Source organism: Halomonas sp. SpR1 (assembly GCF_031010175.1).
Lineage (GTDB): Bacteria > Pseudomonadota > Gammaproteobacteria > Pseudomonadales > Halomonadaceae > Vreelandella.
Genome location: NZ_JAUAMB010000011.1, coordinates 57672 through 139918 on the forward strand (window position 1 = coordinate 57672; position 82247 = coordinate 139918).

General features: G+C 55.4%; 81 protein-coding genes and 2 riboswitches. Of the genes, 58 read left to right on the forward strand and 23 right to left on the reverse strand.

Features of this window, described 5'->3' with window-relative positions; all coding sequences use genetic code 11:
- Positions 1 to 146 precede the first annotated feature (146 nt).
- Positions 147 to 335 (forward strand): hypothetical protein, encoded by a 189-nt coding sequence (locus tag QT231_RS10120; protein ID WP_308336774.1) that lies wholly within the window; start codon positions 147 to 149, stop codon positions 333 to 335.
- An 80-nt stretch (positions 336 to 415) separates the two neighbouring features.
- On the opposite strand, the gene malG is transcribed toward QT231_RS10120, so the two are convergent.
- From malG to malE, 3 genes are all read right to left on the reverse strand, one after another.
- The gene (malG, locus tag QT231_RS10125; RefSeq protein ID WP_308336775.1) at positions 416 to 1306 is read right to left on the reverse strand and encodes a maltose ABC transporter permease MalG; all 891 of its coding nucleotides are present in this window, start codon (positions 1304 to 1306) and stop codon (positions 416 to 418) included.
- A 10-nt stretch (positions 1307 to 1316) separates the two neighbouring features.
- A complete protein-coding gene (gene malF / locus QT231_RS10130) occupies positions 1317 to 2897 on the reverse strand; it encodes a maltose ABC transporter permease MalF (RefSeq protein ID WP_308336776.1) in 1581 nt (526 codons plus the stop codon).
- A 93-nt stretch (positions 2898 to 2990) separates the two neighbouring features.
- Positions 2991 to 4178: a maltose/maltodextrin ABC transporter substrate-binding protein MalE gene (gene malE, locus QT231_RS10135; RefSeq protein WP_308336777.1), complete on the reverse strand. Its 1188-nt coding sequence runs from the start codon at positions 4176 to 4178 to the stop codon at positions 2991 to 2993.
- Between the two features lie 289 nt (positions 4179 to 4467).
- Here malE and zwf point away from each other — a divergent pair, with 289 nt between their 5' ends.
- From zwf to QT231_RS10155, 4 genes are all read left to right on the forward strand, one after another.
- On the forward strand, positions 4468 to 5973 hold the full coding sequence (zwf, locus tag QT231_RS10140) for a glucose-6-phosphate dehydrogenase (RefSeq protein ID WP_308336778.1): 1506 nt from the start codon (positions 4468 to 4470) through the stop codon (positions 5971 to 5973).
- 1 nt (position 5974) lies between these two features.
- A complete protein-coding gene (gene pgl, locus QT231_RS10145) occupies positions 5975 to 6640 on the forward strand; it encodes a 6-phosphogluconolactonase (RefSeq protein ID WP_308336780.1) in 666 nt (221 codons plus the stop codon).
- Positions 6641 to 6685: 45 nt separating this feature from the next.
- Positions 6686 to 7348, forward strand: coding sequence for a bifunctional 4-hydroxy-2-oxoglutarate aldolase/2-dehydro-3-deoxy-phosphogluconate aldolase (locus QT231_RS10150; protein ID WP_308323586.1), 663 nt, complete (start codon positions 6686 to 6688; stop codon positions 7346 to 7348).
- A 246-nt stretch (positions 7349 to 7594) separates the two neighbouring features.
- Positions 7595 to 9190: a solute:sodium symporter family transporter gene (locus tag QT231_RS10155; protein ID WP_308336781.1), complete on the forward strand. Its 1596-nt coding sequence runs from the start codon at positions 7595 to 7597 to the stop codon at positions 9188 to 9190.
- 114 nt (positions 9191 to 9304) lie between these two features.
- Here the strand turns inward: QT231_RS10155 and QT231_RS10160 are convergent, their stop codons facing one another.
- The 8 genes from QT231_RS10160 to QT231_RS10195 all read right to left on the reverse strand — a co-directional run bounded on the left by QT231_RS10160 (position 9305) and on the right by QT231_RS10195 (position 17125).
- On the reverse strand, positions 9305 to 10201 hold the full coding sequence (locus QT231_RS10160) for an SMP-30/gluconolactonase/LRE family protein (RefSeq protein ID WP_308336782.1): 897 nt from the start codon (positions 10199 to 10201) through the stop codon (positions 9305 to 9307).
- Between the two features lie 15 nt (positions 10202 to 10216).
- Complete coding sequence (locus QT231_RS10165; RefSeq protein WP_308336783.1) at positions 10217 to 10822, reverse strand: 2-dehydro-3-deoxy-6-phosphogalactonate aldolase; 606 nt, start codon at positions 10820 to 10822, stop codon at positions 10217 to 10219.
- A 14-nt stretch (positions 10823 to 10836) separates the two neighbouring features.
- The gene (locus tag QT231_RS10170) at positions 10837 to 11820 is read right to left on the reverse strand and encodes a 2-dehydro-3-deoxygalactonokinase (protein WP_308336784.1); all 984 of its coding nucleotides are present in this window, start codon (positions 11818 to 11820) and stop codon (positions 10837 to 10839) included.
- Between the two features lie 29 nt (positions 11821 to 11849).
- Positions 11850 to 12998, reverse strand: a complete 1149-nt coding sequence (gene dgoD / locus QT231_RS10175; RefSeq protein ID WP_064233303.1) for a galactonate dehydratase — start codon at positions 12996 to 12998, stop codon at positions 11850 to 11852.
- A 39-nt stretch (positions 12999 to 13037) separates the two neighbouring features.
- Complete coding sequence (locus QT231_RS10180) at positions 13038 to 13757, reverse strand: FCD domain-containing protein (protein ID WP_308336785.1); 720 nt, start codon at positions 13755 to 13757, stop codon at positions 13038 to 13040.
- Between the two features lie 176 nt (positions 13758 to 13933).
- Entirely contained in the window at positions 13934 to 14776 is an 843-nt protein-coding gene (locus QT231_RS10185; RefSeq protein ID WP_308323579.1) for a carbohydrate ABC transporter permease, read from the reverse strand.
- The gene (locus tag QT231_RS10190; protein WP_064233306.1) at positions 14773 to 15666 is read right to left on the reverse strand and encodes a carbohydrate ABC transporter permease; all 894 of its coding nucleotides are present in this window, start codon (positions 15664 to 15666) and stop codon (positions 14773 to 14775) included. Before QT231_RS10190 ends, QT231_RS10185 begins: the two co-directional genes overlap by 4 nt.
- A 97-nt stretch (positions 15667 to 15763) precedes the next feature.
- Positions 15764 to 17125: an extracellular solute-binding protein gene (locus QT231_RS10195; protein ID WP_308336786.1), complete on the reverse strand. Its 1362-nt coding sequence runs from the start codon at positions 17123 to 17125 to the stop codon at positions 15764 to 15766.
- A 461-nt stretch (positions 17126 to 17586) separates the two neighbouring features.
- On the opposite strand from QT231_RS10195, the gene QT231_RS10200 reads away from it, so the two are divergent.
- Together QT231_RS10200 and xylB are read left to right on the forward strand one after the other, a co-directional pair.
- Positions 17587 to 18669, forward strand: coding sequence for a sn-glycerol-3-phosphate ABC transporter ATP-binding protein UgpC (locus tag QT231_RS10200; RefSeq protein ID WP_308336787.1), 1083 nt, complete (start codon positions 17587 to 17589; stop codon positions 18667 to 18669).
- A gap of 19 nt (positions 18670 to 18688) precedes the next feature.
- The gene (gene xylB, locus QT231_RS10205; protein WP_308336788.1) at positions 18689 to 20182 is read left to right on the forward strand and encodes a xylulokinase; all 1494 of its coding nucleotides are present in this window, start codon (positions 18689 to 18691) and stop codon (positions 20180 to 20182) included.
- Positions 20183 to 20265: 83 nt separating this feature from the next.
- Here the strand turns inward: xylB and QT231_RS10210 are convergent, their stop codons facing one another.
- The 4 genes from QT231_RS10210 to edd all read right to left on the reverse strand — a co-directional run bounded on the left by QT231_RS10210 (position 20266) and on the right by edd (position 25068).
- The gene (locus QT231_RS10210; protein ID WP_308336789.1) at positions 20266 to 21228 is read right to left on the reverse strand and encodes a carbohydrate kinase; all 963 of its coding nucleotides are present in this window, start codon (positions 21226 to 21228) and stop codon (positions 20266 to 20268) included.
- 93 nt (positions 21229 to 21321) lie between these two features.
- A complete protein-coding gene (locus tag QT231_RS10215) occupies positions 21322 to 22191 on the reverse strand; it encodes an aldo/keto reductase (RefSeq protein ID WP_308336790.1) in 870 nt (289 codons plus the stop codon).
- A gap of 22 nt (positions 22192 to 22213) precedes the next feature.
- Positions 22214 to 23179 (reverse strand): glucokinase, encoded by a 966-nt coding sequence (gene glk, locus QT231_RS10220; protein WP_308336791.1) that lies wholly within the window; start codon positions 23177 to 23179, stop codon positions 22214 to 22216.
- The gene (edd, locus tag QT231_RS10225) at positions 23179 to 25068 is read right to left on the reverse strand and encodes a phosphogluconate dehydratase (protein WP_308336792.1); all 1890 of its coding nucleotides are present in this window, start codon (positions 25066 to 25068) and stop codon (positions 23179 to 23181) included. The genes glk and edd overlap by 1 nt, the downstream gene beginning before the upstream one ends.
- A 280-nt stretch (positions 25069 to 25348) precedes the next feature.
- Here edd and cobT point away from each other — a divergent pair, with 280 nt between their 5' ends.
- The 11 genes from cobT to QT231_RS10280 all read left to right on the forward strand — a co-directional run bounded on the left by cobT (position 25349) and on the right by QT231_RS10280 (position 35746).
- Entirely contained in the window at positions 25349 to 26398 is a 1050-nt protein-coding gene (gene cobT, locus QT231_RS10230) for a nicotinate-nucleotide--dimethylbenzimidazole phosphoribosyltransferase (protein ID WP_308336793.1), read from the forward strand.
- Complete coding sequence (gene cbiB / locus QT231_RS10235; protein WP_308336794.1) at positions 26395 to 27399, forward strand: adenosylcobinamide-phosphate synthase CbiB; 1005 nt, start codon at positions 26395 to 26397, stop codon at positions 27397 to 27399. The genes cobT and cbiB overlap by 4 nt, the downstream gene beginning before the upstream one ends.
- Positions 27396 to 28532: a threonine-phosphate decarboxylase CobD gene (gene cobD, locus QT231_RS10240; protein ID WP_308336795.1), complete on the forward strand. Its 1137-nt coding sequence runs from the start codon at positions 27396 to 27398 to the stop codon at positions 28530 to 28532. The genes cbiB and cobD overlap by 4 nt, the downstream gene beginning before the upstream one ends.
- Entirely contained in the window at positions 28516 to 29067 is a 552-nt protein-coding gene (locus QT231_RS10245; protein ID WP_308336796.1) for a bifunctional adenosylcobinamide kinase/adenosylcobinamide-phosphate guanylyltransferase, read from the forward strand. The genes cobD and QT231_RS10245 overlap by 17 nt, the downstream gene beginning before the upstream one ends.
- A gap of 11 nt (positions 29068 to 29078) precedes the next feature.
- Positions 29079 to 29849, forward strand: a complete 771-nt coding sequence (gene cobS, locus QT231_RS10250) for an adenosylcobinamide-GDP ribazoletransferase (protein WP_308336797.1) — start codon at positions 29079 to 29081, stop codon at positions 29847 to 29849.
- The gene (locus tag QT231_RS10255; RefSeq protein ID WP_308336798.1) at positions 29786 to 30439 is read left to right on the forward strand and encodes a histidine phosphatase family protein; all 654 of its coding nucleotides are present in this window, start codon (positions 29786 to 29788) and stop codon (positions 30437 to 30439) included. The genes cobS and QT231_RS10255 overlap by 64 nt, the downstream gene beginning before the upstream one ends.
- On the forward strand, positions 30391 to 30816 hold the full coding sequence (locus QT231_RS10260; RefSeq protein ID WP_308336799.1) for a bifunctional adenosylcobinamide kinase/adenosylcobinamide-phosphate guanylyltransferase: 426 nt from the start codon (positions 30391 to 30393) through the stop codon (positions 30814 to 30816). Before QT231_RS10255 ends, QT231_RS10260 begins: the two co-directional genes overlap by 49 nt.
- A 64-nt stretch (positions 30817 to 30880) precedes the next feature.
- Positions 30881 to 31106, forward strand: a riboswitch (cobalamin riboswitch).
- 159 nt (positions 31107 to 31265) lie between these two features.
- Positions 31266 to 33086 (forward strand): TonB-dependent receptor domain-containing protein, encoded by a 1821-nt coding sequence (locus tag QT231_RS10265; RefSeq protein WP_308336800.1) that lies wholly within the window; start codon positions 31266 to 31268, stop codon positions 33084 to 33086.
- A complete protein-coding gene (locus tag QT231_RS10270) occupies positions 33067 to 33990 on the forward strand; it encodes a cobalamin-binding protein (protein ID WP_308336801.1) in 924 nt (307 codons plus the stop codon). The genes QT231_RS10265 and QT231_RS10270 overlap by 20 nt, the downstream gene beginning before the upstream one ends.
- Positions 33990 to 34976, forward strand: a complete 987-nt coding sequence (locus tag QT231_RS10275; RefSeq protein ID WP_308336802.1) for an iron ABC transporter permease — start codon at positions 33990 to 33992, stop codon at positions 34974 to 34976. The genes QT231_RS10270 and QT231_RS10275 overlap by 1 nt, the downstream gene beginning before the upstream one ends.
- Positions 34976 to 35746 carry an ABC transporter ATP-binding protein gene (locus tag QT231_RS10280; protein WP_308336803.1) on the forward strand — a complete coding sequence of 257 codons (771 nt, stop codon included), beginning with the start codon at positions 34976 to 34978 and terminating at the stop codon, positions 35744 to 35746. The genes QT231_RS10275 and QT231_RS10280 overlap by 1 nt, the downstream gene beginning before the upstream one ends.
- A gap of 3 nt (positions 35747 to 35749) precedes the next feature.
- Here the strand turns inward: QT231_RS10280 and QT231_RS10285 are convergent, their stop codons facing one another.
- Positions 35750 to 36640 (reverse strand): NAD(P)-dependent oxidoreductase, encoded by an 891-nt coding sequence (locus QT231_RS10285; protein WP_308336804.1) that lies wholly within the window; start codon positions 36638 to 36640, stop codon positions 35750 to 35752.
- 220 nt (positions 36641 to 36860) lie between these two features.
- On the opposite strand from QT231_RS10285, the gene QT231_RS10290 reads away from it, so the two are divergent.
- Together QT231_RS10290 and QT231_RS10295 are read left to right on the forward strand one after the other, a co-directional pair.
- Entirely contained in the window at positions 36861 to 37052 is a 192-nt protein-coding gene (locus QT231_RS10290; RefSeq protein WP_308336805.1) for a tautomerase family protein, read from the forward strand.
- A gap of 251 nt (positions 37053 to 37303) precedes the next feature.
- On the forward strand, positions 37304 to 37915 hold the full coding sequence (locus QT231_RS10295) for a Yip1 family protein (protein WP_308336806.1): 612 nt from the start codon (positions 37304 to 37306) through the stop codon (positions 37913 to 37915).
- 34 nt (positions 37916 to 37949) lie between these two features.
- Here the strand turns inward: QT231_RS10295 and QT231_RS10300 are convergent, their stop codons facing one another.
- Genes QT231_RS10300 through QT231_RS10310 form a run of 3 tightly spaced genes read right to left on the reverse strand, consistent with a single transcriptional unit; the run spans position 37950 to position 40791 of the window.
- A complete protein-coding gene (locus QT231_RS10300) occupies positions 37950 to 38714 on the reverse strand; it encodes an ABC transporter ATP-binding protein (protein WP_308336807.1) in 765 nt (254 codons plus the stop codon).
- Entirely contained in the window at positions 38714 to 39778 is a 1065-nt protein-coding gene (locus QT231_RS10305) for an iron ABC transporter permease (RefSeq protein WP_308336808.1), read from the reverse strand. The genes QT231_RS10300 and QT231_RS10305 overlap by 1 nt, the downstream gene beginning before the upstream one ends.
- Positions 39775 to 40791 (reverse strand): ABC transporter substrate-binding protein, encoded by a 1017-nt coding sequence (locus QT231_RS10310; RefSeq protein WP_308336809.1) that lies wholly within the window; start codon positions 40789 to 40791, stop codon positions 39775 to 39777. Before QT231_RS10310 ends, QT231_RS10305 begins: the two co-directional genes overlap by 4 nt.
- A 63-nt stretch (positions 40792 to 40854) precedes the next feature.
- A riboswitch (cobalamin riboswitch) is annotated at positions 40855 to 41047 on the reverse strand.
- A 335-nt stretch (positions 41048 to 41382) separates the two neighbouring features.
- Here QT231_RS10310 and QT231_RS10315 point away from each other — a divergent pair.
- The 9 genes from QT231_RS10315 (at position 41383) to cobJ (ending at position 53432) form a co-directional block, all read left to right on the forward strand.
- A complete protein-coding gene (locus QT231_RS10315; protein ID WP_308336810.1) occupies positions 41383 to 43113 on the forward strand; it encodes an AAA family ATPase in 1731 nt (576 codons plus the stop codon).
- 21 nt (positions 43114 to 43134) lie between these two features.
- Positions 43135 to 43728, forward strand: coding sequence for a cob(I)yrinic acid a,c-diamide adenosyltransferase (cobO, locus tag QT231_RS10320; protein ID WP_308336811.1), 594 nt, complete (start codon positions 43135 to 43137; stop codon positions 43726 to 43728).
- Positions 43728 to 45101, forward strand: coding sequence for a cobyrinate a,c-diamide synthase (locus QT231_RS10325; RefSeq protein ID WP_308336812.1), 1374 nt, complete (start codon positions 43728 to 43730; stop codon positions 45099 to 45101). The genes cobO and QT231_RS10325 overlap by 1 nt, the downstream gene beginning before the upstream one ends.
- Before the next feature lies 1 nt (position 45102).
- Entirely contained in the window at positions 45103 to 46221 is a 1119-nt protein-coding gene (cobW, locus tag QT231_RS10330) for a cobalamin biosynthesis protein CobW (RefSeq protein ID WP_308336853.1), read from the forward strand.
- On the forward strand, positions 46221 to 50087 hold the full coding sequence (gene cobN, locus QT231_RS10335) for a cobaltochelatase subunit CobN (protein WP_308336813.1): 3867 nt from the start codon (positions 46221 to 46223) through the stop codon (positions 50085 to 50087). Before cobW ends, cobN begins: the two co-directional genes overlap by 1 nt.
- Entirely contained in the window at positions 50065 to 51228 is a 1164-nt protein-coding gene (locus tag QT231_RS10340) for a cobalamin biosynthesis protein CobG (RefSeq protein WP_308336814.1), read from the forward strand. The genes cobN and QT231_RS10340 overlap by 23 nt, the downstream gene beginning before the upstream one ends.
- Before the next feature lie 106 nt (positions 51229 to 51334).
- Entirely contained in the window at positions 51335 to 51964 is a 630-nt protein-coding gene (locus QT231_RS10345) for a precorrin-8X methylmutase (RefSeq protein ID WP_308336815.1), read from the forward strand.
- Complete coding sequence (locus QT231_RS10350; RefSeq protein WP_308336816.1) at positions 51961 to 52686, forward strand: precorrin-2 C(20)-methyltransferase; 726 nt, start codon at positions 51961 to 51963, stop codon at positions 52684 to 52686. Before QT231_RS10345 ends, QT231_RS10350 begins: the two co-directional genes overlap by 4 nt.
- Entirely contained in the window at positions 52683 to 53432 is a 750-nt protein-coding gene (gene cobJ / locus QT231_RS10355; protein WP_308336817.1) for a precorrin-3B C(17)-methyltransferase, read from the forward strand. The genes QT231_RS10350 and cobJ overlap by 4 nt, the downstream gene beginning before the upstream one ends.
- Positions 53433 to 53444: 12 nt before the next feature.
- Here cobJ and QT231_RS10360 read toward each other — a convergent pair whose 3' ends face one another.
- Positions 53445 to 54182 carry a cobalt-precorrin-6A reductase gene (locus tag QT231_RS10360; protein ID WP_308336818.1) on the reverse strand — a complete coding sequence of 246 codons (738 nt, stop codon included), beginning with the start codon at positions 54180 to 54182 and terminating at the stop codon, positions 53445 to 53447.
- On the opposite strand from QT231_RS10360, the gene cbiE reads away from it, so the two are divergent.
- From cbiE to rho, 11 genes are all read left to right on the forward strand, one after another.
- Positions 54181 to 55401 (forward strand): precorrin-6y C5,15-methyltransferase (decarboxylating) subunit CbiE, encoded by a 1221-nt coding sequence (gene cbiE, locus QT231_RS10365; protein WP_308336819.1) that lies wholly within the window; start codon positions 54181 to 54183, stop codon positions 55399 to 55401. The genes QT231_RS10360 and cbiE overlap by 2 nt on opposite strands.
- The gene (locus tag QT231_RS10370; RefSeq protein ID WP_308336820.1) at positions 55398 to 55811 is read left to right on the forward strand and encodes a cobalamin biosynthesis protein; all 414 of its coding nucleotides are present in this window, start codon (positions 55398 to 55400) and stop codon (positions 55809 to 55811) included. Before cbiE ends, QT231_RS10370 begins: the two co-directional genes overlap by 4 nt.
- 12 nt (positions 55812 to 55823) lie before the next feature.
- Positions 55824 to 56621 (forward strand): precorrin-4 C(11)-methyltransferase, encoded by a 798-nt coding sequence (cobM, locus tag QT231_RS10375; RefSeq protein ID WP_308336821.1) that lies wholly within the window; start codon positions 55824 to 55826, stop codon positions 56619 to 56621.
- Positions 56618 to 57394: a precorrin-6A synthase (deacetylating) gene (gene cobF / locus QT231_RS10380; RefSeq protein ID WP_308336822.1), complete on the forward strand. Its 777-nt coding sequence runs from the start codon at positions 56618 to 56620 to the stop codon at positions 57392 to 57394. The genes cobM and cobF overlap by 4 nt, the downstream gene beginning before the upstream one ends.
- A gap of 72 nt (positions 57395 to 57466) precedes the next feature.
- Positions 57467 to 57907, forward strand: a complete 441-nt coding sequence (locus tag QT231_RS10385) for a YtoQ family protein (protein WP_308336823.1) — start codon at positions 57467 to 57469, stop codon at positions 57905 to 57907.
- Positions 57908 to 58430: 523 nt separating this feature from the next.
- A complete protein-coding gene (locus QT231_RS10390; protein ID WP_308336824.1) occupies positions 58431 to 59531 on the forward strand; it encodes a TIR domain-containing protein in 1101 nt (366 codons plus the stop codon).
- A gap of 133 nt (positions 59532 to 59664) precedes the next feature.
- Positions 59665 to 59901 (forward strand): transposase, encoded by a 237-nt coding sequence (locus tag QT231_RS10395; protein ID WP_308336825.1) that lies wholly within the window; start codon positions 59665 to 59667, stop codon positions 59899 to 59901.
- On the forward strand, positions 59862 to 60170 hold the full coding sequence (locus tag QT231_RS10400) for a transposase (protein ID WP_308336854.1): 309 nt from the start codon (positions 59862 to 59864) through the stop codon (positions 60168 to 60170). Before QT231_RS10395 ends, QT231_RS10400 begins: the two co-directional genes overlap by 40 nt.
- Before the next feature lie 95 nt (positions 60171 to 60265).
- On the forward strand, positions 60266 to 61330 hold the full coding sequence (locus tag QT231_RS10405) for a hypothetical protein (RefSeq protein ID WP_308336826.1): 1065 nt from the start codon (positions 60266 to 60268) through the stop codon (positions 61328 to 61330).
- Between the two features lie 117 nt (positions 61331 to 61447).
- Complete coding sequence (locus tag QT231_RS10410) at positions 61448 to 62200, forward strand: hypothetical protein (RefSeq protein WP_308336827.1); 753 nt, start codon at positions 61448 to 61450, stop codon at positions 62198 to 62200.
- 255 nt (positions 62201 to 62455) lie between these two features.
- Positions 62456 to 63412: a transcription termination factor Rho gene (gene rho / locus QT231_RS10415; RefSeq protein ID WP_308336828.1), complete on the forward strand. Its 957-nt coding sequence runs from the start codon at positions 62456 to 62458 to the stop codon at positions 63410 to 63412.
- Between the two features lie 70 nt (positions 63413 to 63482).
- Here the strand turns inward: rho and QT231_RS10420 are convergent, their stop codons facing one another.
- The gene (locus tag QT231_RS10420) at positions 63483 to 64679 is read right to left on the reverse strand and encodes a DEAD/DEAH box helicase (protein WP_308336829.1); all 1197 of its coding nucleotides are present in this window, start codon (positions 64677 to 64679) and stop codon (positions 63483 to 63485) included.
- A 426-nt stretch (positions 64680 to 65105) separates the two neighbouring features.
- On the opposite strand from QT231_RS10420, the gene QT231_RS10425 reads away from it, so the two are divergent.
- The 8 genes from QT231_RS10425 to QT231_RS10460 all read left to right on the forward strand — a co-directional run bounded on the left by QT231_RS10425 (position 65106) and on the right by QT231_RS10460 (position 73244).
- Positions 65106 to 65531, forward strand: coding sequence for a VOC family protein (locus QT231_RS10425; RefSeq protein WP_308336830.1), 426 nt, complete (start codon positions 65106 to 65108; stop codon positions 65529 to 65531).
- Between the two features lie 118 nt (positions 65532 to 65649).
- On the forward strand, positions 65650 to 66051 hold the full coding sequence (locus QT231_RS10430) for a VOC family protein (RefSeq protein ID WP_308336831.1): 402 nt from the start codon (positions 65650 to 65652) through the stop codon (positions 66049 to 66051).
- Between the two features lie 71 nt (positions 66052 to 66122).
- Positions 66123 to 66449 (forward strand): hypothetical protein, encoded by a 327-nt coding sequence (locus QT231_RS10435; protein ID WP_308336832.1) that lies wholly within the window; start codon positions 66123 to 66125, stop codon positions 66447 to 66449.
- Positions 66450 to 66862: 413 nt separating this feature from the next.
- On the forward strand, positions 66863 to 68542 hold the full coding sequence (locus tag QT231_RS10440; protein ID WP_308336834.1) for a cyclic peptide export ABC transporter: 1680 nt from the start codon (positions 66863 to 66865) through the stop codon (positions 68540 to 68542).
- 101 nt (positions 68543 to 68643) lie between these two features.
- Entirely contained in the window at positions 68644 to 69096 is a 453-nt protein-coding gene (locus QT231_RS10445) for an HIT family protein (RefSeq protein WP_308336835.1), read from the forward strand.
- 222 nt (positions 69097 to 69318) lie between these two features.
- Positions 69319 to 69846: a L,D-transpeptidase family protein gene (locus QT231_RS10450; protein ID WP_308336836.1), complete on the forward strand. Its 528-nt coding sequence runs from the start codon at positions 69319 to 69321 to the stop codon at positions 69844 to 69846.
- A gap of 453 nt (positions 69847 to 70299) precedes the next feature.
- A complete protein-coding gene (locus QT231_RS10455; RefSeq protein WP_308336837.1) occupies positions 70300 to 72135 on the forward strand; it encodes a LodA/GoxA family CTQ-dependent oxidase in 1836 nt (611 codons plus the stop codon).
- On the forward strand, positions 72135 to 73244 hold the full coding sequence (locus tag QT231_RS10460) for an NAD(P)/FAD-dependent oxidoreductase (RefSeq protein ID WP_308336838.1): 1110 nt from the start codon (positions 72135 to 72137) through the stop codon (positions 73242 to 73244). The genes QT231_RS10455 and QT231_RS10460 overlap by 1 nt, the downstream gene beginning before the upstream one ends.
- Positions 73245 to 73522: 278 nt before the next feature.
- On the opposite strand, the gene QT231_RS10465 is transcribed toward QT231_RS10460, so the two are convergent.
- Positions 73523 to 74404, reverse strand: coding sequence for a DMT family transporter (locus QT231_RS10465; protein WP_308336839.1), 882 nt, complete (start codon positions 74402 to 74404; stop codon positions 73523 to 73525).
- A 76-nt stretch (positions 74405 to 74480) separates the two neighbouring features.
- Between QT231_RS10465 and QT231_RS10470 the strand changes: the two genes are divergently transcribed.
- From QT231_RS10470 to QT231_RS10495, 6 genes are all read left to right on the forward strand, one after another.
- Positions 74481 to 75380, forward strand: a complete 900-nt coding sequence (locus QT231_RS10470; RefSeq protein ID WP_308336840.1) for a LysR family transcriptional regulator — start codon at positions 74481 to 74483, stop codon at positions 75378 to 75380.
- A 167-nt stretch (positions 75381 to 75547) separates the two neighbouring features.
- Positions 75548 to 76219: an HAD family phosphatase gene (locus QT231_RS10475; RefSeq protein ID WP_308336841.1), complete on the forward strand. Its 672-nt coding sequence runs from the start codon at positions 75548 to 75550 to the stop codon at positions 76217 to 76219.
- A gap of 402 nt (positions 76220 to 76621) precedes the next feature.
- Positions 76622 to 77194, forward strand: coding sequence for a GNAT family protein (locus tag QT231_RS10480; protein WP_308336842.1), 573 nt, complete (start codon positions 76622 to 76624; stop codon positions 77192 to 77194).
- Between the two features lie 79 nt (positions 77195 to 77273).
- Positions 77274 to 77855 carry a class I SAM-dependent methyltransferase gene (locus QT231_RS10485; RefSeq protein ID WP_308336843.1) on the forward strand — a complete coding sequence of 194 codons (582 nt, stop codon included), beginning with the start codon at positions 77274 to 77276 and terminating at the stop codon, positions 77853 to 77855.
- A 110-nt stretch (positions 77856 to 77965) separates the two neighbouring features.
- Positions 77966 to 78217, forward strand: coding sequence for a type II toxin-antitoxin system ParD family antitoxin (locus tag QT231_RS10490; protein WP_308336844.1), 252 nt, complete (start codon positions 77966 to 77968; stop codon positions 78215 to 78217).
- A 26-nt stretch (positions 78218 to 78243) separates the two neighbouring features.
- The gene (locus QT231_RS10495) at positions 78244 to 78651 is read left to right on the forward strand and encodes a hypothetical protein (RefSeq protein WP_308336855.1); all 408 of its coding nucleotides are present in this window, start codon (positions 78244 to 78246) and stop codon (positions 78649 to 78651) included.
- A 34-nt stretch (positions 78652 to 78685) separates the two neighbouring features.
- Here QT231_RS10495 and soxR read toward each other — a convergent pair whose 3' ends face one another.
- The gene (gene soxR / locus QT231_RS10500; protein WP_308336845.1) at positions 78686 to 79168 is read right to left on the reverse strand and encodes a redox-sensitive transcriptional activator SoxR; all 483 of its coding nucleotides are present in this window, start codon (positions 79166 to 79168) and stop codon (positions 78686 to 78688) included.
- Positions 79169 to 79272: 104 nt separating this feature from the next.
- Between soxR and QT231_RS10505 the strand changes: the two genes are divergently transcribed.
- From QT231_RS10505 to QT231_RS10520, 4 genes are all read left to right on the forward strand, one after another.
- A complete protein-coding gene (locus tag QT231_RS10505; RefSeq protein ID WP_308336846.1) occupies positions 79273 to 79743 on the forward strand; it encodes a VOC family protein in 471 nt (156 codons plus the stop codon).
- Positions 79743 to 80303 carry a flavodoxin family protein gene (locus QT231_RS10510; protein ID WP_308336847.1) on the forward strand — a complete coding sequence of 187 codons (561 nt, stop codon included), beginning with the start codon at positions 79743 to 79745 and terminating at the stop codon, positions 80301 to 80303. Before QT231_RS10505 ends, QT231_RS10510 begins: the two co-directional genes overlap by 1 nt.
- A gap of 281 nt (positions 80304 to 80584) precedes the next feature.
- Positions 80585 to 81010: an N-acetyltransferase gene (locus QT231_RS10515; protein ID WP_308336848.1), complete on the forward strand. Its 426-nt coding sequence runs from the start codon at positions 80585 to 80587 to the stop codon at positions 81008 to 81010.
- Between the two features lie 56 nt (positions 81011 to 81066).
- Complete coding sequence (locus QT231_RS10520) at positions 81067 to 81489, forward strand: GFA family protein (RefSeq protein ID WP_308336849.1); 423 nt, start codon at positions 81067 to 81069, stop codon at positions 81487 to 81489.
- The last annotated feature ends 758 nt before the right edge of the window (positions 81490 to 82247 follow it).

An 82247-nucleotide genomic window follows, 5' to 3' on the forward strand; every position in this document is an offset into this window, starting at 1 on the left:
AGACACTTAATCATCTAGCGCGCGCTACCCTGGCCGCCACTCTGATAGCATCCTCACTCATGCCGCACTGGCTGAGATGCCTACGGATGTCCAGGGCCGGACGGCAATACCGCTGGGCTCGAAACCGTCGGCGTTGGCACGATCAGATGAGTGTCCAGCTATCGGTATCGCTGGGTTTAGTGGAGCCAGGCCAGCCGATTAGGATACGCTTAGATCAATTATCGCCGCTTGAAGATAACCAGCTGTTTGAGCTAACGCTGGAAGACGAAGCCGGTTCGGTCACCGGCTTGCCTACTGGCCCTATTGAGTTTATTGGCCGAGCGGTCGAGGTTTAGCGAAAAAGTTAACGCTACCGGGGATAGCGCCGAATTGAGCTGTCAACTGCCCAAGCGAGTTAATAGCCACAAGTCGATGGTCAGCCTTTCACACCGCCTGCAGTTAAACCACCAATAATCCAGCGCTGGCAGATTAGGAACGCTACGGTAATCGGTAGGCCGGAAAGCACGGCGGCAGCGGCAAAATTGCCCCAGCGCTGATTGTGGTCGGCAAGATACTGCTGGGCGCCCACCGCCAGGGTTAGCTTGTGCTCATCCACCAGCAGCACCGAGGCCATGGGGTACTCCATAATGCTCATCACAAATGCCAGAATGAAGACGACCATCAATATGGGGATGGAAAGCGGCAGCAAAATATAGCGAAACGCCTGCCAAGTACTGGCTCCATCGACCATTGCGGCCTCTTCAAGCGAACCGTCGATTGATTCGAAGTAGCCTTTGATTGTCCAGATATGCAGGGCAACTGCGCCCAAGGAAGCCACAATTAACGCGCCGTGGGTATTAATGCCTAACCAGCCCACAAACTCTCCTAGTCGATCAAACAGCGCGTAGAGCGCCACCAGCGAAAGCACTGCAGGGAACATCTGGAAAATCAGCATACCTTTCAACAGCGGCTCTTTGCCTTTAAAGCGCATACGGGCAAAGGCGTAGGCGCTGGTGGTTGCCAGCATAAGAATCAACACCGACGATACCACCGCCACTTTGATCGAATTCCATAGCCACAGCAGCACTGGGAAGGGCGGCTGGACAATACTGCCGTCTGGCCGCTCCCAGGGAATACCCAGCGCCAGCGACCAGTGCTCTAACGAGAAGCGCTCGGGTATCAAACTGCCTGAGGCAAAGTTGCCCTCACGGAACGAAATTGAAATTACCAGCAGCAGCGGAAACACGATCAGCGACACAAAGCCAATCAGTGCCAAGTGTGCTCCCAGGCGGCGGGCGCCAATGGAGCGGGGTTGAACCATCGCCATGATAAACCTCCTAAACCTTAACCTTGGAAAGGCGCAAATTAAGCAGCGACATGCCCGCCACCAATAAGAAAATAAGCGTGGCGATAGCGGCTGCCAGCCCAAAGTTTTGTCCGGCATCCTGAAAAGCGATGCGATAGGTGTAACTGACTAACAGGTCGGTAGTGCCCGCCGGCGTACTCGCGCCAAGAATATCCGGGTTGCCCCCAGTGAGTAGCGCAATTAGCACAAAGTTATTGAAGTTAAACGCAAAAGCAGCAATTAATAACGGTGTGAGCGGTTTGATAATCAGCGGCAGCGTAATCTTGAACAGGTTGGTCAGCGGGCCGCCGCCGTCTACTGCAGAGGCTTCGTAGAGATCCTGAGGTATCGCCTGGATTAACCCCATGCAGAGCAGCAACATATAGGGGTAGCCCAGCCAGGTGTTGACGATCAGCAGCATGGAACGTGCGAGCCACGGGTCAGTAAACCATTCAGGACGAATGCCAAACAGCGTATCTAAAATCATATTCACTTCACCGAAGTGCTGATTAAACATGCCCTTGAAAATCAGTATCGAGATAAAGGCGGGCACGGCATAGGGCAGTATCAGCAGCGTGCGATAAATGGCTTTGCCTTTGAGCTGATCCCACTGCAACAGCGATGCCAGTACAAAACCGACGGCCAAGGTAAAGACCACCGTTAGCGCAGCGAAAACAAACGTCCATACAAAAATCTGCATAAACGGCCCGCGAATATCCGGGTCGGTAAAAATCTTTGTATAGTTGGTAAAGCCCACGTTAACCGGCCACCCCGGGGTAATCTGTTCGCCGCTGTCGGCGACAAAGAAACCGGTGGTTTGATCAGGTATCAGCACGCGGTCTTCGCGGCGGTCATAGAGCGAGCCATCATCGCGGGTTTCGTAGCGGTTCACCATGGGCGCAAACTGGCGCAATCCCGCCATACGCAGCTCAGTACCCTCGGGTGTTAGTAGTCGAAGCCCTTGCAGCGAATCACGTGCCTGAATAATGGCACGCATGCCCAGGGGCTCCTGAGCAGGTGGTGCATCGACAGATTGAATACCGATTTGGCGAGTTTCCTGATTGGCCAGGTTGAGCGGAGAGGAAACAAAACGTTGAACCTTGTTTTCATGATCGTTTTCTCCGTCGCTCTGCAAATACAGTCGCACCAGCTCACCTTCCTGGTAGAGCGTTAGATCAAACGCCTTACCTTCCGCCTGATAAGTTTGGCTTAACAGCTGGCCGCGCACGCGCTCTTCAGAGAGCAGGTTGCTAGAGCTGTAGTTACTAAAGCTAATGCCAATGGTGTAAAGCAGCGGGAAAATAACAAACACCCCAAGTCCCGCGACGGCAGGAAAAATATAGCGATGGCTCATTAACGTGCGTTTGGTAAATACAACGGCTAACGAGCCGCCCAGGACTAAAAAGAGCAGCGCAAACATCCACTGGCCGTTAAGGTGAAATGCCATCACCAGCCATAAAAGCGCAATCACCAGAACACCGATCACGCAGCGCAGGGCCCAGCGGGTGTAGCGTTCGGAGAGGTGACGAGAGCGGTGACGGGGAAGGCCGCGAGACGCGTTGGTGGTATACATGATGACTTCCTGAAAGCTGCTCGGTAGCCTGCGCCACCGAACAGTAAAGGCACAAAAAGAGCGTGGTAAAGAAAGAGGGTGGTAAAGATAGCGCTACTGGCGCATGCGCCGTGCCGCCGCATCCAACGCTTCTTGAGGCGATTGGCGCCCGCTGCCGATGTTTTGCAGTGCCGGTTCCATGGCCGCCCAAAAGGCGCCCATCTCAGGAATATTGGGCATTGGCATGCCTACTTCCGCATTTTCCAGCGTGGCAGCAATGTTGGGATTGTCGGCAAGCTCTGCCTGATAGTTGATATGGGCTACTGCGCCTAGCGAACCGTCGTTATTAAAGGTGCGCATACCCGTCTCGCTGAGCAGGTAGTTCTCTAAAAACTCGACGGCGAGAAAGTCGTTCGGCGTGGCGGAGTTGATCATTGCTGTCATCACACCAAACATCGGTTTGGCCCGTTCACCGCCCACCTTAGGCAGCAGCGCGACGCCGTAATCAATCCCGCTACGCTCCAGATTAGGCCACGCCCAAGGGCCGCTAATCATGGTGGCGACTTCGCCCTGGTTAAAGCGGGTATCCATCAGGTTGTAGTCGGTACCACGGGGCAGTACGTCGCTTTCGATCAACTCAACCAGCAGCTCTGCTCCCTGTAAGGCCCCGGCGTTGTTGACACCAATATCGCTAACGTCATAACCGCTGTCGGTCTGTTTGAACGGGTAGCCGCCGTTGGCTGCCAGCAGTGTCCAGCCGTAGTACGGTTCGCTGTAATCAAACAGGATGGCCTTTTTGCCCTCTTGGGAAAGCGTCTGGTCTAGTTCCATTAGCTCGGCAAAGCTCTCCGGTGGTGTGTCCACCAGTGCTTTGTTGTAAATGAGCCCGAGGGATTCGACTGAAATTGGGTAGCCGTAGGTTTCGCCATTCCAAAGGGCAGCCTCCCAGGTAAAGTCGTAAAACGCCGCGCGGAAAGTGTCACTAGGCGCTACCTGTTTTAATAGGCCGCTTTGTGCCCACTCGCCCATGCGGTCGTGAGCCCAAATCACGATATCTGGCCCCTGGCCACTGCCCGCCGCCTGTTGGAAACGATCAGTCAGGTTATCTGGGAAGACCACTTCGACGTCAATGCCGGTATCTTCGAGGAACTGCTCGGCCACGAGCTGAATGCCTTCCTGGCCTTTGTTATCGCCCATCCAGATGGTTAACCGATCATCTTCAAAGGCGAAGGCGGGCAAGGTAGCGCTGGCAGCCAGCGTGGCGGAGAGTAGGGGTCTGATAACATAGCGTAGTGATGCCATTAAGTAATAGCCTCGTTGTTGTTGTGGTCATTGATGTATCAACTTCCGCAGCGTGGCCAATTCCGTTCAAGGCTGCCTCCTCCTTAGGGGGCGTAGTAGTGGCGTATGTGAAAGGCGTAGAGTAAAAGTGGAAAATGGCATGAGGGGGAAGCGGAGTGCGCGTTGAAAACGCAGCAGGTGTGGTTATTTTGTAGTAAAATTACACGAAATATTGCGTATAATGCCCCCTTTACGGTAGATTTTAGGTAATCTAACTACATTAGATGCCTAATTATAAATAGGAGCGACGATGAGCCAGTCCACTGCTTCCCAAGGTGCACCGCTGGGCGATCCGAATCACGCTATTGATTTAGCGCTGTTTGGGGCGCTGGGTGATCTTGCCATGCGCAAGTTATTTCCTGCCTTATACCATCTTGATCGCGAAGGCTTGATGCCTGAAAGCACCCGCATTATGGGGCTGGCTCGCCATGAGCACGACGCAGCGTCATTTCGCAAAATGGTTAACGACGCGCTGCAAAAACGGCTAAAAAGTAACGAGCAGGATAAGCAGAGCCTCGAACGTTTTCTTGCCCGCCTGGACTACTTAAAGCTCGATTTTTCCAGCGTTGAAGGGTACGACGCTATTCGTCAGTGGCGTAAAGGCTCACCGCGCCCCATGGTGGTCTATCTCTCCGTTGGTGCGCCCATTTATGGCGATATCTGCCGTCACCTGCAGGCCAGTAAAAGTCTGGATGATGAGTCCCGCGTGGTGGTTGAAAAACCCATCGGCTACGACCTGCACTCATCCATTGAAATTAACGACGCCATCGGTCAAGTGTTCCCTGAATCGCGGATTTACCGTATCGACCACTATTTGGGCAAAGAGACTGTCCAAAACCTGATTGCGCTACGTTTTGCCAACCCGCTATTTGGCACCCAGTGGAACCAGAACAATATCTCCCACGTGGAGATTACCGTTGCCGAAAAAGTCGGCATCGAAGGGCGCTGGGGGTATTTCGACCAAGCAGGTCAACTGCGCGATATGGTGCAAAACCACTTGCTGCAGTTGCTGTGCTTAATCGCCATGGATCCGCCCTCCAATCTGGATGCCGATGCCATTCGCGATGAGAAGGTGAAGGTACTTAAAGCGCTCAAGCCGTTTGTGGGCGAAGCACTGGGCCGTGATGTGGTGCGTGGCCAATATATCGCCGGTACTAGTGACGGCCAGTCGGTGCCTGGCTATTTAGAAGAAGAGGGTGCCAACACCCAAAGCCAGACCGAAACCTTTGTGGCCATGAAAACCGAAGTAGCTAACTGGCGTTGGGCGGGCGTGCCGTTCTACTTACGCACCGGTAAACGGATGCCGGAGAAGCTCTCGCAGATCGTCATTCACTTCCGTCAGCAGCCGCACTACATCTTCGATCCGGATCAGCGCGGCATCGCCTCGAATAAGCTGATTATTCGACTGCAGCCGGAAGAGGGTATTGCCCTGCAAGTATTGACCAAAGATAGCGGTTTGGATAAAGGCATGCGCCTGCGTCCCGGCCCGCTGCATTTGGACTTTAACAGTGCATTTCCCAAATCGCGGATACCCGATGCCTATGAACGACTGCTGCTTGAAGTCATGAAAGGCCAGCAGTACCTGTTTGTCCGCCGCGATGAAATTGAACACGCCTGGCGCTGGTGCGACCAACTTATTGACGGTTGGAAAAAACGTGACACGCCACCGCGCCGCTACCCGGCAGGCTCTTGGGGCCCGGTCGCCTCTATTGCCATGATTACCCAGGATGGCCGCAGCTGGTACGAGGATTATTGATATGAGCCAAGCACGCCAACAGTTGGCCGAACAGCTTGCCGAAGCCGTTTTTCAGGCGCTGTATGACGACTTAAGCCGCCAGGAGCGCGTCCTGCTCGTGGTTTCAGGGGGCTCAACACCGGTGCCGTTTTTTAAAGCGCTGGCGGGCAAATCGCTACCCTGGGAGCGCGTAGACGTGACCCTTGCGGACGAGCGCTGGGTGGACGAACAGAGCAGTGATAGCAACGCCAAGCTGGTGCGGGAGCATCTGCTGCAGAGTGAAGCAGCGGCGGCCACTTTTATACCGTTAACTTCCAGGGCGACTACCCCCGAAGAGGGCGTAGATGAAGTCGCCAAGCAAACGGAATCATTAACGTGGCCTGCCAGCGTAGTGATTTTAGGTATGGGCGGTGACGGCCATACCGCGTCACTGTTTCCCGACAGCCCTGAATTGACCCTGGCGCTCGCTACGGAAGAGCCGTTAGTGGCGGTAAGAACGCCTAGCCAGCCACAGCCACGGATTACCTTTTCGGCCGACCGCCTGCATCAGGCACGTCGGCATATTCTGCATATTACCGGCGACGATAAACGCGCCGTATTGGCCAAGGCATTAAACGGCGACGATGTTCGTCAATTACCTATTCGTGCCTTTTTAACCTGCCCATTGGCGATTTATTGGGCGCCTTGAGTGCTAGCCGCCTTAGCCAATAAGAATTTGCTTGGAGACTCACTAATGACTATCGACAAACAGCTACCCTCTACCCGCACCGCAGAGCTGGATAGCATCTGCTTAAAAGCCGAAGTGATTCCGGTCATCACCATCGAGCGTTTGGAAGACGCGGTACCGTTAGGGCGTGCCCTGGTGGAAGGTGGCTTAACCGTGCTGGAAATTACCCTGCGCACCGATTGTGCCCTGGATGCCATCAAGCGCATGAAAGAAGCGCTGCCGGGTGCCAGTATTGGGGTGGGTACCGTGTTAACACCCGCACAATATCGCCAAGCCGAGCAGGTAGGCGCTGATTTCGTTGTCACGCCAGGCGCGACGGATGCGCTTTATCGCTACGGTGTCGAAAGCCCGGTGCCGATGCTGCCAGGGGTGTCGACCATTTCAGAACTGATGACAGGCTGGCAGTACGGATACCGTCGGTTTAAGTTCTTCCCGGCGGAATCCAGCGGTGGCGCCAAAGCCATCAAAGCGTTTGGCGCGCCGATCCCTGAGGCGCGCTTCTGCCCCACCGGTGGTATTACCGTGGATAACGCCGATGACTATCTTTCATTGCCCAATGTGATGTGCGTCGGCGGTTCCTGGTTGACGCCCAAAGCGATGGTGGAAGCCGAAGATTGGGACGGTATTCGTGAACTGGCCCGCCAAGCAGCGGAGCGTTTTCATCACTAAATAAACCGCCGCTGGCTGCACCCACTAGGTAAGAAGAGCTATCCCTAGCTATGTTTTTAAACATAGCTAGGTTTTTTTAGGTCAAAATTTAATCTTTTAGCTATGTTGGCCGCCCGTTTAAGACCAAAGACGTATAACGGGCTATATTCAGCTCAACTAAAATGGCGTCACGATTTGTCTGACATTTCGCTCTACGCGCATACAGTAACGTGCGTGCCACTTATAATGATCATGAGGTGAGTCAAAATGCACGCGTTGACCTTGGCGTCCTTCCTGTTTTTTACAGGGCTTGTCGCCTTTATCACTTGGCAAATCACCCGCCGAGATGACCACTCAAGCACCAGCGGCTACTTTTTGGCTGGGCGTACGCTAACCTTTCCGCTGATCGCTGGCTCTCTGTTAATGACCAATCTCTCTACCGAACAAATGGTAGGGCTGAACGGGGCTGCTTTTGCTGATGGTTTAAGCGTGATGGCCTGGGAAGTGGTAGCGGTTGTCGCACTGGTGGCGTTGGCGCTCTTCTTCCTGCCGCGGTTTTTGAAAAGTGGTATTGCCACGCTACCGCAGCTGCTCGAAATTCGTTTCGATAAGACGACCCAGCTAATCACCAATATCATTTTCCTAATTGCTTATGCAGTGGTTCTGCTGCCGATTATTCTCTATTCCGGTGCTATAGGCCTGCAGGGGATGCTCGATCTTCAGGGGCTTACAGGTATCGAGTCTCCGGCGACGCTGCTTTGGTTAACGGTGTGGATCGTCGGTATCATCGGCGCGGTGTATGCACTGTTTGGTGGGCTACGCACGGTTGCGGTTTCGGATACGCTTAACGGCGTCGGGCTATTGATCGGCGGTTTTGTGATCGTCTATTTCGGACTGCAGGCCGTGAGTGACGGCAGCGGCATTATGGAAGGCTGGAGCATCCTCAAAGAGAGCGACCCGGATAAGCTTAATTCGATTGGCGGCGCTGATCAGCAGGTACCGTTCTTTACTCTGTTTACCGGCGTTTTCCTGATTAACCTGTTCTACTGGACTACCAACCAGCAGATTATTCAGCGTACCTTTGCGGCCAAAAACCTGGCTGAAGGTCAGAAGGGCGTGCTGCTGACCGGTCTGTTTAAACTACTGGGGCCACTCTATCTGGTGCTGCCCGGCATTATTGCTTATCACCTCTATGCTGATCAGGGCGTGCGTGCCGATGAAGCCTACGGCCATTTGGTGTTTAACGTACTGCCGCCGTATCTCACCGGGTTTTTTGCCGCGGTGATGGTCGGTGCGATTCTGTCGTCGTTTAACTCTGCGCTTAACAGTACCACCACGATTTTCAGCCTGGGCATCTATAAAGGTGTGCTTAATAAAGAAGCGACGGAAGAGCAGGTGGTTAAATCGGGTAAGGTGTTCGGCTGGATCATGGCCATCCTTACCATGATTATTGCTCCGCTGCTGGCCGGCCAGGAGAGCCTGTTTGGTTACCTGCAGAAGATGAACGCGATCTACTTTATTCCGATTCTGGCCGTGGTGCTGGTCGGGCTGCTAACCAAACGTGTTCCACCCATGGCGGCCAAAATTGCCCTGGTGGGCGGCTGCTTGTTGATTGCCGCCGGTTACTTTGTGCCACCGTTTACCCTGTTGCCGCAGGTCATGCACGAGTTCCACTTTGTGGCGATGGTATTTGTGCTGTTGGTCGTCGTGATGTTGATTATTGGCAAGCTGCGCCCGCGTGAAACCGATTGGATTCAGGAGCACAGCGGCGACGTGGATCTAACCCCCTGGAAAGGCGCAGTACCCGCCGGTATCGTCCTGGTCGTGTTAGTCATCGTGATGTACATAAGCTTTGCTGGCTGATTCGCCCACCTTGTAGCTAATCGGTGAAGCCGTAACAGTGTAATAGAAAGAGGCCCCGCTAGTATCCGCTAGCGGGGCCTTTTGCTGGGAGGTTCATGAGAGGTTTGGGGAAATTTATGCGAGACGCAACGGCGGTTCGGCTAGCCCCTTGATACCGGTTTCGACCATATAAAGTGAGCCCGCGGTGGGCTCTTGGGCTAGCTGCTCTGCACTAAACCCCTCTTGCGCTGTGGTGATATAGAGTGTTTTTAGATCAGGGCCTGCAAAAGCAGGGCAGGAGGGTTGGCTGACGGGCAGTTCAACCCGGCCAATAATTTGACCATCGTGATCCAAACGCACCACCTGCCCAGCTCCCCACAGCGCTAGCCATAGGCAGCCTTCGCTATCCATGACTGCACCATCGGGGTTGCCCAGACTAGAGAAAAAATTCGCCCAGGGCTGGGGCTCGCCTTGCGGCCAGCCGTCGCTATCCAGCGCCCAGCGCATCACCACGCCTGTCACCGTATCGGTAAACCAGGCAAACTCGCCATTTTCAGCAAAGCAGATAGCATTGGGAATCGTCAGCCCTGTACGCAGCCGCGATAGCTCACCGCGATGGAGGCGGTAAAGGCTTCCAGCGTTTCTTTCCGCGCTTTTACCCATGCTGGAGAGCCACAGGCTGCCGTGGCGGTCAATGCGGGCGTCATTGCTGCGGGTAATGGGGTTATCGGCTTCGAAATCACACAGCTTTTCGATACTGCTGCTACTGGGGTCGAAGCGGCTTAAGCGGTCTTCGCCGACTAACAGCAGGCCGCCCTCATCAAGGGGCGCTGCCAGTGACACTCGATGATCAAATTGAAAGTGGTCGCTCTCACCGCTGGCGGGGGAGAGCCAGTGCAACTGCTTTTCTAGAATGTCGCACCAATAGAGGCGTTGATTTTTAGCGTCCCACTGTGGGCCTTCACCCAGGGTACAGCGGCAATCAACCGCTAACTCTGCTTGCCACGTTGAAACATGCATACCTGTGTTCATTGTTGTTAGTTCTCCTTATTGTTCTCCTGCTAACCAAGCCTCGACGAGGGCTTGAGCCTGTTGCCCAACTTGGTAAGCGCTTTGGCCGGGTTTATATAGCGCGCTGCCCAATCCTGCACCATCGACACCTGCTGCGCGCCAAGCGGCGAAGTTATCGACCCCAACGCCGCCAACAGCATACAAAAGGGTGCCTGTGGGCAGTACTGAGCGCACTGCCTGCATGCCCTCTAATCCTACCTGCACCGCGGGGAAGAGTTTAAGTCCGGTGGCACCTGCATCGAGTGCATCGAAGGCTTCAGAGGGTGTCACAATCCCCGGCCAGCTCGCCATACCGAGTCTATGCGTCTCTTCAATCACCGCTGTACGGCAGTTAGGCGAAACGATTAACCGCCCCCCGGCGGCGTGAACTTCGCGCACCTGAGCAGGGGAGAGTACCGTGCCAGCCCCTATCAGGGCGCGCTCGCCAAAGGCTTCCACTAAGCGGTGAATGCTTTCCAGCGGATTGGGTGAATTAAGCGGTACTTCAATCTGGGTAATGCCCGCGTCCAGCACCGCTTTAGCAATATCAACCACTTCGTCGGGCGCCACGCCGCGCAAAATACCAATTAAGGGCAACGTCATAGTCACTCTCTCCATTAACAGTTAGCCGCCTTAAGCGATTGATGGGCAAGCCGAAGGCCAGCGAGTACCGCGGCGTCACCATCCATATGCTGCGCCTGATGGCCGATTGTATTGAGCGCCAGCGTATAGCGCTGGCTTAGGGTTTGGTTGCCAATCAGCATGATCGGCTTATCTGTAGGACATTCACGGCAGGCGCCGGCAAGTTCAAGGCCAATGGCAAGTCCTGAGAGCCTGGCCGCCAGTACGGCGCCACGCGTGTCGCCAGTAGGTAGTCGACCATCGAGTAAATCCTGGGCGCGTAGGCCGAACAAGCGACTACTAAAGGTTTCGGGCGCCGCGTAGATCTCGCTAACGGCCGCAATAAACGTTTCACGGCAAACGGGGTCTTGAAGTTTGTCACTGCCGATTGAGTGGCGCAAAACTGATTTGTTGGCCAATAGCTGGTAGAGCTCGCCGGTTAAGTAGGTCGAAAACCCACTCACCGCGCCCGCTTTAAGAGTGGCCCATTTGGCGTGGGTGCCGGGCAGGCAGGCGAGACCCGTAAAGTCAGGTGAGTCAGCGACGAGGCCTGCTAACTGTGTCTCCTCGCCACGCATTACATCAAAGTGGGTCGCCGTGCTGCGGGTTTGGCTTAAACCGGGCAGTAGATAAACACGTAGCTGATCGCCTGAAAGCGTTGGTGTGACTGCGCCTTGGCTAAGTTGGTCAAGCCGGGTAGGCACCGGCAAATAGGCGGCTTCCAGCCAGCCTTGGCGCGCCCCCGCCATACCGCACACCAACACATCAGTCTGGCCGGTGGTGGGCAGCCAGTCGCCCACTAGCCGCAGCAGTTCGGCTTCATACTCATCGGCTTTGAGCGACAGCATACCCTTGTCGCTAGTGGCTTGGGTAATCACCTGGTCATGCTCATTCAGACCCCAGGCGCGCAGGTTGCTGGAGCCCCAGTCCACGGCAATCCACGCCAGCTGTTGCTCTAACGTTGCAGTCGTCGTGCTCATTGGGTAAGCCTCATCGTTGATTGCATGGCTTACCACTCCGCAATAGAGCCGTCTTCGTGGTTCCACACCGGGTTGCGCCAGCGGTGGCCCACTTTGGCGCGTTCTTCAACGAACTCTTCGTTAATTTCAACGCCAAGCCCGGGGCCTTGGGGAATGGCGCAGAAGCCGTCTTCAATGGCCAGGGCTGACTTGTCGACCAGGTAGTCGAGTACATCGTTACCTTGGTTGTAGTGAATACCCATGCTCTGCTCTTGAATAAAGGCGTTGTGGCTGACGGCGTCCAGCTGTAGCGAAGCGGCCAGGGTTAACGGGCCGAGCGGGCAGTGGGGAGCCAGGGCGACATCGTAGGCGGAAGCCAGAGCCGCGATCTTGAGGCCTTCGCTGATGCCGCCGCAGTGGGAAATATCCGGCTGGATAATATCGATCATGCCGTCGGCCAGCAGATCGCGGAACTGGAAGCGAGTGTGCAGCCGCTCGCCGGTGGCCAGCGGGTAGCCCAAGCCACCGGCAATATCTTTCAGGCAGGGCAGGTGCTCGGGAGCAACCGGCTCTTCCACAAACATGGGGTGGAAGGGCTCCAGCTCGCGCAGCAGCGCTTTAGCCATCGGGCGGTGCACGCGGCCATGAAAGTCGATGCCAATGCCCACATCAGGGCCCACCGCATCGCGGGCTTCCGCAACACGAGCGACGGCTTCATCGACCTTGCGGTGAGAATCGACGATTTGCATCTCGGGGGTGCCGTTCATTTTGAAGGCCGTAAAGCCTTTTTCGACCAATGCTTTGGCACCTGCGCCCACATCGCTGGGGCGGTCGCCGCCGGTCCAGGCATACATGCGCATTTTATCGCGCACGGCACCGCCTAACAGTTGGTGAACGGGCACACCCAGGTCGCGACCTTTAAGATCCCACAGCGCCTGGTCAATCCCGGCGATCGCGCTCATTAAAATAGGCCCACCGCGATAAAATCCGGCGCGGTACATCGTGTTCCATAGGTGCTCGATGCGGTGTGGATCCTGGCCAATCAGGTAGTCGGAGAGCTCATGCACGGCGGCCTCAACGGTCGCCGCGCGACCTTCAATCACGGGTTCTCCCCAACCGTAGCAGCCTTCGTCGGTTTCGATCTTGAGAAACAGCCAGCGTGGGGGAACTTGCCAGGTCTTGAGTTTGGTAATTTTCATGTTCGATTATCCTTCTGAATAGAAGTATTGATTGAATTTTTAACTGACGATGCCAAGGTCGATAGCCGTGCGGCGCAGTACTTCTCTCGCGGCGCTTTCTGCGGCGTTGGCATTGCGGCTACGGATAGCGTCAAGTACCTGACGGTGACGTGTAAGGCTGTCGTCTAGGGTGTCCGTGCGATCTTGCGAGCGGTGTATCAGCGCCATAATGGAGGGGCGCAGCAGATGCCCCATTTGCCGCCAGACTAAATTGTGGCTGGCCCGGTAAGTGGCATCGTGAAACGCGACGTCGTACTCGGCATGCTCGGCACGAGCTTCCACGCTGCTGGCCGTTTTTTCCATGCCTGTAAAGGCGCTCTCAAGGCGTTCAATGTCTTCAGCCTGTGCTGCCTGTGCTGCCAGTCCTGCCACCACGGGCTCAGCAGAAAAACGAAAAGCGTAAATGGCCTTTACCAACTGCGGGTCAAGGTTGATCAAGCCGGTCATCCATTCACTCATAAGTGGGTCTAGCAGGTGCCAGTCGCCCATCTCGCGCACCAGCGTGCCGCGCCCTGCGGTGCGCTCTAAGAGCCCTGCCGCGGTGAGGCTGGTCAATGCATTGCGTACCTGATTACGGCTAACGTTAAAATGAGCACCAATATCCAGCTCGCGGGGGAAAACATCCCCTGGTTGCCAATGGCCTGCCAGTAGTGCCTGGGCGAGTAAACGCGCTAATTGTTCAGCGCCACCTTGATGGGGCGGTAGAGCGTCCAGCGTCATCGGTTGTCTCTTATTATGTGTTCAATGAGAGCTAGTCTAGTAAATGTCTGACATTTAGACAAGGCGGGCTGTGGTCGCCTTTAGGCTAACGATGGCGATTAATCCGAGCAAAAAAAGCCCACATCTGTTGGCAACAGATGTGGGCAAATCGTGGTTAGTAAGTCGTGGCTGAAACGTTATCCCTTAACGGCACCTGCGGTCATACCTGTAACGATATAGCGGTTGGCGAGCAGCGCAAAGATAATCACGGGCAGCACAATCAAGCTGGCATAAGCGGCAATCACCCCGTACTGGGCACCGGCTTCAACGCCGCCCATAAAGCGAGTAATCCCAACCGTGAGTGGCTGGGCGTCGCTGCCTGCCAGGAACAGCGCAAACAGATATTCGTTCCAGGACATGATAAAAATCAGAATCGCCAGTGCGTTTAGGCCTGGGCGAACGACAGGGAGTGAAATGCTCCAGAAAAGCTTCCAGGGGCCGCAGCCATCAACGATGGCAGCTTCTTCCATCTCCTTGGGCACGTTTTCAAAAAAGCCCACCATCATCCATACGGCGAAGGGTATATGAATCGCCAAATGGGCAAACAGCAGCCCGGTGCGTGAGCCAGATAACCCCAGGTCGACAAAAATCAGAAACAGCGGCAAAGCCAGCACTACGTGGGGTAAAAAGCGCATGGCCAGTATCGCAAATGATAGTGCACCGCGTATTTTAGGGCGTAGTTTGTTAAGCCCGTACGCCATGGGTACGCATACCGCCACAGAAATAATCACCGATGCCACGGCGATAATCACGCTGTTGCGGAAATAGAACCAAAAATCGCCAGCGTTAAAGGCAACGCTAAAGTTGTTAAGGGTAAAGTCGCTTAACGTTAGTAGCGCTAGCGGAGAGCGGAACATGGCGGTTTCATTAAAGGCCGCCGCGAGCAGAATAACCGGTGGCAGCAGCGAGATAATCAGCCAAATGGTTAATCCGAAATACTGACCAGCGAGTTTTGCGTTGGCTTTGTTACGATCATTCATGCGCTGGCCTCCTTATTTACCTTGTAGACTTTAATATATAGCCAGGCGACAACCGCCATAATCATAAACATGGTAAAGGCGATAGTGTTGGCCATGCCCATATCCTGGTTGGCGATACCGCGGTTATAAGCCAAGATACTCATTACGGTTGTCGAGCGGCCGGGGCCACCGCCGGTCATGGTGTAGACCATGTCAAATTCGCGGAATGCACTGGTCATGATGATGATGGAGACGAACAGAATGTGTGCCCGAATCATCGGTAGCACCACGTACCATAGGGTCTGGAACGCACCGGCACCGTCGACCTTAGCGGCTTCATACATATCGTCGGGAATTGTGGTAAGCGCTGCGTAGAGCACCAATATCGCCATGGGGGTTAAGTGCCAGGCATTGGTGAGCGCGGTGGCAAACAGGGCAGTTGAGCTATCGGTTAGCCAGTAGGGGCCGGTAATTCCGAAAAAGCCTAACAGTTGATTAATCACCCCAAAGTCCGGTTCCCACATAAATAGCCGCCAGGTGATCCCGACAATTACCGGGGTCATTACAAAGGGCAGCAGAAATAACGCCATCCAACCAGCTTTAAAGCGAATGCGCTTGCCGCTTAATAAAAAGGCAACCAGTAAGCCGACGATTAAGCAACCGAGAGTATTGGCGAGGGTAAAGAGTAGTGTCACCTTGACGGAGTTAATAAATAGGGGGTCTGTCCAGGCGCGCGTGTAGTTTTCAAGCCCGACAAACCATTGGTTGCTGAAATCATAAAGAAATACGTCGTGTAGACTGAAGCGTGCGGCGATGCCAAGGGGAAACGCCACAATCAGCAACATGACGATTAAGCCGGGCAATACAAAATACCAGCCCCGGGTGTAGCGATTAAGGAGATTGTTTTGCATAGCGCAAACCTCGTTAAAGCATCGATTCAAAAGCAGCGGCGGCTTAGCCGGGGTAGGCCAAGCCGCCACCGCCAAAGAGGTTAGGGTACGAGGACGCCTAGCGTTCGAGGTAGCCTGCGCGTTGGAAGGTACGGGTCATATTGTCTACCCAGCGATCCTGAGCTTGCTCTGGGGTTAGGTCGCCGCTGAGTACTTCGGTGGCGAAGTCAACGGTGCCCTGCCACATAACAGTGCCGTATTCAGGAATGCCCTGACGAACGAATACGTGTTCAAGGGTCTGCTCGTAGGCGGGCAAGAAGTCAGCATAATGAGGCTCTAGGCTGCGCAGTTCTTCGCTGTTGAAGTGAGCCGTGCGGGAAAACTGCTTGGTACGTTTACCCCACTCGATTTCGTTATCCTGCAGCATCCATTTCAGAAACTTAAACGCTTCTTCGGAATTTTCAGTATCCATAACGAAGACCCCGCCGCCGCCTAAGAAGGGCACGCCTTGGGGGTAATCCTGCAGGTTACCTTCAAAGGCGGGTAGCGGTTGATAGCCCACGTTACCGGCGGCTTCGCCTTGAGGATCTTCAACAGTGGAAAGCCCTTGGGGCCACATGGTGGCCATGGCTAAACGGCCATCGCGGAAGTAGCTTAGCCCTTCAAGAAAATCCCAGTTACGGGCAGCGCGGGGCGCCACGTCATTGGCAAGATCGACAAACAGGTTGGCGGCCTCGACTAAGATGGGGTGATCAAGGTCGGGTTGATAGTTTTCGTCCCAGCCTTCAAGGCCCGTGGAGTAGAGCATGACGATAAAACTACGTGCCACGCCGCTGCCCGCACCTAAGGCGTCGGTCCACCCGTATAGATCCTCTTCCAGGGTCTCACCGGCCACCGTTTCACCCGCTTCACGCGTGAAAAATTCCCCCACTTCGTAAAGCTCTTGCCAGGTGCGCGGGACTTCAAGCTTGCGTCCGTACTCTTCCTCGAAGGCTGCCTGCTCGTCCGGGTGTGAGAAGAAATCTTCGCGGACAATTAACATGGGCGCTGCGGGGGTGGTGGGCAGGGCGATAATTTCACCAGGGCGAGCGCTGCTCTCCATATGCGATTCGCGAATTCGCTCTGGATAAGCATCGATATCAAAATCATATTTTTCGATGTAGGGCGTTAAATCGACCACATGGTCTTTGAAACTGCCAAACCAGCCAGGGCTGTGATAGCCCATATCCCAACGCCCGGTGCCGCCAATGGCTTCAATCGACATACGGTCACGTAACTGGTCGGGCGGCAGTATCTCGCCAATCACTTTAACGCCGGTTTGGCGCTCATATTCGGGGGCGAAGTAGTCGATAACAGCGTCAGCTTCTTCACCCGGGTGAAGCGCCCAGCGTATCGTAACGTCTTCCGCCATTGCTGTAGCGCTGGCCGTGGCTATGGCCAAGCCTAATCCGGTGGCGGTGAGCATGCGTATTGTTGTCATGTGTCAATCTCCTAAGGCTCTTTATTGTTATGCCCTTTCTCTCGAAAGTAAGCATCGCCGCTGCAAGGTTGAATCGCTAGATCCCACTATGATTATTGGTGAGGAATTTATTCCAGGCACTGTATTGGTTTGAACTCCAAGCTAACTGACGACCAACATAAAGGATTTGCAGAATCGTGTCACCTAGCGTAATTAATAACTACAGGATGAGCCGTGAATAAGTAACGCTAGTGTGTTTTGATCGGCAATAGAATAGCTGGAAATGAATCTAAAAATTATTAAAAACATGAGGTTATGTTTTTAATGGGGCTAAGGGTTGAGGCGGTAATGATCCTTTTAAACGTTGAGTATTTAAGTTTAAATAGATAATTCTTTGGACTAATGTCTAACGCTAAACATTGGATGCCGATACTTTTAGCCGTTTTACTGCTCTTATTAGACCAAAGAAGGATATAACAACGATGGCTAACATTACGCTGGAAAATGTGCAGAAACGCTTTGGGGAAGAACGGGTGATCCACGGTGTGGATATCGAAATTAACGATGGTGAGTTTGTCATTCTGGTGGGGCCTTCCGGCTGCGGTAAGTCCACGTTGCTGCGCATGATTGCCGGGCTTGAGTCGATCAGCGACGGCAATGTGAAGATCGGCGGGACGGTGGTGAACGATATGTCACCCAAAGCGCGCGATATCGCCATGGTGTTTCAGAGCTACGCGCTCTATCCGCACATGACGGTGGCTGACAATATGGGCTTCTCCCTCAAACTCTCCAAAGTAGCTAAAAATGAAATTAACGCGAAGGTGAATGCTGCCGCTGAGATTCTCAATTTAGAGCCGCTGCTAAAACGTTTTCCCCGTGAACTTTCCGGTGGCCAGCGTCAGCGCGTGGCGATGGGCCGAGCGATTGTGCGCGACCCGCAGGTGTTCCTGTTTGATGAACCGCTTTCCAACCTGGATGCCAAGCTGCGTGTTTCCATGCGCACGGAAATTAAAGAGCTACATCAGCGGCTTAAAACCACCACCGTGTATGTTACCCACGACCAGATTGAAGCCATGACCATGGCTGACCGAATTGTGGTACTGCACCAAGGCTACGTTCAACAAATGGGTACACCGCTGGAGCTTTACGACCATCCTGCCAACTTATTCGTGGCCAGTTTTATCGGCTCGCCTGGTATGAACTTGATTCATGGCCAAGTGGGCGACGATGGGCAGTTCCAGGTGCAGGGCGGTGGCCAATTGCCGTTGGGGGATATTGATATCTCCAACTCGGCGGGCGACGCGGTCTACGGTATTCGCCCTGAGGATATGACGCTGGCAGATCAAGGCGTTCCGGTAGAGGTGATCACGGTGGAACCCACAGGCGCTGAGATTCACGTGGTCGCCAAGTTAGGCGATCAACATATCACCATTGTGTTTCGTGAGCGCCATCAGGTTAAGCCCGGCGATACCATCCACTTGGCCATCAACGTGAATAAAAACCATCTGTTTGATGCCGCGAGTGGCGAGCGAATTGCCTGGCACGCCTCCTCTCGGGCAGCCTAACCACAAGGCGGAAGGCTCCATGAGTACGCAGACTTATTTAGGCTTGGATATTGGCACTTCGGCGGTAAAAGGCGTGCTGGTCGATACCCATCAGCTGTGTCTTGCCACCGCAAGTTCGGCTTACAGCGTTACCCACCCCCATGCTGGATGGGCGGAACAAGCCCCTGAGCTTTGGTGGCAAGCCGTTGAGGAGGTGGTCGCGCAATTAAGGCGGCAGGCTGACGCTGCAATGGCAAAAGTAGCCGGGATAGGTCTATCCGGCCAAATGCATGGGCTAGTGGTTCAGAATCAACACGGCGAGGTTATTCGCCCGGCTATTTTGTGGAACGACAGCCGAGCCAGCCAGCAGTGTCAGCAGCTTAAAGAGCGCTTGCCTGAGTTGGACGTGGCCACCATTACCAGTGTTGAGCCCATGCCCGCCTTTTGGGCAGCCAAACTGTTGTGGTTAAAAGCCCACGAGCCGGAAACGCTAGCAAATGCCCATCACTTCCTGTTGCCGAAGGATTACGTGCGTTGGCGGATGAGTGGTGAGCGTATCACCGACATGTGTGATGCCGCGGGCACCCAACTGCTTGATCAAGCCAGGCGTGTGTGGAGCCCGGAGATTTTGGCCGCGTGTGGGATCGCAGAGCACCAGTTACCGCACTTGGCGGAGGGCAGTACTGCTTTGGCCACGCTCAATTCGGATATCGCAGCTCGGTGGGGTATTGAAAACCAGGTTCCAATTGCTGCCGGTGCGGGAGATGTAGCAGCAGGGGCGATAGGGTTGGGGGCCATTAACGAAGGGGATGCCTTCTTTACCCTGGGAACGTCGAGTCAGCTGTTTATCGCCACCTCTGGCTATCGCCCTGCACCTGAGCATGCGTTACACGCCTTTGCGCATGCGCTTCCGGAAAGGTGGTTTCAAATGGCGGCCATGCTCAATGGGGCAAGCGTACTTGCCTGGGCAGCGAAGTTGATGGGTGTCTCAATTGACGAGGCCCTGGCTGCCGCTGAGAAGCAAAAGGTGAGTGCGTCGTCGCTACTGTTTTTGCCGTATTTAAATGGCGAGCGAACCCCGCATAACGACCCCGATGCTCGTGGCGTACTGTTTGGCTTACACCCTTCCAGTGGCGTCGGTGAAGTGACTCAGGCGGTGCTGGAAGGGGTGGGCTTTTCGTTGCGGGAAGCGCGAGATGTCATCGAGCAGGCCGGTACGCCGATAGCGCGATTAACTGTGATTGGCGGGGGCAGCCGTAGTGATTATTGGCTACAGCTTCTGGCGGATATTTTAGAGCGACCAATTGCGCGTTGTGAAGAGAGTGAGTCGGGCCCTGCCTTTGGCGCCGCGCGTCTAGCGCGCTTGGCGGTCACCCAGGAAAATCCCGAAGCGGTCTGTCAGCCGCCGCGAATTGAAAGGGTGTTTGAGCCGAACCTGGAAAATTATCGGCATAGCCATAATTTCGAGCGTTATAAGCGACTATACCGTGCTCTAGCACCTGAATTTGCCACAACATTTAGACTGGATAATTAACCAGCCGCTAGCAAACGCCACCCGCATAGGTGGCGTTTTAGATTAAGGGCTTTCAATAGGCCCTAGTCACTTTATCTGATATATCAACCTGCACGCAGCGCTTCAATATCCGCATGGGTGGGGAGTGAGGCGTAAGCGCCTGGGCGAGTAACCGCATGGGCGCCGCAGCGACAGGCGGTATCTACTGCCCGATGAAGAAAATCGGCATCGTTCTGCCAGTTTTCGTTGATACCGTGGGCTGAAAGCTCGGCCAGTAGCCCGCCAATAAAAGCGTCGCCGCCAGCGGTGGTATCGACTGCCTCCACTTTAGGTGGCGAAATGCGCTGGTCGATACCGACGCCTTTAAGTACAACGTCGTTGGGGCCATCGGTAATCAAGATAACCTTAACCCCTGCCGCCAAGCGTTCTGAAAGCCATGATTCTGCAGGGTGATCGGCGCGCAAATAGTCGAGCTCTTCCTGGGAGAGCTTGAGTAGCTCGGCGCCGTCCAGCAGCTGTGTGACTAAGCTGGCATCCGCTTCACCGCCGGGCCACAGGTTATGGCGCAGGTTGGCGTCTACGCTGACCAGGCAACCTGCGCGCTTGGCCATGGTGGCCATCGCCAGGGTAACGTCGGCGATCTCAGGGTCAGTCAGGCTGTTACTGCACAAGTGCAGAATGGCAGGATTCTCGAAGACGCCATGAGGTAGATGCTCAAGGCGATAGAGCAGATCAGCGGCGGGTGGGCGATAAAAATCAAAGGTGCGTTCGCCAACGTCATCCCGGGAAACGAACGCCAGCGCCGTGCGTGACTGTTTTGTGAGCATAACGCCGCTGGTGTCGACGCCATGACTTTTAAGTTCACGCAGCAAAAAATGCCCAAAAGTATCGTCACCCACCATACCCAGAAACTGGCTAGGTACACCCAAGCGGGCGCAGGCGACCGCCACGTTCGCGGGGGCGCCACCGGCGTAGGGGGTAAAGGTTTCATGGGTATCAGTAGCGGCTCCCAAACGACTGGAGAGCATATCGACCAGCGCTTCCCCAAAGGCAATAACGGGTGTCATTTGTGGCTCCTTATTGTGATTAATGTATTTGTTTTAAAACAAGCAGTTTTGCACCGGGCAGTTTTTTACCTGACAGTGTTGCACTGGACAGTTTTATGCCACGCAGTGGCCGCGTGCGGCTTCAAGCAGTTCGTACCACGCTTCCCGGGGTAGCGTTGCAGGGCCATTAAGCATATCGCTGATGCGCTCAGGTTTAACGCTGCCAATCACCGGTACCGGCGAGTTGGGCAGGCTGCGCAGCCATGCCAGCGCTAAAGCGCTGGGAGCGCACTCAAGCTTGGTTGCCCACTTATCCAAACAGTCGCTAACGGCGCCTTGCATCAATTGCCCGCTTGCCAGAGGTGACCACGCCATGGGAATGTGGCCATCGGCACATAGATCGTCAAAGCTACCGTCAAATAGCGGGGCTGTGTGAGCAATCGAGAGCTCAATCTGGTTGGCGGATAAGCGGTGATGCATGGCGCCTTGCAAGCGCCGCCACTGGCTGGGCAGGTGGTTGGAAATGCCTGCAGCGCCAATTTTGCCTGCTTCAATGGCATCGTCCAGTGCACGGCCAGTAGCTTCCGCGTCCATCAGTAGATCGGGGCGATGAATCAAAAAGTGATCGAGGCATTCGACGTTTAAACGCGCAAGTGATGCGTCGATAGCGCTACTGAGATAAGCGGGGCTAGCGTTGTAGTGCTTTACCATACCGGAGCTGGGGGCTGGGTTGTCGTTAGCGATGCTCGCTTTAGTGACGATATTAACCCGCTGAGCCAGGGCTGGACGTGTTTTTAGCGCGGCGCCAAACAGCGTTTCACCTTGGTTGCTACCGTAGATATCGGCATGGTCAAACCAGTTTAGGCCCTGTTCCAGGCGCGCTTCGATCCAAACGGCCAACTGCTTAGGGTCGTGCATGGCAGGCGTTTCGTGCAAACGCATCATGCCGAGAGCAAACGGCACATCAAAGGTGGCGGCGGGCATAGCAGGTTCCGTATTGATGTTGTTAGAAAACTTCTTCGTTATGCAGCGCTTCGGCGGCGCCTAGCAGCCCCGTCCAGGGCGCGGTCACCACCCATACGGGGATATCAGCGTTATAAGCGCCCATGCGGCCTTTATTGACAAAGGCGGCGCGCAGTTCGCTTTTCGGCAGCCACTCCAGCAGGCGGGGGAGAATACCGCCGCATAGATAAACCCCGCCCCTTGCGCCCATGGTTAACGTGGCGTCGCCGCACACATCGCCAAGAATTTTGAGAAAGCGCAGCAGGGCTGCCGCTGCAAGGCTATCGCCCTCGTTGGCCGCTGTGGTCACCTCTGCGGGAGTGGTAAGGCGTGGCTCAACGCCCTCAAGGCTACAGTGCGCCTGGTAAAGCTCCAGTAAGCCCTGGCCGCACAAAATGCGCTCTACGCTCACCCGCTTATGACGTTGCAGAAATACATCCAACAACGCCACCTCGGTGCTATCCGTGGGGGCAAAGGTGACGTGACCGCCTTCGGTGGGCAGCGGAATCCATGCGTGTTGCCCAGGAAATACCCCGGCAACGCCTAGGCCAGTGCCTGGGCCGATAATTAAGCGAGTGGAGTGGGCCTGGATTTGTCCCGGCTGAACCTCAACCAAATCAGTGGCCGCCACATGGGGAACACCCAGCGCCTGGGCGGTAAAGTCATTGATGACCTTAAACAGCGAAAGATTCAGCGCCTGTTGAACGTCGCTCTTTAAAAAGTCCCAGTGGTTATTGGTCATTTTGACCCGCTCATTATGAACGGGGCAGGCGAAAGCCAAGCAAGCCTCTTGAGGCGCGTTGTCACCGATGGCGCCTACACGGCTCAAGTAGTCTTGAACCGCTTCTACAACACCGGGGTAGTCGGCGCAGGGTAGGTTCAAAATATCGCGGGGGGTGATTTCACCGGGCGACACCAACGCCAGGCGTGCGTTGGTGCCCCCGATATCGCCGATTAAAGCCGGTCGCATCAGGCATCCTCTTCTGAGATCTGCCCCTGCTGACGGGCAAGGTCGTCGGCTTCAAACCCACCAAACACACCTGCACCTTCTTCACCCCGCATGGCCAGATGGCGGAAGCCGCCAAATAGCTCACGTCCCAGGCCTGTATGGTAGTGATCCAGGTTGGCAACCACTAAATCCCGTGCGGCCCAGGTGGCGGGGTCAACCTTGGCTTCCAGCGTACCTGCGTTGGCATCCAGACGGACAATATCGCCATCGCGCAGTTTGGCGAGAGGGCCGCCGTCCAAGGCCTCGGGACTCATATGAATGGAGGCAGGCACCTTGCCTGACGCACCCGACATGCGGCCATCAGTGACCAGTGCCACCTTGTAACCACGATCCTGCAGCACGCCCAGGAAGGGAGTGAGTTTATGCAACTCGGGCATGCCGTTGGCTTTGGGGCCCTGGAAGCGAACCACTACGATCACGTCACGATCCAAGTCGCCGGACTCGAAGGAGGCTTTCATTTCGTTTTGATCTTCGAAGATCTTGACCGGCGCTTCTACGATGCGATGCTCTTCCTTCACCGCGGAGACTTTGATTACACCGCGGCCCAGGTTGCCTTTCATAACGGTTAAGCCACCCGTCGGTGCAAAGGGTGTAGCGACCGGGCGCAGGACATCTTCATCCAGGCTATTTTCGGGGCCTTCGTGCCAAACGATTTTGCCATCCTCCAGGAACGGCTCCTGGGTGTAGGCGGTCAGGTCGGTGCCGAAAACCGTGGGTATATCGCCGTGAATCAAGCCCGCGCCCAGTAGCTCACGGAACAGGTAGCTCATGCCGCCCGCTGCTTGGAAGTGGTTAATATCCGCTTGGCCGTTGGGGTAGACCTGCATCAGGCTGGGGGTGACCGCAGAAAGCGCGGTGAAGTCGTCCCAGTTCAGGGTAATACCGGCAGCGGCGGCCATGGCGATCAGGTGGAGCGTATGGTTGGTCGAGCCGCCGGAGGCCAGCAGGCCTACCACGGCGTTAACAATCGCGCGCTCATCGATCTGCTTATAGAACGGACGGTAGTCGCCGCCGGGCTCTGTGTTGCGAATCGTCTGCTCGGTAGCGTAACGGGTCAGCGCTTCGCGCATCTCGGTGCCAGGGTTCACAAAAGAGGTGCCGGGCAGGTGCAGCCCCATCATCTCCATCATCAGCTGATTGGAGTTGGCGGTACCGTAGAAAGTGCAGGTGCCGGGGCTGTGGTAGGAGTCTGACTCGGCTTCCAGCAGCTCAGCGCGGCCAACCTTGCCTTCCGCGTAGAGTTGGCGGATACGCGCCTTCTCTTTATTGGGCAGGCCGCTGGGCATGGGGCCCGCCGGTACGAACGTGGCGGGCAGGTGACCAAAGCGTGCCGCGCCAATAAACAGCCCCGGAACGATCTTGTCGCACACACCCAGATAGAGCGCGGCATCAAACATATTGTGGGAAAGGCCCACCGCCGTGGCCATGGCGATCACATCCCGGGAAAACAGCGATAGCTCCATGCCCGGCTGGCCTTGCGTCACACCGTCACACATGGCGGGAACGCCACCGGCAAACTGGGCGGTGGAGCCCATTTTCCGGGCCGCATCTTTAATCGTCTCGGGAAAGGTTTCCAGCGGCTGGTGCGCCGAGAGCATATCGTTGTAGGACGAAATAATGCCCAGGTTGGCGCTGTTCATCAGCTTCAGTTCGCCCTTGTCACGCGGGTTACAGGCGGCGAAGCCGTGGGCTAGATTACCGCAGCTTAGCTCAGCACGGTGCACGCCACGTTTGTGCTGATCCGCCATGCGCCGCTCATAGAGGGCGCGACGCTCAGCAGAACGCTCACGGATGCGCTGGGTAACCTCAGCAACGGTGGGATTTAACGTAGCAGGTGTTGAGCTCGGCATAGGGACCTCTGCATGATAGAGACGGTGGGTAAAGATTGTAGTTATTTTACATTTTTTGGTGTCAATTTAAGAGACTTTACGGCAATAAAATCCATATTTGTAGTTTTATTACCCGAATGTAGGGTGGCGATGGCGCCACGCTCACATTCTCAAGAAGTCATGAACTCCTAACAGGGTGGAAGACCTGTTGAGGAAATAGCAAGTATAGCACCCAGGCTTTTGCTACCATTTTGCGCCTTGCCTTTAAATGTTTGATGACTTCTAGTGAGCCGGAGCCTGCATGCACGCCATTGTTGACCAGATTCAGTCAGTTGATCTCAAGGCTGGAGAAGCGACGCGACGCTACTTGGATACGTTGACCAAACCGCCAGGTAGTTTGGGGGCCCTGGAAGAATTGGCTATTCAGCTGAGCACCATCACTGGTGAGCTTAAGCCCAAGGTGATGCCGCCTGCGGTGATCGTGTTTGCTGCGGATCATGGCGTTGCTATCGAGGGAGTATCCGCCTTCCCCCAGGAAGTGACTGCCCAGATGGTGGCCAACTTCGCCAACGGTGGGGCGGCGATTAACGTGTTTGCCCGGCAAATAGATGCGCTTGTTGAAATAGTCGATGTCGGCGTGGCCGCGACGTTGACAATGACGGGGGTAACCTCTGCCAAAGTGCGCCATGGCACTGCCAATATGGTGGAAGAAGACGCCATGCAATCGGCCGAAGTCATTAAGGCTATGGATGCGAGCGTGGCTGCCGTTGAAAGGGCAAAAAAGGCAGGCGCAAAATGCCTCATTGTCGGTGAAATGGGTATTGCCAATACCACCGCCAGTAGTGCGATGTTAGCAGTACTGACGGGTGAGTCGGTGGCTCGTGTGGTCGGTGCTGGAACCGGGATTAACCCACAGCAGCAGGCTCACAAAGTGGCGGTGATTGAGCGCGCTATCGCGGCGCGTAACGCTGACCCCCAGGCTCCTCTGGCGGTGCTTGCCAAGTTGGGTGGCCTGGAAATTGCTGCGATGACCGGCGCTTATTTAGCAGCTGCGGCCCAGCGTTTACCCACTGTGGTGGATGGCTTTATTGCCACCGTGGCCGCGCTCACCGCCTGTCGAATATGCCCCGCTGTACGCGGCTATCTGATTTTTGGCCACCGCTCCCAGGAGCCAGGGCATGACGTAGCGCTAACGGCTCTAGAGGCTAGGCCGCTTCTCGATATGGGCATGCGGCTAGGGGAGGGCAGTGGTGCCGCGCTGGCGTATCCGTTGCTGCAGGCGGCAACAGCGATGGTGGCGGAGATGGCGACCTTTAACGATGCCGGTGTTAGCGATAAGGCGAGGCTATGAGCGCAAGCGCTACATTTACCGGCGTAGCGCTGATCGCTTTAGCGATCATGATTGATTTAATCGTGGGTGACCCACGCTCAATACCGCATCCGGTGGTTCTGATAGGGCGCTTTATTAGCGCTTTTGAGCGACTGTGGAACCGTGGCACGGTGCAGCAGCGCAGAGTCAGTGGCTTCCTGCTAACCATTATTGTCGTCGGTGGCGTATGGGGGATTAGCTGGCTAGCGCTGGGGCTGCTAGCACGATTGCACCCCGGACTGGCGCTGATTGCCGAGCTTTGGCTGCTATCTACTACGCTTGCGATTAAAGGCTTGGGCGATGCGGCCCACGCCGTGGTTGAACCGCTGACAAAAGGCGATTTGCCCTCCGCACGTAAGGCGCTGGGAATGATAGTAGGGCGCGATACGCAACGCTTGGATGAAGCAGAAGTCACCCGAGGCACGGTGGAAACCGTGGCGGAAAACACGGTGGATGGTATTACCGCGCCGTTATTTTTCGCCCTCATCGGCGGGGCGCCCCTAGCGCTGGCGTATAAGGCGGTGAATACCCTGGATTCGATGGTAGGTTATAAAAACCAGCGCTATGCCGATTTTGGTTTTGCCTCCGCGAAGCTGGACGACCTAGCCAATTGGATTCCCGCACGCTTAACCGCACTGTGTTTGTGGCTCGCTGGCCTGCTACTGGACGTTACAAGTATTTTGAATCTGCGCTGGAAAGGCGCACTGAACGGCACCTGCCGTGATGCGCCGCGTCATCCAAGTCCCAATGCGGGCTGGCCGGAGGCCATGGTGGCAAGGCTACTCGGCGTTCAGTTGGGTGGCACTAATCACTATCAAGGCGTGGTGTCTCGGCGCGCGACCCTAGGTGAGCCGCTTGAAGTGCTGCAGGTCACGCATATCACTGCCGCGGTGCGTTTAATGCACGGTGCATGGTTGCTGTTTATGGTGCTGTCAGTGGTGGTAATAACGGGCATATTATTCATTTTTAAGGGGCTACTATGAGTCAATGTATGTGGCCCAGCTCTCCATGGCCGAGCTCTCCATGGCCCAGGCATGGCGGCCAAGCGGAGGCGCTATTAGCGCACTTCGGTTTGCCCGTCGATCACCGCTTGGAAGATTTTAGCGCCAACCTCAACCCATTGGGGCCTCCGGCCTGGGTGAGCGATTGGCTAACGAAGCAGTTGGCTGGCCTTGAGCGCTACCCGGCGCCCGATTATTCCGCTGCTCGCCAAGCTATTGCTGCCCACCACCAACTCCAGCCCGAACAGGTGTTGCTAACCAACGGCGGCGCCGAGGCGATTTTCCTGGCTGCCGCGCTGCATGCGCGGAAGCGAGCAGCCATTATTACTCCAAGCTTTGGCGAGTATGCCCGCGCCTGTTGTGCCCATCGGCTCTCAGTCACTGAGATCGCGCTGCCCGCGCCGCACTTTACGCTGGATGTTGATTCGCTATTGGCCGGGCTTAACGGCATTGAGATGCTGTTTTTATGCCGCCCCAATAATCCTACCGCTACGCTTATTGACTTGCCGACCATGGAAGCCTTGCTGGATCACACCGCCGCCTTGGGCTGCCGAGTGGTAGTCGACGAAGCTTTTATTGATATGGTTGGGGAACTGCCACAAAAAGCCTCGCTGGCACCACTGTTGGTGCGCTATCCGCATTTGATTCTGCTGCACTCAATGACCAAGTTTTACACTCTGCCGGGGCTGAGATTGGGCTATATGCTTGCGGATACAGCAACGATTAAGGCAGCAGGGAGCCACCAGCCAGCGTGGAGTGTTAACCATGTGGCGGCTGAACTGGTGGCGCCGCTGCTGAAAGATGGTGCCTTTGCCCGGCGTACCCAAGCGTGGTTGGCCTGCGAGCGGCCGCGTATGGCCCAAGCGCTTACCGAATTGGGTTTGGACGTTGTGCCCAGTCAGGCATGTTTTTTTCTTATTCGCCCCGGTACTGAACACGAAATAACTACTGATGCGCTTTTTGAGCAGCTACTGCGCCGGGGCATTTTAGTGCGCCATAGCCACAATTTTGCCGGGCTAAATGGCGAATGGCTGAGAGTGGCGCTGCGCGACGAACCTGCCAACCGGCGGCTAGTTAATGTGCTGAAAAAGGTACTGCATGATTGTCTTCGTTAGCGGCGGCGCACGCTCCGGCAAAAGTGATATTGCCGAGCAGCGGGTAGTGGACACAGCGGGTAGCTCACCCTGTTACTACTTAGCGACCGCAGCAGTGTACGACTCAGAGATGGCTGAGCGAGTGCTACGACACCAGCAAGCTAGAAGCGGTCACGGGCAAGCTGTTCGATGGGTTACGCTAGAGGCGCCTGTGGATATAGATCAAGCGCTGGCCGAGGTGCCGGATGGCAGCGCGGTGCTGCTGGACTGCTTAACGCTATGGTCTAGCCAAGTGCTGTATACCAGTGAGCTGAACGAAGAAGAGGGCATGGCGCTGCTGGCCAATACGTTATCGGACGCGCGCGCGCGCAGCATTTATCTAGTGATTGTCTCTAACGATATTAACGAAGCGTTGCCGCCCACTGATACTGAAACCTGGCGATATCTTACCTTTCTACAGCGCGCCCACCGCTGGTTAGCGGCAGAGGCGGACTCGGTGCTAGAAGTGGTCGCGGGCTGTGCCATTGAATGGAAAAATGACGGAAAGCTTCTTTGAAAGAGAGCACTGTGAAAAACGTTCTATTCGGTTTTGTGCTGGCGCTTCAGTTTTTGACGCGCATCCCGATTCCCATTGCCGCCCCCTGGACACCCGACACTCGTCGCTGGGCGGTACGCGCCTATCCCTTGGTTGGCCTGTTGATCGGCAGCGTGCTGGTGCTTCTAGCGTTTGCGATGCACGACGCCCCCACGCCGATCACCGCGCTGGCGATATTAAGCGTCTGGGTGGCGCTCTCGGGTGGGCTGCATTTGGATGGCGTTATGGATATCGCCGATGCGCTGGGCAGCAATCAGCCCCTGGCGCGCCGCTGGGAGATCATGAAAGACCCGCAAGTCGGCAGTTTTGGCATACTGGCGCTGGTGTTTCTACTCGCCTGGAAGGGTGTTCTGCTATGGGCATTGCTCACCTATCAAGCGCCGCTCTGGTGGCTGCTGGTGGTGCCCGCGCTTGGGCGTTGGGCAGGCGCTGCCTTGCTGGTTCTGACGCCCTGCGCCCAGCCGAAAGGCCTGGCGTGGAGCTGGCAGCAGTCGCTTAGCGGCCAGGATGTGGCACTGGGGCTGGTACCGCTGGCAGTTATCGCGCTGTTAACCCCCGCACTGGTGTTGATGGGGCTCTTGGCGGCTGTCTTTGTAGCACTTTCACGCGGGTTTATGCTGCGACTGTTTAACGGTATTAACGGCGATATGGTAGGCGCCACCATCGAAGGAGGAGAGCTTTGGCTACTGATCTTAGTGTGGAGCTGGTGGCAGTCCGTCACGGTATCACCGCTTGGAATTTAGAACGCCGTTATCAGGGCCAGCAAGATATTCCGCTGCTGCTTCCTGAAGCTGAAGAGGGGCTGTTCGCACTGCGTGATGCGCTGGCGGATGAGCGTTTTGATGCCATTTACTCAAGCGATCTTAACCGCTGCCAGCAAACCCTGGAGTGGTCACTAGTCGCCAAGCTAGGCGTGCCGCTGACGCTTGAGCCACGCCTGCGCGAGCTCGATTTTGGCGAGTACGAAGGCAAGGTTTACGACGAGTTAAAGGATTTACCCCATTACCGCGCCTGGATTGATAGCGTCGGCGAGCTACAAATCCCCGGCGGCGAATCGGCGGCCCAGCTGCGTGCGCGCCTGGAAGCCTGGCTGCACGATGTAGCAGTCAATGCTCAGCAGGGCGACCACGGTAAGATTCTAGCCGTCACTCATGGCGGCGTGATTCGTGAGCTGCGCCGCCGCTTTGAAACCATTCATTTCTGGGATGGCACGGTGGCTCAGGCCCAAGGCAGGCGCTGGCAACTGATTTATAAGCAAAATGAACAAGGCAAAGGGGAATGGCAATGCAGCTCTTCATCGGCGGTGCCTGCGCTGGCAAACGCGAGGCCGTAGCGGCTCGCTTTCCCGACGCTTTATGGCATCGGCTAGCGCCGGGTCAGCGACTGGCGGAGTGCCAGCAAACGCTGATTGCCGACACGCCGCTGGTGATAACCGGCGTGCTCGCATGGTTAGAAGCCGCGTTAGCAAACGCGGAAAACGGCTCACCTCGCCAGCAGTGGCAGGGCGATTTGGTAAAGCTGTGCCAGCACGCCGAGCAGTTAAATGCGGCGTTAATTGTTATCGCCACCGAAGTCGGTCGTGGGATTGTGCCCATGCAGTCCGGACAGCGCCGCCTGCGTGATCTAAACGGCTGGTTTAACCAAGACGCCTCTGTTCAGGCCAAGCAGGTGTGGTATGTGCGGCATGGGCTGCTGATGGCGGTTAAGTAGCCACTGAAACTTTTGCTTAACAGTGCCATGCCACCTTCAATTGACCGCCCCCCAACAAGTTGCTAGCTTACGCCCACTCTCAGGTGCTGGCGGTGTAAAAAGCCGCTAGTGAAACGGGAAGTTGGTGATTTACGTAATTCCAACGCTGCCCCCGCAACGGTGATCGAGATAACAACGGCTATGACGCCACTGTGCTTATGCACGGGAAGGTGGTCGTTCGGAAATGCGCATTGTTAGATGCTGCCTTTCGCTCGTCAGCCCGGAGACCGGCCCGAGAGTAACGGTTCTCGCCTGAACCGATACATGCCGAGACGCGGTGGGTGCTCTCAGGGCGATTAACGGTGGCACGACGCAATTATGCAGTGCGACCGTGATTTCCTTGTCTTGTCCTGCGCTCGGTCAATAAAACGACGTTGTGCGGGTGAGCACGACGAGCAAGGGATCCCATCATGAACCACCGTTTCCACACCACCACCAAACGGGCGGCGTTTAGCATGGCTGCCTTACCGCTAGCCGTTTCCTTTTCAGCCCAGGCCCAATACGCTGAAGCGACGACCGAATTGGCCACGCTTGATCCTGTCGTGGTGACCGCTGCGTTAGCGCCGCGCACTGCCAACGAGAGCCTTTCATCGGTTAGCGTGCTGGACGAAGCCACTTTTCGCCGCCAAGACCCCACCAGCTTGATTGATCTTCTGCGCGGCCAGCCGGGCGTTGATATCACCAGCAACGGCAGCTTTGGTAAAAACAGCAGCGTTTACCTGCGCGGTACGCCTAGCGATGCCTCCGTGCTGATGATCGACGGTATTCGGCTGCGATCTGCCACGGCGGGCGGCGCCGCATTTCAGTATCTAGACCCACGCATGTTTGATCGCGCGGAAATCGTGCGCGGCCCACGCGGGAGCCTTTACGGTGCGGATGCGGTCGGTGGTGTCATTCAGCTGTTTACCCCTGATGGCGACGAAGAGGGCCCGCACCCCAGAATCTCAGTTGGCGGTGGTTCCTTTAATACCCAGCGGTTAAGTGCAGGCGTTTCTGGTCGCGAGGGGGGCACGCGCTACAGCTTTGCCGCTAGCCATTTCGATACCGATGGCCAGCCTGTTCGTCGCGGTGGTGACGACAAAGGCTACGACAATACGTCGGCGCTGGCCCGCGTCGCGCATACCTTTGAGAGTGGCGCTGAAGTCGGCATGCTGGCGCTGCGCGCTCGCGGTAACAACGAATATGACGGTGGAGAGAATGATTTTGTCCAGCAGGTGGCAGGCATTTACGGCGAGGTGCCGGTCACCGATACCTGGCAGAGCCGCCTGACCCTTAGCGAAGCCCGCGATGAGCTGGATACGATTGATAATTTTGGCGACTCGATCATTGATACCCGCACCCAAACTGCCCGCTGGCAGAACAACTTTCAGTTTGGCGCCCATGAGTTGATCGCTGGTGCTGAAATCAGCGAAGACCGCGTTTCAAGCACCAACGATTTTGACGTCACCAGCCGCGATAACACCGCTGTGTTTACCCAAGGGCTGCTCGACTTCTCGCCGTTTGCCATTCAAGCCAGCCTGCGTTACGACGACAACGAAGCCTATGGCGATGAAGTCACCGGCAGCTTGGCGCTAGGCTACGATCTGGATAACGATCACACACTGCGTGCCAGTGTAGGCACTGCATTTAAAGCGCCGAGCTTCAATGACCTCTATTGGCCGGATTCGGGTAACCCCGATCTCAATCCGGAAACCTCTGAAACTGTTGAAGTGGGTGTTCGCGGCCAATATAGCCAGTGGTTCTGGGATTTGGCTGCCTTTCAAAACGACTACGATGATCTGATTGCCTGGGCACCAACATCGAGCGGTTTATGGGCACCGCAAAACGTTAACCGTGCGCGTATACGTGGTGCCGAGCTAGCCAGCGGGGTCGAGGTCAACGATTGGACACTCCAGGCTGCCTTTACCTATCTGGATCCGGAAGATCGAGATACCGGTAATCGCTTAGCTCGCCGGGCCAGTCAAAGTGTGCGCCTGGATGCAGACCGCGAGCTTGGCGATTGGTCGTTGGGAGGCTCGTTAGTCGCGCAGAGTTACCGCTACGATAACGTCGCCAATACCCAGCGTTTAGGGGGCTATGGACTGGTTAACCTGCGCGCGGGATGGCGGTTTGCGCCACTCTGGAGCGCTCGTGTTACGCTAGAAAATGCCTTTGATAAAGAGTATTCGACGTCACGTGACTATATTAACGCTGGTCGAGCAGGATTCTTGAGTGTTCACTTTGGTCAATAGAGCAAGGAGTGTTGCGCGTGGGGCCTTGGGCCTCGCGCTGCTGCTATTGTCGGCAGCGTCGTTGGGCCATGATCACTCGCGCTGCGTAGTGGATGATCGTGACCGTGAAGTGTGTCTTCATAACGCTGCCCAGCGCATCGCCACGCTCTCGCCCGGTGCCACTGAACTGACCTATGCGGCGGGCGCAGGGGATCAAGTGGTCGCCGTCGTCTCTTTTAGCGATTACCCGCCGGAAGCCCAACAAGTGGTCTCGGTGGGCAGCCATACCCGAATTGATCTAGAAACGCTGGTGGGTTTGGCACCTGATCTAGTCGTTGGTTGGGTGACCGGCAACCCCGCCGAACAGCTCGAAACCCTTGAAGCCCTTGGCATGCCCGTGTTCTATATCGAGCCCCGCGATGTAGCGGGCGTGGCCAGTGCCATTGAGCGTTTGGCGCGACTGGCAGGCACAGAGGCGGCCGGGCAAGCGGTGGCTGATGATTTCCGCGACACCATGGCCGCGCTTGCGTCGCGCTACCAAGATCGCGCCCCGGTAACCACGTTTTATCAGGTTTGGGATGAGCCGCTAATGAGCGTTAACGACCAACACCTTATCGGCCAGGTGGTCGAAATGTGTGGCGGTGAGAATGTGTTTGGCGAGCTGTCTCGGCGGGTGCCGCGTATCGATGATGAGGCCGTGTTAGCCGCGAATCCTGAAGCGATTGTTGCCGGGGGCATGGGCGAAGAGAACCGCCACTGGCTGACCCACTGGAAGCAGTACCCTAACTTGATGGCGGTTGAGAAAGAGAACCTTTTTTTTGTGTCTCCTTCGCTGATTCAACGGCCCACACCGCGCCTGATGGAGGGCACGCAGATACTCTGTGAGAAACTTGATATCGCCCGCCAAAAACGCGAGCGGCGTTAATGCTAGCGCGGCTAGGGTTTCCGCTTGGCTTGTTGTTGCTAGCCGCGCTGGCTTCGCTACTTATTGCCCTTGGCGTCGGCAGCGCACAGATTTCTCCGGCGCAAATTTGGGACGTGGCGCTTAGTCATATAGGGCAGGGTGGAGGTGACGCCCTGGCGCGCACCATGGTGATGGAGCTGCGCCTACCCAGGGCGCTCTCGGCGTTTGCCGTCGGCGGTTTGTTGGCGGTCGCGGGCGCCCTGATGCAAGTGTTACTGCGCAATCCTCTCGCTGACCCTTATGTGCTGGGGCTTTCCGGCGGTGCCTCGATTGGTGCGCTGGCGGCCATGCTGGGAGGGCTTGGCGGATTGGCGATTTCCAGCTCGGCATTTGGCGGCGCCTTGCTATCGACGTTTTTAGTCTTCGGTTTGGCCCATGGCAGCGGTAGTTGGACGCCTTCGCGATTACTGCTTACCGGCGTAGTGGTCGCGGCGGGGTGGGGCGCTGTGATTACGCTAATGCTGGCGTTGAGCCCCGCCGAACGCTTGCCGGGCATGCTCTACTGGCTGATGGGCGATCTCTCTTATTCGCGCACTCCTTGGCCGCCGTTACTGCTTTTATTGGCTACCTGCGTGGTGCTGATTCCGCTGGGGCGCAGCCTAAATGTGCTGGCTCGTGGCCCACAGCAAGCCGCTGCGCTGGGCGTTGCGGTCAGGCCGCTGGAGTGGTGTATTTACGTTGTCGCCAGCCTGCTCACCGCCGCGGCTGTGACCACCGCAGGCAGCATTGGTTTTGTCGGCTTGGTCGTACCGCATATGCTGCGCCTGCTGTTAGGCAACGACCAGCGGCTAATACTGCCCGCCTGCGCGCTGGCGGGCGGCACGCTGTTAGTGCTGGCCGATACGCTAGCCCGCACCATGATTGCACCAGAGCAACTCCCCGTTGGGGTCATTACCGCGCTACTGGGCGTGCCCACCTTCCTGTTCCTGCTCTACCGGAGCCGCTGATGAGCGTACTGGCTACCCGAGACCTCATCATCGACGTGCCGGGCCGTGAAGGGGGCACGCCGCTTAATTTAACCGTTGAACCAGGCCAGGTGTGGGGAGTGTTAGGCCCTAACGGGGCGGGTAAAACCACACTGCTGCATACCTTGGCAGGGCTGCATGCCCCACGTTCAGGCAGCGTTCAACTCAACGACGCAGCGCTTGGTCAGCTGCGCCGCCGCCACATCGCCCAGCGTTTAGGCGTGGTATTTCAAGATCGCCAGGATGGATTCCCGGCGACTGTGTTGGAAACGGCACTGATTGGTCGCCATCCCTACCTATCCCCATGGCAGATGGAGGGCGCCGATGACTACGCCCGCGCCGAAGTTGCTCTCGAGCGCCTGGATGTGGCGCACCTACGCGATCGCTTGGTCAGCACGCTTTCCGGGGGCGAACGCCAGCGGGTGGCAATTGCCACTGTACTGACCCAGGCGCCCAACCTATGGCTGGCCGACGAGCCCACCAACCATCTGGATCTTCACCACCAGAGCGCCGTGATGGCGCTGATGGCGGAGCAGGCTGCCAAGGGACAAGCCGTGGTGATGTGTCTACACGACTTAAATCTGGCGGCCCGCTGGTGCGACCATATTTTGCTGCTCTATCCCAATGGCGAGGCGTGCTGGGGGTTAAGAGACAACATGCTGGTGCCCAGCGCGTTGGAAAGCCTCTACCGCCAGCGACTAGCGGTGGTAGAAGTGGATGGCGCTCCGGTGTTTGTGCCGATAAAAGAATGAAACCTACTGCTCCAGCTCATCCCGCCAGGAGTGGCGCGGTGCGAAGCCGACCAAACGCCGGGCTTTTTCAATACTATAGAAGGTCTCGAACTCGCCCATTTCGCGCTTGATCGGCACCCCGGCGTAGAAGCGTTCGATGACTTCGGGGTTGGTCAGTCCCACCGAAAGGTCGTCATTGGCGACGTTGAACACCTGGTAGCCCAGGCCGTCTGTCTTCAGGCAGCAATCGACCATCTGGCCCAGGTCGCGGGCGTCGATGTAAGCGAAGATATTGCGCCGACGCAGGGCCGGGTTGTCCATGTAGGCTGGAAAGTTCTGACGGTATTCATGGGGTTCGATGACGTTGTTAATACGTAGGCCATAGATGTCGATGCCCGAGCGTGCCTGGAAAGAGCGTGCCGTTACCTCGTTGACCACCTTGCTCATGGCGTAGCTGTCTTGAGGCACGGTGGGGTGCTCTTCATCGATGGGGAGGTAGTCAGGCTTCTTTTCGCCATCGGCGAAGCAAACGCCGTAGGTGGTCTCGCTGGAGGCGAAGATGACCTTGGGAATGCCCAGTTTGGTGGCGGCATCCAGCACGTTATAAGTGCTCAACGTATTGATACGGTAGGTCTCGTTGTCTGGCCGGTGCAGGATGGCTGGAATCGCTGCGAAGTGGACAATGGCGTCGTAACGCGGCACGCCAGTGCCTGGCTCCAGTTCGTCGAACCCGGCGTAAGCCTGGCAAGCATTGAATACTTGACCTGCATCGGTCAGGTCGGTCTTCAGGGTGGTAATGCCGGGCACATCGGACGTCACCCAATCCAGGTTGGTGACTCGGTGGCCTTGGTCGCGAAGATACGCCGTCGCATGACGACCAGCCTTGCCACTGCCGCCGGTGAATAAAAGTCGCATAGGGATATCCCATCAATTAATAGAATGAACCACTCCACCTTAGCAAAGAAAGGTTGGTTCCGTCGGGCTCTAAGAATGGGTTCCAGCCAGATAGTTGGCCAACGCCAATTCCAAGCGAGCTTGGCAAGTAGCCTCAAATCAATATGATGCAGTTGAAGAAACGACATATTATGTTCTTCGAAATAGCATTAATCAGCCCTATTAACCAGGAGGCATCAATATGCCTATCGTGACTATCCAGCAGTCGCCGCGTTCAGTCGAAATGAAGCGTGAACTGGCCCATAAAATCACCGAAGCGTTTGTGCAAGCTTATGAAATTTCACCTGATGCGGTGCAAATTTTCTTTGCTGAAACCAGCCATGAGAATTGGGCAAAAGGGGGCGAGCTAGCGATTGATTGGAAAAAGCCGTAGGGGGCTGTCACCTCTTCAGGTTTCTGCGGTGACAACTGGTTTGGTCGGTGCTAACTGTCGTCGCTGTGGATACTCTCTGGGCGTATTTCTCATTAACAGTGGATAAAAGCTTCTCCTAAAATAATGTTTGTGTTCTACACTAAACTTGATTCGGCGCTTTGTTGATCTGCTCGATCAACGTTTGACCCTAACAGCCTGACCCTAATCGCCTAACCCTAATAACAATGCATCTACAAAATCGGGAGGTCGTTATGATCCATCATGTTTGGGGGCTTCTCCATCATCCTGAAAAAGAGTGGCATTTGATCCGTGGTGAGCATGAATCTATCAGCCATCTCTATGCCCACCATGTCCTGTTACTCGCTGCTATTCCTGTCGTCTGTGCGCTGATAGGGACTACCCAGGTCGGCTGGACGTATGGTGGCTCTGAAACCTATAAAGTCTCACTTCCCAACGGTATTGCATTAGGCGTGGCTTTTTATGCGTTGATGCTAATGGCTGTGGGGGTTGTGGGCAGTATGATCCATTGGTTGGCCCGTCGTATAGAAAACCGCCCCAGCCGCCGTGATTGCCTTATTTTTGCGGGTTACATTGCGACACCGATGTTCCTGTGTGGCGTTTTTGCCCTCTATCCGGCTTTTTGGTTCTGTATGCTGGGTATGGTGATCGGGCTACTCTACAGCGCCTATCTACTCTATAAGGGAACCCCCAGCTTTTTAGGCATCAGCCATGAGCGCGGGTTTATCCTGTCAACAACGACGCTGGGTATCGGTGTTCTGGTGCTGGAGGCGCTGCTCGTAGTGATTGTACTGCTGTGGAGCATGGGCACGGATCACAGCGTGGTGTGGCATTTTTTCCGTTAAAGGGTTTTCCTAGCGTGCTTGAAGCAGGCGCTGGCTAAATCGCACTACGAAACCGCATGATCTGTTTGCCATCGACAGCGTCGTCAATCACGTGGGCATGCACCCCAAAGGTCTGCCGGAGGCGGTTGGCGGTGAGTACGTCGTGAGGGTGGCCGCTGTCGATCAGGCGGCCGCGATCCATTACGCCGATGCGGTCACACTCCATGGCCTGGTTAAGGTCGTGTAGCGAGATAATTACCGTAATCGGCAACTGCCTGACCAATTCAAGAATCGACAGCTGATGACGAATATCCAAGTGGTTGGTGGGTTCATCCAGTAGCAGGATTTTAGGCTTCTGGGCCAGCGCGCGGGCAATGTGCACCCTCTGGCGCTCGCCGCCAGAGAGTGTGTGCCAAAGCCGGTCGGCCATATGCGCCATATCCACATCGAATAGCGCTTTAGCGACAATGGCGTCATCATTGCTTGACCAAGGGCGTAAGGCGGTAAGGAAGGGCGTACGTCCCAGTGACACCACCTGGCCGACGGTAATGCGGTCGGTGGTGTCTGCCTGTTGCTCAACCAGGGCAATAGACTGGGCAATCGCCCGTTGCTTGAGGGTGTGTAGAGGTTGGCCATCAATCAGCACCCGCCCTGCCTTGGGTTTGTTCAAGCCTGCCAATAGGCGCAGAAGGGAGGTTTTGCCCGAACCGTTCGGCCCCACCAGGCCATAGGTTTGACCTGGCTCGACGGTGAGGTTGACGTCAATAAGCAGAGGCGTGCCATGCACAGCCCAGGCGAGTTGTTCAGCTGATAACTGCATTATGACCTCTTGCCGCGCACTAGAATCAGCGCAAAAGCAGGCGCGCCGATCAGCGAAGTAATCACCCCAATAGGGAGTACCTGGCCGGGCACCAGCACCCGGGAAAGAATATCCGAGCCGATTAAAAACACCGCACCCGCCAAGGCAGTCGCCGGTACCAACCGAGTATGGCGGCTGCCTACGATAAAGCGCATGGCATGGGGAATCACCAAGCCCACAAAGCCAATCGCCCCCACGATAGAGACCATCACCGCCGTGACCAGTGCCATAGCAATAATCAGCATGCCACGCACCGGGCGCACCGCGATGCCCATGGAGGCGGCACTGTCGGCACCGAAGGTAAACGCATCCAGTGAGCGCCGGTGCCAGAGGCAAACCAGCAGCCCGAACAGGGCAGCGGGCACCGCCAAGGTCACATCGGCCCAGCGCACCCCGGAGAGGTTGCCCATCAGCCAAAACATAATGCCCCGCGCCTGCTCGGCGCTCGCCGACTTGGTGATGATAAAAGCTGTCAGCGCATTGAACAGCTGCGAACCGGCAATGCCTGCCAGGATAATCGCCCCTGCGGCCTGAACACCGCGGCCACCCCCCACGCCGCTATTGGCAGCATGGGCGAGCATCACTACGATGCCAAAGGCGAGGAGGGCACCCACAAAAGCGCCCAGGGAAAGCGAAAGCGCTCCCGCGCCTAATCCGGCCACTGCTACGGCGACCGCGCCGGTAGAAGCCCCAGCAGATATGCCCATTAAGTAGGGGTCGGCCAAAGGGTTGCGCAGTAGCGCCTGAAGCACTACCCCTGCCAGCGCCAGGCTGGTGCCACAGCAGGCGGCCACAACGGCACGACTAAGCCGGTAGTTCCAGATAATCCCTGCATCGATCCGGTCTACTGCGTAATCCGCACCCAGTAGTTGATTGGCGAGCACTTTGAGAATGGTATCAACCGGAATCGGCGTCTCGCCGATGGCGGTACCCGCGATCAGCGCCACCACGAGCACCAGCGGCGTTATCCATAGCCAGCGTAGTCCAAAACCCGCCGTAGATAGCCGCGTTAACGCTATGCTCATTCGTCAAATGCCATCGTCGAGAGCGCCTCGGCTAGCGATTCCAGGCCGTAAATAGTGCGCATCGTAGCGCTCATGGCATGGGCATCCATCTCCACGATGCGGTTATTTTTAACCGCGCTCATCTCACGTGTGACCGGGTCACTGCGCAGAAACTCACGCTTGGCTTCAATATCGTCGGCAGGAAAGCGGCGGCGATCCATGTGGGCGATAACAAGTAAATCGGGGTCAGCTCTTGCGATGCTCTCCCAGCCCACCGTGGGCCACTCCTCATCGGACTCAATCACATTACGAATGCCGAGTTTGTCCATCATATAGCCCGGTGCGCCCAACTGACCCGCAACAAAGGGGCTAACCCCCAGGTCTGTCGATGAAAACCAGAAGGCCGCCGACAGGTCTTCCGGTAGATCAAGGCTGCTCGCCAGCTCAATAGCGCGCGCTTCGCGGTCGATAAGATCGACTACAAGGGCCTCGCCTGCGTCTTGAACATCGTAAATGTCGGCTAGCTCGGTGATTCCCTTATAGATTGAATCCGTGGAGAAAGCGGCCGTGCGGGTACCATCGCCACCGGTAGAGTTATCCTTGGTGTCGCAGTCGGCGGGCATGATATAGGTGTTAATACCCAATTCATGAAACTGTTCACGGGTAGCGACGCTACCGGTAGGGCCCACGTGCCACTCATACTGAACCGCTACCAGATCTGGCCGCTTATTGACCACGGCCTCAAAGCTTGGGTCGTCATCGGCGATCCGCTCGATCGCTTCATTGGCTTCAGCAAACTGGGGTAGAACCGGGTTGAACCACACCGAGGTGCCGTTCACTCGGTCAGCGAGCCCCAGCGAATAGAGGATCTCCGTGGCTGATTGGCCCACCGTCACCGTTCGCTCTGGGGGTGACGCCACGCTGATCTCTACGCCGCAGTTGGTGAGCGTAAGCGGGTAGTCGGTGGAGGCGTAAGCCGCCTGGGTAAGGCCAACAGCGCTCGCGGCGATGGCCGTAGTCAATCTCAACATCATGTACACTCCCGTGCATGATGAGCTCAGCATTCAGTCGGCAAATACCGACCGAGCCACTCCGCTCAATGTTAGTTATATGTCGGCAGTTCTCCTGACTGACGGGTCATGGCTAGCTCGCCTTCCCAGACTATGTGTCCAGTGGCATTAAAGAGCATCGCTCGCCGCCTACAGTTGCGGGGGCAGTTCCGTTTCGCGGCAAGCCGCGGCGGATTCTCTATTAAGTTCCGGGGGGAACACCGACGTCGTCCATTCTAGGTGGCAGGTGGATAGCGAACAACAGAAAGCCTAAGGATCTTATGAGACCTCGCAATATATGTAATGTTATAACATTGTATTTTGAGTGCGTGTAAAAATCCAGCAGCATTCTTAGCGTGAGCTGACACACGGCCTCGCAAAGTTAACAGCTTGCAACAGATTGGCCTCCCCGCCATGCCTTCCTCTATACTGAACGCCTTTTATATTTCCACTTCTTTATGAATGGTTTTATTATCACTTGGCTAGTTAGCATGAATCATATTCAAGTCCCTTGCTCCCCAGATCAGTTGGCCAATATGGATCGGTTAGTGGGCTTGGCCAGCACGGGAGGTGCCGGTGAGTGAGTTTCCCTTTGCGGCGGTGGTTGGCCAAGAAGCGCTTAAAACGGCGCTGCTTCTTAATGCTATTAACCCGCGCATTGGCGGGGTGCTGATCAGCGGGCCTAGAGGCAGCGCTAAATCGACCTTAGCCCGGGCGCTGGCCGCCATTCTGCCCAGCGATAGCGACGGGCAGCGTGCTCCTTTTGTTACTCTGCCGCTGGGCGCTAGTGAAGATCGGCTAGTGGGCAGTCTGGATCTGCAAAAGGTATTGGCCGATGGCGAAGCCACTTTTCATGCCGGGCTGCTGGCTAAAGCCGACGGCGGAGTGCTGTATGTAGATGAAGTCAATCTGCTGCAGGATACCTTGGTTGATTTGCTGTTAGACGTCGCCGCTAGTGGTACCAATATCGTTGAGCGCGATGGCATTAGCCACTCCCACCCGGCGCGCTTTAGCCTGATTGGCACCATGAACCCGGATGAAGGCGAACTGCGCCCTCAGCTTCTCGACCGCTTTGGACTTTGCCTTGAACAGGCGGGTGCGCTAAGTATCGACGAGCGCATTGCTATCGTGCAGCAGCGGGAAGCTTTTGATCGCGACCCTGCTGGCACGCTTGAACGGGTTGAGCATGACCAAACCGCCCTGACCGAACGTATTGCTAACGCGCAGCGCTTGCTCAAGGAGATCACCACCGACCCCTGGGTATACCGCACCGTTGCCACCCGCTGCGAAGCCGCCGGTGTTGAAGGCCTACGCGCCGACGTTACCTGGCACCGCGCCGCTCAGGCCCATGCCGCGTGGCGAGGCGTGGGGAGCGTTGAACAGCAGGATATCGATACTGTGGAGCCCTGGGTGTTGGCGCATCGGCGTACTCAGCCGCCAGAGCAGAGCCCGCCGTCATTGCCGTCTAATCAAACGCCTTCAAATGGCGAGGGTGGTTCGTCGTCAGCGAATAACGCACCTACCGGCGGTTCGTCTCATCAGCACGGTGAGCAGGGTCAGTGGGGCGCTATGCCCCCCATGGCGCAAGCGTCGATTAGCCAGCCAGCGCTGAAGCTACCCGATAGCGAAGACCTTTTTCAGCAGACTAAACGCACCGAGACCGCCGCTAGCGCGGGCAAAGGCGTTGCGCTAGGCCAGGGGCGATCCCAGGTGGCGACTTCCCGACTGGACGGGTTTGCGACCATTATCGCCAATCGCGGCCAGTGGCCCTGGCGGCAGTTAAAAATGCGCAAATCTCGCGCGGGGCAGGCCACGGCGCACCTGGTGCTGCTGGATACCTCCGGCTCGACCCTGGGCCAGCGCTTGTTAGGTCAGGCGAAAGGATTGGTTGAATCGCTGGTGACCCTAGCCTACGCCGCGCGGGAGCAGGTGGCAGTGCTGGGATTTGGTAATGGCGGAGTGGTGCCGATACTCTCCCGCCGTCGTGCACCTAAACACGTGCGCAGCACCCTCGACAGTGCCCAAGGCGGCGGTGGAACCCCTCTTCGGGAAGCGATTGTCGAAGCCAAGCGGCTGATTCGTCAATGGCAGCAGCGGGAGCCAGGCCTGCAGGTGCGTACCTACCTGATTACCGATGGCCGCACCCGGGAGTCCGTTGACGATCTCGCCCCGCTGGGCGAGTGTGTGTTAATCGATACCGAACAGTCCAAGGTCAAACGCGGCCAGGGGGCGCGCATTGCCCAGCAGTTGGGCGCGCGCTACTGGCCGGCTGATTTTGCAAAGCCATCTTTAGTAAACCCTATTTGACCGACTAACCGGGGAAACCCCATGAGCGACGCTAGCCATCTAAACCGTATGCAGCGCAAAAAAGAGGTGGTCGATGAGCGGATCAGCCGCGCCACCGAAGAGCGCGGCGTATTGATTCTGCTCAAAGGCAACGGCAAGGGCAAAAGCAGCTCCGCCTTTGGCACCATGGCGCGCTCGCTGGGGCACGGCCAGCAGTGCGCGGTGATTCAGTTTATTAAAGGTCGTCGCGAAACCGGCGAGTACCTGTTCTTCCGCGATCATCCCAAACTCGATTGGCACATTATGGGCCACGGTTTTACCTGGGAAACCCAAGACCGGGAGCGGGATGTCGAAGCCGCTCAGGCCGCCTGGGCCGTCGCCAAAGGTCTGCTTGAGAACCCCGCTTATCACCTGATCGTGCTGGATGAAATGAGCTATATGTTCAAGTATGGCTATCTCGATCCCGAACCGGTGGTAGAAGCGCTGAAGCGCCGCCCAGCCCATCAAAACGTGATTATTACCGGGCGCACCATGGCTACGCCGCTGCAGGAAATTGCCGATACCATCAGCACCGTCCAGGACGAACGCCACGCCTTTCGCGGCGGTGTTAAAGCGCAGCTGGGGATCGAATATTGATGAGCACGCCCACGACGACTTGCCCAGCGCTTTTTCTATCCGCCCCCGCCTCGGGGCAGGGCAAAACCACCGTGACGGCAGGGTTGGCGCGACTGCTGCGTAATCAGGGCAAGGTGGTGCGGGTATTTAAAACCGGCCCGGACTATCTAGACCCGCAGATCCTCGCCCAGGCCTCCGGCCAGCCGGTAGATCAGCTGGATCTATGGATGGCCGGGGAAGCCTACTGCCGCCAGCGCTTTTATGAGGCCGCCTGTGAAGCGGATTTGATTCTGGTCGAGGGCGCCATGGGGCTGTTCGATGGCGAACCCTCCAGCGCGGATTTGGCGGCGCTGTTCGGCATTCCCCTGGCTATCGTCATGGATGTAAAAGGCATGGCCCAAACCGCCGCGGCGCTGGTCTCGGGGCTGGCCAGCTTTCGTGACGATATCCATATCGCCGGGCTTATCGCCAATGCCTGCGGCTCGGCGCGCCATCGGGAGCTGATCGAAGACGCGTTACCGCCATCGATTCCTTTGCTGGCCGCCGTGCCACGCGACCCCGCGCTGTCGCTCCCCGAGCGCCATCTGGGGTTGGTGCAGGCGGCAGAGATTCGTGAGGATCTGGAAGCACGCTTTGAGTCAGCCGCCAAAGCGCTGGAAGCGGCAGGGCTGCTGGAAGCACTCTCAGCATTGCCACCGGTGACCTTTAGTGCGCCTCAAGAACAGCTTGTGGCCGTTAAGACTGTGCTTAACGGCCACACCATTGGCGTGGCTCGCGACGCCGCCTTTAGTTTTATCTACCCGGCCAATTTGGATCTGCTTGAGCAGATGGGCGCCACGCTGCGTTTCTTCTCGCCGTTAACGGATAGCAACCTGCCCGAATGCGACGCCCTATGGCTACCGGGAGGCTACCCGGAGCTGCACGCCCAAACCCTTGCCGATAACAGCGCCATGCGCGCGGCCATTCAGACGTTCTTTAACGCCGATAAGCCTATCCTCGCCGAGTGCGGTGGCCTGCTGTACTGCCTGGAAACCCTGACCGGCTATGACGATGTGACCCATACCCTGCTGGGCCTGCTGCCAGGGCAGGGCGCCATGCGTGGTCGCCGGGGCTGCCAGGGGATGCAAACCGCCGAGTTGCCGGAAGGGCCAGTGCGCGGCCATGCCCACCACCGCTCCATGGCGGAAGGCACGCCGGAGCCGATTGCCCACGGCCGCCGCCAGCGTCACCCCGCACCGGGGGAGGCGATTTATCGTGATAAGCGCTTAACGGCCACCTATTTACATCTGTTTTTCCCCAATAATCCTGACGCTGTTGCACGCTTGTTTTCATCTGCCCCGGCGCTACCCGAACAGCAACTCGAGAGTGAGGAGTTCATCCATGCAACCCAGTAATGTGAAACTAAACAAGATTCCCGCCACTGTCGTGACAGGTTTTCTCGGTAGCGGCAAAACCACGCTGCTGGCCAATATTCTGCGCCAAGTAACCGGCAAGCGGATCGCCGTGATCGTAAACGAATTCGGCGAGCAGGATATCGACTCCAGCCTGCTGCGCAGCTGCGCGCTGGGGTGTGAAGAGGGTAGCGAAGGCGGGCAGCTAGACGGTGAAGATGGCAGCATCTATGAACTGGCCAATGGCTGTATCTGCTGCACGGTGGAGGAGGAGTTTCTACCGGTAATGAAAAAGCTGGTCGCCCGCCGTAACGATATCGACCATATCCTGATCGAAACCAGCGGCCTGGCGCTGCCCAAGCCGCTGGTGCAGGCATTTAACTGGCCCGACGTGCGCCAGCACTGCACCGTGGATGCGATTATTACCGTGATCGATGGCCCCGCCGTGGCCGCCGGCCGCTATGCCAGCGATGTGGATAAAGTCGAAGCCCAGCGCCGCGCCGACGAAAGCCTTGATCACGACCCCAGCCTGCGCGAACTGCTCGACGACCAGCTTAGCGCGGCGGATCTGGTGCTGGTCAGTAAGGCGGACTTACTTAGCCCGGAAGAGCGTGCTCGGGTGGAAGCGGTGATTCAGGCGCGGGTGAGTGCCTCGGTGAAAACGCTGTTTATCGATCAGACAGTGACCGGCGATACCGCCCAGTTGGAAGCGCTGATGGGCATTGGCGCGGCCAGCGAAGAGAACATTGATAGCATCACCAATCACCACGATAAGCACCACGCCGAAGGCGCCCACCACGACCACGCCCACGATAACTTTGATTCCTGCGTGATTACCCTGGGCGAAGTGGATGGCGACGCCCTGGCCAGCAAGCTGCAGCAGTTGCTGATCGACCACGAGATTTATCGTGCTAAAGGCTTTGCGGCGATTCCCGGCAAACCGATGCGCCGGGTTATTCAGGCGGTGGGCGAGCGCCTGGAAGGTTACTTCGACCGGCTGTGGGCCCAGGACGAAACCCGCCAAACCCAGCTGGTGATTATTGGTAAAGACCTGGATATCCCAGCGCTGCGTGAAGCGCTGGCTGATATAGAGGTTCAAACGGCTTCTCAAACGGCTACCTAATGCACTTATTCGCCGCTAAGCCGGGGGGCTTTGTCGATGATGAAGGCATCATCGATCTACAGCAGAGCCCCGCCGAGGTCGTGATCATGTCCGCCGCCGATAGCAACCTTTCGGCGTTGGCCCAGGCGGTTGATCGTCTGGGTGAGGCGTACCCCTCGGTGCGGCTGGCCAACTGGATGAATCTGGTCAAGCCCGCCGCCTACGATCTTTACGAAGATCGGGTGCTGGAAAAGGCCCAGCTGGTGATTGTCTCGCTGCTGGGCGGCAAGGCCTACTGGCCCTACGGCCATGAGCGCCTGCTCGCCTGGGCAGCGGCCAAACCCGGTCGCCAGCTAATTCTGGTGCCGGGCTGCGACGCCCCGGATGATGCCCTGCTGGAAGACTCCACCATTGCTTTTGATGATGCCTACCGGGTGTGGCGCTATCTACGCGAGGGCGGTACTGATAACGCCGAGCAGCTGCTGCGCTTTGTCGCCAGCGAGTGCCTGCCCAGCGAGTGCATAAATAGTGAGTTAGGCGACTGGCAGGAGCCCAAGGTGATTCCGCCAGCGGTGATTTATGCACCGCAAGATCAGCAGGCTTCAAGCCTCAGCGAGTGGCGTGATCGACAGGTGCCTGGGCGGCCGGTGTGCCTGCTGCTGTTTTATCGCAGCCATCTGCAGGGGGGGAATGCCGCCGTGCCCGACGGCATGATCGCAGCGCTTAAAGAGCAGGGGTTGGAGCCTTTGACGGTGGCGGTGGCTTCATTAAAAGAGGGGCCGTGCATCGATTTTATTAATCATCTAATTGAGCAGACCGGCGCCATGCTGGTGATTAATACCACCAGCTTTGCGGTCAATCGTAACGCCGATGGGTTGGATGCCCTGGGCGATACGCTTTTAGACAGCTTGTTCGTCGGGCGGCCTGTGGTACTCCAGGCGATCCTAGCCAGCAGTACCACGGAGGATTGGCAGGGCATGGCCGCCGGGCTGCATAGCCGCGATGTGGCCATGCAGGTGGTGCTGCCGGAAATGGACGGGCGCATCATTACCCGGGCGGTGGGGTTTAAAGCCGAAGCCCACTATAACCAGCGCTGCCAATTGGCGGTCACCCACCACGTGGTGCACCCGGAACGAGCCGCCTTTGTGGCCGAGCTGGCCCGGCGTATTTCTTCGCTGCGACTAACACCCAATAGCCAAAAGCGCATCGCGCTGGTCATGGCCAACTACCCCAATCGCGATGGCCGGATCGGCAACGGGGTAGGGCTGGATACCCCTGCCTCAACGCTGCAAATTTTAAACGCACTAAAGGGGGCAGGCTATCCCCTCAGCGAGCTGCCGGAAAGTGGCGATGAATTGATCCGCCTGCTCCAGGGGGCGGTCACCAACGATCACGCCAGCCTCGATCAGCGCGCCTGCTGGCAGAGCATCAGCGTTGACGACTACCTCGCCTGGTTTAACACCCTGCCTGTAGTGCTGCAGGACATCGTATGGACACGCTGGGGCGCCCCGCAGCATGATCCCAAATGTCGTCAGGGGCGGCTGATGATCGCGGGTATTCGCTTGGGCGACACCTTTGTGGGAATCCAGCCCGAGCGGGACTTTATCGACGATCTCACCCAGTCCTACCACGACATGCAGTTAGCGCCGCCCCATAGCTACTTGGCGTTTTATTTTTGGCTGCGCGAACACTATCAGGTCGATGCGGTTATCCACGTGGGCAAGCACGGCAATTTAGAGTGGCTGCCGGGGAAAAGCACTGCGCTAAGCGCCGACTGCTGGCCGGATATTGCCCTGGGGCCGCTGCCGCACTTTTATCCGTTTATCGTCAATGACCCCGGCGAAGGTGCCCAGGCCAAGCGGCGCAGCCAGGCGGTAATTATCGACCACCTGATGCCGCCCCTGGCCCGAGCAGAACTCTACGGCGCCATGGCGGAGCTTGAAGCGCTATGTGACGAATATTACCAAGCGCTGGATATGGATCCCCGCCGGGAAGCACTGATCCGTGGGCAGATTTTAGCCCACCTGCGGGACACCGGGATTGATCAGGAATTGGCTCACGCCAGCGACGACGCCGAACTTCTCAACGAGCTGGATACCTTCCTCTGCGATATTAAAGAGTCCCAGATTCGTCACGGCCTGCACGTGCTCGGCACGCTGCCGCCGGAAGAGAAGCGGGCGGGCACCCTGGTGGCGTTACTGCGGCTACCCAGGGGCGAAGCGGTGGCCCAGCGCGGCCTGCTGCATAACTTAGCCCGCGATTTAGGGTTGATTGAGCAGCATGATGGCAAGCCGTTTGACCCATTGGCCGCTGCTAGTGAGCCCTGGCAGGGCTCTAAGCCCGCCATCTTGATCGAACAGCTTGATGCCCCCTGGCGCACCGGAGCGGATACCCGGGAGCGCCTGGAAATGCTCGCCGAACGCTGGGTGAGCGACTACGTATTAGCCCCATTAACCCCAGGCTGCCTGAATGAACTGGCCCGGGATTACCCCGATACGGCGGAGCAGCTACGCTACGCCCGCGAGCATTTATGGGTCGCCATGCAGCGGGGTGTAAAAATGGAGCTTCAATCGCTGCTGGATGGCCTTGAGGGCATCTTTGTACCCGCCGGGCCCAGCGGCGCGCCCAGCCGGGGGCGGCTGGATACGCTGCCCACCGGGCGCAACTTTTTCAGCGTCGATAATCGCTCGATTCCATCTCCCGCCGCCTGGACGCTGGGCGAAAAATCCGCCCAGGCGTTTGTCGAGCGCTACCTGCAGGACAACGGCGACTATCCGCGCCGGTTGGGCCTATCGATCTGGGGCACCGCCACCATGCGCACCGGGGGGGATGATATCGCCCAGGCCTTTGCGCTGATGGGCGTGCGCCCTAAATGGTCGCTAGGCTCCCAGCGGGTAACGGACTTCGAGGTCATTCCCTCGATGCTGCTCAATCGCCCGCGGGTAGACGTCACGCTGCGGGTCTCCGGGTTTTTCCGCGATGCGTTTCCCAATGTGATTCGCCTGTTCGACGCCGCCGTTCAGGCGGTCGCCGCCTATGAGGAACCGGGCAACAGCAACACTATCCGCGAGGCGGTGTTAGCCCGCCAGCAAACGCTGGAAGCCCAGGGGCTAAGCCCGGAAATGGCCGCCCAGGAAGCGAGCTACCGTATCTTCGGCAGCAAGCCGGGCGAGTATGGCGCGGGCCTTAACCGGCTGATTGAAAACCGCTCCTGGGACAGCGCCGACGATTTAGCCGAAGCCTATCTCGATGCCGGGGCCTACGCCTACGGTCAGTTTAAGGAGTCGGGTACCGTCGCACGGGGTGCCTTTGAACAGCAGCTCCAAGGCCTGGATGCAGTGATGCAAAACCAGGATAACCGCGAGCACGATATTCTCGACTCCAACAGCTACTACGCCTTTCAGGGCGGGATGGCCAACGCCAGCCGAGCGCTAAGCGGTCAGGCGCCGGTGATCTATCACGCCGACCACGCCAATCCCGCCGCGCCCAAGATTCGCACCTTGAAAGAAGAGTTGGCCCGGGTGATTCGCTCGCGAGTGCTCAACCCCAAGTGGATCAACGCCATGCGCGAACACGGCTATAAAGGGGCTTTTGAGATGGCCGCCACGGTGGACTACCTGTTTGCCTACGACGCCACCACCGACTTGGTCGCCGACTACCAGTACGCCCAGGTGAGCGATGCCTTGGTGCTCGACCCAGCCAATCAGCAGTTCCTCCGCGAGCACAACCCGGCAGCGTTAGAGGAGATGGCCGAACGGCTGCTTGAAGCTGCCCAGCGGGGCATGTGGCAAGCCCCCGGCGAGCACGGTCAAGCACTGCAGGATCTGCTGCTGGAGATGGATGAAGCCAAAGAGACCGGCGGTTATGTTGCCCAGCCCGCGCATTAAAGGCTGGTGCCCCGGCGCATGGCGACCCATGGCCACCGGCGATGGCCTGTTGGTGCGGGTGCGCCCGCCCATGGGCGAGCTTTCACGGCAACAAATGCTGGCGTTATGCGACGCTGCCGACACTTTCGGCAGTGGTTTGATCGAGCTCACCAGCCGGGCTAATTTCCAGCTGCGCGGGGTGAGCGACGACAGTTGGCCGTTGTTAATGGCTTTTCTGGTTGAGCATCAGCTGGTCAGTGCCAACCCGGAAGCAGAACGCCAGCCGCAGCTGATGCTGGCGCCACACTGGCAAGCGGGTGATGACTCGCCTACCATTGCCAGCCTGTTGCAGGCGCGGGGCAGTGAACTAGCCGCCATGCCCGGCAAGGTGGGGATTGCCATTGATGCGGGAAAGGCGCCGGTGCTCAGCGACAGCGCCGCCGACTTTCGCATTGAACGCTCGATAGAAGGCGGCCTGATGGTGCGTTGCGATGGCTATGCACTAGGTACGGCAGTTAGCGATGTTGAAGCCGTCGTTGAGCAGCTAATCCGCCTCACCCACTGGTTTGTGGAGAGCGGCGGCTGGGACACCGGACGTATGCGTCGCCATACAGCGCCATTGCCGGATTGGGCACCTGCTGATACGGCCCCAGCAGCCTCCGGTGCCAAGCTGGCGCTGGGCAGCCATCCCGCGGGCCAGGTGGTGGGGCTACCCTTTGGGCGTGCCACCGTCGCAACCCTGCGTGAGTTGGTAGCGTCCACAAGTGTCACCGCCGTGCAGGTCACGCCCTGGCGGCGCTTGCTGGTTAAACAGAAATTAGTGCAGGGCGATGTGGCGCCAGCGGTGGATGGCTTAATCCGGCATAATAGCGACCCGCGGCTATCCATAGATGCCTGCCCCGGCGCGCCTTACTGCGAGCAGGCAAGTGTCGCCACTCAGCCGCTCGCGGAGCGGCTAAGCGGCCTGAAAAACAGCAGCGTCCATATATCCGGCTGCGCTAAAGGCTGTGCCCGTCGCTCACATGCCGATGTTTGTTTGGTAGGCGAGGGCGGCCGATTTAATCTTATTGTTAACGGCGCTGCCGATAGCACGCCGGTTAGAACAGACCTCACCGAGAGTGAGGCGTTGGATTTAGTAAGAAAGCTCAGCGAAAGCAGTTAGGTTTATCGAAGTTAAAAATAGCGGCTTATATACTCGGTAGCTGAGTGCCCTGGCACGGTTGCCTTGCAGAAGACCAACTGCGAATTAGTTTATTTGGAGAATTTGGGTGCCTCATAAGTACGAAACAAGCGGCCCGGCGATTTACCGGCAGTCATTTGCCATTATCCGCAGCGAGGCCGAGCTTGCCCGCTTTTCAGCGGAAGAAGAAACCGTTGCGGTGCGCATGATTCACGCCGCCGGGCTGGTGGAGCTGGCCGCGTATATTCACTTTCAAAACGACGTGGTCAATAAAGCCCGCGCCGCGTTAGAGCAGGGCGCCCCGATTCTATGCGATGCACGAATGGTCTCGGAAGGCATCACCCGCAAGCGGCTGCCCGCGGATAACCAAGTCATTTGCACCCTCAACGATGAGCGCACCCCCACACTCGCTCAGGATATGGCCAATACCCGCTCGGCGGCGGCGCTGGAACTGTGGCGCCCACACCTTGAAGGCGCCGTGGTCGCCATTGGCAATGCGCCCACCGCGCTATTTCACCTGCTCAATATGCTCGAAGACCCAGACTGCCCACGCCCCGCGGCGATTATCGGCTGCCCGGTAGGCTTTGTGGGCGCAGCGGAATCCAAGGAAGCGCTGCTGGCTAACACGGAACTCCCCAGCTGTATCGTGCGCGGCCGCCTGGGTGGCAGTGCAGTGACGGTAGCGGCCATTAACGCCATGGCGGATCGCATCGAATGAGCCAAGGGACGATTTACGGGGTTGGCTTAGGGCCAGGCTGTCAGGACTTAATGAGCGTGCGCGCCGACCGCTTGATTCGCGGCGCCAGCCACGTAGCCTATTTTCGGAAGAAGGGTCGCTGCGGCCATGCCCGCACCATCGTGGAGGGCTTGATTGCACCAGATGCAACCGAGCTGCCCATGGAGTACCCGGTCACCACGGAAATCCCCTTTGACGACCCCCGCTACAACGAACTGCTGTCAGCCTTCTACGAGCGCAGCGTGGCCCAACTGATCGAGATGGCCGAGGCCGGTAGCGATGTGGTGGTGCTGTGCGAAGGCGACCCGTTTTTCTACGGCTCCTTTATGCACCTCTACACGCGGCTACTGAACCGCGTGCCGGTCTCGGTGGTGCCGGGGATTACCGGTATGTCGGGGGCGTGGACGGCCACCGGCCAGCCGATTACCTGGGGCGATGACATCATGACCGTGCTGATGGCCACGCTACCCGAAGAAGCCTTGGCCGAGCGCATCGCACACACCGACGCGCTGGTGGTGATGAAGATTGGCCGCAACCTGGCCAAGCTGCGCCGGGCGCTGGCTCAAGCTGGCCGTGAAGAGCAAGCCTGGCTAATCGAGTACGCCGCTATGACCCAACAACGTGTGTTGCCACTTAGCGAAGTCGGCGAGAGCGTGCCGTACTTCTCGATTGTGCTGATCCATGGCAACGGGCGGCGCCCATGAGCGGCTGGCTGAAAATCGTTGGTTTAGGGCCGGGTTCAGAGGCGATGATTACCCCCGAGGTAACGGCCGCGCTGCAGGATGCCACCGATGTGGTGGGCTACGTGCCCTACGTCAACAGGGTAGCGCCAAGAGCCGGGCTGGTTCGCCACGGTTCGGATAACCGCGAAGAGATTCGCCGAGCAGAGCACGCGCTACAGCTGGCGCTCGAGGGCCACCGGGTAGTGGTAGTCTCCTCTGGCGACCCCGGCGTCTTTGCCATGGCGGCGGCGGTGTTTGAGGCTCTGGAAGGCGGTGATGCCCAGTGGCGCAGGCTGGATATCCAGGTATTGCCGGGTATCTCCGCCATGCTGGCCGCCAGTGCCAGCGTAGGTGCACCGTTAGGCCACGACTTCTGCTGCATCAATCTATCCGACAACCTCAAGCCCTGGGCGCTAATTGAAAAACGCCTGCGTTTGGCCGCGGAAGCCGATTTCGCCATGGCGTTTTACAATCCCCGCTCCAAGGCGCGGCCGGAAGGCTTTGCGCGTACCCTGGAAGTACTGCGGGAAGCCTGCGGCTCTGATCGATTAATCATCTTCGCCCGCGCGGTTTCCAGCCCGGAGGAGTCGATTCACGTCACCACGCTAGGCGAGGCAACGCCGGAAATGGCCGATATGCGCACGCTGGTCATCGTGGGTTCCCGGCAGACGCGGTTGATCGAGCGGGATGGCGCGCCGCTGGTGTATACGCCGCGTTCGGCTGATTAAGCGTCGTGATGATTAATAGTGGTCGCCAAGCCAGCTAATCACGTCTTCGATACTATGAGCCTCATGGCGAGATGGCAGCTGAGGTCGCTCGATCATCACCACGGGCAGGCCGAGCCTACGGGCAGCGGTGAGTTTGGAAGCCGCGCCTTCGCCGCCGGAATTTTTACATACGATGCGCTCAATACGCTGGTTTTCCAGCAGGGCCAAGTCGCCCTCCAGGGTAAAGGGGCCTCTATCGATCACGGCGGTATAATCTGATAGCGGCAGCGGGCTGGTGGGCTGATCAACCAGGCGAAGAACGTAATGGTGCTGGGGCTGGGCGGCAAAGGAAGCCAGGTGCATGCGGCCAATGGCAAGCAGCACCCGCTGGGGCGGATAAGCCAAGGCGCTAACCGCCTCTTCGACACTTGCCACGCTCTGCCACTGGTCGCCGTCAACAGGCTGCCAAGCGGGCCGGGTAAGCGCAATGGCTTTGACGCCTCTCTGCGCAGCAGCGGCAACTACATTAGTGCTCATCTGCGCGGCAAAGGGGTGGGTAGCATCAACAATATGGGTAATGCGCTCTCGGGCTAAAAAGGCCACAAGACCACTCACGCCGCCAAAACCGCCAATGCGGGTCGGCAGTGGCTGAGGTTTTGGCGAGTTCACCCGTCCGGCGTAGCTGAAAATAGCGGGAAGGCCACGCTTCGCGACAGCGCTGGCCAGGGCGCTGGCTTCAGAGGTTCCCCCAAGAATTAGGATTTTGATCATGGCAGAGGTTAACAACGCTCCCTGGTTGACGCTATTAGGCTGGGGGGAGAGTGGCATAGCGGGGCTAAATCCGGCAAGCCGTGAGGCGCTGGAAAATGCCCAAGTGGTATTCGGCGCTCGCCGCCACTTACGCCTGCTGCCACCCCTGAACACTGACCAGAACACTGAGATGCATGAATGGCCGGTGCCCTTTGCCGACGGCATTCCCATGCTGTTAGATCAGCGCGGCCGCCGAGTCGTTATGCTGGTCTCGGGCGACCCCTTCTGGTTTGGGGCGGGCACTTCTTTGTCACGCCACCTGGCGGCAGAGGAGTGGCAGGCGCTACCATCGCCCTCCACCTTTAGCCTGGCGGCCTCCCGCTTGGGCTGGCCGCTGGAGCGCTGCACCTGCCTGGGCCTGCACGCCAAACCACTAACGCGCATTCGTCCCTATCTGCATGCCGGTAGGCGTTTATTAGTGTTAGTCAGAGACGGCAAGGCGGTGGCCGAGTTAGCGGCGCTGGTGAACAGCTTCGGCTTTGGCGACTCCCAGCTAACGCTGCTGGAATCCCTGGGTGGCGATAACGAGCGCATCCGCACCCTCCGCGTAGATACCCCCTTGCCCGACGATATCGCTCACCCGGTTGCGGTAGCGCTGGACGTCGCAGGGGCTGGCCCCGCCTTGCCGCTTACCCCCGGCCTACCGGATAGCTTTTTTGAGCATGACGGCCAGATCACCAAACAGGCCGTTCGGGCGATCACGCTATCCGCGTTAGCCCCCATGCCCGGCGAGCGGCTATGGGATATTGGCACCGGCTCTGGCTCCATCGCCATTGAGTGGCTGCTCGCTCATGGGGATAATCAGGCCATTGGCTTTGAGCGCCACCCCGAACGGGCAGCCAGGGCGCGAGCAAACGCAGCCAGCCTGGGCGTTGACTGGCTGGAGGTAAAAGAGGGCAGCACGGCTGAAATACTCAACGAGGCACCGCTGCCGGATGCGGTGTTTATCGGCGGCGGGTTATCTCAAACTTTGTTAGACGCCTTATGGCAGCGCCTACCCAAAGGCGTGCGCATCGTCGCCAATGCGGTGACCCTGGAGTCCGAAGCGCTGCTGGCCCACTGGCATCAGCAGGCAGGCGGCGAGCTGCTGCGCTTTGAACTGGCTAACGCCGCCCCCATTGGCACTCGCCGGGGCTGGAAAGCCAGCTACCCCATCGTTCAGTGGCGGGGCGTTCGATGAGCGATGCTTACGATAAACCAATAGAGCGCGCGTTGAAGGGGCAGAAGATAAAAGTAGCGGGGTTTGGCTTTCGCAGTGAAGCGCCGCTGGCGTCTCTTGCTCAAGCGCTGGATCAACTGATCGAGCAGTATGGCGCCATCGACCAACTGGCGGCAGCCCACTCCATGCTGCCGTTGGTTAAACAGCTGGGCCAATTGCGCAGCCTAGAGGTTATCGCCGTGGCGGACGCCGAGCTCTCTTCTGTGGCAACGCTCACCCACTCGGCTCGTAGCATGCAGGCCCGTGGTACGGGCAGCGTGGCCGAAGCCGTGGCGCTATTGGCGGCAGGGCCAAAGGCAACGCTGCTTGGCCCAAGGATTATATCAGCAGATCGCCAGGCGACTATTGCGGTGGCAGAAAGAGCTGACTAGAGGAATGACGCAATGACAGTACACTTCATCGGAGCAGGGCCCGGCGCGCCGGATCTGCTTACCCTACGCGGGCGCGACTTAATTGCCGCCTGCCCGGTGTGCCTCTATGCGGGCTCACTAGTGCCGGAGCAGATACTGGAACACTGCCCGCCAGGGGCCAGGGTGATTAACACCGCATCGCTTTCGCTAGACGAGATACTTCACGAGATTCAAACCGCCCACGCCGAAGGCTTGGACGTCGCCAGACTGCACTCGGGGGATCTCTCGGTATGGTCGGCCATGGGCGAGCAGCTGCGCCGCCTGCGCGAGCTGGATATCCCTTACAGCCTCACCCCCGGCGTGCCATCCTTTGCCGCAGCGGCAGCAACGCTAGGCCAGGAGCTAACGCTACCGGGCGTGGCCCAGTCGGTGGTGCTTACCCGCACGCCGGGGCGGGCCAGCGCCATGCCCAGCGACGAGACGCTGGCCAACTTTGCCCGCACCGGGGCAACGCTGGCGATTCACCTCTCGATCCATAATCTTGCCCAGGTAGTGGAAAGCCTGACACCTTACTACGGCGGGCAGTGCCCGGTGGCGATTGTATGGCGGGCAAGCTGGCCCGACGAGCGGGTAGTGCAGGGGCGGCTAGCCAGCATAGAAGGGCTGATCGATAGCACCATGCAACGCACCGCGCTAATCCTGGTAGGGCCAGTGCTGGAAAGTGAAGACTTCGATGAGAGCAGCCTCTACGCGGTGGGTTACGACCGCCGCTTCCGCCCCCAGTCGGCGGATTCGCCCTTTGCCACACCCACTGATAAGAGCGACCCATGATCACGCTGTCACTGATAGGTATCGGCACCGGCAATCTTGATCACGTCACCCTGGCAGCGGTGCGCGCCCTGAACAACGCCGACGTAATCCTGCTGCCCCGCAAAGGCGAGACCAAGTCGGATTTGATCGACCTGCGCCGGTTGCTTTGCGAACGGCTGTTAGAAGCGCCGGTGACCACCAACATCGTCGAGTTTGATCTGCCTAGTCGTGATGATGGCCGCGATGGCCGCAATGACTACCTGGGCGCAGTAGACGACTGGCACGCGGCCATTGCCAGCGTATGGGCACAGCTAATTGATCAATACCTGCCCAACGGCGGGCGGGTCGGCATGCTGGTGTGGGGCGACCCCTCTCTTTATGACAGTAGCCTGCGTATCACCCAGCGGCTAAGCGCGGCGGGTAGGGCGGTTGAGGTAGAGGTAGTGCCTGGCATCACCAGCCTGCAGGTACTCACCGCCGAACATAAAATCCCGCTAAATGCCCTCGCCGAGCCAGTACAAATCACCACCGGTCGCCGCCTACGCGAACGTGGCTGGCCTAGTGATGCCGCCACGGTGGCAGTCATGCTCGACAGCGGCGGCGCCTTTACCACCTTGCCGCCTGAAGATACCTACATCTGGTGGGGCGCCTACTTGGGCATGGAGAAACAGTGCCTAATCAAAGGCTGGCTAAATGAGGTCAGCGACGAGATCATCCAAAGCAGATCAGAGCTGCGCGAACAGCACGGTTGGATTATGGATATCTACCTGCTCGCCAAGCAGCCCCTGCTATAACCCAGGTATGAATATGGAAGGTTTTTCCATAAAATAAGGCTACATACTCTTAGCCAGCAGAAAGGAAAAATCATGAGCTTTTACGTCTACCTATCCGGCGAAATCCATACCGACTGGCGCGAAGAAATTCAGCGCGGCGCTGACGCAGCAGGCCTGGATATTGTCTTTACCGCACCCGTCACCGATCACGACGCCAGTGACGCCGCAGGCGACCACCTAGGCGAGCAAAGCAGCCAGTTCTGGCGCGACCACCAATCCTCCAAGATCAACGCCATCCGCACCCGCACCATGATCGAACAAGCGGATCTGGTCGTTGTACGCTTCGGTGACAAATACAAACAGTGGAACGCCGCCTTCGACGCAGGCTACTGCGCCGCCCTAGCCAAGCCCTACATCACCCTGCACAGCGAAGACATCGTCCACCCGCTAAAAGAAGTCGACGCAGGCGCCCAAGCCTGGTGCACCACGACTGATCAAGTCGTTGAAACTCTCCGTTACGTTTTAAAAGCATAAATCCAAAACTACTCCCACAACCCAGCCACTGTATTAGTGGTGTTGAACCGGTGTTGTGGGAGGGCGCTTCAGCGCGCGAAGACCCCTCACCATAAATAATCCAGCCCAATAGAGTGCCAGGCCACTATTGCGTTTCACTTTCCACGCTCTGAAAAAATACCGTAAATCAAGTAATTGCACACTTGTAGCGCGGCGTAACGCTTGGCGAGGAACGAGCCAAAAGGCGCCCGTAGCGGCGGCCCGGCGCGAAGGCAGCGCCAGCTGCCTAAAGCCTGCTCCAGCTCAATTTTTCTGCAAAGCCAAGTGACCTAATTCAATTTTACGAATAGAGTATGATTAGATTAGCAAAACTCGCGTGAGAGCGAATTTTGGATATACAGCCAAACTATTGTTAATTTTACTAAATATCAGATGGTTATGGTCTTCTCGGCGCGCGTGATAAGAATGTTGAACAGCTCAGCGCGTTTATTCAATATCAGAACGTGCAGTTTAATCACTGTTAAACCGTTTACTGGGGAAAATGATGGCTAAGGATGAAGAAAGCAAGCCAAAGCGAGCTAGGATCAGTCAATCCGATTTTCCTAGAGAAAGTCTTGCGCGCGCACTCAGCATCGCACAGGCAATCTGGGATAACTTCGCGGGTAAAGATGCGCCACCACACGAAATAGCCCTCGCTCTCGACCTCTCGCCGACAAGCGGAGGTTGGCGCAACATGTGCGGTACATCCATTGCATATGGCCTTACTGAGGGTGGCTATAATGCCAACTCCATCGCTCTTACGGAGCTCGGCCGTCGAATAGTGGCGCCGACAACCGAAGGAGACGACGCCGCGGCGCGAGTGGAGGCGATCCTGCAGCCGCGCATCATGGGGGAATTTTTCCAAAAGTACAACAAGGCAAAGTTTCCGAAGGAATCTATCGCCGAAAACGTACTTGTGGGCATGGGTATACCTAAAGAACGAGCCAATCGCGCGGTTCAACTGATCCACGAGAATGGTATTTATGCGGGAGTTTTGCGCGATACCAAAACCGGCCTATTTGTTGCGTTGGGCTCTCCGGCGCCACAACCCGATATGGAGCAGGAAGAAGAACAGGACATGATGCAAGAGGTCGAGCAGAATAGTGACGAAGGTCTGGACGCTGTCGCTAAGCGCGTATCCGGTAAAAAGGAGCCAGCGGAAGAACCGGAAACACATAAACAAGAAAATAATAACGTCTTCATAAGCCACGGCAAGAACAAGAAAATCGTTACACAGCTCAAGGAGTTACTTACATTCGGAAAGCTCAATCCGATAGTGTCGGTTGAGAAAGATACTGCATCCGTGCCGGTTCCCGAGAAGGTGTTTAACGACATGCGCCAGTGTGGTGCGGCGGTTATCCATGTGAGCAAAGAAGGAGAACTGCTCGACACTGAAGGGAATACTCATACGCGAATTAACGAGAACGTGCTAATCGAAATTGGTGCCGCTATCGCACTGTACAAGAACCGCTTTGTCTTGCTTGTAGAGAAGGGAGTGAACCTGCCGTCGAATCTCCAGGGACTTTATCGGTGCGAGTATGAAGGTGACCAGTTAGATTATGAGGCGACTATGAAGTTGCTAAAGACATTCAACGAGTTTCGCTAGGATACCGGTCTAACGATGCGCTCAACCGGAAGCTTGTGCCTCGCGCCGGTTAGCTATGCGTTGAGGCTGTAGAAAATCCCACTGATACTTAAGTTTTGGTAGGATCGAAAAAAATAGACGAGGAGTGGTCAGCATGCCGCGCTTCAAGGCTTATAACTACGATCAGAATGCCATGGTGGTGATCAACTACCAGAATCAACTCCAGCCAGGCACCTTTGAACACGCTGTGCACTACCTGATCGAGCACAAGCTCGACTTGTCTGTTTTCCATCCCAAGTACCGCAATGATGCGACCGGTCGGCTTGGTACTGCCCAAAGAAATACCGATGCATACAGAACCCAAGTTCGGCCGACCATCGCAATGGCGTAGGGCGACAAGTGTCTTTTATTATCGAGAACAAACGCTTACCAAATTACACCGATTGGATGAAACACCGGATGGATAGCCAGAAGGGCAAGGAAATCTACAGCCATCGCATGTCAGTCGTAGAGCCGGTATTCGGCAACATTGGCACGACGAATAGACTGAGCCGCTTCAGCCTTCGGGGTAAGAAGAAGGTGCAAGGTCAATGGCAGCTCTACTGTATGGTGCACAATATTGAGAAGTTGGCGAATGATGGTCATTTTGTTGCCTCATGAGAGGCGAGGAGCGGGGTATGGCGATTCATAAGTGCAAAATAGCCCTCTTAACTGGCATTAGGCGCGCTCCTTAGTGGCTGAATACCGATATTAGGATGACTCAGCCAGATGACTGGCTGAGCCAAAAAATCAGGACGACAGGCGATACACGTGGCTTGAAATCGAATTTTTCTACAGCCTCGTTAGGCAATACATCTAAAATTGGAATTTATATGGCTTCAAAAATGCATGCTGCTATAGATAGCAACAAGATAAAAATCAATATATCTATGGCCGAAAGCTCAGATTATGAATCCCCTCTTGAATGCGAATTTTGTGACGCCAAAGTTAGCTTCGTGAATGGTTTCACACGTGAGGTAGGCGACAAAATTATCTCTGTAAATCCATACTTCAGATTGAAAACAAGAAATACTCACGGCTCGGAGTGCAAGTACAACGTTGAAGGTCAGGTAAAATTAATTGTTCGAGAGTCTGAAGGGAATGTTCTCACTCAAACAGAATCAGGTAAATTTGAGTTACGATTATTAGCCGTAAAAAAGGCTATAAATGAGCTACAATATCTGGCGAAGAAAAAAAATAAGGACGAAACAGATGATAAAAAAGAAACTAAAGAAAAAGAATATGTAAAGTCTGGAAAAAAGCTTGGTTCATATATAAATAGTGCTCTAAGGGTGTTAAAGGTGCGGTCGTTTTGCGAAAAAAACACAGATATAGAAAATCTACTAGAACTAGTGTTTGAAGGTGTTCGCCTTCCATGGAAGGACTTTTACTACGAAGATAAAGATTTTTTTAGGTGTTATTCGAATATACGTAAAGCAACCGTCACAGTTCCAGTTGCGATTGTCGGGGTTGTCAAATCTATCAGAACTATCGATGGTAAAAACGGTAAATTTTCAGTAATTAACTTAGCTGGCCCATATAGAAAAACAGATGAAAAAGATACATTGGATTCAGTGAGTGTTTCTATATGGTCTCCTGATATTGAGATGTTTGAAAGTTATAAAGTTGATGATGTGTTGCTCGCCTTTGGTATTTTTGATGCTAGTGGGGTGAGTGAAAAAACAAATAAATCCTCTACGTCATCAGTTAAAAAGTTCCGTAACCACGATTTAAGGCTGTGGCCTATAAGCAAATCACAGCTATGTAAAGTGAATGGTTAGATGTCTCGCGCCTACAAAGACTATGCGGCATCAATACCCTAAAAAAGCGCTGCTGCCGGACAAATTTTCCGCAAAGCGGGGCGTTAGACGTAGGAAAATCGTAAAGAGGAAATATAGTTGCTTGAATACACAGTATCGTCAGACATAGAGCATGTTTTTAAGAACATGCCCGAAGCGGAGTTGAACCAAAAGCTGAAGGATTTGAATCTGCCTCAAAATAGAGATGTCGTTCTTGGGAAAATATTAACAGGAAATATACAGCTCCACATAGCTGCTGATCTTGACATAAAAATTTATGCCCTGAATAAGCTGTTCCCTAACTCACATGACAAGCTTAAAATTTCGGAGACGATTTTTTCAAAGTCACAATTTACTCAATATGACCCAGCGAAGAATGGTCAAAACATGATGAAGCACGGGATCTCCTTTCGAGAAGTCGTTAGCTATTCAACTAAATTTGGAACATTAATAGTTCCATTGCCTGAGGTGGGAGATGAACGAAGGGTTGTAATTTTCTCTGATCTTTCCTTAGATAGCAATAAGTACTGCCTAACCCTTCCCTTGGAAGGTGTGTCAAAAAAATTGAAACTTTACACATTTTCCGTAGCACAACAACTACCTTTTGGTTTTAGATTTATTTCGTCAAGATTTATTAGTAAGACGAAGTTTTCAAAGAAAATTAAGAGTGACCTTAGGGGCGTAAGCTTTGAAAGTGATGAACAAAGAAAATTATTTTTCGATAGATGCATTAAAATACTAAGGCGCTATTTATTCGAGAAAGCTGCGGTAAGCAATTATGTTGATTATGCATCCGAGAGCTCTGACAATCCGTTGAACCCGACACAACATAACGGGCTGCGCCCTCCGTGATTCGCGGGTTAACTGGGCGTTAGCAAAGCAGGTTCCGTATGACCATTGAGCAGTTCAAACTGCTGCCAATATGTCGACGCAATGAAAGCAGGCTCGTACTGGCGCCATTTCGACGTGTCTTGGTGCATTTCACAATAAGGCCTGGAGGTGTCTACGAACCCTGGAGCGATTCAGCGTTGCTCTCGCTCAATATCATTTTCAAAGCGCTGCAGTTATTCTATAAATTCAGGTTATTAAAGGCGATCAATCGATATTATGACGAGAAAAACACTAAGTCTGAAGACGAAAAAACAGGTAGATGCCAAGCCCACCGACGAAGTTGAAGATCAATTTCCTGATGATCCAGAAAAGCGTTTTTTAAATGGCGTTGCTGTTCATCCTTCCCCGCGCATTTATTTAGCGCCTGGCTCTCAACAGCGTACCGTTCGAGCGATGGATTTGATTACGCCCATTGGGATGGGGCAGCGTGGGTTGATTGTGGCGCCGCCAGGCTCTGGCAAAACGACGATGTTAAAACATATCTGTCAGGCCGTGGCCGAGGCTCATCCCGACATAAAGCTGTATGCCTTGTTGATTGATGAGCGCCCGGAAGAAGTGACCGATTTTAAGCGCAGTGTCTCGGCAGAGGTGCATGCATCGTCTTCAGACGAAAGCTACACACACCATGTCAATATGGCAGATAAGCTGCTTGAAACGGCGCGTAAGCAAGCAGGCGAGGGGCACAATGTGATGATTGTGATCGATTCGCTTACCAGACTCTTGCGCGTTCATAATGCCGAGCAGCGGGGCAACGGTCGCACTATGTCGGGTGGGCTGGATTCCCGAGCGATGGAAATACCCCGAAAACTGTTCGGTGCCGCGAGAAAGATCGAGAACGGCGGATCGCTCACCATTCTGGCCACCGTGCTGGTGGATACGGGAAGTCGTATGGATCAGGTGATTTTCGAGGAGTTCAAGGGCACGGGCAATATGGAGCTTGTGTTATCGCGGGATGTGGCCAATCAACGGATTTTTCCGGCGATAGATATTGCCAAAAGCAGTACCCGTCGTGAAGAGCTGTTGATTGATGCAAAAGATATTGAAAAAGTAAGAACACTGCGTAGAGGTTTGACCACGCTTAAGCCAGTAGAAGGCGCGCAGAAGTTGCTTGAGTTATTGGATAAATATCCCACTAATGCCGAGCTGTTAGATGGGTTTTTACCCGCCTCGTGAAATGCCAGTAATAAAGAAGCTCACCTTTGGTTTTTTAAGAATTCACGGAGGTGAGCTTCTTTGGTAAGGTTTAACGATTACTTTGTTTATTAAAGTTCAAGTTTGACTCGGGTACTGCTTTTCGAACCGGAAAGCCTGCAATCTCTTTGCGCTCAATAGTGCTTTTTAATCGCCTTTCAATGGCGCAAAGATTTTTAAAGTCACTCATGTCTACAAAAGAAATCGCTTCACCTGAGGCACCCGCGCGGCCGGTTCGGCCAATGCGGTGGACGTACTCTTCGGGCTTAAAAGGTAAATCGTAATTCACCACACGACTCAGTTCGCCAATATCCAAACCACGCGCGGCAACTCCCGTAGCGACCAGGTACTTTAATTCGCCAGATTTGAACTGAGCCAGAATCTTTTCGCGCATGGCTTGGCTTCTATCGCCATGAATGGAGTCCGCTGTGATGCCGCGTTTTTCCAGTTGAGCAACAAGCTTGGCTGCATTGTGTTTTTTCTCGGTAAAAATAAGTGCCTGATCCCACTGTTGTTCGTTAATTAAGTGACTCAACAGGGCAGACTTGGTGTCTTTGTCGACGGTGATTAGCCACTGTTTGATATTAGCGGCAGCGCGAATGTTGGGGGAAATGGATATTTCAGCCGCAAGATCGGTCATCTTGCTATCTGAAAAATCGTAGGCCAGCGCCCGAACGTCATCGGTCATGGTGGCCGAAAACAGCAGGTTCTGACGGTCTTCAGGCAGGCGGTCTATGATTTTCTTGATGTCGTCGACAAAGCCCATGTCGACCATTCTGTCCGCTTCGTCCAATACCATGACTTTAAGTTCATCAAAGTGCAGCGCACGCTGATGCGCCAAATCAAGCAACCTGCCGGGCGTGGCGACCAGAATATCCACCCCTTTGATCAGGCGCTCTTTTTGAGCTTCGGTATCCACACCGCCATACATGGCCATAGAGGTTAGGTGCGTGTGTTTAGCGTATTGAGCCACATTGGCTTCGTCCTGAACCGCTAACTCACGGGTCGGCACAAGAATCAGCGCGCGTATGCGTTTGCCGCGTAACGTTCCCGCGTTACTGAACCGTTCCAGCAGAGGCAGCACAAAGGCAGCGGTTTTGCCGGTGCCTGTTTGTGCGGTGGCGATTAAGTCGTTACCCGAAAGAATGGCAGGAATCGCTTGTTCCTGGATGGGCGTTGGCGTTTTGTAACCGAGTTCGGTAATCGCTTGAACAAGAGGAGTGGATAATCCTAGTTTTGCAAATGGCATAAGGCGCCCTGACAGATCGTCGTAAGGTGTGTCGAAAATAAAAGATGGGGCAGTATAAAGTAAAAGCAGCCAGCCGCTGAAACCGATTGAGGCGTTTGAAGCTCTTACTTGGCTTCACAATTCCAACATTAACCCGCATAAGGCCGGTTTCTGCACGTTAACCTGTCTAGCGATTTACCCTGGCCCGCTGCTCAGCCTGATCCAGAAGCACCGCACCGCTGCCTGATTCAGCCAGCTTGTCATCGGGGTTGTAGAGCAGGCAACTGGGCAGCCACAGCTTATACAACCAGCCAGGTAATTGCGCAGCTTTTGTAGGTAAGCAATACACCTATCTAGTATCTGTTGCCATTTTTTCGCAAAAACTACTTTACCTCAAGTTAAGTTGAGGTTTTATCCTGCCATTTCACTTAACGGAAGGAGACGCTTATGTACTTGGAACACGTTAATCTGGTGGTTGATGATATGGATGCCATGTTGGATTTTTACCGCGCTGTCTTCCCGCACTGGAGGGTACGCGATGAGGGCCATGGCGAGTGGTATGGCAAGCCACGCAAATGGATTCACTTTGGCGACGATGAGCATTACTTGGCGTTAAGCGATCATGGCGAAGGAGAGAACCGTGATCTAAAAGGCCACAGCGTTGGGCTGGCCCATTTTGCTTACGTGACCGATAACCTTGATGCCGTTGTGGCCAGGTTAAATAACGCCGGTTTTGCCATTGCCAAACCTGGCGCTGTCGAGCCATTTCGCAAAAATGTCTACTTTGTCGATCCGGCCGGGTTTGAGGTGGAGTTTGTTGAATATCTGAGTGATATTCCGGCCGAGCGCAATTTAAACCGGGATGCTCAGTAGCATGCAGTGCAGGTAGAAGCACAACAACCAGAAGCGCAGAAACGGCAGGGTGAGGAGAGATGAAAACTGCCGTTTCGTAACAGTGTTTGCTGAGCGGCGTTAAGCAATAGGAGAGTTTATGAACTCAAATGTAGCCCGCTACGGGGTAATCCTGAACACTGAGAACTACGCGGAGTGCGTAGCTTTCTACCGAGATCTATTTGGTTTGCGTCAGCTATTCGAGAGAGAGGACGACGGCTTTAAGCTTACTTGTCTTGAATTCGGCCATGGGTATCTGATGGTGGAGCAGGGCGGCAAAGCAAAGAACGGCGTCAAATCGCCAGAAGAGGGTAGCTTTAAATTGCGATTTAACGTGAACGACTTGGAGGAAGCGCTGATGAAAATCAGGACCTGGGGCATTCAAGCTGCCATTACCGAAAACACGTGGGGCAGAACCATCAATATCAGCGACCCTGATGGCAACCGGGTTGGCGTTAGAGATGAGGCTGGCTTCGTACACCAGATCAATACCCGTTGCTGAATGTGGAATAATTACTTGCTGCGCGCTCTTAATTTTCCGATGAGTAACTCGTTAGGGCTATGAGCGAATACATGACATTAATTGAGTTTTTCATATTGCTGGCATGGTGGTTTGCCCCGCCATTGATTATTGCGTCAAGTATTCAGATGTTGTTGTACTGTAAATGGGCACCACTTAGAAACAAACCGGCTTTGGCTCTGGTTGGAATCTTCGGCGTCATCATCATTAGTACGGTACTCGGGATCTTTGGGCTGATTTCGCCAATCTCTTTACCGCGATGGCTGGGCGCGACAGAAAACCTGCTGTTTTTACCCATGGCATTCATCATCGTTGGCGTATCCACCGCTGTAATGTTGTTCACTGTTTCGTTGCTTCATAGGCGCACTTCCGCGCCCTAATAACTCAAGGGCAAGGTATACTAAGCCTTGAAGAACTTTCGGTTCAAAAAAACCTACAACTTTGCCGTACCACTATTTCGAGCGAAGCGGTTCAGTGGTTACAAGACAATCAAGGCGTTAATGATGCACTGTATTTTTGCATTACAGTACGAATCTAAAAGGGTGCGGCTTTCGGCTGTGGCTTAGCGCCATGGGGATGAATTACCAAGAAAACTTCCGAACTAGTAGGCCTCTGCGGTTCTGAATCCTAGCAGATCTGAGTTATGTTGCGGAAAAATACACTGAGACAATTGGCTGGATGGTTAGGAATTGGGTTCTCTGCAGCCTCGTTATGCACATGGAGAGGACGGTTAAAATCGGTGAAACGGAGAGGTTAAATCAGTGCTGCTGACACTGAAAACAGAGGACTTGATATGAATGTTACGCTGCTTCTGTTTCGCATTTGCGGCAAGGCTATTTTGCCTCTGACGATTCTGGTTCTGCTCTCCGCGGGCTCAACCATCTTGGCTCTGCAGCTCATTGGAAGGGAGCTGGCTGGGGAGATTCCGGAAGGCATGTCGGCTGGGCTCTGGTTTTCAGGAGCCGTGGTACTGCTGGTGGTCAGCCGCCTCGTATCGCGTAATTTACTCGACTGGCTTTCCATGCGGGCCATCGCACGAATCCGCCACAATCTCGCCAAAAATATCCTGCGCTTACCATTGACGCGAATCGAAGAACTAGGTGTTCCAAAGATTATGGCGCATGTGTTCGATGACGTGGCACGCATTGGTGCGGGTCTGTCGGGGCTTCCAAATTTTCTCGGTCATGTCATCGTGCTTATCGGTGCGATGACCTACCTTGGCTTCGTTTCCACTGCGGGGCTAGCTGCGCTGCTCACCGTTCTTATACTAGGTGTCATATGTTATCGCTGGCTACTCGCAATGGCGATGAACGCTCAGCGTGATGCCCGCAACGCACGCGACGGACTATACGATCTCACCGGCGGCATGGCTCGTGGAGCCAAGGAGTTGCGTTTTAACGCTCACCGTAAGCACCACTTTTTCGAAAAATCGTTCTCGAATATGCTCGATAGGCATTTTCGCAAGTCGCTGCTCGGGGCAGTGTACGCAACCACGGGTCTTACACTAAGCCAAGTGCTGTACTTTGTTTGCCTCGGTGTAATTGTCTTTGCCGTGCCGCAATTCGTGGTACTTGATCGGGCGGCATTAATGAAGTTCGCAGTAATTGTGCTGTATTTACCCGCACCGATTGAAGGTATCGTGCAGTTTTTCTCGACACTTACAACGGCCCAAGTTTCGATTGAGCGTCTTCAGGAGCTCGGTGTCCTGGATGAAAATCTACATCGTCATGAGGCTTCGGCAGCTATTGTCGGTCACGGCGCCGTTGAAAGCCTTTCTGTTTCATCTCTGGAATATACGTACAAGCAGGCGGAGGCTGAGGAGCGCGATTTTCACGTAGGGCCGTTAGATTTGGTGTTCCGGCCAGGCGAGATCGTTTTCTTCGTTGGTGGCAACGGTTCAGGTAAAACGACATCGGCTAAAGTGATCACTAGCCTTTACGAAGCAGATTCGGGAACAATACATCTGAACGGACAGCCGATAAGTGCCGACAACATCGACTGGTACCGCCAGCATTTCGCGGGTGTGTTTAGCGATTACCATGTGTTTGATGCTTATCCTTCAGGTTCTCAACACTGCGATCAAGAAGTTGCATCTACCGCCGAGAGATATCTTGAACGATTGGAGCTCGAGAAAGTGGTGCGCTTGGAAGGGGGAATGCTCTCCACCACCACTGCATTGTCAACGGGACAGCGCAAGCGTCTTGCCTTACTGGTGGTTCTTCTGGAAGACAAGCCGGTTGTGATTTTCGATGAATGGGCATCTGATCAGGATCCGGCTTTCCGTGAAACTTTTTACCTGAGACTACTTCCGGAGCTTGCTGCGCGTGGAAAAATAGTGATTGTCGTCACACATGATGATGATTACTTCGCAGTAGCGGATCGAATCGTTACCTTCAGATACGGCAAGGTAGAATCTGATCTTCCGAACGAGCGCATGCTAGTTCGCCGTCCTGCGGTTCGAAGTGAACGCTAAGGCAGTCTTCTTCTTTATCCCGATGGATTCGGACGCTCCTATAATGGTTGGCCGAAGGCGCTGTCTTCATTTGACGATGCACTAGAATCGAGGGCTCAACGATGAGCTGTGTTTTTTGCGAGATCGTGGCGGGTAAAGTGCCATGCCACAAGATTTGGGAGGATGACAATCATCTGGCCTTTCTGTCTATTTATCCCAATACACCTGGTTTTTCAGTGGTTATCCCGAAATGTCATATTCCAAGCTATTTGTTCGCGCAAGATGACGACATCGTGACAGCATTGGTGTTGGCTTCAAAGCGAGTGGCTTTGCTGCTAGATGAGAAATTGGAAGATGTTGGTCGTACAGGAATGATATTCGAAGGCTATGGGGTTGATCATCTACATGCAAAACTATTCCCCATGCATGGCACTGGCCGAGGTTCAGAGTTCAAACCTATTGCGTCTAACGTGGATAAGTACTTCGATCACTATGAGGGTTATATTTCGTCCCATGACTATAAACGCGAAGTCGATGATGCCTTGGCTAATCTTGCTGCCAACATTAGGTTTTAGGCGAATACTTGCATTAGTGTTTAGAAAAGCAGCTGCTAGAGCCAAATATATGAGATTACTATGAGTACTGCATTATTCTTCATCAGCAATCTGGTGAAATACAACATAACCAGCGGGCTGCACCGGATAAGTTTCCGTTGTCATCTTTTGTGAAAAAAAAGATAAAAGCCTCTATCAAAAATTTGCCCGGTGAGCCGAGCGCTATACCCAAAGGCGGTTAAAGTGCGACACAGACTGATAGCAATCCTATTAATTGTTCTGGTTCTTGGGGCAGGCGCCTACTTTGCTGATTCCCGTTTGCCAGCGTTGCTTGCTGAAGAACTTCCGCAGGCAGAGGCAGTACTGGTTATCAAGGAAAAGCGGAAACTTTATCTATTAAGGGATGGTGAGCCCTACCGTGAATACGGGGTTGCACTCGGGGGTAATCCGGTCGGACATAAAAAGGAGGAAGGTGATCAACGGACACCGGAAGGCGACTATGTACTCGATTGGAGAAACCCTAACAGCATGGCGCATCTGTCTCTCCACATCTCATACCCAAACGAGGGTGATCGCGCGCAGGCGGAGGCGCGTGGCGTTTCGCCTGGGGGTATGATCATGATCCACGGCCAGAGGAACGGGTTTGGCTGGTTGGGTCGTCTACTCCAACGGTGGGATTGGACTGATGGTTGCATAGCCGTGACGAATGTTGAGATGGAAGAGATTTGGCACGCGGTGCCAAACGGAACACCAATTCGCATTGAGCCGTAGATGCATGCTAAGTCACGGCACGGCACGGCACGGCATGCCACGCCTAAGCTCGCTCTAAAACACGAAGTTTCTGCAAAGCAACGCTAGCTAAGCCAAACCTATCAATTCAGGTTGGTTAGCTGCCTGCATGAGTCTAGAAATCAGCTATGAGTGTGCACCGACTGATTTCGAAATCGTAGCGGTTAATGGTTTGGGCGGGGTTTGATAAACGCTTAAGTGGGGGAGGCTGGTTATTTTGTAAAAGGTAGCAGTTCAGTTTGAATAGATGAGGCCCAAATTAAATTTTACCTTTTGCGGTGAATAAGTGGCTGTCTTGTTCTATCTTGGTAGGCAGCAATGCACCGCTTCGCCAGTCGTACTATTTCTTCAGTTTCAGTTCTGAGGTTCATGAGCCTATTCGGCGCCAGAGCGACTAGCTTCTTGGTGTCGTTCCATACAAAAAGGGAGTGACAGATGACTGAGATCGCCTACGCCAAAATCCACCCCGCCATTGGCATCGCCAGGGTTGGCAATTCCAAGCAAACTGACGGTTTCTACATCGGTCCCCAGGTCACTGAGCCCCTGCCCAGGGAGCCGGGCGCCTATCGGGACGCTACCGGTGCCTTGAAGCGCGAGGTGGCTGAATTCCGCATCTACGCTTACGACGGCAACGGTAGGGTAGTGCGGGAACTGACCATGGATCCCGCCACCGAGATTACCTGGACAGTGGAGGTAGCTAACCATAAAGCAGCTTGGTACAACTTCGAACTCGCGTTGGATATCCCTGAAGCGGAGACGGCAGCACCTTCCACACGTCGTAACGCCGAGGTGGCTCTGCGGGATAGGCACAATCTATCCATCATTCCAGGTGCTCGCAGCATCAGTACCTGCTCCGGCGAGGCTCAGTTTCAGGGCGGTAAGTTCATGGGAATAGAGGTGCCACTGGGGGAGATACGCACCGACACCGTTGGCCGCCTGCAGGTCTTCGGTGGCTATGGGCACTCCGCCTCCTATCAGGAAAAGGCCCCCACCACCTTCGCCAATAATGACGGCTGGTATGATGACACCAGTGACGGCCCCGTGACGGCCACTGTATTGGTGGATGGCCGTCCGATTGCCGTGACGCCAGCCTGGGTGGTGGTGGCGCCGCCCAATTATGGGCCCCAGCAGAAAGCGGTGCGTACCATGTACGCGCTGATGACGGATGTGGCTATCCAGGCTGGTCAGTTACCGGCACCCACCAGGCCTTCCTTCAGCGACGACATACTGCCCATTCTCAAAGCCATGTGCGATCTACAATGGATGAACGCGGGCTTTGCCGCGGGTTTCGGCTATGGCATGCCCCAGCACTTCCTGGAGCCCCGCTATCTATCGCAACTGGCCGAGCCGGGTGATACCTACGCTGAGCTCAGGCGCACTGTGGTCAATAGCTTCCGCAATCCCCAGGATGGCGATATCTCCATGAAGCCCTGGCCCTGGATCTATGGCGATGCCATGAATGTTCCCGTGCCCAGTGTGCCCGACGCTATGAACGCTCTGACCACCACCCAGCTGGCTCTGCTGGACAAGTGGGCAGAAGGGGATTTTGAGGCGGACTACGATCCGCATCGGCAATCACCTGAGAGCATCGACAAGGTACCGTTGGAGCAGCAGCCCGCCATGCTGGACAGGGCAGCGATGGAGTTCTGCATCGCCGATGCTTTTCATCCGGGGTGTGAGATGACCTGGCCGGTACGCCACAGCACCATGTATATGGAACCCTACCGCTGGCGCCACCGTAGTCCCGAAGATCCGGAGCCGGACTATGGCACGACCCTGACGCCGGCCATGGTGAAGTCCTATAACGGCCCCCTTTACGGCCAATTTCCTGGCTCTATTACCCGTTGGATGGCCATCCCCTGGCAAACTGATACCGCCAGTTGCCGCTCCGGCTACGACACCGAATATGATCCCTATCTGCCCACCTTCTGGCCTGCCCGGGTACCTAATCAGGTGCTGAGCAAGGAGAACTATGACACGGTGATGAACGACTCGCTGCCGAGGGAAGAGCGTTTGGCTGCCTACCATCAGCGTGCCAATTGGGACCGTACCCTGGGCGCTGACCACAATAAACAGTTGGCGAATATGGTAACTGATTTCGATCAGATGGGGATCGTGGAGGTGCAGCCAGGGCTCAGCGGAGATCCCGACTTCCCATCGCAGATGCAGGTCGAAGATAGAGGCGGTCGCGACTTGACGCCCGAGGAGCGCCACGACACCGACAAGGGCATGCGTAAGCTATTGATCGAACAACGACGCGGCCGCTCATAATGGCCGACCCTCGTCCCTTCGACGTGGTGATCGTTGGTGCCGGACCCGCGGGGCTGGCGCTTGGCACCTTGCTGCGGCCGGAGCAGCGGGTGCTGGTACTGGAACGACGGGCTCTCCCTGCCAGATCACCTCCCATCGGGGAGTCCCTGCCGGGAGCGGCCGCCTTGCTGCTGCAGCGTCTTCAATTGCTGGCGGCTTTTCGAGAATCTGGGCACCGGGAACGGGGCGCGGCAGTATCGGTGTGGGACGTTGACAGGCCGGTCTGGCGGGATGCCATTCAGGATCCGGCTGGCCCCGGTTGGTATCTGGATCGGCGGAAATTCGAGCAGATGCTGCGTCGGCGAGCCCTGGATGTCGGGGTGACGCTGGGGGAGGGCTGCAAGCAAACGGATATCCGCCACCGCCAGGGCCAATGGCAGTTGGACACGACACTGGGGTCGTTCAAGGCGCCGGTGTTGGTAGACGCCACGGGCCGGAACGGGCACTTGGCTCGCCGATTGGGATTACAGCGCTACGCCGATGATCCTTTGCTGTGTCTCTACTGCTTTCTGGATCAGGCGGCCGAGAGCCAGGACGCCACTATGCGCATTCAGGCGGATGCTCATGGCTGGTGGTATACGGTGAACCTGCCTAACAGGCAGCGGGTGTTGGCCTACCATATGGATGTCGATGATCCTCTATGCCGTCGGCTATTGCGCCGCCCCGACGTCTTTCTGGCCCGAGCCAGGGAGCATGCCTTGTTGGCAGAGGTGCTGGAGGGACTGGCACCTGCCCATGTACGCGGTCGACCGGCGGGCACTTCCCTGTTGGAAGTAGAGCAGTTGCCAAAGGCGGGGTCGGGATTTCTGGCTATCGGGGATGCCCTGCTGGCCTTCGACCCATTGGCTTCCCAAGGGCTTTTTCATTCCCTGGCCTCGGCGACCAGTGCGGCCAAGGCCATCGAAGCTGGCTTGCACCAATCTCTTGGTGCCTACCAGCAGGAAATGCAAGCGGTTAGCCAGCGTTATCTCTGGCACCTCAAGGCCAGCTATCAGGGACCAAGGCGTTTCAGTCAGGCTACCTTCTGGCAACGGCGGCAGCAAACAGCAAATTGGGATCGAATGGTATGATAGATATCATAAACTGTCTGATATTCACCTTAATATTTATGTAAGCAGCGTGTTGGAGGAAAAGAGGCACGCGCGTTTATTGTCTTGAATTCGGCCATGGGTTTAATGGTTGAGCAGAGCGGAAAAGTAAAACTAATCAATAGCTGATAAAATTGATTAAGGCAATTGGCTGGAGAGGGACTAAGAATTGGTTTTTCTACAGCGTCGTTAATGCTCACGATTTATCACTGCGCTTTTAGCTTTTTCTATAGCTCGCCGCATGACCGTGCTCACTTTCCTCACTTTTTATCTGACCGGCTAAGTGTCATTGCAACGCCAGCGCTGATCAGAACCGAGGAGATAATGCCTATGGTATCTACTTTTTCTGCCAAGACGACAGCTCCTAGCCCTAATGTTACTACTGGAATCAATGCTGGCAGGGTTGCGCCTGTAATCGGCCCGAGCTGCTCTGCGGAACGGTTGAAAGCAAAGACGGCGACGACACTCACGAGAATACCTTGAAATACCGCTTGCATCACAATGTCGGCTGTTGGGGCGTCGGCTAGCTGCTTGGGTAGTGCAACGGCGTAGATGGGTAGGTAAAGAATGGCAGAGCCCACGGCGACAATAGCCGTGGCGTGCAGGGCCGGGATGCCTGATTGGCGGGCTATCAGCGCATAACTTGCCCACATCACGCCAGTAAAGATCAGTATAAAGTGCCCGGTTGAGGGCATTCCTGTGCTCAAAAAACCTGAAAAGAATGATATCCCGATAAGAATTACTCCTACTCCTAGTATGCGTACAGGGCCCATCTTGTCGCCGAAAATTTTCCAGCCCAATAGCACGGAGACGATGGCCATTATCCCAGGATTGAGGGAGCCTGCCGCAGATGCTGGAGCAGTTTTCAGTCCAAGTGAGATAAGTAGGATATAGGGTGCCCCAAAGCAAACTGCCATCGTTAGGGCGCCACCCACACCATTGTCTCCTGGAGTGAGGCCTCTCTTGTAGATGACAGGTGCAAGAAGCAGCGCAGCGACACCGACACGCAGTGCGGTAAGGTCGTATGCATTTAGGCTCGTCGTTACGCCAAGCCGCAACATGACCAACGATCCTGACCAGATGCTAATAGCGGTCGTGGCCCAGACAAGACCAAGGCTGCGCTCTTTTAAAGGCGATGACATTGTTCATCCTTTGGTTTTCGTTTCGGTAAAGGGTATGCTTTGCCTGAGAATTAGAAAAACGATATATGGTGACTCTATGAATGAGAAAACCTCAACTTACCAAGCTGATGATCAGGGGACAGTCACCCGGACGCTTAATCTGGATGCCGCCCGAACCTTCGTTGCGATTTGCGAAACGGGGAGTTTTCGTCGTGCTGCAGCGCGCGTGCACCGCTCACCCTCTGCCGTCAGTCTTCAGGTCGGCAAGCTGGAAGATCAGCTTGGTGTAAGGCTTCTATATCGTGATGCCCGTCGTGTGCACTTGACCTACCACGGAGAGGTTCTGCTGGGATTTGCACGGCGTCTGGTAGGGATCAGCGATGAGGCGATGGCCGCATTCCATGGCTCATCTTTGTCTGGGGGGCTGCGTATCGCCGCTCCACATGATCTTGGTGTTTCCCTGGTGCCGAGATTGCTTCAACGATTAGCCGAAATTCATCCTAATATCCGTGTAGATGTCAGACTGGACTCCAGTGAGACCTCGCAGCGACTCTTCATGGAGGGTAACGCCAATCTTGCGCTTTTTAATGAAGCAAATATGCCGCAGCTTCAGGCGCTTGATCTGTTTTCCGAAGAACTGATCTGGTTAATGTATGATGGTGGTCGTGCCGTGGAGCAAGATCCTCTGCCGCTGGCAGTGGCTGAGATCGGCTGCGCTTGGCGCGATGCGGCGCTCAGCGCTTTGGAGAAAGTCGGCCGCTCCTATCGTGTTGCCTATTCTAGCGATACGTCGATGGGGCAGGTTGCATCGCTTCGCGCAGATCTTGCGGTGGCGGCTCTGCCTAGATCGCTGGTCGACCATGATCTAGTCGAAGTCCCTGAGCATTGGGGACTGCCATCGTTAGGACTCACCCATGTCTATTTGGCCGATGATGGCAGCGACACGGCCAGAGCATTCGCCGCGCTCATAGCTCGTGACCTACGTTCGATGATGTAGGCGTGGATTATGCAGAGAAGGCACTGCTTGGTAGTTACGGAATATGCAAATATTGTGGGGTTAAATCCTGTCCTGCCTGTTATGGATACTGATTAGTAAGACTGTTAGCAAGTTAGCAGCTATTATGACTATCCTAGCGTTCACAAATTACGTTTCTCGGAAACCATATGCAGCTTCGAGCAATCCTATTCGACCACGATGGCACTCTAGTCAACTCTGAACCAGTCCACTACAGAATGTGGGCGCAAGTTCTTAAGCGCTATGGCTTTACATTATCCGAACAGCAGTACAAAGCTCACTATGCAGGTGTGCCAACTCCTGCTAATGCCATAGATTTGGTGCAGAGGTATGGTATTAATGAATCACCGGAGCTACTTGCCGAGGCGAAGAACGCAGCAACACGCGAGTACCTTAAACGGCAAGCTTTTCCCTTGATGCCCGGTGTAGAAGAGGCCATATCTTGCTTTTATGGCGCGGGTCTAAAGCTTGCTGTGGTAACGGGTGCCAGTGCGAACGGTATTCAAACAACGTTAAGGGTCAACGAGTTAGAGCACTATTTTTCTGCGATAGTCTCAGGAGATGATGTTCGGGCAAGCAAGCCTGCGCCGGATTGCTATTTACTCGCGCTGCAGCAGCTCGGTCTCTCCGCCGCTGAATGCCTGGCAATTGAAGATACTCAGCATGGGCTGGAAGCTGCCTATCAGGCTGGCATCAATTGCGTGGCGCTGCCTACGGAAATGTCTATGCATCACGACTTTAATTTAGCGGTAGCGACTCTCGGCGGCATGCCAGAAGCAGTGGGGTACGTGCGTGAAGCCCTTCTTGGAAGTGAAGTCTGACAAGCTACGTTACTGAATAATTTGCACACCACCTCACGGCTAAGAGATTACTGCTAAGCCCCGTGTTAGACGTGATGCAATGTTGAAAGTCCTGGAGTTCACTACCCATGACTATTTGGCTGAGACTACCCATTTCGGTGTCTCTTAAAGCATCTGACTGGCTCTGAAGACCCTGTATTTCAAGAACTCCTGACTCGACATCAGCGTGATTCGGCTAACAGCCTAACGGCTTGTTTTATAACCCTACACTTTTTATACCCTTACGCTATGCTATTGAAATGATTGATTACAAAGCCGCACATGCTGAGTAGCGGCAGATTTTCCCTTTCACCTCGAAGAGATAATTGGTTGCACATGGCCTTTGTTAAACCGACTACGCTAGCTGTACACGGCATTAAGCTCGTGCCATTAACACTCGATCATGAACCCGGCCTGCGCGCTGCGGCTGCGGATGGTGAGTTGTGGAATCTTCGTATCACATCGGTGCCTACGCCAGAGGAAACGCGGGGCTACATTAATGTTGCGTTAAAAAGCTTTGAGGAAGGCCACCGCCTCGCTTTCGCTGTCATTGAAGAGGCCAGTGGTACGGTGCTTGGCTCCACCAGTTACCACGACATTCTGCCCAGTGTGAAGCGAGTGGAAATTGGCGCTACGTGGTACGCCAAACGCGTTCAGCGTACGCATGTTAACACTACATGTAAGCTACTGCTGTTGAGGCATGCTTTCGAAACTCTGGGTTGTAACGTGGTCGGTTGGCGTACCGATAATTTTAACTTCGCGAGCCAGCGTGCGATTGAGCGCCTAGGCGCGAAGAAAGACGGCGTGATTCGAGGCCACAAGCTGCGCCGCGATGGCACAATCCGTGATACCGTCATGTATAGCTTACACCAGGGTGAATGGCCGGAGGTGCGCGCACATCTTAACGATTTGCTGAACAGGCCTTCAGTCAGTGAGTTACGCAGCGCTGGCGCCTGACGAGAAGCGGCAGCCAACTTAGTTTCCGTTATCACTCCAAGCAAGTGGCTGAGCCCGGATGTAAGGAGTCTCAAACTTAATGATCACCAACCCTTGGCTCGAACGCTGGTTGCCGCTATTGCGCGAACGCGCTGGAACAGATGTTGTCCTGGAAATCGGGTGTGGGCACGGAGATGACACGGCCATCCTGGCCAGCGCCGGACTTAGCGTCTTCGCTTTTGATCTGTCTCATACGGCAGTGGGTGTCACCAGCGTCAGAGTTCCGTCTGCTACGGTTCAGTGCAGAGATATTCGTGAACCATTCCCTGAGCAGGTTTGTGAGGTGGGTGCCATTGTGGCGAGCCTATCGTTACACTACTTCGCTTGGGACGAAACTCAAACCATCGTTCAGCGGATTCATTCCACATTACGGCCCGGCGGCATCATGCTCTGCCGTCTCAACTCCACACAGGATCATAATTTCGGGGCTAGTGGTCATGCCGAGCTCGAACCGAACTTATTTCTTGTGGAGGGCAACCCTAAGCGCTTTTTTGATAAAGTCTCAGTTGAATTACTGTTCGGCGAAGGCTGGAACAAGCTTTCAATGGAGCACTATGTCACTAGCAAGTATGTCAAACCGAAAGCGCTGTGGGAGATCATACTTGAGCGAAGCGACGCCTAACTCCTCGTTTCGAGCTTTATAGCGAGTTGCAGCGTGACAAAAATAGGGATTGATTCAGCAAAACATACAGTATGATATCGACATACTGCCGCTGCGTTTGGAGCCCCGCTATGAGCATGCATCTGAAAACTATCACCTTGACTGAGCAACAAGACAGCTGGGTAAAAGGTCAGGTTGAAAGCGGGCGATTTGGCAATGACAGTGAGTATATCCGCTATCTTATTCGGCGCGACCAGCAGGCCCAAGAGCGTCTTACCGCGTTGAGGAATGCGCTTGTTGAAGGTGAATCAAGCGAACTCAAGCAGCTCGATATAACGGCTACCAAGGCAGTCGGACGTAAGCGGATGAAGATAGTTAGGTAATGGACAAACCGAGCATTCGTAATCAAATGACCCCCATCATTCAAGAAGAAATATCCGGTTGTGGCATCGCGGCATGCGCTGCTCTTGCTGGCATTACCTATGCCCAGGCGAAAGAGACAGCAAACGCCTTGGGTATCTATGCCGAAGACACAGCGCTTTGGTCAGACACCGAGTACGTCCGTAAACTTTTACGTGCTTTGGGTGTCACGGCTGCACCCACGGAGACGCCATTCGGCACTTGGGAAGACCTGCCAGATAAGGCGCTGTTGGCCATCAAATGGCGAATGGAGCAGGGCAGGCCTTTCTGGCATTGGGTGGTGTTCGTCAGAGATGAGCGTGAAGCAGTGGTGCTGGATTCCAAAAAAGCCTTGAAGACAAACACCCGCCGCGACTTTGGACGCATCAAGCCCAAATGGTTCATTCGTGTAGGTTAAGGCCTTGGCTATTATTAAGTGTTACTAGTGAGGACTATGAGCTAGCGCTTGGTTCTTGTTGGGCTCTCGCTTTTTGCTCTGCCTGATCCAGCAGGACTGGGCCGCTACCTGATTCGGCCAGCTTGTCGTCTGGGTTATAGAGTGGGCAACTGGTCATGCTCAGGCAGCCACAGCCTATACAGCCAGCCAGGTTATTGCGCAGCTTTTGTAGGTAAGCAATACGCCCATCTAGCATCTGCTGCCAGTTTTTTGAAAGCTGCTGCCAGTCTTCAACCGTCGGCGTGCGGTTATTGGGTAATGATTCGAAGGCCTGCTTTATCTCTTCCAGACTGACGCCGACTTTCTGCGCGGCTTTGATCACCGAAATCCGCCTTAGCACTTCTGGTTTATAACGGCGCTGATTGCCCGCATTGCGCCAGCTATGAATTAGCCCTTGCTGCTCGTAAAAATGCAGGGTGCTGACGTTAATCCCGCAGCGCTTGGCAACCTTGCCGACACTCCAAATCGCTTCCGCCATTTCTTGCCCCTGAATATTTTTTGCCATTCTTTCGCAAAAAACACTTTACCTCAAGTCAAGTTGAGGTTTTATCCTTCCATTTCACCTAACGCAAGGAGACTCTTATGTACTTGGAACACGTTAACCTGGTGGTTGCGGATATGGATGCCATGCTGGATTTTTACCGCGCAGTCTTCCCGCACTGGCGGATCCGCGATGAGGGCCATGGCGAGTGGTATGGCAAGCCACGCAAATGGATCCACTTTGGAGACGATGATCACTACCTGGCGCTAAGCGATCATGGCGAAGGGGAGAACCGTGATCTGAAAGGCCATAGCGTTGGGCTGGCCCATTTTGCTTATGTGACCGATAACCTTGACGCTGTTGTCGCCAGGTTAAATAACGCCGGTTTTGCCGTTGCCAAACCTGGCGCCACAGAGCCATTTCGCAAAAACGTCTATTTTGTCGATCCGGCCGGGTTTGAAGTGGAGTTTGTCGAGTATTTGAGCGATATCCCGGCCGAGCGGAATTTAAACCGCGATGTTCATCAGCTTGCAGCTCAGGCAGATACACAGCAACAGATGGGGAAGGCGTAATGAAAGTTGCCGTCGTTTTTCATTCCGCTTCGGGGAGTACCAAGCAGCTTGCAAGGGCTGTTGCTACTGGTGCGTCGGCGGTGCCTGATGTTGAAGTGACCATGGCAGAAATTGTTGGCGCCGATATTACCGAAGGGCGTTTTCACAATACCAAACTGCTGCAGCAATTAGACGATGCTGATGCATTGATCTTTGGCTCACCCACCTATATGGGCTGCGTGTCAGCCCAGTTTAAAGCCTTTAGTGATGCCACGAGTGAGTTGTGGGCCAACCAATCATGGGCAAACAAGATTGCCGCTGGCTTTACCATTGGTGCTAACTTAAGCGGCGATCAGCTAAATACGCTTCAATACCTGCAAGTGTTCGCGAATCAGCATGGCATGTTATGGGCCGGCTTGGATATACCGGGTAATTACGATCCAGCAATGCGTAACAGGCTTGGTGCACAATCTGGACTTATCTCTCATTCAGTAGACGGCATTTTAGATGAAACAGACTTATTTACGGCGCGTTATTTAGGCCAGAGAGTGGCGCAAATTAGCAAGAAATACACGGCATGACCACTAAAATCAGGCAACAACTATCCTGACACAGGGGGGACTTCCTGGTTAAATGGCCTGCAAACAGAGAGGTATTCGCTGCAAAGTGGACTGATGAGGAAAAGAGTACGATTCAAACGTGGAAATGGTGGAGCTTGGACGAACTACTCGAAAACGAAGCCTCTCTCTTCAAACCTGAGTGGATTCCCGATTTGCTTCGCTCTGTGTTGCAGAGAAAATACTTATCAAATGATTCTCAATAATGCCTCTAGCGCAGTTGACCATCAGCAAGGAACACCTAGATGATTCGCAAATATCGGGAAGCGGATATTGATCAGATTTTGGATATCTGGCTGTCAGCATCGATTAAAGCACATGACTTTATTGAACCAGAATATTGGATGTCAAAAGTTAGCGAAATGCGCGATGTCTATCTCCCTGCATCGGAGACCTTTGTATTTGAGTCCGGGGAGCAAATAGCTGGATTTTATAGCCTGTATGAAGATACGTTGGCTGCTATTTTTGTGTCACCAAGATTGCAGGGTAAAGGCGTGGGATCAGCGCTGATTGACGATGCCAAGAGCAGGAGGGAGTGCTTGCAGTTGTCGGTCTATAGTGAGAATGACCCAAGTATCCATTTTTATAAGAAGCATGAGTTTATTTCATTGGGGGAGCAGGTTGATGAACGAACTGGTCATCCAGAGTTCATCATGGAGTATTACGGCTAACAGCGGTAAGTCGGCGGGCTAGGGCTCGCTTGGCTTTGTTTACGAAGGAATATTCAATGAAAGGTGAGTGTCTCTGCGGAGAGGTGGCGTTTGAAATTGATGGAGGACTACCAAACTTGTATCAATGCCACTGTTCCTTGTGTCGCAAAGCGACGGGGGCTAAAGCTAATGCTGCTACTTTTGTGAGTGAAGAGCACTTTCGCTGGCTTTCTGGTCAATCCAGTATCAGCTCTTTTCAAAAGCCAACTGGCTACCGGAGTGACTTCTGTTCAGCTTGCGGAAGCCCGGTGCCCAACAGGCTGAGAAACACCGAGTTGGTGTGGGTTCCAGCTGGTTTACTTGATGAGGCGACGTCTGCTCGAGTGGCTGTTCACCTCCATCTGGCTTCAGCGGCGGAGTGGGAGCAAGAGGCAGACGACTGTATTCGGTTAGCTGGTGGCCCTGATAGTTTGAAATCGCTTCACGACGCATTGCAGTGAAAAAGAGTTTAGCTTGTATAGTATGGGCAAACGGCTCTACCGAGGTGTGTTATAAGAACACGGGACTTGACACTTAATGTTCAGCTTGCCGAATCCGAAATCAAAAGCATCTATTTACGGTAGATAGGAAAATTTACTCTGACGCTTTATCAATTTGATTCTAGGCTTGCAAAGCACTACTTCTTTTCTAATTGTGGCATCTTCATGGCACCATCAAACGTGCTCGAATCCCAATGTATACGGGTTCAATGTCGGGTGTTTAAAGGGGGGGTAATCCATGTGGCTTGGATAATCTTCCCGTCAGTGACGGTATCAACCATAAGGCTGACCAGCAGCAGAAGGGCCGGGGGATAGGTGTCGAAATGGATTGCGATGCAGTGATCAAAAATAGGGCTCGGGATGCTTCCGAGCGAATGGAGGCTCTAGCCATAGCGGCTACGCAGAAACTGCCACTTCTTAGCGCTTGCGCAACAGGTATCTTAGGATCGCCTGGATAAATTGTTGTTTAGCCTGACGCTATTCCCGTCGCACCTTCTCAATATCGATGCCTCCCATCCCATCTTGGTATCTAAGCGGAATGGCTGACTTGTCGTCGACACTCTCTTTTTCCGCCACTTCTTTATCGTAACGAGTTGTAGTGGTTCAATAAAACCGGACACCAACGTAGGTGGTAATATTGCCACCATAAACGAGGTGTCTGATGACCAAGAAACGACGTACTTTTTCGCCTGAATTTAAGCAGGAAGCTGCCAGCCTAG

Coding starts and splice junctions, on each gene's coding strand:
- QT231_RS10275 (WP_308336802.1), top strand. CDS start 33,990: ATGCTAGCGCGGCTAGGGTTTCCGCTTGGCTTGTTGTTGCTAGCCGCG.
- QT231_RS10520 (WP_308336849.1), top strand. CDS start 81,067: ATGAAAGGTGAGTGTCTCTGCGGAGAGGTGGCGTTTGAAATTGATGGA.
- QT231_RS10460 (WP_308336838.1), top strand. CDS start 72,135: ATGGCCGACCCTCGTCCCTTCGACGTGGTGATCGTTGGTGCCGGACCC.
- QT231_RS10215 (WP_308336790.1), bottom strand. CDS start 22,191: ATGCCCGCCGCCACCTTTGATGTGCCGTTTGCTCTCGGCATGATGCGT.
- QT231_RS10425 (WP_308336830.1), top strand. CDS start 65,106: ATGTACTTGGAACACGTTAATCTGGTGGTTGATGATATGGATGCCATG.
- QT231_RS10170 (WP_308336784.1), bottom strand. CDS start 11,820: ATGAGCACGACGACTGCAACGTTAGAGCAACAGCTGGCGTGGATTGCC.
- QT231_RS10190 (WP_064233306.1), bottom strand. CDS start 15,666: ATGCAAAACAATCTCCTTAATCGCTACACCCGGGGCTGGTATTTTGTA.
- QT231_RS10120 (WP_308336774.1), top strand. CDS start 147: ATGAGTGTCCAGCTATCGGTATCGCTGGGTTTAGTGGAGCCAGGCCAG.
- QT231_RS10305 (WP_308336808.1), bottom strand. CDS start 39,778: ATGAGCATAGCGTTAACGCGGCTATCTACGGCGGGTTTTGGACTACGC.
- cobM (WP_308336821.1), top strand. CDS start 55,824: ATGACAGTACACTTCATCGGAGCAGGGCCCGGCGCGCCGGATCTGCTT.
- QT231_RS10340 (WP_308336814.1), top strand. CDS start 50,065: ATGTTGCCCAGCCCGCGCATTAAAGGCTGGTGCCCCGGCGCATGGCGA.
- QT231_RS10285 (WP_308336804.1), bottom strand. CDS start 36,640: ATGCGACTTTTATTCACCGGCGGCAGTGGCAAGGCTGGTCGTCATGCG.
- QT231_RS10350 (WP_308336816.1), top strand. CDS start 51,961: ATGAGCCAAGGGACGATTTACGGGGTTGGCTTAGGGCCAGGCTGTCAG.
- QT231_RS10395 (WP_308336825.1), top strand. CDS start 59,665: ATGCCGCGCTTCAAGGCTTATAACTACGATCAGAATGCCATGGTGGTG.
- QT231_RS10210 (WP_308336789.1), bottom strand. CDS start 21,228: ATGACACCCGTTATTGCCTTTGGGGAAGCGCTGGTCGATATGCTCTCC.
- QT231_RS10495 (WP_308336855.1), top strand. CDS start 78,244: ATGACCCCCATCATTCAAGAAGAAATATCCGGTTGTGGCATCGCGGCA.
- QT231_RS10310 (WP_308336809.1), bottom strand. CDS start 40,791: ATGATGTTGAGATTGACTACGGCCATCGCCGCGAGCGCTGTTGGCCTT.
- QT231_RS10195 (WP_308336786.1), bottom strand. CDS start 17,125: ATGACAACAATACGCATGCTCACCGCCACCGGATTAGGCTTGGCCATA.
- QT231_RS10515 (WP_308336848.1), top strand. CDS start 80,585: ATGATTCGCAAATATCGGGAAGCGGATATTGATCAGATTTTGGATATC.
- QT231_RS10325 (WP_308336812.1), top strand. CDS start 43,728: ATGAGCACGCCCACGACGACTTGCCCAGCGCTTTTTCTATCCGCCCCC.
- pgl (WP_308336780.1), top strand. CDS start 5,975: ATGAGCCAAGCACGCCAACAGTTGGCCGAACAGCTTGCCGAAGCCGTT.
- QT231_RS10260 (WP_308336799.1), top strand. CDS start 30,391: ATGCAGCTCTTCATCGGCGGTGCCTGCGCTGGCAAACGCGAGGCCGTA.
- QT231_RS10295 (WP_308336806.1), top strand. CDS start 37,304: ATGATCCATCATGTTTGGGGGCTTCTCCATCATCCTGAAAAAGAGTGG.
- soxR (WP_308336845.1), bottom strand. CDS start 79,168: ATGGCGGAAGCGATTTGGAGTGTCGGCAAGGTTGCCAAGCGCTGCGGG.
- cobT (WP_308336793.1), top strand. CDS start 25,349: ATGCACGCCATTGTTGACCAGATTCAGTCAGTTGATCTCAAGGCTGGA.
- QT231_RS10155 (WP_308336781.1), top strand. CDS start 7,595: ATGCACGCGTTGACCTTGGCGTCCTTCCTGTTTTTTACAGGGCTTGTC.
- QT231_RS10360 (WP_308336818.1), bottom strand. CDS start 54,182: ATGATCAAAATCCTAATTCTTGGGGGAACCTCTGAAGCCAGCGCCCTG.
- rho (WP_308336828.1), top strand. CDS start 62,456: ATGACGAGAAAAACACTAAGTCTGAAGACGAAAAAACAGGTAGATGCC.
- QT231_RS10510 (WP_308336847.1), top strand. CDS start 79,743: ATGAAAGTTGCCGTCGTTTTTCATTCCGCTTCGGGGAGTACCAAGCAG.
- QT231_RS10385 (WP_308336823.1), top strand. CDS start 57,467: ATGAGCTTTTACGTCTACCTATCCGGCGAAATCCATACCGACTGGCGC.
- QT231_RS10300 (WP_308336807.1), bottom strand. CDS start 38,714: ATGCAGTTATCAGCTGAACAACTCGCCTGGGCTGTGCATGGCACGCCT.
- QT231_RS10405 (WP_308336826.1), top strand. CDS start 60,266: ATGACTCAGCCAGATGACTGGCTGAGCCAAAAAATCAGGACGACAGGC.
- edd (WP_308336792.1), bottom strand. CDS start 25,068: ATGCCGAGCTCAACACCTGCTACGTTAAATCCCACCGTTGCTGAGGTT.
- cobD (WP_308336795.1), top strand. CDS start 27,396: ATGAGTCAATGTATGTGGCCCAGCTCTCCATGGCCGAGCTCTCCATGG.
- cobJ (WP_308336817.1), top strand. CDS start 52,683: ATGAGCGGCTGGCTGAAAATCGTTGGTTTAGGGCCGGGTTCAGAGGCG.
- QT231_RS10390 (WP_308336824.1), top strand. CDS start 58,431: ATGGCTAAGGATGAAGAAAGCAAGCCAAAGCGAGCTAGGATCAGTCAA.
- QT231_RS10280 (WP_308336803.1), top strand. CDS start 34,976: ATGAGCGTACTGGCTACCCGAGACCTCATCATCGACGTGCCGGGCCGT.
- cobN (WP_308336813.1), top strand. CDS start 46,221: ATGCACTTATTCGCCGCTAAGCCGGGGGGCTTTGTCGATGATGAAGGC.
- QT231_RS10470 (WP_308336840.1), top strand. CDS start 74,481: ATGAATGAGAAAACCTCAACTTACCAAGCTGATGATCAGGGGACAGTC.
- QT231_RS10465 (WP_308336839.1), bottom strand. CDS start 74,404: ATGTCATCGCCTTTAAAAGAGCGCAGCCTTGGTCTTGTCTGGGCCACG.
- cbiB (WP_308336794.1), top strand. CDS start 26,395: ATGAGCGCAAGCGCTACATTTACCGGCGTAGCGCTGATCGCTTTAGCG.
- cobF (WP_308336822.1), top strand. CDS start 56,618: ATGATCACGCTGTCACTGATAGGTATCGGCACCGGCAATCTTGATCAC.
- QT231_RS10265 (WP_308336800.1), top strand. CDS start 31,266: ATGAACCACCGTTTCCACACCACCACCAAACGGGCGGCGTTTAGCATG.
- dgoD (WP_064233303.1), bottom strand. CDS start 12,998: ATGAAAATTACCAAACTCAAGACCTGGCAAGTTCCCCCACGCTGGCTG.
- glk (WP_308336791.1), bottom strand. CDS start 23,179: ATGCGACCGGCTTTAATCGGCGATATCGGGGGCACCAACGCACGCCTG.
- QT231_RS10505 (WP_308336846.1), top strand. CDS start 79,273: ATGTACTTGGAACACGTTAACCTGGTGGTTGCGGATATGGATGCCATG.
- QT231_RS10370 (WP_308336820.1), top strand. CDS start 55,398: ATGAGCGATGCTTACGATAAACCAATAGAGCGCGCGTTGAAGGGGCAG.
- QT231_RS10160 (WP_308336782.1), bottom strand. CDS start 10,201: ATGAACACAGGTATGCATGTTTCAACGTGGCAAGCAGAGTTAGCGGTT.
- malG (WP_308336775.1), bottom strand. CDS start 1,306: ATGGCGATGGTTCAACCCCGCTCCATTGGCGCCCGCCGCCTGGGAGCA.
- QT231_RS10430 (WP_308336831.1), top strand. CDS start 65,650: ATGAACTCAAATGTAGCCCGCTACGGGGTAATCCTGAACACTGAGAAC.
- QT231_RS10445 (WP_308336835.1), top strand. CDS start 68,644: ATGAGCTGTGTTTTTTGCGAGATCGTGGCGGGTAAAGTGCCATGCCAC.
- QT231_RS10485 (WP_308336843.1), top strand. CDS start 77,274: ATGATCACCAACCCTTGGCTCGAACGCTGGTTGCCGCTATTGCGCGAA.
- QT231_RS10490 (WP_308336844.1), top strand. CDS start 77,966: ATGAGCATGCATCTGAAAACTATCACCTTGACTGAGCAACAAGACAGC.
- QT231_RS10455 (WP_308336837.1), top strand. CDS start 70,300: ATGACTGAGATCGCCTACGCCAAAATCCACCCCGCCATTGGCATCGCC.
- QT231_RS10245 (WP_308336796.1), top strand. CDS start 28,516: ATGATTGTCTTCGTTAGCGGCGGCGCACGCTCCGGCAAAAGTGATATT.
- zwf (WP_308336778.1), top strand. CDS start 4,468: ATGAGCCAGTCCACTGCTTCCCAAGGTGCACCGCTGGGCGATCCGAAT.
- QT231_RS10420 (WP_308336829.1), bottom strand. CDS start 64,679: ATGCCATTTGCAAAACTAGGATTATCCACTCCTCTTGTTCAAGCGATT.
- QT231_RS10200 (WP_308336787.1), top strand. CDS start 17,587: ATGGCTAACATTACGCTGGAAAATGTGCAGAAACGCTTTGGGGAAGAA.
- QT231_RS10150 (WP_308323586.1), top strand. CDS start 6,686: ATGACTATCGACAAACAGCTACCCTCTACCCGCACCGCAGAGCTGGAT.
- cobO (WP_308336811.1), top strand. CDS start 43,135: ATGAGCGACGCTAGCCATCTAAACCGTATGCAGCGCAAAAAAGAGGTG.
- QT231_RS10165 (WP_308336783.1), bottom strand. CDS start 10,822: ATGACGTTGCCCTTAATTGGTATTTTGCGCGGCGTGGCGCCCGACGAA.
- QT231_RS10435 (WP_308336832.1), top strand. CDS start 66,123: ATGACATTAATTGAGTTTTTCATATTGCTGGCATGGTGGTTTGCCCCG.
- cbiE (WP_308336819.1), top strand. CDS start 54,181: ATGGCAGAGGTTAACAACGCTCCCTGGTTGACGCTATTAGGCTGGGGG.
- malF (WP_308336776.1), bottom strand. CDS start 2,897: ATGTATACCACCAACGCGTCTCGCGGCCTTCCCCGTCACCGCTCTCGT.
- QT231_RS10440 (WP_308336834.1), top strand. CDS start 66,863: ATGAATGTTACGCTGCTTCTGTTTCGCATTTGCGGCAAGGCTATTTTG.
- QT231_RS10475 (WP_308336841.1), top strand. CDS start 75,548: ATGCAGCTTCGAGCAATCCTATTCGACCACGATGGCACTCTAGTCAAC.
- malE (WP_308336777.1), bottom strand. CDS start 4,178: ATGGCATCACTACGCTATGTTATCAGACCCCTACTCTCCGCCACGCTG.
- xylB (WP_308336788.1), top strand. CDS start 18,689: ATGAGTACGCAGACTTATTTAGGCTTGGATATTGGCACTTCGGCGGTA.
- QT231_RS10185 (WP_308323579.1), bottom strand. CDS start 14,776: ATGAATGATCGTAACAAAGCCAACGCAAAACTCGCTGGTCAGTATTTC.
- QT231_RS10290 (WP_308336805.1), top strand. CDS start 36,861: ATGCCTATCGTGACTATCCAGCAGTCGCCGCGTTCAGTCGAAATGAAG.
- QT231_RS10180 (WP_308336785.1), bottom strand. CDS start 13,757: ATGACGCTGGACGCTCTACCGCCCCATCAAGGTGGCGCTGAACAATTA.